We start from the raw sequence: 87,564 nt of genomic DNA on the forward strand, positions 1-87,564 counted from the left end.
TATGGAGCCTTTGGTCGTTTCCAAACTTGAAGCTGTAAGGCAGACTATCAGTTTTTCCGTTAGTGGCGATAATGTGCCTCTGGCCACCTTAAAACAAATTGGAAGGCAGATAGAGAACGATATCCGAACTATGGAGGGCATATCCCAGATCAATATTTCCGGATATCCACAAGAGGAGATTGAAATTGCGGTTAATGAGAACAGTCTTCTTGCCTACAACCTGTCGTTCAATGATGTTTCCCAGGCGGTTGCCAATGCCAATATTTTGGTAACAGGTGGTAATATAAAGACAGATGCAGAAGAGTATCTTATAAGGGCCAATAATAGATCTTATTATGGAGATGAACTCTCCAATCTCATAGTTCGGGCCGATGCATCGGGTCAGACCGTAAGGTTAAAGGATGTCGCTGTCATTAGGGACCGTTTCTCTGAAACACCTAATACGTCTTATTTCAATGGAAATCTGGCTGTAAATGTGAGTATTACCAGTACCAATACCGAAGATTTAATTTCTGCGGCCGAATTGGTGAAGGACTACGTAGAGGAATTTAACCATAAATACAATAACGTACAAGCCAATGTTGTCAGTGACCAATCGGTTACCCTGACACAAAGGACAGAACTATTGACCGAAAATGCCATTATGGGGATGATTTTGGTCCTCATTTTCCTTTCCTTATTCTTGAACACAAGACTCGCTTTTTGGGTGGCCTTTGGTCTTCCTATTTCCTTTTTGGGAATGTTCATTTTTGCGGGCTTCTTCGATGTAACCATAAACGTACTTTCGTTATTCGGAATGATTATCGTAATTGGTATCCTGGTGGATGATGGTATTGTGATTGCCGAAAACATCTACCAACACTACGAGAGGGGAAAAACTCCTATTCAAGCGGCCATAGATGGAACAATGGAGGTAATACCGCCCATAGTTTCTGCCATTATAACTACCATCCTTGCCTTTTCCATATTCTTGTTTTTAGATGGGCGTATTGGGGAGTTTTTTAGTGAGGTATCGGTAATTGTCATTCTTACCCTAGTGGTATCTTTGGTAGAGGCCTTGATTATTTTACCCGCGCATTTAGCTCATTCAAAAGCCTTACAACCTTTGGACAAGAAACCCAAAAAGGGCATTGCCAAAGTCTTTTCGAAGTTGCGGGTGATCAATGAATACGGAGATAAGATGATGGTCTGGATGCGTGACAATGTTTATGGGCCTTCACTGCGATTTACTCTAAAACATAAAATATTAACGTTTTCATTTTTTATAATGGCATTGGTGCTTACCCTAGGATCTGTGGGTGGTGGGATTATAAGGACCGCTTTTTTTCCCTCAATTGCCAGTGACAGGGTTCAGGTTTCCTTGTTAATGCCCAACGGTACCAATGAAAAGATCACGGATTCCATTATTAGCATGATCGAAGAAAAGGCTGAAATAGTGAACCAAGAGCTAACGGAAATCTATTTAAAAGGAACCGATAAAGTACTTTTTGAAAATATGATCAGGACCGTGGGACCAGGTTCTTCCGCCGCCTCCCTCGTCATCAATTTATTGCCGGGAGAGGAAAGACCGGATGAAATAGCTTCCAATCTCGTCACTAGTAGGTTGCAGGAACTAGTGGGACCTGTATTGGGTGTTGAAAGTTTGATTTATGGGTCTGGAGGAAATTTTGGTGGAGACCCCGTTTCGGTTTCCCTAATGGGAAATAATATTCAGGAACTAAAGGCCGCCAAGAAAGAATTGAAAGCAGCCTTGGAGAACAATGCGCTCCTAAAGGACGTTGCCGATAATGATCCTGCCGGGATTAAGGAGATACGATTGGAACTTAAGGAAAATGCCTATTTGTTGGGATTGGATTTAAGGACCATCATGAATCAGGTTAGGGCTGGATTTTTTGGCACACAAGCACAACGTTTCCAAAGAGGACAGGATGAGATCCGAGTATGGGTGCGTTATGACCGTCAGGATAGATCGTCCATTACGGACCTTGATGAAATGCGAATTACTACCCCTTCTGGCAATAAAGTCCCCTTGAAGGAAATAGCTACATACACCATAGAAAGAGGGGATGTGGCCATCAACCATTTGGATGGAAGAAGGGAAATTCAAATATCCGCCGATCTAAAGGATGATAAGGCTACCAGCGCCACCGATATTATGACGGATATCCGAACGCAGGTCATGCCAGAGATACAATCAAAATATCCAACCGTAACTGCCTCTTATGAGGGCCAGAATAGGGAGGCCGGGAAATTATTGGGTTCATTAAAATCCGTTGGGTTAACCGTGCTGTTGTTGATATACATAGTTATTGCTTTTACTTTTAGGAGCTTTAGCCAACCCCTGTTGCTCATCTTGTTGGTGCCCTTTAGTTTAACTGCAGTAGCGTGGGGACACTGGCTGCATGATTTTCCAATTAATATTCTATCTATGTTGGGTATTATTGCCTTGATAGGGATTATGGTGAATGATGGATTGGTGCTCATAGGCAAGTTCAATTCTAACCTAAGGGGTGGAATGAAATTCGATGATGCTATTTTTGAAGCAGGTAAATCTAGGTTTAGGGCCATCTTTTTAACATCTATTACTACCATTGCAGGATTGGCACCTTTGCTTTTGGAAAAGAGCAGGCAGGCACAGTTTTTAAAGCCTATGGCGATTTCAATTGCATACGGTATTGGTTTTGCCACGCTTCTCACCTTATTGATGCTGCCTCTTTTTCTAGCATTTAGCAATAGATTCAAGGTGGGCTCCAAATGGTTGGCCACTGGTGGACATGTGACCAAAGAGGAAGTGGAAAGAGCGATCAAGGAACAAGATCAGGAAAGACACATGCAAACAAATCATCACCAAATAGAAAACGAAATTCATTCCAACGGTAAGATCGAAGAAACTACCGAAAAGAGCATATAGGTCCATGAAGAAATTTTATCTACTGTTTATTTTATCAATTGTTTTCGGGCATGACATAGCCGCCCAAGAGAACTTATTATCCAAGGAAGAAGCTGTGGTAACCACACTCCAGAATAATTTCAACATAGTCGTGGCGAAGAACAATGTAGAAATTGCCGAAAACAATACGGGGATACTTAACTCTGGCTATTTGCCAACATTAACAGGAACTGCCGGGGCCAACTATAACAGGGACGATTCTACCATAGAATTTCCAGGTCGCTTAGATGATAATGGAAATCCCTTTCCTGATGTTGAATTAGAAAAGGCCGAAGCACAACGCTACAATACGGCTATCCGTGCCGATTATGTGTTATTTGATGGGCTGGGTCGCTTTTACAACTATAAAAGGTTAAAGGAACAGTATCAGTTAAGCGAGTTACAGGCTCGGGAAACCATAGAGAATACAATTCTACAATTGTTTAGTGTGTATTTTGAAATTGCCAGGTTAACAGAAAATCAAAAGGTATTGCTACAGGCCTTGGAGATATCCCAGGATAGAATAAAAAGAGCAGAATACTCCTTTGAATATGGGCAGAATACCCAACTGGATATATTAAACGCCCAAGTGGATGTCACCAATGATAGCATTAACCTATTGAATGCCAATCAGAATTTGGCCAACGCTAAGCGGGATTTGAATGTGATTTTGAACCAAGACCTTAATAATACATTCAAGGTTGATACGGTAGTACGTTTTATCCCCAGATTGCAATTGGACGAATTTGTAAAACTCACCAACAATAACAATGTTGCTGTATTACAATCGGAACGGAGTTTGGCGATAAACGATTATGATATTAAAGTGAGCAGATCGGGGTATTTGCCGACCATTGGATTGACCGGTGCATACGGATGGAACCTTAATCAGAGCGCTGCTTCTGCATTTTTCCCAGGAACAAATACGAACAACCTTAATTTTGCTGTTGGCGCCAATCTTACTTGGAACCTTTTTGATGGGGGAGGAACTACCGTAAGGGTCAAAAATGCCAAAATATCCTATGCCAATCAGGAATTGACAAGGAAGCAAATTGAGTTGGAAGTTAATAGGGATATTTTAAATGCCTTGGCCATCTATGAGAATAGGCTGAACATTTATCAGATACAGGAACAGAACGTCGTGACCAACCGAAATAATTTTGAACGTTCGGAAGAGCAATTTAAATTGGGGAGGATTACATCTATAGAATTCCGCCAGGCACAGATCAACCTATTAAATGCCCAGACCAATAAAAACCTTGCCAAATATGACGCTAAACTGGCTGAATTGCAATTGTTGCAGTTGACAGGTCAATTATTGAATATAGAATTATAGCGAGAGATTACAACTATGTTTGAACACTTTTTTCAATGCCCTTATTGTTGGGAAGAAATTAGCATGTTGTTGGATACTTCCATTTCCAAACAAACCTATGTGGAGGATTGTGAGGTCTGTTGCAACCCTATAGAAATTACGCCCATTTTCCAAGCACAAGAGCTAATTGGGTTTGAAGCCGACAGTTTGGAACAATAGAAACATCATAAAACAAAAAGCGCCTTGGTATCCAAGGCGCTTTTTGCTTTTAGTAGTCCATGTTACTGTATGGAATTTATATTTCCCCCTACAAATTTGGTTTCTTTAACCTCTTTCGGATTTCCATAAATATTGATGGTACCTCCGGCCCTTACCGTGGCGTCCACAATATCTGTTGCATTCACATTGGCCGTGCCTCCGGCGTTTACGGATACATTGGTCTGTTCAGTTTTTAAATTTTCGTTTTTGACGACGCCTCCCGTATTAACGGAAATATCTTGAACCTTTGAGACCCCTGATAAGGAAACGATTCCCCCGGTTGTGGCCTTTGCGTCCACCTTTCCGGATTCTATTTGAAGTTTCAGCTCGCCGCCCTCCTGTGCCCGCATTTCCAAACTGGTGGATCTTTGCACATCATCGGAAACTATCTTTGCCTTTTCGTTTACATCCAAAAGAACCAGTGTTTCTGTATGGTACAGCATAACTGTGGTATTATGGCCATCCAAAAAATTGTCCAGTTCCATTCGTATTTTTAAACGCCCTGATTTGTTGACAAAGGCGACATCACTTTTGTCATTTCCGGTAATTACGGCTTTGTTTACATCACTACGAATCAGCTTTACAGTGATCCCATCATAAGCCTTTACTTCAGAAAATTTATATAGTTCATGGGTAACCTCTTTTTGTGCAGAAGCAGTCCATGTTATTAAAGTGATCGCGATAAGCGCAATTATAGTTCTCATAGAATATTGTTTTAAGGATTAACTTGTAATATATACGTGCATAAGCTGCCCTTGGGCTTTCCCGAAAGGTCATTATTTAAAAGGTGATAATTGATCTCGAACGGATCTAAAATGTGCTTTTTCAAGGAGAAAAGTAACAGTCGTCCTTTAAGATTCAAAGCAAATAGAGTTATGTTATTTTTTCACGAAAACGATTCGATGTAAATGTTGATTGCTAGTAGTTAAATCTCTATTTTTAAAACGTCATATTTGAGGATTGTGCTGTATGGGTGTTAAAATCATAACGGAAAATCAATGCAAAAGTTGACAATGCCAATTTGTAAAATCGAGAATCCATGTCAGAAAAACAAGCCAAAGCAAAGGCGTATTGGAAGGAAAACCTAAGGTATTTATTGCTCTTATTGTCCATTTGGTTTTTAGTGTCCTATGGTGCAGGTATCCTGTTCAAGGATGCATTGGATGAAATAAAGCTCGGAGGTTTTAAACTCGGGTTTTGGTTTGCCCAGCAAGGATCTATTTATGTGTTCGTTATTCTCATCTTTATATATGTTAGGCTGATGAACAAACTGGATAAAAAATATGGATATAATGAGGAATAAACCTACCAAGAAAAACATAAACGGGATATGAGTGTACAACTATGGACCTACATCATTGTAGGGATAACCTTTGCACTCTATATTGGCATAGCCATATGGTCCAGGGCAGGTTCTACGAAAGAATTTTATGTGGCCGGTGGCAATGTTTCACCCTTGGCGAACGGAATGGCCACTGCGGCGGATTGGATGTCTGCAGCCTCATTTATCTCCATGGCGGGTATTATTGCTTTTGCCGGATATGACGGTTCTGTTTACCTCATGGGATGGACAGGAGGGTATGTGCTGTTGGCACTACTATTGGCGCCATATCTTAGAAAATTTGGAAAATTCACGGTGCCCGACTTTATTGGGGAGCGCTATTATTCCAAAACGGCCCGAATTGTGGCCGTTATCTGTGCCCTAATTGTTTCCTTTACCTATGTAGCGGGACAAATGAGGGGCGTTGGTGTGGTGTTTTCCAGATTTTTGCAAGTTGATATCACCACAGGGGTAATCATAGGGATGGTCATTGTTCTCTTTTACGCGGTATTGGGAGGAATGAAGGGGATTACCTATACCCAAGTGGCACAATATTGTGTTCTCATATTTGCCTTTATGGTTCCTGCCATCTTTATCTCCATTCAAATGACAGGAAATCCTATTCCCCAATTGGGCATGGGTGCTACGTTAAATGATGGCTCAGGAATGTTTTTGTTGGATAAATTAAACGGACTCTCCACGGAATTGGGCTTTGCCGAATATACAGATGGATCCAAGTCCGTCACCGATGTGTTCGCCATTACTTTGGCCTTAATGGTGGGGACTGCGGGATTACCACATGTCATTGTACGATTCTTTACGGTTAAAAGAGTTAGGGATGCCCGTAAATCAGCAGGGTGGGCCTTATTGCTTATCGCGATTTTGTATACCACCGCACCGGCTGTGGCCGTATTTGCCAAAACCAACCTTATCCATACTGTTAGTAATAAAGATTACTCCAGTATGCCCCTTTGGTTTAAAAACTGGGAAGATACCGGTCTATTAATTTTTGACGATAAAAACAAGGATGGGAAGATACAGTACGTAGCCAATAAAATGGATAACGAGCTTACCATTGACAATGATATTATGGTCTTGGCCAATCCCGAGATCGCCAATTTGCCTGCCTGGGTCATTGCCTTGGTAGCTGCCGGAGGCTTGGCTGCAGCATTATCTACAGCTGCGGGTTTGTTGTTGGTGATATCTTCTTCTGTGTCCCACGATCTTATTAAAAGTATTTTTAAACCTAATATTTCCGAAGCGGGCGAATTATGGGCAGCACGAATTTCCGCAACGGTAGCCGTGATTATTGCCGGGTATTTCGGAATCAATCCACCTGGGTTTGTGGCGGCAGTTGTCGCACTGGCATTTGGCCTTGCAGCCGCCTCCTTTTTTCCGGCCATTGTATTGGGGATTTTTTATAAAAAAATGAGTAAGGAAGGGGCCGTAGCAGGAATGATTGTGGGTATTACCCTAATGCTCTTTTACATGCTTAAATTCAAATTTGGTCTTTTTGATGGCGGTAAAGATGCAGTGGCTGGACTGTCTAAGGATTGGTGGTTTGGAATTTCACCGGAAGGCTTTGGTAGCATCGCTATGATCGTTAACTTTATAGTGGCCCTATTGGTCAATATGTTTGCCCCTGATCCCCCAGAACAAGTACAGGAAATTGTAGAGGACATTCGAATTCCCAGTGGAGCCGGGAAGGCTATAGTCCATTAATGTAAATCGATAGTAAAAATTTAGAATTCCATCATGAGTAATTACCATATCAAACATTTAGAAGAGTACTATCAGGTGTATCGCAAATCGGTGAGGGATCCAGAAAATTTTTGGGAAGAAGTAGCTGAAGAACATTTCCTGTGGAGAAAAAAATGGGATAAGGTACTGAGCTGGGATTTTACAAAACCGGAGGTAAAGTGGTATGAAGGGGCCCAACTCAATATTACCGAAAACTGTATCGATAGACATCTGACGACCAGGGGCGAAAAAACGGCCATTATTTTTGAACCGAATAATCCGGACGAGGAAGCTGAACATATTACCTATAGGCAACTACACGAACGTGTTTGCGAATTTGCCAATGTGCTCAAGGACCAAGGTGTTAAAAAGGGGGATAGGGTATGTATCTATTTGCCCATGATACCTGAACTGGCCATTTCCCTCTTGGCATGTGCCCGTATCGGAGCAATACATTCCGTGGTATTTGCTGGATTTTCATCTACGGCACTATCTACTAGGATCAATGACAGTGATTGTAAAATGGTAATCACATCCGATGGTTCCTACAGGGGAGGAAAAGAAATAGACCTCAAGGGAATTGTAGATGAGGCCCTTCACGATTGCCCAGGTGTAAAAACCGTATTGGTGGCAAAACGGATAAATTCCGATATAGCGATGAAGGAAGGTCGTGATAAATGGTTACAGCCTTTATTGGATGAGGCTTATCGCGATTGTGTGCCTGAGATCATGGATGCCGAAGACCCATTGTTTATTTTATACACTTCTGGATCTACAGGTAAGCCAAAGGGGATGTTGCATACCACAGCAGGCTACATGGTGTACACTGCCTATACTTTTAAGAATGTTTTTCAATATAGGGAAAAGGATGTGTATTGGTGCACCGCCGACATTGGTTGGATTACGGGTCACAGTTATATTGTATATGGTCCTTTGGCAAACGGGGCAACCACTGTCCTCTTTGAAGGGGTGCCAAGTTACCCCGATTTTGGACGTTTTTGGGAGATCATAGAAAAACATAAGGTCAATCAGTTTTATACTGCACCAACAGCGATCAGGGCCTTGGCCAAAGAAAGCTTGGATTTTGTAGAAAAGCACGATCTTTCTTCAATTAAGGTATTGGGGACCGTAGGAGAACCGATCAATGAAGAGGCCTGGCATTGGTATAATGTAAACGTGGGCAAAAAGAAGAGTCCAATAGTGGACACATGGTGGCAAACTGAAACAGGCGGCATCATGATTTCACCTATTCCTTATGCCACCCCGACCATACCAACTTATGCGACCTTACCATTGCCTGGGGTCCAACCAGCATTGATGGACGAAAATGGCAATGAAATTAAAGGAAATCAAGTGGACGGGAGGCTCTGTATCAAATTTCCGTGGCCTGCCATGGCCAGAACCATTTGGGGCAACCATCAACGGTATAAGGATACTTATTTCTCTGCCTATGAAAACAAATATTTTACTGGGGACGGGGCACTACGAGATGAGGTTGGCTATTACCGAATTACGGGTAGGGTAGATGATGTGATCATCGTATCTGGCCACAATCTTGGTACCGCACCCATAGAGGATGCCATTAATGAGCATCCTGCAGTGGCAGAATCAGCTATTGTTGGCTTTCCCCACGATATTAAGGGAAGTGCGCTTTATGGATATGTAATTCTTAAGGTTACAGGGGAGTCTAGGGACCAGAATAACCTGAGGAAGGAAATCAATCAGATCATTACAGAACAGATTGGTCCTATCGCCAAATTGGATAAGATCCAATTCACAAGTGGACTTCCAAAAACACGTTCAGGGAAGATCATGAGAAGGATCCTACGAAAAATTGCCTGTAATGAAATGGAAAACCTCGGGGATACTTCCACCTTATTGAACCCAGAAGTGGTCCAAGAAATTATAGAAAACAAATTGTAACAATGTTCTGCTTATATCAGATATAAAAAAAGCCTTCTTTTAAGAAGGCTTTTCTGTTACAAGGGAATATTTCCGTGTTTTCGGTTCGGTCGTACTTGCTCTTTGTGTTCCAGCATGCTGAAACCTTTGATCAGTTTTCTTCTTGTATCCTTAGGCAGGATCACTTCGTCTATAAAACCTCGTTGGGCCGCCCTGTATGGATTGGCAAACTTGTCCGCATATTCCGCTTCCTTTTCAGCCAATTTTTTTGAGGGGTCATCTGCTGCCGAAATCTCCTTTCTAAAGATGATTTCACTGGCGCCTTTAGCTCCCATGACCGCAATTTCTGCACTGGGCCATGCGTAGTTCAAATCGGCTCCAATATGTTTGGAGTTCATTACATCATAGGCGCCACCATAAGCTTTACGGGTAATGACTGTAATACGGGGAACAGTAGCCTCGCTCAAAGCGTAAAGTAGTTTGGCGCCATGTACGATAATCCCGTTCCACTCCTGATCCGTTCCGGGTAAAAACCCAGGGACATCTACCAATACCAAAAGGGGAATATTGAAACAATCGCAAAAACGCACAAACCTAGCGGCCTTCTTTGAACTGTTCACGTCCAAGACGCCTGCCAAGTACATAGGTTGGTTCGCAACGATACCAATGCTTCTACCACCGATTCTTGCAAACCCGACTAATATGTTTTCCGCATAGTCCTTATGTATTTCATAAAAGCTATCGTCATCTATTATGCCTTTGATTACCTCATGCATATCGTAAGGTTTATTGGCATTGTCGGGAATAATGTTCGATAGGGTATCCCTAACCTCGTCCCCAAGCTCAAAAGGAAGGGTTTTAGGGGCTTCTTTGTTGCTTTGAGGTAAATACCCCAACAATGTTTTTATATCCTCCAAGCACAGCACGTCATTGGCTGAGGTTATATGTGCCACCCCTGATTTGGTAGAGTGGGTACTTGCGCCGCCCAGCTCTTCTGAGGTAACCTCTTCATTGGTAACTGTTTTTACCACATTGGGACCAGTTACGAACATATAGCTGGTGTCTTCCACCATCATGGTAAAATCTGTCATGGCAGGGGAATAAACTGCCCCTCCTGCACACGGTCCCATAATGGCCGATATCTGGGGGATCACCCCAGAGGCCTGGACGTTTCTATAAAAAATATCCGCATAACCTCCCAAGGAACGAACCCCTTCTTGGATTCGCGCTCCTCCAGAATCATTCAGTCCTACTAGGGGAGCACCAACTTTAACCGCTAGATCCATGATTTTACAGATTTTTTCGGCATGGGTTTCTGAAAGTGCCCCGCCAAATACGGTAAAATCTTGGGCAAACACATATACCAATCTGCCATTTACAGTCCCGTATCCCGTAATTACACCATCACCATAATAGAGCTCCTTGTCCATTTCAAAATCGGTGGTCCTGTGGGTCACAAGGATACCAATTTCCTCAAAGGAACCATCATCCATAAGATAGTTGACCCGCTCTCTGGCGGTCAATTTTTTCTTTTGATGTTGTTTTTTTATTCGATTTTCCCCTCCACCCAAATGGGCTTTGGCGATTTTATCCTGTAGTTCTTTTATTTTAGAATCCATATATTACTGAATTGGCAATCTTAGAATTTTTTGATCTTCCATATATTGTTTTAAGGCAATCATGGCCGCAATTTTAGCCTCTTCTTCCTTGGCACTTTTTAGGGCTTCTGGAGAATAATAATTTTTTACAAAGTGGGTGTCAAAAGCACCAGAGCGGAAGGCTTCATGTTCAAAAACATATTTGCCAAAGGCCAAGGTGGTCTCCACGCCGGCCACCAAGTAACGGTCTATGGCCGAAATCATCAATTGTATGGCCTCTTCCCTTGTTTTTCCGTAGGTGATCAGTTTTGCCAACATAGGATCATAATAGATGGGAATATCCATGCCTTCCTCAAACCCATTATCCACACGTATGCCTTCACCTTCTGGTAGCACATAGGTGTCCAAATGGCCCACACTAGGTAAAAAGTCATTTAATGGATCCTCGGCATAAACCCGTAATTCCAAGGCATGTCCTTTTATTCCTAGATCTTTTTGAGCGATAGGGAGTTTTTCGCCCCTAGCCACTCTTATCTGCAGTTCCACCAAATCCATCCCAGTGATCAGTTCCGTCACCGGATGTTCCACCTGTAGCCTGGTATTCATCTCCAGAAAGTAAAAATTATGGTTTTCATCCAATAGAAATTCCACGGTTCCGGCACCTATATAATTACAGGCTTGTGCAACTTTTACCGCTGCTTCTCCCATTTCTGCCCTTAATTCTGGTGTGAGTACGGAGGACGGGGCTTCTTCCACTACCTTTTGGTGCCGTCGTTGGATACTGCACTCCCTTTCAAAAAGATGAATGATGTTCCCATGGGTATCTGCCATCACCTGAATTTCTATATGTCTTGGCGAGGCCACGTACTTTTCTATAAAAACGGAACCATCCCCAAAAGCAGAGGTTGCTTCACTAATGGCCCTTTTCATCTGGGATTCCAGGTCACTTTCTTTTTCAACGATCCGCATACCTTTTCCACCTCCACCTGCAGAGGCTTTGATCAGGATAGGGAACCCAATTTTCTTTCCAATTTCCTTGGCCTTGTCAATATCTGTAATGGCTTTGTCTATACCTGGAACCATGGGAATGCCATAGTCCTTAACGGCATCCTTGGCCGCTAGTTTGCTGCCCATTATTCTAATGGCATCTGAATTAGGGCCTATAAAAATGATATTGTTTTGTTCCACTTCTTCCGCAAAATCTGCGTTTTCGCTTAGAAACCCATATCCAGGGTGAATAGCGTCTACTTGAAGTTCCTTGGCCACCTTGATGATTTTGGAACCTAAGAGGTAGGATTCATTGGAGGGTGGCTCCCCTATACATACAGCCTCATCGGCAAATCTTACATGAGGGGCATTTCTGTCTATGGTAGAATAGATGGCCACCGTTTTGATGCCCATTTTTTGGGCAGTTTTCATTACCCTAATGGCAATTTCACCGCGGTTGGCAACCAGTATTTTTTTTATGTTCATTTTTTATTCGAATTCTATTAATAACTGTCCCTTGTCAATAGCCGTTCCCTTATTTATAGGGACCGCCTTAATAACTCCTTCTCGTGGCGAGGTGATGATATTTTCCATTTTCATGGCCTCCAATATTAGAAGGGGATCGCCCTCTTTTACCGATTGTCCAGGGGTCACATGGATATCTAAAATCAAACCTGGCATTGGAGCCTTGATGGAATCGATCTGTTTGGATGAACCAAGGGCGAATCCCATTTCCTTGATCAAAAGATCCAGGTCATCGGTAATTTTAATGTGATAGGGTTTATTATTGATCTTGACCGTATATGCCCTTTGGTTCATATCCGACTTTACCACTTCTGCCTTAAAAGGTTTGCTATTTTGTAGCACGTGGTATTTTAGGGGACCTGTAGGGGTCGTGTCCAGTTGTTCCAAATCTGCTAAAGGAATGGTAAAACTATAGGTTTCATCTACAGTTACTTCAAACTTTTTATTCATCAAACTATTGGTTTAGAAACATCTAGGCCTTAGGTTTTCCAAGTTGAAATTGGGATAAGAGGACATTCGGCATCTACTCTTACAAGGTCTAGACAGCTTTAATAGCTTAAAGATATATTTAATTTTTAAAGTGATGAAACATTACTGTTTTGTAATGGACAATAATGGGGGAAGAACAGGTTATTTATAATTGTCATTGGGAAGGTTGAGCATGGTATTATGGGTGGTCTTGATTTTTTCTGGCGTAAAGCCAGTTTTAAACATTAGAAAAAGGACTAGATTGGTGAAATTGACACGCAGGTAAGAATTGTAATCGTATTTTCTAGCGGACACCACCAGGTTGTTGTTCACAATTTTATAGGGAATTTTATTTTTCTTGATTTTACCCCAAAACTCAAAATCTTCCATGATAACTTGTTCCTCATTAAAGCCTTTTAAGCTTTCAAAATTACACTTTGTGATAAAGAGACATTGATCACCTGCTCCAGTGAAAAGTCCGTCTTTCGCGGTAAAAAATTCGTTTATTTTAAGAAGTAGGCCACTCTTGTCAAATTTGTATGAAAAAAGGCCTGCGCCATAGCCGTTACCGATAGTCTCAAAAATATTGCTCAAGAAGCCGTTTGGAGGAATACTATCGGCATGTAAAAATGCTAAGATATTTCCTTTTGCTATTTTGGCCCCCAAGTTCATTTGTATGGCCCTACCTTTTCCTTGGCATTGGATGATATGAAAGGGCCCCGTAGTTTTTAAATGTTCAGCACCGTCGGTATTACCACCAGAGAGGATTACCAAAACTTCGACTTGGAAAGTTGGGTTTTGCTTCAGCTGTGCTGAGAGTATGCTGATGAGACCTTCAATATTCTCTTTTTCGTTGTGTGCAGGGATTATTATGCTGAGCATAGGCTAAATTCAAGAGGGTTATTCCTTTAACTATTTACGAAAGTACATCGGTTAAAGTTCAATTTTAAACATTTCAATTCAAATAAGTATCTGTTTTTTGAAAGATAATTTAAGAAATACGGACTAAGAACCAAACCCATTGCCAATAATTAGCGTAATTATTCCACTAATCAGAAGTTCACTATTATGAAAGTACTCAGTATACTACTATTAATTTTCTTGCCTTTTTTACCTTTTGATTATGCTCTAGAAGGCGGTAATGCTCATCAAAAGGTAGACTTCAACGAACTATCCGAACAATTTTTAAAGAATATAAAACAGGGTAAAGACACCAAAGACCTACAGGACATCCTTGCAAAGACCAGTTTGGAAGAATTGGAGAATCAACTAAGGACCAACGATCAGAAAACTGCTTTTTGGCTGAATATTTACAATGCCTATATTCAGGTTATATTGGCCGAAAACCCCGAACTATACCAAGATAGGGGTAGTTTCTTCAAAATGGAACAGATCAATATCGCGGGCAATATGCTCTCTTTTGCAGATATAGAACACGGAATGGTCCGTAAATCACAATGGGAATACGGTTTGGGTTATATCCGAAAGTGGTTTCCCAGTAAATTTGAACGGAAACTGCGGGTAGAAGAAAGAGATTACCGCATACATTTTGCCCTTAATTGTGGTGCCAAAGATTGTCCGCCTGTAGCCATTTACGAAGCTGATAGATTGGACGAACAACTGACAAAGGGCACAAAGCGCTTCTTGACCAATACATCTGATTTTGATAAGACTAAAAGAGAAGCCGCCGTCACCTCCTTGTTCAGTTGGTTCAGGGGCGACTTCGGTGGAAAAGGAGGAACCAAGGATATCCTAAAGAAGAATGGCATCATAAATAGTACAAAAGGTGTGGATCTAGTCTATAAAAATTATGATTGGACACTTTATTTAGATAATTTTATTGAATTATAAGAGTAGTGCCACTTCATTTTAAAACGATTTTTTTTAGTATCGATGGAGAAGATTATTGGATATAAAAAAATTGTCGTTTTAAGTTTTGCTCTTTTGGCCCTAGCTGCATGTTTTTCTTTGACCGGACTCAAATTTTCTTTTGATCTACAGCCCTTTTTTCCTGAGGGAGACGAGGAACTGGTGTTTTATCAAGATTTTGTCTCGGAATTTGGTACGGATGATAGCTATCTTTTTATTGCAGTTGAAAATAAAAACACCGTTTTTGATAACGGTTTCTTAGAACGTTTTCATCAATTTTCATTAGATGCCAAAACCCTGCCTTTTGTAAATCGAAGTGAATCCCTTACCACCTTATCCTATCCACTAAAAACCTCTTTTGGGTATATGGGGCTTCCCATTATACATCGGGAGGATACCACAGCCTACAAAGAGGATTGGAGGCGCATCCAAGAGGAGAATATTTTTGTGAATTCCTTTATAGATGCCCAAGCAACCTCATTGGTAGTGGTTCTGGAAACGGATGAAAATCTGGATTATTCCCAATCCAAGGAACTGCTAGGTGGTATGGAAGTACTTTTGGCAAGCCATGATTTGGATACGTATCATGTTTTGGGAAGGGCGCCCTTTTATAAGGCAATTGTGGAACTTCAAAAGAGCGAGCTTATATACACCACCATTGCATCATCTGTGTTGATTATATTGATGCTGTTTTTGATTTATAGAAAGGCCGCCATTATTGGAATTGCCTTTACTTCCATTGGTATCTCATTACTGCTGTTTTTGGGTGTTGTAGTGCTTATGGGAAAGGAGCTTACTGCCCTTTCTGCCTTTTATCCCATTCTCATTTTGATTGTAGGTGTTTCCGATGTGATTCATCTGATGGACAAATACCTTAAGGAATTGGATTCCGGTAAAACCAACGCATCGGCCATGGTTGTTGCCTTAAAGGGTGTTGGCGTGCCGACTTTTCTGACCTCTATGACCACTGCATTCGGATTCCTATCGTTATTGACCTCCAAATTGGAGGGGATTCGCGATTTTGGTCTTATTTCCGCCATAGGGGTTATGGTCACTTTCGTCACTGTAATGATTTTAGGAAGTGCGTTATTGGTTATTGTAAACAAAAGGCACCTATTGCGGGAACATGTGGGCTTTTCTTGGAGCAGTGGGAAACTCACCCAAATACAGAAATTTACCTGGAACCATGGTAGGGCCATCATTGTGGGCAGTCTTATTTTTGGACTGGTATGTCTTGTTGGGGTCTTTAATATCAATACCAATTACAGGTTCTATAAAAGTCTTCCAAAGGACAGTAGAATAGCTTCCGATTTTCAGTATTTCCAAACCAATTATGCAGGCTCCAGACCTTTGGAAGTAGCCGTAATAGCAAAAAATAATCATATGGTATCTGATTATAGTGTATTGAAGGAAATGGACAAATTGGAAAAGCGCTTGCAAAAAGAACCGGCGATCAAGAGCATACAATCTGTGACCACTTTCTATAAATTTGCCAATAAGGCCAACCATTTGAACAAAAGTATCTATTACACCTTACCCGATACCAAGGAGGAATTTGAACTTCTGGCGATGGATGTACAGAAATTGAGCAGAAAGAGATATTCCAGGTTTGTGAATGAAGATGGTTCAAAAGCAAGGATAACAGCTCGTGTTTTAGACGTTGGCTCAGATAGTTTGGTACATATTTATAAGGGCATCAACCATTTTATAGACAATGAAATAGATACGACCAAAGTAGCATTTACCCTTACTGGCAAAGGCTATCTGTTGGACACCAATGCCAATGATGTGCGGAATAGTATTTTACAGGGCTTGTTGGCTGCTATTTTTTTGGTAGGGGTGTTAATGGCTTTTATTTTCAGAAACTTTAAAGTGCTCTTTATTTCCATTGCGGTCAATATCTTTCCCTTGTTGTTCTGCGGGGCTTTGTTGGGATTTTTAGAAATTCCCCTGGAGGCAACCACATCTATAGTGTTTGCCTTGGTTTTCGGAATATCAGTGGACGATACCATTCATTTTTTGAGCAAGTATAAAATTTGTTTGGCCGAGGGACTGCCCAAGGAAAGTGCATTGGGCAAGACTTTTTCAGAAACAGGTCGCGCCCTGGTGATTACCTCATTAATCTTATTCTTTGGATTTGCTGTGATGTTGTTTTCCAATAGTGAACCCAGTTTGATCATTGGCCTGTTGGCAGCTGTAACCTTATTGAGCGCTTTAGTATTTGATCTTCTTTTATTGCCGGTCCTGATCCGTAAATATTTGTAATTATTAGGTCTAGGTCAGACCAGTCCAAAAGTTTTACAAACCATTTAATAAATCCCACTGGCGAAAAATAGGGATGGGAAGTTTAGTAGTGCATTAACAAGCACCTAGGGCTGTGGTAATTTTAGGGCTTACTTTTTACTGAGGTAAAGCCATTCCATGGCAGGGGTAAATTGTCTGCGCCAAAAACGTTCGTTGTGTTCGCCTTCAGGGTCGGAGACCAATTTGAGGTTTTTCTTTTTCTGCCCCGTTTCCAAAATTAGGTGGTACATTTTTTTGGCAGGTTCTACCATGCCTTCCTCTTTTTCGCCTACCAACATAAAAATCTTGGTGTTCCTTGGGAGCGGATTGTTTTTGGTAAAACTATAGACCTCATCGGCATACCAGTAAGAAGGAGAAAAGATGGCAGCCTTGCCAAATACTTCGGGATATTGGAACATAGCATAATGGGTGATCAACCCCCCAAGGGAACTGCCCATCAAAGATGTGTTTTTTCGATTGGGAAGGGTACGGAAATTACTATCGATAAAAGGTTTTAACTGATGTACCATAAATTCCACGAATTCCTCTCCTTCGGCCTTACCGTATTTCTTATTTTCCCATGGACTCAACTCATTGATTCGTTTTTCCTGGCCGTTATCAATCCCAACAACAATCATTTTCAACCCGGAGTTTGTTGCCAAGGCGTTTAAACTTTCATCCACGCCCCATTCTCCTGCATAGGAAGTGGCATCATCAAATAAGTTCTGTCCGTCCTGCATATAGAGAACAGGGTAGGACTGGTCCGACTCATAATACCCTATGGGCAGGTAAATCCTGATCTGTCTGGAACGGTCTAATTTAGGAATGTCGAGGCTATGCTCCAAAACTATGGCGTTCGTTTTTTGAGGGCTTTGTTTTTGGCTTGCGTTGGATGATTTACACGAAAGGATCCCAAGGAAAATCCCTAGGCACATAATATATTTTAGCATAATACGATTCATGGTATTGTACCTTAGAATTTATAGAACTAAGGTTGATATTACAATTGCAGTATGGGTATTGATTATAGCTTGGTTACATCAATCTTAAACAGTTCGGCAGCGTTTTTCCACAGGATAAGTTCCTTTTTATCTTCTGGAAGATCTAGTTGTTTAATGAAATTTAGATAGGAAGACATATTGGAAATGGGCCAATCTGTGCCGTACAAAAGATATTTTGGGTCTCCGGCATAGGTGATCATTTCTTCCAATTCCTTCTTCATATATCTTTCAAACTTATCTGAAAAATTACCAAGCACCAATCCAGAAAAATCGGCATGTACATGTTTGTTCTTATAAACCACTTCCATACAGTCCTTGATCCAAGGATTTCCCACATGGCAGATAACTATTTTCATTTCCGGGTTATCCACTGCTACATCATCAATATGTAAGGGATGTGAATATTTTACCCTTCCCGTTGGGGAATATGTATCCCCAGAATGAAACATTACGGGCACATCGTACTCCACGGCCATATCATATACCACCTTTAGCCTATTGTCATTTGGATAGAAGGGTTCGTAACCGGGATACAATTTTAATCCCTTAATGAGACCCTGTTCAAGAAAATCACTTATTTCATATAGGTCCCTATGGTTGTAATTTAAATAGCTGATTCCAGCAACAACACCCAAGTTGTTCCTGCCGCTAATGGCTTCCACTACCTGTTTAGTGCTGGGCCTGTGCTCGTTTACCTTATAGGATGTAAGAACCAGAGAATAATCTACCTTGTTTTCGGCCATTGTGTCCGTAAGTTGGTTGAGGCATTCTTCCAGGGAAACTACGCGATCTTCATGATAGTTATTAATGTGGGTATGGACGTCGATAATCATAGCTAAGAAATTTGTTCACTTGTAAAAGTAAGGAAGCTTTTTTACAAATGGCACGGGTAAGTTAAGGATAAGAAAATTTAATTTAATCGATCTTCATGGTTTTTTCATACTCCAACCCTGGGCCGTCGCATTGGTTCCATGTGCTGGTCATAACAGTTGAGGATTGAAGGAGCAATACTTCTTTTTGGTCTCCAAGACAACTGCCAATGATATCGCTTGTAGAGGCAAAGGTGAGTTCCAATCTTTTCCCTTCTTCGGATTTCACCGCAGAATAGGTTCCAGCAGATTCGGTAACTGTGCCATTTTGTTCTCGTGATTTAGAGAAGGTGCCATCACTATTGAATTTATAGGATTCTTGCCACCCCATTTCTTGGCCAGTGGTTTCAGAATCGGGGGTGTTTCCCGACATTTTAACCAGAACCCATAGCCCTTGATAGTCTTGATAGATAGATTTATCAGAATCCTTGTTACAGGAGGATAGAAATAATAGAAGCCCAAAAAAGAAGGTGCTAACTTTCATATAAGTTGATTTTTATATAGGTACTCTAAGGCGCGAAAGGTTGCGTAATATTTCTATTTTTCGAAAATCAGTGTTTCTGCAGTAGCCCCTAGATCTAGTAAAAGATGGGTGATATTTTCAACAAAGTCCTTAGGCCCACATAGATAAAAGTTTTGTCCAAAGTCGGCGATATTTTTTACAAGGAAATTACGATCGATCCGAATGCCCCGAAACCCGACTATGTTCTCACGGGTAAATATATTGATAAAATCATTTTGGAGCATTGTACGTAGTTCCGCTTCCATAATGATATCTTCTGATGTTTTATTGGAATAGATCAGTTTATTGCCATGTATGTTCCTATGCTTGTAGAGTTCTCTAAAGATGGAGATAAAAGGCGTAATGCCCGATCCTCCTGCAATGAAAACGCCTGGACCTTTATATTGTATGGCACCGAAAACATCATGAATAAGCAATTCGGCACCTGCGTTGATGCTGCCCAATTTTTTGGTTACCCCATCATGATCATCGTAGATTTTTATCATAAATTCCAGATATCCCAATTCTCTAAGAGAGGTAAAGGTAAACGGTCTTAATTGGTCCTTCCATTCTGGGAGGTTAATGGACACATTGGTGGCCTGTCCAGGGATAAAATCATATCCTTTGGGCTTTTCCACAGCAAAACGTTTTACGTTATGTGTGATATAGTGTGCCTCTAGTATTTTTACGATATGCTGGCTCATGGTTCTTTAATGCTATAGGTTCAAAAATGACATTATTAAGATAATGAATAATTTTCTAGGGTTAAACTGCCGCCTGGGGGTAAAGACTCATGAATTATAAAGTAGAGTTATGAACGTACAGATCTGTAATTCATATTTTACTAAAATAAAAGTCAAATATTTTCACAAGATCATCGCCCTTATCGATTTTTAATTTGTTGTCCTTTATAAACGTTTTTATTGTTTTGGAATGGGCGGGGAATAATTTTAAGAAATTTTTTAATTTATGGGGTATTTTGAGGAGTTGATCCGATTGCCCTTTAAAATCTGTGATAAAATAGGATTCTTTCTGTTTTTTAAACATTGCAGGTTGACTATCCTGATATCCTTGAGCCTTAACTGCTTTTGTAAATTCAATTTTTTCTTTGAGGTATAATTTATAATTCCCTTGTTTGGCAAGTAGTTCAAAAAATGAGGCTTTTACATTGCCTTTTTCATCAAGGTAGGTTTTTGTCTCATATATTTTATCCGAACCATCCAACAGAGATATGGTATAGGGTTGAGTATCTGTTAAAATAACAAATTGGTTTTCATCAACCATAATTTCGACCCTATCTTCATAGGCGTCAAAACGAACCAGTTTGGTTTCATTGATAGCGTTAATTTTGGCCGGAGTAAACTTTTCAATTAGATAGGGACTCCCGGAGGGTGAATTGTATTTGGTTTTATACAAATCCTTAGAAAAGTAAACATCCCCAAGATCTCCACGAAGTTCAATTTGGGCATATGTAGTAAAGTTTAGGAACAAAAATCCTAATATAAAAAGCTGTTTCATAATGATATTCTAGTGGTTGAACTTTTATTAGTTTTGCGCTCGGAAAACTATTTATTTCCTGTCAGAGCTGGCCTTTAGGCCTTAACTTATAAAGTTACCACTTTTGCTTTTTAATACCTTTAATTTTATTCATTTATAGTATTTAAGTTATTCGGGCTTTAGTAAAAGTAAATGTGTTTGGTCCACAGTTTTTAGACTAATAAGGTAATAGCTCCTAGATCGTTAAAAGGATCAACCAACTATTAACCTTCTAATCCCAATTCATCTTCTGTAATCTAACAGCATTCAAAATTGCCAATAGTGCCACCCCAACATCAGCAAATACAGCTTCCCACATAGTAGCAATACCACCTGCTCCTAAAATTAACACGATCAGTTTAACACCAAATGCCAATATGATATTTTGCCAAACAATTTTTCTGGTGGAACGAGCAATTTTTATTGCTTTTACCACTTTTGAAGGTTGGTCCGTTTGAATAATTACATCGGCAGTTTCAATTGCCACATCACTTCCTAAACCTCCCATTGCAATTCCAATATTGCTTGCTGCCAAAACAGGAGCATCATTGATACCATCGCCAATAAAAGCAATTTTGTTTTCGGGATTCTGTTTTAAGATTTCTACTTCATTTAACTTATCTTCTGGAAATAGTCCACCTTTAGATTTTTCAATATTTAATTCTGAGGCCAATTTTTGCGTTATGGAATCCTTGTCTCCGGAGAGCATTATAATATTCGAAATACCAATCTTATGTAAGTTGGTAATGGTTTCTTTGGCATCTTCTTTTAGTTCATCTGCAATCACCACATAGCCCGCAAATACACCATCAATCCCAACAAAAACAACCGAATCTTCAATGGTTTCCGTTTCCCTATTGACTTCGATTTTATTAGCGGTCATCAAAGCTTTGTTACCAACCAAAACTGTTTTTTTATTTACGCTTCCTTTCAAGCCTTTTCCTCCTATTTCAGACACTTCCGAAGCTTCAAAACCTGGCCCTTCTGCTTTGTATTCCAAAATGGCCTTAGCAATGGGATGTGTGGATTGCTCTTCCATGGCCATTACGTATTTCATGAGCAATTTTTCATCCCAACCACTGGCTTTTACCTCTTTGATTTTGAAGACACCTTTGGTTAGGGTGCCTGTTTTATCCATTACCACAGTGTTTATTTTGGTCATGGCATCGAGAAAAGAAGCTCCTTTGAATAAAATTCCATTTTTTGAGGCTGCACCCAATCCGCCAAAATAACCCAGGGGAATGGAAATGACCAATGCACATGGACAAGAAATCACCAAGAAAATCAAAGCCCTATACAACCAAATCCTAAAGACATAATCCTCCACAAAAAAGTAGGGTAAGAACGTAACACCAATTGCCAAAAACACAACAATAGGTGTGTAAATACGTGCAAATTGTCTTATGAATAATTCTGTTTTTGACTTTCGAGCTGTGGCATTTTGAACCAAGTCCAATATTCTGGCAATAGAACTATCCTTAAATTCTTTGATGACCTCTACTTCAATAACACCTACTAAATTGATGCTACCCGCAAAAACCTTTGCCCCTTTTACAATAGTATCCGGTTTGCTTTCTCCTGTTAAAGCAGCGGTGTTTAAGGATGCTTTTTCAGAGGTTAAAATACCATCCAACGGTATTTTTTCGCCCACCCTAACTTGGATTTTCTCTCCTATGGTCACTGATTCGGGGGAAACACGTTCTATATCACCATTTCGAAATACGTTGGCTTCTTTTGGACGGACATCCAGCAAGGCCTTGATATTGGACTTTGCCCTTTTGACTGCTGCATTTTGAAATAATTCGCCAACAGCATAAAACAACATAACTGCGACACCTTCTGGGTATTCTCCTATTATAAAAGCACCGAGGGTGGCAAGGGACATTAAAAAAAACTCTGTGAAAACATCTCCTCTTTTAATGCTTTCCCAGCCTGCCTTTACTACCGGGAGCCCTACAGGTACATAGGCTATTCCGTACCAAACAATGCGCAGCCAATCTTTAAAAAATGCAACCTCATTATAATCTAAGGCAATGCCAATTAATAGCATTAAAAAACTAAGAATGGCAGGTAAATATGCTTTGAAATTATTGGATTGCCCACCATGATTATGACCATCATCGCGTCTGTGTTCCTTATCAGCGTTTGGTTTTAAATTTTTTAAATTGAGTTTCTTTTTTCTCATTTGGGGGTTGATTGATGCTTAATCCAAAGCACTGATTTCGAGATGTTCTAGGCTCGCTATGTACTTTTCTTAAATGGATTTAGACTAAGCCTTTCGTAGAATCTTTTCCATCTTACGTCCTTTAGCCAATTCGTCCACTATTTTATCCAGATATCGTACGTTGCGGGTTAATGGTGTTTCGATTTCTTCTATCCTATAACCACATATTACCCCTGTAATGAGATGGGCATTTGCATTTAGTTTTGCTTTTTGAAAGAAGGTTTCAAATGTTACTTTATCCTTTATGAGTTTTTGCAGTTTACGTTCATCAAATCCTGTCAGCCATTCAATTACTTGATGTAATTCCTCCTTTGTTCTATTCTTCTTTTCAATTTTTGTGACATAGTGTGGATATACCGAAGCGAAGGTCATTTTTGCTATCCGTGCATCGTGTTCGGGTGTTGTTTTCATAGCTTACCATTCTTTAAAGCCCACAGAAGGACAGTCGTTATCAAATTAAAAGATTTTAACGTAGTTGTAAATTAAAAAAAAATGGTGGGCTTCGCAAAAATCACAACCTTTCGGTTTGGCACTTAATGACTATGTTTTAAGGCAATTGACTTCGATGAATTTTCTCAGTTGTTGGTTGCCGGTGAATTAATTTAGTTTTAATTCAATGATATTTACTTTCAACGTAACCATCTTTCGAGCGTCATAAGTGCCATGCTCGACTTCAAACTCCCTTTCATATTCATTGATTTTTGACCATTGAATAAAATTTGGATTATATAAAGGTCCAAATTCGAATAGATTTTGGTTTAGATCTTCGTCAAATTCAGAAACAGCTACGAGCAAATTAGTAGATACTTCATGTCCTTCTTCAAATCCTGAGCTGCCACTGCCATTATCTATTATGTAAATTTTTACAGATAAATGACCCTCACTGTTTTCAGCAATTAGTTTTGAATTATTCAGCACTTCAATCAGCCTGGAATTTTCAGATTTTTCAATTTTTAGTTCATTCTGTCCGCTAGATATTTGAACTAAAAATATGGTAAAGAATAAGATTAAAGTTGTAGTTATTTTCATTTTGTAGCTAGCGCTCTGTATAAGTTTGCACTGTGACGACATCTGTGAATGCCTTGGGCGGTTCGGCCCCTGACATCATAGACTTTTACATATATACAATCCGTCAGTTTGATGGTTTCTATTTTTTGTGAATTTTGGTTGATTGAGTGTAGGACGCCCTAAACTCTAGAATGTTACAAAGAGAATATATTTTCAATCGGGGACATCGACTTGTTGAAGATTTTAAAGTGATATTCCCAAATGTTTTAAAGTATAAATAACAGCTATCTTCATGATAAAACACCTATAGCTCCTTGTGGATGTCCAATTTGGATTTTGTGGTTGTTAAACTTCTCCCAATTGCGTAAGTGTTGAACAATGTAAACGTCTAGTTAGATGTGTACATAAGGGTGCTTATTGCGTCCATCACAATTGAGGATTAAAGAAGTAAGTAATGAAAGATACAAAGCAAAAACAAAAGGAGAACAACATCAGTATTGATAGGCCATTAACCCGTCATGAGAGTTGGAGAAATCACCGAAGGCATAATGCTTTAAAGCTAATAAAGTTTTCGTAAGAACTACGGATTATTGTAATGTAAAAGGGGGCGAAAGCCCTCTTTTTTGTTTTTGCCTATTATCAATATGAACAATAGGTATTGCAATAACTAGTTTATTTCTGAATCTTTAAAATATTTATTGCCTTTGTTATCTACAAGTCGGCCATCGACAAGCTTGTATGTCAAAGTATCTTGCCCCATAGTAAAATGAAATCCACTCTCTATTGGCTTCGGATAGTACCTAATGGGTTTGTTGTCATTTGTATTAATGTCCCAATTCAAGTCACTATTTTCATCTATCTGCACTAGAAAACTGAGGTCTCCATTTTCGTTTTTCCATTTCCCTGTAAATTGACCTTTCAAGCTATTGGGCAAAAGAATATATTTCACCCCACGAATGGTAAGAATATCTTTTTGGTCATTTAATAGTAAAGGGACATTATAATGTGGATACTTAATATATGCTTTTGAACCTTCAATAACTATTTCATCTGAACGATCGTATTGGTTTAGCCACAGTTTTCCATTTTGCTCCTCGATATTGAGGATACTCTTTTCGGTTTCTTGGTCGATCCAGGTGCCCTTGTAGGATTGCGATTCTGCACATGAATATAGAAATAATGCTAATGTGAATAATATTGCAGTTTTTTTCATAATTGTATTTTTTTTACTCATGCCAACGCATGGACTATGATTCAATTCTGATCCCATCTTCGACAACAATAGGCGGTTTGATGGATGCTTTTTTTGTTATTTACAAAATGCTTTAAATAATGAAAACCTTTGTTTGGTTTTGGTTCTTATTTCTTGGTGAAATATTCAATAACTGTGAAATCTTCTCTCCCAGAATTATCCTTGTAACGTCTTTTATTTGTCAGTTTTAGTTTCCCTTCGATGATTTCATAGGTTATAGCGCTTTCAGCAAATTTGTGATCCCATATAAGTTCAAATTTATTGGATTCTTTTTTCACTTCATTTGATACTTTTTCGCCCCAATCGCAGTCTTGAGGGTGGCATGTGGCCCACATTTGGACAACTATACTGTTGTTTTTGAAAGATATTTGGCATTTGGAAATACCTCTTGTTTTGTCGTCCTCATTAATCCATACCCCCTTAAAATCATTATTCCCGTTCTTTTCCAAAACTGTATTTGTAGGTTGGTATACTCTGTCTTTTATATTATTTGGAGATGCTAGATTTATACTCCAAAATAGTATAATAACCGAAATGGAACTGATGATTAATTTCATGATTTTTGAATCTATGTTTTATAGAGTGAAATCTAACTTTTAGGCAATGAATCCGTTGTTTATATTTGATTTATATCAAAACAAGCTTGCTTCGAGCCGGATTAAATGTACGAAAACTTTTGAATTGTAGTAAATATACTAAACAATGATTTTAGAGCCAACAAGCAAATCAAACTAAAAAAGGAAAATACGTCAGGTAACCAGTGTTGGAATTATCGTTAAAAGCTCCGGGCATAGGAAAGGATAATATATTTGTGGGCCTGGGTTCTTTGTGATTCGGGAGAATTGATCCGGTAGCCGGCCCAATAATTATTTTTGCCAAAACGGTGCTTAAAATCAAAGCCAAAATACCAAACATTTCTATCTGCTTCCACTACTAAAACAGAATCATCTCCCCATATTTTACCTTCCAACAAAGCATTGTGGTGCACAAACCTGTGGCCTGCCATAAGGGAAAAAAATATTTCCCTGTCCATTGTTCCCAATCGGTTTTGTGTCATACTGGAGGATAAAGGATCCCTTCTTCCAAAAGTTGCCATAAATTCCGGATACACATAAATATCCCTTGTCCCAAAAGCAAATTGTGGTTTAATGGACATGTGTACGCTAAAGGGGTTGGGGGACAAGCGCCATTCTTTTAAATAGCTTACATAGATATTGGCATGTACACTATTCTCCATTTGATTTCCCCACACGGGGGGATCGGATACCACAAAAGTATGGTGGTACCATTTTTGAAATCCACTTGCTCCAGATGCAGGGCCGGCTACACCAAATAGCAGATCGGCCTCTAAAAGATTGGAATTTTTTATATGTGACCATCCTGCTTGGATGCCTAGAAAGCCCACATAGGGCCTGTCCAAATCCGCTATATCGCGTGATTTGATATCAGAAGGGGTATATATTTCTTGTCCAACAGAAAATTGGAGTTGTTCCTTACCTGAAGACAGAATACCTTTTTTTAAAAGTTGGCGGTACGTTAAAAATAGGCCAGAGGAATAGTAACGGTCCGTAAAAGTCAAAAAATCATTATCGTGCCTCAATTCCAATTGGTGCCGAACAATTTTCACGGAATCTTTGTCCACCGGAATTTGACCATTGGCAAAGAGGGTATTCAACAGTGTGAATACGAAGATGAGTCGGTGGGTATAGTGGGAATCCGTAGTGCTGATTATTTTAAAACGGTAGGAAGGTAATACTAATATTTAAATGTTGATTCTAGAACTCAAAAGAATGCCTAAAGTGAGTAGTATAATGCACTATCAAAGAAAAATGAATAAAACGGTACAACCTCGCCGGGAGGTTTAGGATGAAAACCCCGGGCCCCAACGGTAATATTGAAATCCCATTATTTAATCTATTGCATAATATTTTAAGTTAGTCTAAATATAAAATACTATAAACCAGTTATTTAAATTGTTTCTAAAGCTTTATGGTATTAACTTAAGGGTATGTAAAATTTTAAAATCTAGAAATCATGTCCATACGTTTAGGAAATAGCTGCAATAATTGTGAAAACCTTACAGACACTATGATGTGCAAGGTACATCTCGTAAAAGTAAATAACTCTTATACCTGCGATAGCTTTGAGATGAAGGCAGTCTTAAAGAATGATCCCAATTGCACCACTTGTGCCCGATACCAAGGCCCTACCTGTGCCAACCCACAAAAAGCTGCCCCTGATATGCTATGCTCACATTGGGCACCACAGAATGCAACGGCCTAATTGGCTATTTAAAACCGACCTAAAAAAACAGTTTTGTAAAAAGCTGTTTTTTTTATTCCCATGCTTCTTGAAATGACAAAATATCTGCGGCATAGGATTTAATATTCAAATCAGGCTTTTCCAAGAAAACCATGGTCGCTTTGCGCCCTGTTTTTGTTTGTCTCCAAAGCTGGGACAAAGTCCAATTTTAAAAGTTATATGAAAAACTGGATTCTTACCTCCGCTTCACTTCGGAATGGACCAAGGGGGTGGTTCTATATAATTTATATATTGTTTATTGAATTCTATTTAATATCTGAATTCTTTTTAAAGTACTTAAGTAGAGGATATCACATTAAATTGATACAGATGGGATTGATGTAATTACAACCTATTCGGGGCTAATCAGTAATAAAAGTTCTCATATTGGTCAATTCCCAACGTCCCAAGGATATAGGAATATTTCCAATGGAATTCAGTTGGTCGAAAAACTTCTTCATTTCAAAAGGTTCGTTATTTAATTCTTTCATCCTAGCGTATTCGGCCATCGTATTTTCAACTAGATATTTTCCTGTTATATAACTTGTTCCATAACCTGGTTGGCGTAGATAAAGATGCTGCTCAAAAAGTAATAGTTCTTTTTCTGTTTTCATCCAACCACGAGGGGTGTATTCTGAATGGATGCTTCCCGCTTCTTCCATGGTCATTTCATTGGCATGGGCATAAAGCGATCCCAAACCACGGGCAGCACGCTGGGCAATCATGATATAAACAATTTCTCTGGATCGCGGTTGATCATCATAGAGACCGGCATCCATAAACATTTCTTCAACGGCGGTGGCCATACCTTCATTTCTTGAATCAAAAATATTGTATAACAATGGGCCTTTTCTAATTTCACTTTTATGGGGTTCTGTGTCCATACGAGCCAATTCAAACCAATGGTAAAAATGGGAATACAATGGGCGTTGATCATAATGCGCTGTAATCCAAAAAAAGTTGCGTTTGTCCTTGGGGACAAATGCGCCAAGATGTTGATTTAAGGCAGGCTCAAAATAGTCCTTTACAGTTACCATTTCATTTTCATCTAAAAAATTGAGTAAACTCTTGGCTGAAGCTTTTGCACGATTATCGTACTCTTCAGGGGTATTGGCATCGGTAAGTTGGGGCAATTTTCTGTTTCGGTGTTCTTCTAATTTTAAAGCAGCCCAGGCTCGGGTAAGCTCTGTTTTTAAAAGCATTACCTCATCTTCCCAAGTCAAAGGCACCAAATGAACATTTTGTAGGTACCAGGTATACTCATCCTTACCTATACCGGATGGTCCTGTTTTAGTATTAGCTTCGGTCTGAAGCCAATCTACCAAAGCATTGGTAGATTGAATGGCATTGTCAATAGCCTTGAGTAAATTTTTATCCTTAGACACTCCGGGAAAATCCTTTATTGTGGTTAGGTTTTTGCTCTGATCTTTAATATCACGTATTCCTGCAATCCAAAGATCTTTGGCATTGCCTGTCAAATTTATTTTTGCCTGTTCATTTATTGCGGGAATAACTTTTAAATCGGTTATTAATTTTTTAGAACCTTCCTTATCCAAAGGAAATTTATAGGTCCAAAGCTCGGTTATACCGTGGTGGGTTGGTCCTTCATGTGCAGGGACATCACTTCTGTCTGTCCAGAGCGACTTGTAAAAGGCGGGATCCCTTTCCCATGGGCGCAGCACTCTTTGGTTAAATTCATACCCCTTCATTTCTGCATTTACAATATGCCAATCAACCTGATATGGAATAGGCCAGGAGATGGTGTCAATGTTGCGTAGTTTATCTCTTAAGATTTTAAATGCGGGTACTCTTTTCTCAAAGGTTTCTTTTGTATAATCGGGTGCTCCGTTGCGTAAAGGAGGATTTTCAAAAGTTCTCCATTCTTTGAATAAAGCCACTAAATTGGCGTAGTCTTGATTTTTAAGCTGTGCTAAACCTGAAGTGGTTATAAAACCTATGAGTAGGATACTCAAAAACAGAGATTTTTTGCGGAGAAGATTAATTTTCATAGAAATGCAAATTGATAAGTCTAAATATAGCATATCAGGTTAAAACAATAGGTCGAATAATTGTTTTTTGTTCTGTAGTTAGAATAGAATTAATGAATCTAAAGAAGCGGATCAAGGAAACCGATTCGTTGATTTTGGTGCTGTTAGTGTTTGTTATTGGAACTAACTTCTTTCCACCGCTCCTTATCTGAAGTGGTTTGGGCTTATTAGTTTGAAGAAACCTCAAATTTGGCGATATATAGCCAATATTTCTTATTGCCTGTATAGTGAATCTACCCCATCTGGCATTCTGATACTCTACATTAAATACAACTATGAATCGGAATAAAGCCAAATTTATCAACTATGCTCAAAAAAATAAATATCTTGCCTTTTATGGGACTATTTGACTTCAGAGACATAAACAAAAGAAAAAAAAGGGGAAACCCTATTGTCATACATTGTGATCATAATGAAATACGATTCAATCACACTACAGTAAGTTTTCCAACAAACTATTCAGTCCTGAAAAATATACTGGGTGAGGCTACACGTATAGAGCCAATGAAGCAATCTAAAAGTAAAGTGTACCTATGGGATGATCTTGGCATCTATTGCTCTACAAACGATCCAGAAAAAATGTTGATGCTATTGCTTGTAGAAGACAATAGATATGGTCTAGGCCATCAACCTAAAAAGAACTTTACAGGTTTGGTTTTGATAGACGGTGAATCTATTGAGAATACCTTACAAAATGTTGAGGCAGACAGACCCTATATGTTACGCTCAATAATCAAAGAGAACAAACAAGTAGCTATTGCTCTTGGCTGGAATCCGGGTATTTAAAAAATCCGACTATTTACGACCAAACTAAAATTATTCCTTTGTGCAGATGACAAAAGTCATCTTTGCTTACAATTGAATAGCTAATCTTTGGGGCTTTATATTTAATATTAGATCTAATGTCCTATTCTAAAATTTCAAGTGTACTCCTTTTTTTACTCGTATTAACGTCAATTAATAGTTCAGGCCAAACCCTAGAAGTAGATGCAGATTTAAGAGCTCGTTTTGAATATCGGCACGGTTTCAATAATTTGTTTCCAGATGACGCAGATCCTGCCGCTTTTGTCAACCAGCGCACACGGCTTAACATTGGTTATAAAGCAGAAAAACTTCAACTATTTATCGCTGTTCAAGACGTGAGCACCTGGGGAGACACAAGACAACTACTCGCTATAGACGGAAATGATTCTTTTTCGTTATTTCAAGCATGGGGACAATTATCCATTAATGAAAACTGGTCTGCCAAAGTGGGCAGACAGGTTATTTCGTATGATGATCAGCGTATTTTTGGAGGCCTCGATTGGGCTATGCAAGGCCGTTTTCATGATGCTGCAATCATAAAGTACAATAAAAATGATGTAATGCTCGATATAGCTGGTGCCTTCAGCCAAGAAGAACCTACAAATGAAGGAACAGCGTTTAATATTCAGGGGTTTTTTTCTTATAAATCAATGCAGTATGCCTATCTCAAGAAATCATGGGAAAACAGCTCTGCAAGCTTTCTGTTTTTGAATACGGGATTTCAAAATTTTACGGACAATACGAACAACATTCCAGATGGTGTTTCCTATAGACAGACAACCGGATCTTATTTTGAATTTCCCATTCAAAATGTAAAGTTTACAGGAAGTGCTTATTATCAATTTGGGGATGCAAATGCCACAACAGATTTAGCTGCTTATCAACTGTCACTTGAAGGGACGTATAAAACCGAGAAAGTACTTTATGGGGCAGGGATTGAAATTCTAAGCGGAACGAACCAAGATGGAGATTCTAAAAATAAATCTTTCTTTCCCCTATATGGCACCAATCACAAGTTTAATGGCTTTATGGATTATTTTTATGTGGGCAATCACGCTAATAATGTAGGGCTTAATGACTTTTATGCAAAAATGGTATTTACTACAGGAGAAAATTCCAATGTCCTGTTAAAAGGACATTATTTTGCAGCGAATGCAGACCTTACAGGCAATGCAGATACATATTTGGGAACAGAGATTGACCTGGTATATTCCCAAAAACTAATAAAAGACGTAAGTCTAAACGTTGGGTATTCCCATATGTTTGCTTCGGAGAGTATGAGCCTGATAAAGGGTGGAAGACCTAATGATAATACCAATAACTGGGGATGGGTTCAATTAATTATTAATCCTAATCTCTTTAAAACTGAACTTAACAAATCATAAAATAAATAATCAGTTCTTATTTATTATATGAAACGCAATCTTATCGATTGCACCTATTTTTCATTCTTCTAAGCCCATCTTACTGCTATTTCATTGGTGTTGTTCAATTTTTTTATGGTCACATACGATGGATTTAAAAATAAAACTGTTGACAAAATTCAAATACAACACATACTTTTTGAACCATTAATGACATTTGTCACATTTTTTAAAATTCCATTTTTACATTTTTGTTAAAATATCAGTAGTGATTTTTTTGCAACCGACCTTTTCTCATTTTAAAACCAATACTAATGCCAATAAAAAGCTACATAGCCCACGCTATCACGGGGAAAAAAGAAGAATTAATGAATGCATTGAGAAGTCTGGATCAATGTGAAGTTGTTCCTGCAGAGAATCAAGATGTTTTGGCTTTGGTTACAGATACACGTGACGAAAAGGAAGATGAAATGCTAAAAGAAAAAATAGAAGCCATAAGCAGTCTTAAATTATTGTCTTTAGTCTCTGGTTTCAACACACTTCAAAATTAATACGTTCATGTACAAATCAACCACCAATAGAAGGAGCTTTATTAAGAAAATGGCCATGTTATCAGCGATGACAGCTGCAGCGTCAATTTTTCCCGGAATTGTTTTCGCAAGCGATCAAGAAAAAGGAATTCCTAAAGGCGCAAATCTGGATTGGAAAAAAGGACCTTGTAGATTCTGTGGGGTAGGATGCGGGGTACTTATAGGTACTGAAAATGGTAAAGCGGTCGCTGTAAAAGGTGACCCCAACTCCTCTGTAAACAAGGGGCTATTGTGTGTAAAAGGATATCACCAGATCATGTGCATTCAATCCAAGGATAGGCTTACACATGCTTTGGTCAAGAAAAATGGCCGTTATGTTAAGACTCCTCTGAATGAAGCTTTAGATATTGTAGCAACAAAAATGAAGGAGACCATTGCATCGCATGGTAAAGATTCCGTTGCCATGTATACCTCTGGGCAGTCGACTATACCTGAAGGCTATGTTGCTTCCAAATTCATGAAAGGTGCTATTGGCACCAATAATCTGGATTGTAATGCGCGTCTATGTATGGCAAGTGCGGTAACAGGCTTCTTGACCACTTTTGGGGCAGATGAGCCCATGGGCTGTTATGAGGATATTGATCATGCGGATTACTTCATCACCTGGGGTAATAATATGGCAGAAATGCACCCAGTATTATTCTCAAGAATGTTAGAGCAAAAGACCAGACGTGGGGCAAAAATTATTGACTTCGCTACTAGGACTACGCGTTCCAGCACAGCTTCTGACAAATCCATCTTATTTGAACCTCAAACCGACTTAGCCGTGGCAAATGCAATTTGCTATGAGATAATAAAGAACGGATGGGTAAATAAATCCTTTGTTGAGAAGCATTGTACATTTAGTAAGGGCCTTACCAATATGGGATATGGGCTTGAGGATAATTACAAATTTACAGATAAGCCGGAGAAAATAGATTTTGGAGCTTATAAAGTGTTCCTGAAGGATTATAGTCCAGAAAAGGTTTCAAAATATTCTAAGGTATCGGTAAAAGACATAAAATATTTAGCATCAATTTATGGTGATCCCAATAAGAAAGTAGTTTCCTATTGGTGTATGGGGTTAAATCAGCATACACGAGGCACCTGGATGAATAATCTTGTTTATAACATTCATTTATTGACCGGGAAAATTTCGCAACCGGGAAATGGCCCCTTTTCATTAACAGGACAACCTTCTGCTTGTGGTACGGCTCGTGAGGTAGGTACATTTACCCATAAATTGCCACACGGCGTGGTAACCAATAAGAAGGACAGGGAAATGGCCGCTAAGATCTGGAAGGTTCCCGTTGAGCGAATTCCCGCTAAACCTACCTATCACGCTACGGAAATGTTCAGGGCAGTAGATCGTGGAGAAATAAATTTTATATGGATACAAGCTACAAACCCATTGGTATCATTGCCCAAGACAAGTAGATATCGCCCAGGTATGGAAAAGAAGTCGTGTTTCGTCGTCGTTTCAGATGTTTTTCCAACGCCTACTTCGGATGTGGCGGATGTTATTCTTCCAGCTTCATGGCATATTGAGAAAGGTGGTCTATATGGTAATTCTGAACGAAGAACCCAATATTGGGATAAAATGATAGAAGGGCCGGGAGAAACTACCCCAGATGCATGGATGTTTATTGAAGTGGCAAAAAGGATGGGCTATGGAGACCTGTTTCCCTATAGTAAGGAAAACCATGTTGAAGAAATATACAACGAGTACAGGCAATTCCATAAAGGAGCAAAGCATGGTATGGCGCCACTAGAAGTGCTTAAAAAAGAATCTGGCGCAATTTGGCCTTATGTAAACGGAAAATCAACGCAATGGCGTTTTAATGCCAAATATGATCCTGCTTGTTCCAATGGAGAGGAATTTCACTTTTATGGGAATGCAGATGGAAAGGCCATCATTTGGCAACGCCCATTTGAGGATGCTCCGGAAAAGCCAGATCAAGAATATCCGTTTTGGTTAAATACAGGGCGAGTTATAGAGCACTGGCATACAGGTTCTATGACACGCAGAATTCCGGTATTGCATCAGGCTATGCCCAATGCATACGTAGAGTTTCATCCTGACGATGCAAAAACACTAAGTATCAGAAATGGAGAAAATATAAAAGTTACTTCCCGAAGGGGTTCTTGTATTTTACCTGCTTCCATCAACGAAAGAGGCTTACCAACCAAAGGGCAAGTGTTTGTTCCTTTCTTTGATGAAAATATGCTTATTAATGATGTGACACTAGATGCTTTCTGTCCCATTTCTAAAGAACCCGATTATAAGAAGTGTGCTGTTAAAGTAGAAAAAGTATAAACAATGAGAAAGAGACTTGGAATCATATCATTTTTTGTAGTCTTCTTTATAGCATTCATAACTGTTTGGAGCTTTAGTTACCAGCAGGGATTGGAAGGAGCATATACGCCTATTATCGATACGCCCACGGGAAATTTCATTCCCTCGGAAAGTGGTGTTTTTAATGGTTTTAATATTGCCGGTCGGGATAATGCAAATATGCCCATAGACGAGAACCATCAGCGTTCGCTTAAGGACTATTATGACAATAGAGCCTTTCCAGGAGCTCCACCAAGTATTCCGCATCCAGTTGCCAAAGAGCGAAGTTTTGGCGGAAACACGTGTATACAGTGCCATCAAAATGGAGGCTTTGTAGAAAAGTTTAATGCGTACGCCCCTGTGACTCCACATCCAGAAATGGTTAATTGTCGCCAATGTCACGTAACAAAAAATACCAACTCTACTTTTAAGGAATTTGCCTTTTCAAAAGCACAACCGCCTCAGGTGGGTGAAGGCATGAACAATGCAATGCCTGGAAGTCCTCCTATGATCCCTCATCAATTACAGATGAGAGAAAGTTGTATCTCTTGTCACGCTGGGCCGAGTGCGCCAAAAGAAATTAGGGTGACACATCCAGAACGGGTAAACTGTAGACAATGCCATTTGCCACAAAACACCATACAGCCAAAACTAGATACTAGTACTTTTTTAAGACAATTCGATAAAATAGATGAGAAATAGAAAACTGATATATTACTTTCTAATACTTCTAGCAGTATCCTTTTTCTCTTGCAAAGAGGAAGTGGAATACCATTCGATAACTGATAAAATTGAAGCAGAACAGAAACCATATCACGGTACACTTACGTCTGAAGAGTTATTGGCTGATACAGAGCTAATCAAAATCACAGAAGGGGAGCATATATTTTTCATACCAGAAAGAAAGGGGCAAATTAAATCATTTGCCTGCATTGAATGTCATAGCAAACCTGTTGCAAAAATGAAGGGCCAAGAGGGACAAAAAGCTCATTGGAACATAAAACTTAATCACGCTACCACTGAAACTATAAATTGTGCAACCTGTCATAATGGAAATGACATGAACAATCTTAATACATTGACTGGTCAAAACGTAGATTTTAACCTTAGTTATAAGCTTTGTGCTCAATGCCATTTTAGTCAGTTTGAAGATTGGAAAGGAGGGGCCCATGGTAAAAAAGTGGCAGGATGGGCACCACCACGCGCCTCAATGACCTGTGTGAATTGCCATAATCCCCATAGTCCGGCCTATGAAAAAAGATGGCCGGTACAGTTTAATACACAAAAGGTTATAGATCGTGAAGAAGGTTTAGGTCATTAAAAATAAAGGTATGAGCGAAAATAAAAAATGGTACTCTCTGGACCTAGGTCTAAAAAATAAAAAAGAATCTTCAGGATCTTGTGGATGCGGTAACGCTCAAGGAAGTTGCAATAGCCAGAAAGAAGAAATTAATGCTGAAGAATTTTATGAGGCTGCCATAAATGCCTCAATTGGGGAAGAACGACACAGAGATGGTTTCGAACAGGTTTTTGATGTCAAAATGGATAGAAGATCAGCTTTTAGAAAACTAACGGCTAGTCTGCTCATTGGGGCGGGAGCCATTAGCACATCGTGCAGTGTAACAACTGGTGCAGACACTAAAGAAAAGGCCCAGATTGATTGGGAAGAACAGTTTAAGGGGAACTATAAATTGATGACGGATGAAGAGAAACAAGGTACTATAAATCGGCTGATGCGTTCGTATGAATTAAGTACAGGAAAAAATATTAGTATGACGGCAGAAAATGCAGAAGAGGACGTTCTCTTTGGCTATGCCTTTAATATTTCCAAATGTCAAGGTTATATGGACTGTGTGAGTGCTTGTGTAGAAGAGAATAATCAAGATAGAAATTCACAAATGCAGTATATCCGTATCCATGAAATGAAAGATGGGGAAGGGTTTAAGTTTGATAAGGCAGATGATAATTACTATCACGAAGTGCCTGCAGAAGGTCATTTTTATATGGGTACGCAGTGTTTTCATTGCGACAATCCGCCTTGTGTTGAGGTTTGTCCCGTACAGGCAACTTGGAAGGAAGAAGATGGTCTTGTGGTTATAGATTATGATTGGTGTGTGGGCTGTCGCTATTGTATGGCAGCATGTCCCTACGATGGAAGAAGATTTAACTGGAGTAAACCAGAAGTGCCGGAAAATGAAATAAACAAAAACCAGCACTACCTAGGAAATAGAATGCGTAAAAAAGGAGTGATGGAAAAGTGTACTTTTTGCGTTCAACGTTCAAGAAAAGGAAAAAACCCGGCCTGTGTTGAAGCTTGTCCTACTGGAGCCAGAATTTTTGGAAACCTTTTAGACCCCAATAGTACCATCAGATGGGTATTGGAAAACAAAAAGGTCTTTAGGCTCAAAGAAGACCTGGGAACAGAACCGAAGTTCTGGTACTTTATGGATTAACCATCAGAAAAGCATAGCAAGAGAAAGTATATAAATCAAAGTGTAGGGCATAATGACAGCACCTCACTAAGTTGATTTAAAACAATAGATAATGAGACGATTTAAAGTATTTAAAAGTTTGGTGATCGATAGTTTGGATACGACTACCAAAGGATCTAAAAAGTATCATATCTGGATGGGATTTTTGACCCTAGTGATGCTCATTGGGATGTATTGTTATTCCATTCAATTAGACAAAGGACTCAGTGTGACAGGAATGTCTGATGGTGTTAGTTGGGGACTTTATATTTCAAACTTTACGTTCTTGGTAGGAGTTGCTGCTGCTGCTGTTATGTTGGTAATGCCTACCTATATACTAAGAGATATAGATTTTAAACAAGCAGTACTTATAGGAGAAGGGTTGGCCGTAGCCGCCTTGATTATGTGTCTGGCCTTTGTTGTGGCTGATATGGGAGGTCCGTCCGTACTTTGGCATATGTTGCCCGGAATAGGAGTTTTTAATTTTCCAAATTCCATGCTAACATGGGATGTTATAGTATTAAATGGATATCTATTCATAAATATTAGTATTCCATTTTATATACTTTTTAGACATTATCAAGGAAAAGAAGCAATGAAAAAAGTGTATGTTCCAGGTGCTGTGCTCTCTGTGTTTTGGGCTGTGGGCATTCATTTGGTCACCGCTTTCTTGTATCAAGGATTACAGGCCCGTCCTTTTTGGAACAATGCCTTATTGGGCCCTCGATTCCTTGCCTCCGCCTTTGCTGCCGGACCCGCTCTCATTATTTTAGTCCTAGCAGTAATTAGATCATTTACAGAATTTAAAATAGAAGATAAAACAATCAAGAAAATAGCTCTGATTGTAACTGTAGCTGCCCAGATAAATTTAATAATGCTGGTATCTGAATTATTCAAAGAATTTTATGCTCCCACACATCATAGTGAGAGTGCTTACTATCTATTTTTTGGACTACATGGGAAAAGTGCATTGTTGCCTTGGATATGGACAGCTATTCCGCTTAATGTGATGGCAACAATTATGCTCACCTTTGGCAAACTAAGAAACAATCTCAAAGTATTATACTTCTGTTGTTTTGTCCTATTTGTCGCTATATGGATTGAAAAAGGGTTTGGCTTAATTGTTCCAGGTTTTATTCCAGGACCTTATGGAAAAATAGTTGAATATCTGCCTACAGGTATTGAAATAGGTGTTACACTAGGTATTTGGGCATTGGGAGCATTTGTCTTTACGATATTGGCCAAGACTGCAATTGGTATTGAAACAGGAGAGTTAAGGTATAGAAGTAAGGAAATTTCTGATTAGCGATTCTGCGTCAACTTAATTTTTACTCCAAAGCCAATGCAAGTATTGCTTTTTTAGTAGCGGGAACTAGATTGATTCCTCCGCTTCACTTCGGAAAGAGCCTAGGGGGTGGCTTTACCAAGAAAACCATGGTCGCCTTGAGCCCTGTTTTTTTGGTTTCCAAAGTTTCGAGGAGGACTGGATTCTTTCCTTCGTTTCACTACGGAAAGGGCCTTGGGGGTGGCTTTACCAAGAAAACCATGGTCGCTTTGCGCCCTGTTTTTGTTTATCTCTAAAGCTGATGCAAGCATCGCTTTTTCATAAAACAAAAAACCAGACACTTTCGTATCTGGTTTGCTTAGTAGCGGGAACTGGACTCGAACCAGTGACCTTCGGGTTATGAGCCCGACGAGCTACCTACTGCTCTATCCCGCGCTGTGGGTGCAAAGATACAAAGCTTTTTTGCTATTATCAAAACATAAATCAATAAATCTTTTTTAGTTACTTTCGGGCTTCATCTATTTAATTACATATCTTAGAAATTTTTCAAATTTTATGAACGTAATCAATGATTTCTTAGCCTCGGTCTTACCTTATACAGAGTGGGTTATGCTCTTTCTTATTATTGGGGGAGGCTTGTTCCTGGTTTTTTATTCCAAACTATTGCCCTATCGGTATTTCAGACATGCCATTGCAATTACATCTGGGAAATATGATAATCCCGATGATCCGGGAGAGGTAAGTCACCTTCAAGCACTCTCTTCTGCCGTTGCGGCAACCGTTGGCCTAGGGAATATTTCTGGGGTGGCCATTGCTATTTATTTAGGTGGTCCCGGAGTTGTTTTTTGGATCTGGGTGACTGCATTGGTGGGGATGTGCATAAAATTTTATTCGTGTAGCCTTGCCATAATGTTCCGTGGAAATGATAGTGACGGAAACCTTCAAGGTGGCCCAATGTATTACATTACTAAAGGAATGGGCATAAAGGCCAAACCCTTGGCGGTGTTCTTTTGTATAGCCGGACTCTTCGGGGTGCTCCCGGCCTTTACGGTGAACCAATTTACGCAAACCCTTATGGGAGTCATTCAGCCCAATGAAAATATTGCCCTCTTGGGCGATTTCAATTGGAAATTGGGGATAGGCATCGTCCTATCCATCATTACCTCCTTTGTTATTTTTGGGGGACTCAAAAAAATCGCTAAAGTGGCCACGGCAATAGTACCCTTTATGGTACTGGTCTATTTGATTGCCGTTATCTATATCATGATTATTAATGCGGGGCAAATTTTTCCGTCCCTTAAATTGATATTCGTAGAAGCCTTTAATTTTAAGACTGCTGTACAGGGTGGTTTATGGGGGCTTATCATCATAGGGATCCGTAGGGCAGTATTTTCGAATGAATCGGGAGTAGGGAACGCACCCATGTACCATGGGCAATCCAAGACCAATGAACCTATACAGGAAGGACTCGTGGCCATGTTAGGTCCGTTTATAGATACTATTGTGGTCTGTACCCTTACAGCAGTGGTGATCCTTTTAAGTGGCGCCCACTTGGAGGCGGAAAACAACGGCATAACCATGACCTTGATCGCCTTTGAAAAATCGCTCTATGGGGTTGGGGATATTCTGTTGATGGTGGTGGTAGCGGCCTTTGCCCTTTCCACTTTGTTTACCTATTCCTATTACGGGACCAAATGTCTTTCCTTTTTGACCAATGCCAAAATTGGCAAGTATTACAACCACATTTATATCTTAAGTATTACCTTTGCAGCAGTAGCTTCGGTAGACCTAGTGGTAAATCTGATCGATTTATCTTTTGCCCTTATGGTAATCCCCAATATGATTGCGGTTCTCTATTTGGCACCAAAGGTAAACCAAGCAATGAAAACGTATTTTTTAAAGGTAAAAGATGGCAGAGCATAAGGCAGGGTTTGTAAATATCATAGGAAATCCCAATGTGGGAAAATCCACTTTGATGAACGCATTTGTAGGAGAGAAATTATCTATCATCACCTCCAAGGCACAGACCACTAGACATAGGATACTGGGGATTGTGAACGGAGAGGATTTTCAAATGATCTTATCGGACACTCCGGGAATAATTAAACCCGCCTATGAGTTGCAATCCTCCATGATGGGCTTTGTGAAATCTGCATTTGAGGATGCAGATGTTCTTATCTATATGGTAGAAATAGGGGAGAAGGCCTTAAAAGATGAAGGTTTTTTTGAAAAGATAAAAAACAGTAAGATTCCTGTTCTATTGTTATTGAACAAGATCGATATATCCGAACAAGGTGTATTGGAAGAGCAGGTGCAGTATTGGCAGTCTCAATTGCCCGAAGCTGAGATACACCCCATCTCCGCCCTTCAGAATTTTAATGTCAAAGAAGTATTTCATAGGATTATGGAATTGTTGCCCGTGTCACCGCCTTATTATCCAAAGGATCAATTAACGGACAAGCCGGAACGCTTCTTTGTAAATGAGACCATCCGCGAGAAAATATTACAACATTATAAAAAAGAGATTCCCTATTCTGTGGAAATAGATACAGAGGAATTTTTTGAAGACGAAGAAATTATTAGAATGCGCTCGGTAATTATGGTTGAACGAGAATCCCAAAAGGGTATCATCATTGGCCATAAAGGATCTGCCTTAAAAAGGGTAGGGGTAGAGGCCCGAAAAGATCTTGAAAAATTCTTTGACAAACAGGTACACCTGGAACTGTATGTGAAAGTGAACAAAAACTGGCGCAGTAATCCCAACCAATTGAAACGGTTTGGATACAATCAATAATCAGAGGTTAATTACCTCCGACATAAAAGAATAGAGCTCCTTCATTTGGGGCTCTCCTTTTTTTCTGCCTTTTCTACCAAAGGCATACAGTAGACCCCAGACTACTACCAAAATCACCAACATCCCTGTCTGCAATCCAATAGGTTTGTCCAGAGTCCAATTGGAATAGGCCCAAATGCCAATGACAATAAATAGGGTGGCAACTCCAAAGTGTAGGAACATAAAGAACGTCCATAAAGTGGGACTAGGGCCAAAAAGACCATTTATTCTGCAAGAATTGTTATCCATATCATGGAGTTCCAAGTGAAGTTCCGGAGTCCAAAAAGTACGAAGATCTTGTTGGAACTTTATAAAAAGATGATCATCGATCCGTTTTACGAGAAAAGGAGGTTTTTTTATTTTCTCGAAGCTGGCGAGTACAACTTCTTTAGGGGTATTTAATTGATGTTGAAATCGTGGTCTTAAAACGACCTCATTCGATAGACTTTTCACTGGTACAATTGATTATGTAATAAAAGATAGCATTTTACTTCAGATATAAATAGTACTTTTGCAGCAAATTAAAGAAGTATGAGTGCAATTGTAGCCATTGTAGGGAGACCTAATGTAGGAAAATCGACGTTTTTTAATCGGTTGATACAGAGAAGAGAGGCGATCGTAGATGCGGTTAGCGGAGTTACGCGCGACCGACATTACGGAAAGAGTGATTGGAATGGACGTGAGTTTACGGTTATTGATACAGGGGGATATGTTTTAGGTAGTGACGATGTTTTTGAAGTGGAAATTGATAAGCAGGTAGAGCTAGCCATTGATGAGGCCGATGCCATTATTTTTATGGTGGATGTGGAAGCTGGTGTAACCGGTATGGATGAAGATGTGGCAAATCTGTTGAGACGCCACAACAAACCCGTGTTATTGGCCATTAACAAGGTAGACAATGGCAAGCGCGCCGAAGATGCCGTGGAATTTTATTCTTTAGGCTTGGGAGAGTACTATACCATTGCCAGTATTAGTGGGAGTGGAACTGGGGAACTATTGGATGCCTTGATAGAAGTATTACCTGAACAAGAGGTAGTTGAAGAAAGTGAATTGCCACGTTTTGCTGTGGTAGGAAGACCTAATGCAGGAAAATCTTCATTTATAAATGCCTTGATTGGGGAAGATAGATATATCGTTACCGATGTCGCTGGTACCACCAGGGACAGTATTGATACCAAATACAACCGTTTTGGATTTGAATTCAACCTTGTGGATACTGCGGGAATCCGTAGGAAGGCCAAAGTGAAAGAGGATCTGGAATTTTATTCTGTGATGCGTTCCGTTAGGGCCATAGAGCATTCTGATGTATGTATCTTAATATTGGATGCTACAAGGGGTTTTGATGGACAAGTAGAGAATATCTTTTGGTTGGCGCAGCGCAATAACAAAGGTATTGTCATCTTGGTGAACAAATGGGATTTGGTAGAAGATAAAGAAACCAATACCATAAAACGGTACACGGAGAAAATCAAACAGGCTATAGAGCCTTTTACAGATGTACCCATTTTGTTTATCTCAGTCTTGACAAAACAACGTATCTATAAGGCTATAGAAACTGCTGTTGAGGTATATCAGAACAGAAGCAAGAAAATACAGACGCGTAAATTCAATGATATCATGTTGCCTATTATTGAAAACAATCCGCCGCCGGCATACAAAGGGAAATATGTAAAGATTAAGTTCTGTACACAATTGCCAACGCCATATCCGCAGTTTGCATTCTTTTGCAATTTACCGCAATATGTGCGCGATCCTTATAAGCGCTTTCTGGAGAACAAACTAAGGGAGCATTTTGATTTTACTGGAGTGCCCATATCCGTGTTTATGAGAAAGAAATAAAAAAGTCATAAAAATCTGTTAAGAGGGGCAAAGGTCTTAAGGTGTTAGATTATTTTCGAAACGTGCTTTCGCACAACCAATCAAAAATAAATCTATGCTTAAGGTTCTTTGCCTCTTTTTTATTGCCCTTTTCTTATCGTTTCAAGTTCAGTCCCAAGAGTTCATTATAAAAGGAATTGTAATGGATGCCCCCTCCAATCTACCACTGGAGGCTTCTACGATTTATGCAGAATCCATTCAGGACAGCACCTTGATCACTTATACCATATCAGAAAAAAATGGATCTTTTGCCCTAGAGGGAAAAACAGCTTTAAAAGAGGTGCACCTATACTTTTCATATAATGGCTATAAGTCAATTGTAAGGAAGGTTGCCCTAAAGTCCTACCTTGATCTTGGGGTCATAGAAATGGAGGAACAGGCGCAAGAACTGAAAGGGGTGCAAGTGACTGGAGAAAGGGTGCCCATCACTATAAAAAAGGATACGTTGGAGTTTAATGCGGACTCTTTTAAGACTAGACCAGATGCTACTGTGGAAGATGTTCTAAAAAAGTTGCCCGGGGTAGAGGTAGACGGTGATGGAAAAATAACCGTAAACGGAAAAGAGGTGAGCCAAGTATTGGTAAACGGACAAGTGTTCTTTAGTAATGACCCCAAAGTGGTCACCAAAAGTTTGCCCAAGGAAATCATCAATAAAATTCAAATTACAGATACCAAAACAAAGACCCAAGAATTTACCGGCGAAGCTGGAGATGGCGAGACCAAGACCATCAACCTGACCATAAAGGAAGATAAGAACAATGGATATTTGGGCAGGTTGGCCGCAGGATATGGTACGGACGACAGGTATCAGTTGAATGGCCTTGTCAATTATTTCAACGGACAGGAACGTATGAGTGTCATTGCAGGAAGCAACAATATCAACAACAGTGGTTTTTCTTTTGACGAGATTTACGATATGGTGGGCAACTCAAGTGGAGGTGTTACCTTTAATAATTCGGGAGCCTTTAGAATTGGGGATATGTCCTTTGGTTTTGGTCAGGGTATTACAACTTCTTCCAATGTAGGGGCCAGTTATGCCAACCAACAAAAGGATAAATATGAGGTGAATGGGAATTACTTTTTTGCATATAGTGATTCTTTTAATGATGAGAAGACGTCTAGGGAGAATATCTTGCCAGATGGACGTTTCTTTACAGATTCAGAAACCAACTTCAACGGAAATACCAATTCCAACCAAGGGAGTGCCAATTTAGAGTTTGATATTGATAAGACCTTCCGGATATCATTGGAGCCCAGTATAAATATAAGTAGGACAAATTCCGTCAATGAAAGAACAACACTCTCTAGTGATGAGAATGGTAATGCCATCAACAGCAATAGTTCCCTCACCCGTGATGATGGATATCAAAGTAGGTTTTCCAACGAGCTGACTTTGTTTAAAAAATTGGATACCCTGGGCAGGTACGTTCGTCTTTCCATTACCAATGACAACAGATTAAATAGGAATGAAAGTAACTTTAACTCCATTCGGAACACTTTTGGGGATGATGCAAGTCAGGATATTTTGGACCAACAAACCAACAATAACACAAAGAATGATTCTTACAGCGCCGAACTTACCTATCGTCAGGTGCTGGTAAAAGATCTGTTTTTGGATTTCGGTTATGAATATGAAAACTTTCAGCAGAACAACACAAAGTTTGTGTTCGATTTTGATCCTGCCACACTGGGGTATGACAATTTTAACCAATTGCAGAGTTCAGATTTTAAGTTTAGCAATATACAACAGACACCTAGTTTAGGTCTTCAGAGAAATAATAAAAAATTTCGTTTTGGGGTAACGGCCTATTATAAAATTACCACCCTTGAAAATTTTGACGTGATTCAAAATTCCGCCTTTGAAAAAACATACGAAAACATCTTGTTCAGGGCCAACGCCAATTATGCGATTGGGGAGAACAAGAGTCTGAGCCTATGGTCCAATTCTAGATTGAACACGCCTACAGTAAATCAATTGCAGCCAATTCCAAATGTGAGTGATCCTTTGAATATTGTTGTTGGAAATCAAAATCTAGCACCTGCTGTATCCAATCAGACCTATATCAATTACAATAATTACAATTGGAAAGAACGTACTGGATTGTATGCCTATTTGGGCATTTTTACAGAGAAGGGCAGAGTGTCCCCAATTACCACAACCACGGAAGATCTATTACGTACAACCACCTATGATAATATCGATGGAAATTACAATCTAAATGGAGGGTTTAGCTTGTCCAAACAGATAAAAAAAGACAGTACATACACCTTAAAATATAGTATCAAACCATATTTTGGTTACAATAAAAACATTGGGTTTACCAATGGGAGCAGACTAGAGGCATATGCCTTATCCCTCAGCCCTAGAGTAAGTGCCACCTTTAATTTTAGAGAGCTGGTGGAGTTGGAGCCAGAATATGGCATTACCTTTAATGATACCCGATACAATTTGGACGGCGTGGAAGATGTGAATTTCATCTCCCACAATGTAGGCTTTAAAGCTACTACCTACTGGCCAGAAAATATTGTTTGGGGTAATGATATTAACTATAGTTACAATGGCAATGTAGGTCCGGGATTCGATAGGGATGCACTTTTTTGGAACATGAGTTTGGGAGTGCAAATGTTAAAGAATAATGTGACCTTGAAGGTGTCGGCTTACGATTTATTGAACCAAAATATCAATACCAGAAGGACCACGGGACAAGATTTTATCCAAGATTTTCAGGGTACGGTATTGCAACGTTATTTTATGTTCAGCGTTACCTTCAAATTTGATCAGTTTGGGGGTAAAAAGGCCAATAAAAACAGTATGTTTTGGGTTGATTAAAAAAAACAGGGAATGCTACTATAATGTATAGTATTGCGGGTGAGGGTGTTTCTAACTACCAACCTCCAGAGGAACCGCCGCCGCCAAAACCACCGCCGCCGAAGCCACCGCCAAAACCACCACCGCCTCCGAAGCCGCCCCCGCCTGAGGATGACCCTCCGCCGAAACCGCCACGTCCCATATTGCTGAGGATGATGGCATCCCAAATATCGAAACCTCCCCGTCTGCCACCATTTTTTCCGCCACCCCTTTTGTTGCGGTTGGATAGGATAATGATGATGATAAAAAAGATGATAAAGGGTAAAAGTGATCTTAAAGGGAAGCCACGGTTCTCCGTTTTTGTCCGGTCTTCCTTAAACTCTCCGGTTAGGACCTGGAACATGACATCTGCCCCTTTGTCCAAACCTGCATAATAATCGTTCTTTTTAAATTCGGGGATAATAACGGTCTCAATAATCCTACGTGTCATAGCATCGGTCAAGGATCCTTCCACCCCATAACCCGTATTAATGGCCACCCTGCGATCCCCTTTTGCCAACAGGACTAAAACACCATTGTCTTTGTTCTCCTGTCCTATGCCCCAGGCCTGTCCCCATTGGGCACCCAAAAAATTGATATTTTCCCCGTCGGTAGAATTGATGATGGCCACCACGATCTGGGTTGATGTGCTATCGGAATATTTGATCAGTTTCTGTTCCAAGGATGTTTTTTCCGTATTGGACAGTAAATTGATGTAATCGTAGACGCTGGTCTCTAGTTTTGGTTTTTCAGGAATGGTATACTGCCCAAAAGCTACAGAAAATACCAGTAAAAATAAAAGTAGAATACTAACTTTTAGATACCTCATTGCTCAGTTCGTTAGTATTGTTATGATCCCAAGGAAAATGTTTTGACAATGCCTCACCTGCTCTTAAAACTCCGTCTATGAGGCCTTGTTTAAAGTTCCGTTGCTTAAATTGAAGTTCAATGGCCTCTTTGGTGGTGTCCCAGAAATCCGTGGGCACCACTTTGTTGATGCCTTTATCCCCTAAAACGACAAACTTTTTATCGGCAACGGCCACATAGATGAGTACCCCATTCTCCTCTTTGGTATTATCCATTTTTAAATAATGGAATACTGCTTTGGCCCGCTCGAAATGGTCATTGTTGGTATGGGCCTCAATATGTACCCTAATCTCCCCAGAAGTATTTTTTTCGGCCTCCACAATAGCCTGCACTATTGCGGCCTCCTCTTCAGCGGTCAAAAAATCTTCTACTTTGGACATATAGGTGTTTTTAATTAAAGTCGAAATTCACATCAGGGGCATTCTCTGCTCCCGGATCAGATTGGTATCTGGTCATAGGATCAAAATTGAACATGCCTGCAAGCATGGAGTTCGGAAATTTTTTGATGTGGATGTTGTAGATATTGACTTCTTCGTTAAATCTGTTCCTTTCTACATTAATGCGGTTTTCCGTGCCTTCCAACTGAGCTTGTAGTTCCAGAAAGTTTTGGTTGGCTTTTAGTTCGGGATATCTTTCCACGGTTACCAGTAATCTTGACAACGCAGAGGAAAGACCGGACTGTGCTTCCTGGAATGCCGCTAATTTCTCCGGAGTAAGATTATTGGCGTCAATTGTGGTAGAAGTAGCTTTCGCCCTCGCTTCAATTACATCTGTTAACGTACCTCGTTCAAAGTCGGCAGCACCTTGTACTGTCTTGACAAGGTTCCCAATCAGGTCATTCCTACGTTGGTATGCACTTTCTACATTGGACCATTTGGTCTTGGCATTCTCTTCGTATTGTACGGCAGTGTTGTTAAAGCCTACAGCCCATCGGTAAACTCCGAAGATGACAACAACAATAATGATTACTGGAATAAGCCACTTTTTCATGGATACGTATTTTTTATGGTTAGAATTATAATTGGTTTTTAATTTTTATTAGCTCGGCCTTGATCCCCTCTAATTTGGAAATAATATCAAAAGTAGAAAGGGTCTTCTGCTTTTCTTCCTTCAAATGGGTTTTTGCGCCCTCTAGGGTAAAGCCGCGTTCTTTTACCAAATGAAAGATCAATTGCAAATTTTTTATGTCCTGTGGGGTGAATTTTCTATTGCCCTTGGCATTTTTTTTAGGCTGGAGCACATCAAATTCCTTCTCCCAGAAACGGATGAGTGAAGTGTTCACGCCAAAGGCTTTGGCGACTTCCCCAATACCATAATACCTTTTTTCAGGAAGTTCTATATGCATGTTAATCCAGAGATTGGTTTTCTTGTGTGGCGTATTTCAGCATGTTCTCAAACTCTTCCGCCGTTAAACTTCCATAATAGAAATTTATAGGGTTGATACGATCTCCATCTTTCCATACTTCATAATGTAAATGGGGAGCTTCAGAACGACCTGTGCTTCCTACAAAACCGATGAGGTCGCCTCTTTTAACCCGTTGACCGGACTTCACATTGTAATTGCTCAAATGTCCGTAAAGGCTTACATATCCATACCCATGATCTATGCGAATGTGCTTTCCATATCCCGAAGAATTATTATCGGCCCTGGTAACCTTCCCATCGCCGGAGGCATAGATGGGTGTGCCTTTTGGGGAGGTGAAATCCATGCCCCAATGCATTTTTCGTGCTTTGGTAAAAGGATCCGAACGCCAGCCGTAACCGGAGGCCATGCGGGTAAGCTTATCATTGGAAATTGGCTGTATCGCAGGGATGGCTGCCAATAGTTTTTCTTTTTCTGCTGCTAATTTTGTAATCTCGTCCAAAGATTTCGACTGTATCACCATCTGTTTTTGGATGATGTCCATTCGTTTGGTAGCCCCAATAATCATTTCGGAGTTATTGAAGCCTTCTAAAGATTTGTATCTATTGACTCCACCAAATCCTGCTCTTCGCTGCTCTTCAGGAATGGGATTGGCTTCGAAATATAAACGGTAGATATTATTGTCCCTGTCCTCTATATTGGCAAGGACCTGTTCCATTTGTTCCATTTTTTTTCCCAACAGCTCAAATTGAAGCTCGTAATTTTTTACTTCGCGCTGTAAGGAAAGTTCCCTTGGAGTATTTAAAATATTGGTGTTTAGAATAACGATAAGTCCCAGTAAACCAAAGATGGCCGAACCCAATAGAAAAAACGTTAAGTTCCTATATTTTCTAGATTTCTTGGGCTCTATCTTTCGATACGAAAGAGTGTCCGGGTCGTAAAAATATTTTACTTTCGACATAAATGGAAATTATCCTATTTTTGTGCTCGCAATTATCGCAACAAACAAATATAAAAATTGTTTGGCACAAACAGCTAATTTTATAAAAAGCTTACCATTTTACATGAAATCCCAAGAAGCAAGAAATACGTTTTTAGAATTTTTTAAAGAAAAATCACACAAGATCGTGCCCTCGGCCCCTATGGTCATTAAGGATGATCCAACCCTGATGTTCACCAATGCGGGAATGAACCAGTTTAAGGAATTCTTCTTAGGGAACAGTGTGCCCAAATCCAAAAGGGCAACGGATACCCAAAAATGCCTTAGGGTGAGTGGAAAGCATAATGATCTGGAAGAAGTAGGGAAGGATACCTACCACCATACCATGTTTGAGATGCTGGGGAATTGGAGTTTTGGAGACTACTTTAAAAAAGAGGCGATCTCCTGGGCTTGGGAGTTACTAACAGAGGTCTATAAAATTGATAAGGAGAGCTTGTACGTTTCTGTTTTTGAAGGAAGCAAAGATGCGGATAACTTGGGGATGGATACAGAAGCTTTGGAGCTATGGAAGGCCATAGTCCCTGAGGACCGTATTATTTATGGCAATAAAAAGGATAACTTTTGGGAAATGGGAGATCAGGGGCCTTGCGGACCCTGCTCCGAAATACACGTTGATATCCGTTCCAAAGAAGAAAAGGCCAAAGTTTCTGGTGCATCTTTGGTAAATCAGGACCATCCTCAAGTTGTGGAAATCTGGAACCTTGTATTTATGCAATACAACAGAAAGGCCGATGGCAGTCTGGAGTCCCTTCCAGCAAAACATGTAGATACCGGCATGGGCTTTGAGCGACTTTGTATGGTGTTGCAAGGGGTGAAATCTAACTACGATACGGATGTATTTACTCCAATAATTAGGGAGATAGAGACCATTACAAATTCCGAATACGGTAAAGATGAAGAGACAGATATAGCTATTAGAGTGATTGCCGATCATATCCGTGCCGTATCTTTTTCCATTGCCGATGGACAATTGCCAAGTAATACCGGTGCTGGTTATGTGATCCGTAGGATACTTAGAAGGGCAATTAGATATGGATTTACATTTTTAGATACCAAAGAACCATTTATGTACAGGTTGGTACAGGTTCTTAGTCGCACTATGGGGCAAGCGTTTCCAGAGTTGAAGGAACAGCACCAGTTGATTGAGAACGTGGTCAAAGAAGAGGAGCATTCGTTTTTAAAGACATTGGATCAGGGCTTGGTGCTTTTGGATAGTGTTTTGGCAAATGCAAAAGGAAAACTGATTGATGGGAGAAAGGCATTTGAGCTTTATGATACATATGGCTTCCCAATAGACCTTACTTCTCTTATCCTTGGGGAAAGAGGATTTCAATTGGATGAAAAAGGATTTGAGGTCGCTATGCAGGAACAAAAATCCCGTTCCCGTTCCGCATCCGAAGTATCCAAAGAGGATTGGACCATTTTAATGAATGATCCGGAACAGGAATTTGTGGGGTATGATAGGTTAGAGGCTAATGTGAAGTTGGTGAAGTATAGAAAGGTAACTTCCAAAAAGGAAGGGGAACAATATCAATTGGTATTTAATATGACCCCGTTCTATCCAGAAGGTGGAGGACAAGTGGGCGACAAGGGTTATTTGGAGACTTCCAATGGAAATGTGATCTACATTCTGGATACAAAGAAAGAGAACAATGAAATATTGCATTTCAGCAAGAACCTCCCCGATGATGTTACAGAGATATTCAAGGCAGTCGTAGACCAAAACCAAAGACAGCGCACTGCTGCCAACCATACCGCAACACACCTGTTGCACCAAGCTCTTAGAGAGGTTTTGGGCTCCCATGTTGAACAAAAAGGCTCTGCCGTACATTCAAAATATTTACGTTTCGATTTCTCTCATTTCGCAAAGGTTACGAGTGATGAGTTAAGGGATGTTGAGGATTTTGTAAATGCTAGGATCGATGGACGTATTCCTCTGGAAGAACACAGAAGTGTGCCTATGGAAGAGGCCTTGAAACAAGGAGCTATGGCCCTTTTTGGTGAGAAATACGGTGATGCCGTGCGTACCGTACGCTTCGGGAAATCTATAGAACTTTGCGGGGGAACCCACGTAAAGAATACCGCGGATATATGGCATTTTAAAATAAGATCAGAAGGAGCAGTGGCATCTGGGATCAGAAGGATAGAAGCCATAACGTCCGATGCGGTCAAGGATTTTTATTTTGAAAACAACAGGACCTTGCATGAAATCAAGGATTTGTTGAACAATGCCCCGGATCCAAAAAAGGCAGTAGAAACCTTACAGGAGGAAAACAACGCCCTTAAGAAGCAGGTGGAAGCTTTATTGAAAGACAAAGCGAAAAATGTAAAAGGGGATTTGTTGAACGAATTATCCGAAGTTAATGGGATTCAATTTTTGACCAAGAAGGTAGATTTGGACGCAGCGAGTATCAAGGACCTTTCCTTTGAAATGGGAGCCAATAAAACAAATCTGTTTTTATTGTTCGCTACGGAGCAGGATGGGAAAGCATTGTTGTCTTGTTATATCTCCAAAGAGTTGGTTGCCTCAAAGAAATTGAATGCAGGAACCATTGTTCGAGAATTGGGTAAATTTATCCAAGGTGGAGGAGGGGGACAACCTTTCTTTGCAACGGCGGGAGGTAAAAGCCCGGCTGGGATTCCCGAGGCATTGGAAAAGGCAAAAGAATATTTGCAATAGGAAATTGTCGGTTCGAGCAGAATCGAGAACGAAAACAAGTCTAAGGAAGCACCCAATTGATTTTTAATATCTCTTGGGTGTTTTGCTAAATAATAGATACCATGAAACTTCAAACACAAGTGCCCCTTGATGCAGCGAAAAAGCCACTTGGCTATGATAGTACAATATTGACTCTGGGATCTTGCTTCGCTGAGCACATAGGAAAGAAGTTGCAGTACTACAAGTATCGTTCTGTGCTCAACCCTTTTGGGATATTGTTCCATCCATTGGCCATTGAAAATTTGATTTCTAGGGCGATGGCAGAAAAGGAATATACCAAAGCCGACATCTTCTTTCTGAATGAACAATGGCACTGTTTTGATGGACATTCTGGATTGAGTAGCTCCTCAGAAGCAACGTTATTAGATAAATTGAACAATGGGTTGCAACAGACCCGTGAACAAATTAAAGGGGCATCCCATATTTTGATTACCCTCGGGACAGCCTGGGTATACCGGAACAATACATCTGGTGCAGTCGTGGCCAATTGTCATAAAGTCCCCCAAAAACAATTTACCAAAGAGCTACTTTCATTGGATGAGGTTGCCTCAAGTCTTGAACGAATCATCAAATTGGTACGGTCTAGTAATCCAGAGGTACAACTTGTGTTTACGGTCTCCCCGGTACGACATTTGAAAGATGGTTTTGTGGAGAACCAACAAAGTAAGGCACACCTCATTGCGGCTATTCACAAGGTGCTAAAGAAAGGGTCTATATCTTATTTTCCATCTTACGAGATAATGATGGACGAGCTGCGCGATTATCGTTTTTATGCGGAGGATATGGTACACCCCAATGAGCTGGCCATAGCTTATATTTGGGAGCGGTTTTCATTGGTTTGGATTGCAGAAGAGGCTAGGCCGACTATGGAGAAGGTGGCTGTAATTCAAAGAGGATTGCAACATAGACCTTTTAATTTTGAATCTGATAGCCATCAGAAATTTGTAAAGGCATTAGAAGTAAAAATTGTGTATCTTCAAAATGAATATCCATTTATGAGCTTTTAATTATGAAGAGAATCCTTGTCGGTATTATAATTTCATTGGTGGTATTATTGGTCTATAAATCCTGTTCAGATAGCAAAGAACAAAATAGTATACTACAGGAAAATTCCATGCTTATTCAGCAACAAATACAGAATGTATCCAAGCTAATTGTTACCGAAGGTCATTTTGCTCAAGTATATAATTACCGCGATTCTAAGTTGGTGTTTGGGAGTCTGTTTACCGCTTCTAAAAAAGCCTTGGTGGTAGTAAATGCCGATGTAAGTGTGGTCTATGATCTGGAAAAGATTGTCTTTAAGCTTGATGAAGAACACAAAATTTTACACATACTTAACATTCCAGAACCGGAAATTAAAATAAATCCAGATTTTGAATATTACGACGTTTCGGCGGATTATTTTTCTCAATTTGGGGCAGATGATTACAATAAGATCAAGAAGAATGTTGCAGCATCGCTACAAAAAAAGATTGCAGCCTCCTCCTTACGTAAAAATGCCCAAAACCGATTGATGAGTGAGCTTTCCAAGTTCTATATTTTAACCAATTCCCTGGGATGGACGTTGCAGTATCAGGAAACACCAATTGAGAGTTTAGAAGCCTTGGAGTTGCAATAATATAGGTGAGTATATTTTCTTTAAATTCTATTAAATAACGCCCCTGTGCATTTTTAAAATGGTATAATACAATTCTCTAGGCACTGTTTTTTTATTTATCCCTCTATCATGTAACTAACGCCCTTTTAAACCATCAAATGCTTTGCAACCAATTCTAGGCCATCATCGATTAAGTGACCCAGTTTTGGATTTTCTTGCTTGACCTTTTCAAGATGTTTTACAATTTCGGCAGCAAATTCTTCATCCCCATTGCTGACAGCCAATTCATAGAGTTCTACGGATAGTAACCAGTCTTGTGGATAGTTGACCTTGACTTCTTGAAAAACCTTGTTTCTGGAGATTGTTGTATTTGTTCCTTCCCTAAAATCCCTGATTTGTTGGTAAAGCAATTCCAGCTGGGTGGTCTCTTTGGTCTTTTTGGCCTTTATGGTAGTTTCCGTAAGCTTATGGGATACCAAATCAAAACTGTTGAGATCCGCTGGCCCGTTAAAGGCAGAGATTACTTTTTCTCCTACCGCCATATGGTACAAGCCCCAATCTGGTTGGTACAAGGTCTCATCCTCGTAGGTTACCGTACAGTTTTCAAAGGTTATAAGGATGATTTCCCCTCTAAGGTTCCTTGTGCCCGTTACAATGTCGCCTGTAACTTTAACACCACTTTCAAACTCTAAGGAAACAGTTTCCCCTTCATAGATATGGTAGGCCTTTAAATCCCGAGGGCTCATATCCTCAATAGCCAGATTAATGCCTTTTAGCATGCCAATGGGAGAACCAAATCCTTCTGCATGATGTTTGGTGCTGTGTCCTACCAATTCCCTTTCTCGATAAGAAAGGGCGGTCTTGCCTTTAGTTGTTATATAGGCAGGCTTATTGTCAAATTGGATCACACGATCAAAGACACCGGATATTTGAAGTCCTGTACTTAGTTCTGCTGTGCCCAATGCGTTGGAGTGGATGAGTTTTGTAATTCCCTTCAAACCTCCCGTGCGCAAGGCCATTGTATTTGCAAATTCTTCCAAAACCTGACTTAAAAATGCAAAATCTGGAGTCACAAATAGTTGTGGCTGGGGTTTGGTAATATCAAAAGAGGTGTGTGCGGCCTCAGAGGAATATGGGATCTTTTTCACTTCATCCGTCATGCACCATGCACTTTCACCAATGGAAGATAGGAGTCCAGCTCCATATATTTTAGGTTGCTCGACGGTCCCTATCAGGCCGTATTCTACGGTCCACCAATGTAGGTTCCTGATCAGGGCCATCTCACTGGGTTCTCCCATGTTTTGCTGCAGGTCCTCTATCAATTTTTCTGCTTTGTCCACTTCCTCCTGTGGCGTGTCCGAAGCTTCTTTGATGATAGATAAATGTCGCACCGCCTCATAGAGTTCATAATCCTTGGCGCTGGAAAGTGCCTTGCATCCGATTTCCCCGAAACGCCTTAGGTATTCTGCATACTCAGGATTGGCAATGATAGGTGCGTGCCCTGCGCCTTCGTGGATAATGTCCGGTGCCGGGGTGTATTCTATATGGTTCAATTGTCGGATATCCGATGCAATTACCAAGACATTATAAGCTTGAAATTCCATAAATGCCGAGGGTGGGATAAAACCGTCAACGGCAACTGCCGCCCATCCTATTTCCTTTAGAATACGGTTCATGCCGTACATATTGGGAATGTGATCTATGGAAATACCTGTTTTTTTAAGTCCGTCCATATAACTTTTGTGGGCAACCCTACTTAGGTAGTCCACGTTCTTTCGCATAACATAGCGCCATACAGCCTGATTGATCGAGGTATAGTCGTCATAGTTCTGAGGTTTTATGTACTGCTTAAGGTGCTTCGGCAGCTTTTCTAATATATGATTGCTCTTATAGGACATCGGTCTATTTTTAATGGTATAAAGATACGAAAAATGATGCGATTGATTGCTTTGAAAATACCCCTGGAAAATAAAAAACCGCCCTCTTGGGACGGTTTCTAAATATTGGATTTTGTTTATTTGGAGGCCATCATCGGGGGATAGGCCTTTAGGATTTCTGAAACAAATTCTCTGATTCGTTCCTCCTTCTTTTCTATGTTTCTGGTATTGTTTAAAGTACCAACTCCTCTGCCCTGCCATACCAGTTCCTTGTTCCTGGCATCTATCATATCAATATAGAGGGAACCTTCTGTCCGGGTGCTTACATTATTGCCGCCTCCCCAGCCAAATCCTGGGCCCCAGCCAAATCCTGGGCCCCATCCCCAGTAGTAGGGACTCCATCCCCATCCAAATCCGCCTCCCCAGTAGTTGTTATAAACATCTACCTGTTCGCGCTCTTTGGTGAAAATGCTGATCAATATATCAGGGTCGTTGGATTTCACAAAACCTTTGTTAGCCATTTCGACTTCAATGGCCTTCAAAATTCGTTTCTTATCTAAATCTGAAATTTGTGCCTTGTCAATGCCGGTTTTATAGAAGGCATATGATTTAAAGGTATTGAAATTTGCCTCTTTATCGTAATCCGATAGTACCCTTACCGATGTACAAGAGCCCATAAAAAGGAGTATTAGTAACGGTGCAATTAAATATGCGAGTTTTTTCATAGCGTTTTTTTTAGTTAACATAGCTTGTTTTCTGATTAAATTGCCTCAAAAATCATGCCGAATATATACTGTACCTATCTGCTATTTGTCTTCTTGTCATATCCATAGGGGCAATGTCTACAGCCGCTTTCACAGCAATATCCCCTTTTTAAATGGTATTTTTCGGTAAATACCTTATACCCTTCAGGGGAAAGATAAAAGTCGCCCTCTTCCAAAGGAATAATTTTCTTCATCCCTGTAAAATTACTTCATTTCCTATGAACAGGGAAGCATTTAAGAATTTTTAACCATGTGGAGATGACCCTTTGGTATACTAAGGTTGTTTATTCTTCTGTTGTTAATAAAACCGATATTTAGTATATTTCTATTAACGCATTAATGTAATCCAAGGTAATGGTCATTGTATTTAAATATATTTTTCACAAGAATTATGTAGGTCTATGTGTCTGGCCCTTCATCATCTTGAAAAATTCGGCTTTGAGACAAGATGCGGTTTTGATGAGCCATGAAAGGATACACCTAAAGCAGCAACAAGAACTTTTAGTGGTCCCATTTTATGTATTATACACATTGGAATGGGTAATTAGGTCCATGATCTATTTAGATACCTATAAGGCCTATAAAAATATTAGTTTTGAAAGGGAGGCTTATGAAAACGAAAAAAATCTAGATTACTACAAGAACAGAAGACCGTTTCGCTTTATTAAATATCTTTGGCGGTAGAAAAGCATAAGTGTGAAGGTTTATAATCAACGGATTGAATTGCCCATTTTAAATGAGAAAAAGGTCACCCTATCTGTTAAGCGGGAAGACCTGATCCACCCCTTTATTTCTGGTAATAAATTCAGGAAACTTACATATAATCTATCAGAGACCAAGCGTTTTGGGTATGATGCCCTTTTGACCTTTGGTGGCGCCTTTTCCAACCATATTGCTGCAACCGCCTATGCCGGGAAAGAGCATGGACTAAAAACCATCGGCATCATACGAGGGGAGGAACTTGTGGACCATTGGCAAGATAATCCTACCCTGGCTTGGGCCAAAGAGCAGGGGATGCAATTTAAATTCGTTTCCCGAGAGGCCTACCGTTCCAAAGAAAGCCCAGAATTTTTGGAGCAGTTAAGGCAGGAATTCGAGTCATTTTATATCATTCCCGAGGGTGGGGCAAATGCCTTGGCGGTGAAGGGCTGTGAGGAAATATTGACCGAAGAGGATTCAGTATTTGATGTCATGTGCGTATGTGTGGGTACCGGGGGTACCATTGCAGGTTTGATCAATTCATCAAGGATACATCAAAAAGTATTAGGTTTCCCCGCATTAAAAGGTGATTTTTTGCAAAAAGATATTTGTAAATTTGCCCAAAGGGAAAACTGGGACCTGAATACCCAGTATCACTTTGGTGGATACGGGAAGGTGACCAAAGAGTTGATAGATTTTATAAACGACTTTAAATCGAAAACCACCATCCCTTTGGATCCGGTATATACAGGAAAAATGCTATTTGGAATTTTGGATCTGGTCCGCAAGGATTATTTTGAGCCCAATACCAAAATTTTGGCGATCCATTCAGGAGGGTTGCAAGGAATAGCAGGCATGAACATTGTTTTGAAAAAGAAAAATTTACCATTGATTGAACTATGATACAACGATTAGGGTTATTAATAATGCTAGCCATTTTTTTAACGAGCTGTGGTGCCAAAAAGAGGGCGTCCAAATCCAACAGGGATAGAAGGGTCCATCAGACTACAGTAAACAGAACAGACTCCAACACCCAAAACAAGGTGGATTCTGATGGGTATCCTTTACCAGAGGATGAAGGAAAATTTGTGAAGTTTCCAATTGCCTCCACACAAGAATATATTCAAACTTTTGCCGAGATAGCAAAATTTGAAATGAAAGCCTATGGCATTCCAGCAAGTATTACCCTGGCCCAGGGAATTTTGGAAAGCGGTGGCGGAAGAGGTGCCCTTACCATGAGGACCAATAATCATTTTGGGATAAAATGTCATACCAATTGGAGTGGCGATTATGATTACCATGACGATGATGAAAAGGGAGAGTGTTTCAGGAAATACAACCACCCCATGTATTCCTTTAGGGACCATAGTGAATTCTTGTCTTCTAGGGCCAGATATGCCTCCTTGTTCGAATTGGATTCTGACGATTACAAGGGATGGGCCCAGGGCCTTAGCGATGCAGGTTATGCAACGGATAAGCGGTACCCCCAAAAATTGATTTCCTTCATTGAGCAATACGAACTTTACAAATATGACAAGGATGTGGCCAATGAAGGCTATGTGGTCAAAAAAGAATCTAAAGACTACGACTATAAAGTGCATGTGGTGACCAAAGGGGATACCTTGTACTCCATTTCGCGCAAGTATTTTGTTTCTGTGAACGACTTAATGAAATTGAATAAAATGAACAACAGCAATCTGGCCATCGGTCAGGAAGTGATTGTTAAATCCGAAAAAATTAAAAAATAAGCATGTTGTACAAAAGAAGTAGTGCCTTGTTCGATGAGGCCCAAAAATATATTCCAGGTGGCGTAAATTCTCCGGTAAGGGCTTTTAAGGCAGTAGGAGGTGACCCTATCTTCGTAAAGGAGGCAAAAGGTGCCTATCTCTACGACGAGGACGGAAATAAATTGATAGATTTTATTGCCTCATGGGGCCCTATGATCCTAGGTCATGCCCATGAACCTGTTGTAAATGCAGTCATAGAAAAGGCCAAGAAAGGTACTTCCTTTGGCATGCCTACGGAGATTGAAACGGACTTGGCGAAATTAGCAGTGTCCATGGTTCCAAATATCGATAAGATAAGATTTGTGAACAGTGGTACCGAAGCCTGTATGAGTGCCGTACGTTTGGCAAGGGGCTATACGGGAAAAGATAAGATCATAAAATTTGCTGGATGCTATCATGGACATTCCGATTCATTTCTTATTCAGGCAGGAAGTGGCGCGGTTACCTTTGGAAGCCCAAATAGTCCAGGTGTAACCCAAGGAACAGCTAAGGATACCCTCTTGGCAACCTACAATGATCTTTCCAGTGTGAAGGCACTGACGGATGCCAATAGAAGAGAGATTGCAGCTGTAATCATTGAACCTGTTGCAGGAAATATGGGTTGCATCATCCCTGATGAAGATTTTATGAAAGGCCTTAGGGAACTTTGTACCAAAGAAGGGATCCTTTTGATTTTTGATGAAGTGATGACCGGATTCCGTTTGGGAAGAGGTGGTGCCCAGCAGGTATTGGGTATCGATGCCGATATTGTAACCTTTGGAAAAGTGATTGGAGGAGGATTACCGGTAGGTGCTTTTGCCTCTCGAAACGAAATAATGGATTATTTGGCTCCAGTCGGACCCGTATACCAAGCAGGTACCCTAAGTGGAAATCCTTTGGCGATGAGTGCAGGGCTGGCCATGTTGACCGAATTGAACAATAATCCGGAAATATTCCGCAGCCTAGCAGATAAGACCGCATACCTACACAAAGGTTTTGAAAGGGTTCTGAAAGGGAAGGGAATACCTTATCAGATCAACAGGTTTGGATCTATGATTTCATTACATTTTACGGATAAGCCCGTGGTTGATTTTGCTTCCTCGGCCAAAGGGGATAATGAAACATTTAAGAAGTATTTTCATGGAATGCTTTCCCAAGGAATCTACTTGCCGCCAAGCGCGTTTGAAAGTTATTTCCTGAATGATGCCTTGACTTACGAAGATTTGGATGCCACCATTACAGCGTTGGAAACAATCATTCCCCAATTGCAGTAAAAGGTATATACAAAATAAAAAGCCCCATCCTTTATTTGAGGATGGGGCTTTTTTGTAGTCAACACATTAGCTGCCCTTAAAATTGGATGCAGATCAATTTTTTGTTCTATGGTGTTCTTTGGAGCGATGTTCCCTTTGGCTTTTATGATGCCCTTTTCTTCGGTCCATTTTCTCCCATTTTTCATACTGCTCTTTGGACAATAGCTGTTTCATTTGTGCCTTATGCGCTATTTGCTTGTCCATTTTTGAGGTTTGCATGGCATAACGCTCTTCGGAAGAAGGTTTGGTCATTTCCCCACTCTCTCTTTTTTCTTTCATCTCGTCCATTTTTTCCTTGCGACTTGTCGCTTGGTCCAAATTGATTTTCTGAAGCTGTTTTTGTTGGGCCTCGTTTAGATCCAAGGCCAAGGTCATGCGCTTGGTCTGTAAAGTGGCCATTTGTTCTGGGGACAGATCTTCTAAATTTCCTCGATTTCTGTTTTCTCCCCTATCATTTTGGGCTAGGCCGATAAAGCCAATCATTAAAAGCCCTAATAGAATTACCTTTTTCATCTGTAGTAGTATTTTATAGGTTACCACTATAGGATAGCTGAAGGTGCAATTGGTTTAAAAGGAGATCGGAATTTGGGAATCATTTAACTCATTCTAAAACGAAGTGAGGATGTGTTAGTTGGGTATTTGATAAAAATCTAGGACAAAAAAAATCAGGTATATGTAGGGATATACCTGATTTAAACTTATAAGTAGGATTCGTAGTTTCTATTGATAATTATTCCATAATATCCAAGCTGGCAACTTTATCGGAATCCAATCCATTGTTGTCAACCTTATTAATTTTTACCGATTCAACGGCAGTAGAATTCTGTTCCAATTGTGGTTCTAAACCATGATACATAGCAACCGATGCCATGAAACAAACAAAATACAGTAGGCTTTTTATTTTCTGAGACATAAACTTGGGATTTTAATCTGGTATAAACTTAATGCAATTTAGGATGCAACAATAAATATTGTTGTGAAAGTGTGTTTTTTTGTGGTGTATCGTATATGTTCAATAATGGGGGCTTTTAAGAGGATACAAATAAAAAAGGTGCGGCTTTAACACCACACCTTTTTTATATAATTTAGATAGTTATCCCTTATTTAGGGTCCAATATCATATCTATTCTCACAAGGGCATCCTGTAAGTGGTATTTGCTCATACTGTCTGAAGTCCTGGAAATGGCATTTCTAATATCCCTTTTCAAGATGTTCATTTCTGCACGGGCTATAGAACGAATATCGGATTGACTCGTATTCAGGACCGTATACTGACGGCTTCCCCATCTTCCCTTGGGTGGGGTCAGGTTTTCCGCGGTCATCAAATACGCCAACCGGTCTATATGTGCCTTTTGTAAGTTTCTTCTATAGGTGTCTATTTTCTGACCACTTTTTAATTCGGACCAAATTCCTTTTCTTAAATCTTCGGTCACGTTCAATAAGCGGTAGGCATCATTGCCATTGGCAGTTTCATTTTCTATGATTCTAGCCATAGTACCCAAGCTTAATATATTGTCCAAGGTTCTTACCTGAAGCGCTCTTACCCTTTCTACAGAACCTGAGTTCTCTATTTTATTGAATATATTCTGATCCAATAACCATTCTGGTGTCTTAAAGAGTTGTCTCTGGATAAAATCCATTGCCTTTTTTTGGTGGTCTTTGGCAACGTGTGTATAAACAGCCCCTTCTTGATCGTAGGTTTTATAGTACTCGTAAACCCCTCCAATATTATTGCCTACGTGTCCCATATACCTATTGTACTGGCTTAAAACCTGATTGTATAGATCTCCAAGGTCTTCATAGTCTTTCCCGTCTTCTGCGGTCCAGGTGATAAGGTTGGGAACAATTCTCTTTAAATTTTCAATCCCATAATCACTGGCTTTTATGGCGTCATCGCCCAGATCTTCGGTCTGGGAACTTGGGTCGACCACGTCTCGTTGTTGGCTTCCAAATCTGTACATAGGATCTCCAGCATGTTCCAATATCCAACTGTCCAAGGTAGCTTTCTCTTCTACCGCATTTTTGTCCAAAATAGGTCTGTATCCCCAATTAATGGAGTATTTGTCATAGATACCGATATTCGGCATTAAGGCAACACCTTCATCTCCTGGTTGAGCCACATAATTAAAACGGGCATAATCCATAATGGAAGGTGCCGTTCCATATTTTTGAGTAAATTCTGCCGATCGCAGGGAATCAACTGGGTAGGCAACACTACTTCCCATGTTATGGGGAAGGCCTAAGGTGTGTCCCACTTCATGGGAGGACACAAAACGTATTAAACGTCCCATTACTTCATCCTTAAATTGTACGCCCCTTGCATCTGGGTTGATCGCTGCAGTTTGTACAAAAAACCAATTGCGCAAAAGGGTCATTACATTGTGGTACCAATTAATGTCCGATTCTAAAATTTCACCACTTCTGGGATCACTAACATGGGGTCCGTTGGCATTGGGTATTGGAGATGCCAAATAACGTACTACAGAATAACGCACGTCTTCTGGTGACCACTCTGGATCTTCTTCTTTCGTTGGTGGGTCTTTAGCGATAATGGCATTTTTAAAGCCAGCAGCTTCAAAAGCTACCTGCCAATCTTCGATCCCTTGTTTGATAAAAGGAACCCATTGTTTAGGAGTAGCCCTGTCCACATAATACACGATCTGTTTTTTAGGTTCTACGAGTTCCCCGTTGGCAAACTTTTCTTTGTCCTCATCCTTTACTTCCAATCTCCAACGATCCAAGTAACGGATGGTCTTGCTCTTTTGTGCGTCCAGGCCATAATCTACCTGTCCTCTGGCAAACCAACCAACACGCTCATCAAAGTAACGGCGCTTCATAGGTTCTTTGGGTAACAAAATCATGGAATTGTTTATTTCTATGGAAATGGAACCAAGGCTCTCATTGGAAGGGGCTTCTCCGGCAGCATACGTTTTTACGTGTCTGGCTTCAATGTTTAACGGGTAACTTTTTAAAGTTTCAATATAACTTCTACTGTCATCCAAACGGGAAACCTTGTATTGTTTCCTGTAATATTCAGGCATTCCCAAAGCATTCACATCTTTTTCGAAGAAATCGTTTACTTCAATTACCGTGGAGGTGTTGGTTGAATCCTTGTGAAAAGCCTTGATAGGGAAGGTGTATAATACCGGTTCAAAATTTGAATTTGATACCGCTTCATGTACCGGAAGGGAGTCTGCCGCAACAACGTCATAAGAAACGACTCTTAAAAGCACCTTTTTCGGTGTTTTTTCCCAACGAAGTACCTGGGTATTAATTTTTCCTCCTCCAAAACCTATGCCGTTGGCAGTTTTTGAAATCCGACTTACCATCAGCATTTCCTTATTGAAAAGCGAATCAGGGATTTCATAATAGAATTTGTCCTCTACCTCATGTACGGCAAAAAGACCTTGATCTGTTTTGGCATCCTTGGTAATAACCTTGTCATAAGGTTGAATGCCGTCTTTTTTTGGTTTGGAGCTGTCCTCTGTTTTTTCTTTTTTCTTTTTCTTGAAAAGTTGGGCCTCAGTAGGGGTACAATAGCCCATAACCAATAGCAGCAAAAGCAACTTTGGGAGTAATTTTTTAGTCATTTTCAGTCAATTTTTTTTTGATTTCTTCAAATAACCGAAAAATAAACCCATTTTTTTGTTAACGAAATCATAACCAATCGGTCCTTATGCCCCTTTTGAACCACCGTTTGGAACAAGATTTGAAAGATTGATTGATAGACAATTTGTAACGTGAGAATGCATATGTGTTATAATTTTGGATATAAGATGTTGAATTACAGTTAATAAGGTATTATTGTCTAAGTGTCGCCACTTTGGTTGTCATTATTAAATTTAGCTATTAAAAAGCCCTTTTATGAAAGGGCTTTTTTATGCAGTTTTGTAAACTCTTGGAAGGCCCCAACCTAGGGGAATGGTTTGGGGAACATGATTATAGCAATTCGCACTTAGATCGACATCCTAAAACCTTAATAGCTACGTATATATAAATATAAAACATTGGTTTCAAGAAACTTGTTTTTAGATTAGTCAGATAAAACCCCTGTATATATAGGGGTTTTGTTTTTTCTTAAAATACCAAGGGCAATATCCATTGGAACATAAATATAAGGATCACTACGGAAATTAAATTAAGTATAAGTCCCACTTTTGCCATTTGTGAAACCTTGATGTATCCACTTGCGAAAACTATAGCATTTGGCGGAGTGGCCATGGGGAGCATAAAGGCACAGCTGCTGGCCATGGTCACTGGTATAAGTAGATAAACTATAGGAACATTTAACCCGATGGCTATCCCCGCCACAACCGGTGCCAAGACAGCAATCAAGGCAACGTTGCTCATCAGTTCCGTCATAAACAAGATCAAGACGATTAGTAGGGAAGCGGTAAGCAATATGCTAATATCACTATTGGCAATTGCAGTAGTGACCATATCAACAATACCACTTGCCGACATTCCATTGGCCAATGCCAAGCCCCCTCCAAAAAGCACCAAAATTCCCCAGGCCAATTTTTCCGTATCATTCCAATGAAGGATAAAATCGCCCTTTCTTATATTATGGGGTACCGCAAATAGGGCTACGGCGGCAATCATACTTATGATGGTGTCCGATAATCCCAAGGCAGGGAATATCCCATTGATCATGGTTCTGAAGATCCATAGAAATACTGTAATGCCAAAAATAACAAGTACCATTTTTTCCTTGGAAGAGGTAGGTCCCAATTTTTCCAATTCAGATTGAATGACCTGCTTGGAGGCCGTGAATTTTAGTTGTTTGTTCGGAAACATCCACTTAACGAGGACCAAATAACTAATAGTGACCATAACCAAAGAAAACGGCACTCCAATTACCATCCATTTTAAAAAGGAGATTTCTATGTTGTATTCATTTTCCAATAGACCGATCAAAACCGAATTGGGAGGGGTTCCAATAACGGTAGCGATACCTCCGGCATTAGCAGAAAATGCGATACCCAGCATAACACTCAAAGCAAAATTTTTGTCATCCTTCGTGAATCCGTCCTCATCATGAATTAACAAACGGATCACTGATATGGCGATAGGGAGCATTACAACGGTACTGGCCGTGTTGCTGATCCACATACTCATTGATGCCGTGGCTATCATAAACCCAAGCACGACCTTGTTAGGGGTTGTTCCTGTGATCTTAATGATATTTAGGGCGATCCGTTTGTGCAGATTTACTTTTTCAAGGGCCAAGGCCAAAACAAAACCTCCAAAGAATAAAAATATGATGGGACTGCCATAATTGGCCCCAACATCATCAATGGACATCACATTGAGCAAGGGGAATAATATAAGTGGCAATAATGCGGTCACGGAAATGGAAACCGCTTCTGTTATCCACCAGAGGATCATCCAAACCGCAACAGCCACTACGGGGTCTCCAGTTTCTGAAATAAGATGAAAGGGCAGATTAATGATGATCAAAAATGCGATAGGCCCTAATAAAAGGCCCATTTTTTTACTTAGGTCCATGGTTGGTTTTTAAAATCCCTAAGCTATACTTTTTACGGTAGTTTTAAAAATAAAAAAGAGGGGCAAAATACCCCTCCTCTTTATAATGATTGCTTTTATAAGCGATTAATTCTATTCTTGTAATTCCACCATTAAGGAGTCATCTACCTTGGAAACTTTGGCCAAGCCGTGTTTGCCCAAAGATTTTATCCCTTTGTCCCAAGCTTTATTGCTTAATCCAGAAGCTTCTTTTAAGGTTTCCAAAGACATGTTTTTTTCCTTTTTAAGGACATCATAAATGATTTTCTCATTTTCAGATAGTTCTATTGGCTTTTTCTCCGGACGCATTTGTGGGAAGAACAATACTTCCTGTATGGATGCATTGTTGGTCATCAACATCACCAAACGATCTATCCCAATGCCTATACCACTGGTAGGCGGCATTCCGTATTCTAATGCCCTTAGGAAATCTTGGTCAATGAACATGGCCTCATCATCCCCTTTGGCTGAAAGTTGTAATTGCTCTTCAAAGCGTTCCCGTTGATCAATAGGGTCATTGAGCTCTGAATAGGCATTTGCCAATTCTTTCCCATTTACCATCAATTCAAAACGCTCCGTAAGTGCCGGATTATCCCTGTGCGCTTTACAAAGTGGACTCATTTCCTTAGGGTAATCTGTAATGAAGGTAGGTTGGATATAGAAATGCTCACATTTCTCGCCAAATATTTCATCGATCAGTTTGCCTACGCCCATGGTTTCATCCACATCTAGGCCCAATTTTTTTGCAACAGCCCTCAATTCCACTTCATCCATACCTGCAACATCGTGCCCTGTATGAATTTTTATGGCTTCTAAAATAGGAACCCTAGGATAAGGGGCTTTAAATTCTATTTCGTTTTTGCCAACCGTTATTTTGGAAGTTCCATTGGCATCCAAGGCTACTTTTTCCAACAATTGCTCCGTGGTATCCATCATCCAATTGTAATCCTTGTAGGCTACATAGAGTTCCATTACTGTAAATTCAGGATTATGGGTACGGTCCATCCCCTCGTTCCTAAAATCTTTTGCAAATTCATATACACCATCAAAGCCACCGACGATTAGTCTTTTTAAATACAACTCATTTGCAATCCTCAAATAAAGGGGCATGTTCAGTGCATTGTGGTGGGTAATGAAGGGCCTTGCAGCCGCTCCTCCTGGAATAGGCTGAAGAATTGGTGTTTCAACCTCTAAATATTCCCTATCGTTAAAGAATTGACGGATGCTATTTGTTATTTTGGTTCGCTTGATAAATGTTTCTTTTACTGCGGGATTAACCACAAGATCCACATAACGCTGGCGGTACCTTAATTCAGGATCATTGAATTCATCATAGACCTTTCCTTCGGCATTTACTTTGGGTAGTGGCAAGGGCCTTAACGCCTTGCTCAAGATGGTGAAATCTTTAACCATGACAGTTTTTTCACCTACCTGTGTTGTGAACAGCTCGCCTTCTACGCCAACAAAGTCGCCGATATCCAACAGCTTTTTATAAACGTCGTTATATTTTATTTTGTCTTCGCCTGGGCAGATTTCATCCCTGTTGAAATAGACCTGGATCCTACCTTTGCTGTCCTGTAATTCTGCAAAAGAGGCCTTTCCCTGTATCCTTCTGGACATGAGTCGGCCTGCGATAACAACTTTTTTACCTTCCTTATAGTCCTTTTTAATGCTGTTTGATGTAGCATCCACTGGATATAATGCCGCTGGGTATGGATCGATGCCCATAGCCCTTAATTTGGCCAATTTTTCCCTTCTGATTACTTCTTGCTCCGAAAGTTGCATAAAATCTTGATTAAGGCTGCAAATATAGGTACTCTAGGCAAATCTATCAATTGATTAAATAGGTATTGTTCGGGGGAGATTATGTTTTCTATGGGAATGTAACAAATTATAGAATTTATCGTCTTATAGGTACATCAATCAAAACAATCAAAAAATGAGTTTTTGGAGAGTGCTTTTGGCCATCCTTTTTCCGCCATTATCCGTTATCGGGAAAGGCTGTGGATCCTTAATTATTGTATTTCTTTTGACCCTTTGCGGATGGGTCCCGGGAGTTATTGCGGCTCTTGTCATCCTAAATAACCCAAATAATTAGTTACTTTGCATACATAGACTGAAAAATTCCAAATTTGGTTTTTTTTGTGTACGATGAAGTATGAATAAAACAGTAAAGCTACAGGATTTAGGGCTTAAGGATTATAAGGAGACTTGGGATTACCAAGAGGAATTGTTTAAGACTACGTTGGATATTAAAATTAAAAACAGGAGGGAAGGTGCTTCATTGGATACCCCTAACCATTTTTTAATGGTAGAGCATCCCCATGTTTTTACGCTGGGTAAAAGTGGGGATATGGAAAACCTTTTGGTAGACCAAAAACAATTGGACAAGAAAGGCGCTAGTTTTTATAAGATTAATAGAGGAGGGGATATTACCTATCATGGTCCGGGGCAAATTGTAGGGTATCCTATTTTGGATTTGGATAATTTCTTTACTGATATACACAAATACCTGAGGCTGTTGGAGGAAATGGTGATCCTGACCATGGCAGAATACGGATTGAAGGGAGAGAGATCAAAAGGAGAAACTGGTGTTTGGTTGGATGTAGGTACCCCTTTTGCCCGTAAGATCTGCGCTATGGGTGTCCGTGCCAGTCGCTGGGTAACCATGCATGGTTTTGCACTGAACGTCAACGCCGATTTGGGTTATTTTGATCTGATGATCCCATGTGGGATCAAAGGTAAGGCTGTAACTTCCTTGAATGTGGAATTGGGCAGGAGAGAAGTGCCCATGGAAGAGGTGAGGAAAAAATTGATCGCCCATTTTGAGGCCTTGTTCGAAGCAGAATGCATTAGAGTTAGGCCTGACTATAAGTAATATGATTAGGCCATTAATTTGAATAGTCGGTAAGGACCATTCTATTCATTAGATTCCCGCCTTTATCATAGGTTTCCTGTTTGATCATCCCTATACCTTCGGCCAGCCATAATCTAGATGGAAAGGTTTGTTGCATCATTTTTTTGGTCACCCGTTCACCATAAATAACATAACAGTCAAAACTGCCTGCAGGAGTAGTAGTAGCATCTTTTTTTTCTACACTTCTATTGATCAAATCTATCTGAAAGTTCATTTTTGTGCCACCCACATCCATAGTCATGGTAACACTTGCATCCTCTAGTTTTTGCCCAATACTCAGATCATTGGGAAGTACTATATCGCTTCCCGAGATATCCATTTTCTTGCCTTTATACTGTTTCAGAGTTTCGCTTGAAATCATGGATTCGTAGTCTATTTCAACTACATTGTCAATGCAGTTGATATTATAGTCTGAAGAAAGGTATTCCTTGCCTTTAGTATCCTTATAGGTAATTTTCATCCATGCTTCTGTATCCTTATCCCTGTGGGATACATTATGGACCTTATAATGAATAGAGCCTTCTTTGTTGCCGTTCTTGCCGTAATTGTCATATTGAAAATCAGCTCCTTCCTGCAAGTTATAATATTTGCTACAACCTTCTTGAGCAGTTGTTGGTATGGATATAATAATGAGACAAAATAGTAATGCGATTTTTAAATTCATAATTTCCATTTTTAGGGCAGATAGAACAAGGGTAATCAGAATGACCAAATTTTACTGATTAAATGCGGTCAAAATACTGCCTCCGATCATCTTTCCTTTTTTATTGTAATTTTCTTGCTTTACCATGCCAACATTTTCGGCCAACCACTGTTTTGCGCTACCGCTTATCTTGACTCCCATTTTTGACTCATGATCCCAAGAGACTACAATACAATCATAGGTGCCAGCAGGGGTGGTGACGCTTTCTATTCCGTCTACCTTGCGGTTGAAAACATCTACGGTCATTTTCATAGTTATAGGTTTCATTTTTATGGTCATCAACATATTGGCATCCGGGAGGGAGGTTCCTGGTTTCAGGTTATTTGGTAACATAAGGTCCGTTCCTGTAATGTCTACTTCCATATCCTGATACTGTTCCATAGTGCCCGGGGCGGCAAGGGAACTAAAATCAATGGAGACCCCATCATCAGTGCAGCGCACCTTATATTCGGACTCAGCTATCAGTTTATCCTTATCTGAATGCATTGTATAGGACATGGTAGCTGAATTTTCGGTGGCCTCCTTAACCACATAATCTATAGTCCCTGTGTTTTTGTCCTTATCATCATACATTGTCAATTGAAAAGTGGTTCCTTTCTTTAAAGGATAATAGGTGCTACAATCTGTTTGGGCCTGAGATCCCCATACATAGGAGAGGACCAATAATAAGGTGGTGAAATACGTTTTCATAGTTTTATATTTTTATAAATTCAACCCTTCTATTTTGGGCCTTGCCTTCTGTAGTTGAATTATCCCCAACTGGTTCGGCCTCACCCTTCCCTTCGGTGGTCAACCTTGATCCTTCAATTCCATAAACTTCTACCAGGGCATTCTTGACTGCTTGCGCCCGGTCTTTTGACAATTGTAGGTTTGCCCCTGCATCCCCATCAGCATCGGTATGCCCTATAATATTTAACTTCATAGCGCCCTCTTGTATTAAAACCTGTGAAATTTGACGTATGATGCCCAAGGATTGCGGTTTGATTAAGTCAGAACCAGTGTCAAAAAGAATTCCGGTCGTCGATACTTTTCCATCGGAAATAAGTTGTCTTCTTAGATCCAACCCTCCTTCTGCCACTTTTAAATTGGTAATGAACAGGCGCTCTTCCCCATCTTTGAAGTTGTTCATGTGAAATTTTAAGGTAGTAAGAACAGCACCTTCTGGAACAATTCTTGGAATATCAATGTGTTTTTCTTCATTGACCCACAGTCTAAAACGTTTTTTGTTTACTGCAATGGAAACATGTGGACGCTGTAATACTTCCTCCCTAAGGTCGGCTCTTACCACGCTATATATTTCTCGTTTGTTGTTGATGTGGTTAGACATCGTTATTCCTACAGCCGCATATTGACAAAATGGCAATTGGGCATGCACAAAATTGGCCCCATCCTTAAATTTATCGTCATCGCTTAGAGCTATACGCATGGTAGCCGTTGAAGACGTTTTATTGCTTAATCCCACGGCCATCACATCAAATTCTATAGTATATTCTTCCGGTAACTTTGGTACATCAGGTATGTAGTATATGTTATAACCGGGAAGCAATTCCATCCATTTTTCAGGAGAATCATTCATGGTTACTACTTCACCGCCCCCATTAGTATTCCACTTAGAGGGAAAATCGCCAACAAAATCCTTTGTGAAATCATCGTAAAATATGATTTGATCACCAGGCACATAATCAAATTTGCTGTAAACAGCAATGCCACCCGAACCGCTAATACCGGCTTCTCCTGTTTGACCATTGTTATTGGGGTTACTGCCTCCATTTCTCGTTTCTTGCCCTCCAACAATTGTAGGTAAAGGTTCTTGTGGTGATGGCTTCTCACCCTTTTTGCCGGGTTCTAAAATACTGTCCAACACTTCATCTGTCTTCTCTTGTGTTTCCCTATCTACACGTCTTTCAACAGTACGCTCCGCGGCTTTTTCAGCTCTTTTTTTTAGTTTCTTAAGAATCTGGGAATGGGCATCGGTAGAAAATGCCAACATCAATAATAGGGTCATAAGGACCTTTGCTATGTAGCTGTTTGTTTTCATTATTCCTCAATCTTTATGGTCTGGACAATCTTTAAAATGGTCGTTTACAGGAATCTCTTGGTTTTATATAAGTAGAGACCTGAAAGGGGAGACTTTGGAAAATAGATCATTTTTTGCCTTTGGGAGAAGAAATAAGGCACTTAACAAATGTGATATATTCACTTACCTTAAGATACAAAAAAATCCCCATAGTTTGGGGATTCTTGTATTATTGGGAATGTAAATTGTAAAGTTGGTAGCCTGATCAATATCAATATATCTTATACACAATCAATGAGTTATCCATGTCTTTGGCCACCACTTCTATTTTTTTGTCACTGTCCATATCACTTAGATCAATAACAGAGGTTCCAAATACCGGGAAGTTGGAGATGGTCTGTCCTTGGCTATCAAAAAGATATATTTTCTGATTTTGGATATCGGAGACACTTACATACATTTTATCATTGATAAAAAATATTTTAGGTCTGGAATATACACTGAGGTCCAATTCTATTTCCTTGTCGTTAATCTTTAGGACATTGTCGTTCATTAAGGCCAAGTGCCTGCTACTGGCATCCATACCGTGCTCCTTGGCAAGGTTTAAATTAGTCTTTCCTATATTGCCCTTATCGTCAATTTGAAAAAGGATTCCCTTTTTATCGGTGACGGAAAATTTATCATTGTATAGATGTACCCCATTGGCGGAAAAATCAATTTTTTCTGAAACCTTAATGCGTTCATCGCCAACTCGGTTTAGTATTTTCAATGTACCATCAGCCAATTGAAATACGAGATAGTCTTTATTTCCTATACGAAAATGTTGGGGTACGTCTATAATAGACTGTCCGGCATTATTGTATTTAAAGCCTTTTACATCCTTCATTTTATTATCGTACATAAAAACTTTCTCTCCTTGGGTGATTACAAACCGATAATCTTTTCTGCCATCATAGTCAAAAATGGCCAAGGGATTTAGGTTGCCATCTTGGTAGGTTTTATTGAAAGGGGGAACCTCATTGCCATTTCTATCCAAGATCAAGAACTGATTGTTGGTGGTAAAGGCCAATTGTAATCTTCCATTTTTATAGATGTCTACCTGTTGGATTTTCCCTTGAACCTTGCCATTAAGTGCTTTTTTCCATAGCACCTTTCCTTCGTTGGAGATAAGGTAAAGATTGTTTTCACTGTCCTGTACAACAATCTCCTTCTTTTTGGTCCTATAGTCGGTTACAAACTGTGGGGTAGTGGCTATAGGTTGATCTAATTGAATGGTAAATAAGGGTGAAGTGCTGTTTGATCTATCCTCCTTTTCAATTTTCTGAATTACGGTATTGATATGATAAAATTCCTCATCGGCAACCAATTGGGCGGCAAATAAGTACTTTGAGAGTGTATTGGGCTTAAAATCGTTAAAAAGGCTACTGGAAAACTCTTCCTTTAATATATTGGAGATACCATCAGCATTGGATATGAACAAAATATTTGATTCGTCCGCCAAGACATCATTCGCGGTGGCATATAAGTTGGTGTTGTTGAAAGTAGTGCCGTTTTTATAATTACTTATAATGGTTTGCAACGTTTCAATTTCAGAAGAAAAAACAAAGGCATTATCCAAAATAGTGCAATAATTTGCTTTGAATTTTTTTACCAGAGGATTGAAAAATTCATTTAAGAAATTAGTTTCATTCAGTTCCAAGATCTCGGTACCCTGATATTCGCTATTGCCCTTTTTTCGCTCCTCTAAAAATTTTATGATTTTTTCGGCTCCAAAAGTGTTTAGAATAACGGCTTTTTTTCCATTTAAATAGATGTTGCCCACCTCCTCAACTGTATTAAATAAAGTGTCCATTGGGATTGACTTGTCTAGATACCGTTGTTGGTTTTTTGCAAAAGTTCCATAATCATCAAATGTGTAGGAGATTATTGCTTCTGATGTAAGAGGTGCAAAAGATGGGATGGCATTGGTGCGAGCTCCCGTATTTTTAAATAAGTTGGTAAAGTGCTTTAAGGAGTCAGTGGCCATACTGATTCCTGTAAAGTTAAGATGATCCTGGGCAAAATCGAAATCTAGGTTGATCCAATCAGAAAAGCTGGAAATCTTATAGCTGGAATTTTCTTTGAGTATAGCGCTGGAAAGGGAATTGCCATTTCTGGTGTTCAGAAAAAGAGTGGCCGACTTCTTGGAATTGGATATTTTATATAGCTCCTTTAAACGCAAATTTGTTGTTGGTTCCATGGTATTACGGATGCTATTTTCCAATAATACCTGTGATGAACTGATGATGGCTGTTTGGTCAATAATGGTGCTAAAAAAAGAAGACCCCTCAACGTTATATTTTTTGATGCTGTTATTTTCGTAGGTAAACGTTTCTTCAGAAATATTTTTAGTGCCCTCTAAATTATAGAGTCCTTCTGCTGTAGTAACTATAAAAAGGTATTCAAAGTTTTCTTTTCCCAATTCGGTGAATACCAAAAGACTTTCCGATTTGGGATCCAGGTATTGAATATTTTTTATGGATTCATAAACTTTGGTGTAAATGGTGTTGGACTTTATAAGGGATAAAAATTCATTGTTTTTCAATTCACTTTTCAGCCCGGACAGATTATTGATCTTAATAACCAAGGATGCGTCTTTGGGCACAAAATCAAGTAAGGTGGTTGAGGTGTTTTTCTTTTCGGTACAATTAAAAAAGAGTAGTGCTATGATCAATAATATCCTATAGTTCATATGGATGCTTTTCAGCAAATTTATAATTTTAAACTTCAAGTTTCAGTTGTTCTGGCAATTGTCTGAAACTTTTCCTGTGGTATTTTGTGATCCCATATTTTCTAATGGCTTCTCGATGTTCTTTTGTGGGGTACCCTTTGTTTTTGATCCAATTGTACATAGGGAATTCTTCGTGTAGCTGTTCCATATAAGCATCCCTATGTGTTTTGGCAAGCACGGATGCTGCGGCTATACTGGCATATTTACTGTCACCTTTTACAATACATTCATAAGGCACCTTATTGAATGGTTTAAATCTGTTCCCATCTACCATAATGCAAGTTGGTAGTTTTGTCAATTGTAAAATGGACTTGTGCATGGCCAAAATAGCTGCGTTCAGGATGTTTATTTTATCAATTTCCCGAGGGGATATATGAAAAACCCCAAAAGTGATGGATTCCTGCTCTAAAATAGGCCGTAATATGTCCCGTCTTTTTTCGGTGACCATTTTGGAATCATTGAGGTCTTTGTGATAAAAATCTTCCGGCAAGATGATGGCTGCGGCTGTCACTGGTCCCGCAAGGCATCCTCGACCTGCTTCATCCGTTCCTGCCTCATGATATAAGCTCCTAATTAACATTGATTTTTCTAAAGATTTACTGTATTAGCATTAATGTTTATTTAAAATAAAGAATAACTAAACAAAGCTTGTTAAAATTATAGATAATTGACAAAAAACGTCTTTTTGTATTATATAATTTACAAATATTCTATTTTTTTTAACATATCCTCTATTGTGGGAGTACATTATTTTGGATTATTAGTATTTAATTGGGATTTTTACCGCTGACTAATTCAAAAATACAATTAAATGAAATCAAAGTTAACTTGGATTTTAACATCTTTCATGGTGTTATGCGTAAGTTTTTCCTTTGCACAAGGAAAAACTGTTTCAGGTAATGTGACGGACCAAGAAGGTTTGCCATTACCTGGAGTGTCTGTTGTTGTGGTTGGAACCACCTCAGGTACACAAACAGATTTTGATGGTAACTACGCCATCAGTGCCAATGCTGGACAAGTATTAAAGTTCAGCTATATCGGCCAAAAAACAGCAGAAAGAACCGTTGGTTCTGATAATGTTATCAATCTTCAAATGCAAGAGGATGCTCAGGCCTTGGAGGAAGTAATCGTTTTGGGTTACTCTACAAGAGGAAAAAATGAGATTACTGGTAGTACAGTGCAGTTGAAGTCTTCTGAAATCAATGACGTGCCTTTGGTAACTGTTGATCAGGCTTTGCAAGGTAAGGTTGCAGGTTTAACCATTGCATCTTCATCTGGTACACCGGGTTCTACCCAGGATATCAGAATTAGGGGTGTTGGTTCTATTTCTGCATCCAACGATCCTTTGTTCGTTATTGACGGAGTGCCGGTAATTAGTGGTAACTTTTCTGGTTCTACTTCTTTTAGTTCATTAAGTGCGTTATCTGCTATCAATAATCAAGATGTTGAGAGTATCACCGTTCTTAAGGATGCTTCTGCTACCTCTGCATACGGTGCAAGGGGATCAAACGGGGTTATCGTAATTACTACCAAAAAAGGGAAACAAGGAAAAACATCCTTTAATTACACTTCTTCTTATGGGGTACAGGATTTTGCTGTAGATCAGCCAACTCCTTTAACTGCCTCTCAAAGAGAACAATTGTACTATGATGCCCTTTACAATACATTCGGTGATGGTGGAAACAATTTCACGAGAGCCCAAGCTCCTGCTGAGGCACCAACAAGAGGTGGATGGGGTGCTTATGCTGCTTGGATTGATGCTGGTCGTCCAGAAGGTAATTGGGGTGAAGAAGTAAAAAGAAACAACCCAACTATCGTTAATCATAATATTTCCGCTTCTGGTGGTGATGAAAAAGGTTCTTTCTACGCCTCTTTGGGATATAGCAAGACAGAGGCTTTAGTGGTTGGTAGTGACTTTGAAAGAATCAATGGAGTGTTTAACTTCACAAGAAACTTTTCTGAAAAATTGAAGTTCACTACGAATATGAACGTTTCCAATACAAGACAGAACGCCTTTTTGGAGCAGAGTGCCTTTTTTGCAAATCCATTCCTATCAAGGTACTTCATGCCTCCAACGGAGCAGCCTTATAATACAGATGGAACTTTGAATACCAATATGAACACTTCTCTGTTCAACACATTGTACTTAGCTGAAAATGATATTGCTGAGAATGATTTGACAAGAGCAATCATCAACTCATCTTTAGAGTATGAAATCATAGACCGTTTGAAGTTTAAGACTAGATTCTCAATTGATTACAATCTATCTGCTTACAGACGTTATGAGAACAGAATTCACGGTGGTGGTTTAGCTGATGGTGGAACTGCTGAAAGTTCTATCAACAGAAACTTCAACTGGGTTACACAAAACTCATTGAACTATACCTTTTCTTTGGGTCAGCATAACTTTGACTTGACTGCCTTACAGGAATATCAAAAAAATAAGACCAATTATCTTTACGGTGCAGGTGAGAATTTTCCAGTTGATGGACTTACATATTTAGATAATACAAGTGCTAATTTTGCTGTTTCAAGTAATTTTACTGATTGGGCAAATGCTTCATACCTTGGGTTGTTGAACTACAACTTCGCTGGTAAATATATATTTGATGCTACTTATAGAAACGAAGGTTCATCACGTTTTGCCCCAGGATTGCGTTTTGGTGATTTCTGGTCAGTTGGTGCAGCATGGAATGTTTCTTCGGAAGAATTTATGTCATCTGTTGACTTTGTAAGTCAGTTGAGACTTAGAGGATCTTATGGTGTAAGTGGTAACTCTGGAATTGATATCAATTCTTACCAGGCTTTGCTTGGGTTCAGTGCTGATTATGATAACCAAGGTGCCATATTCCCAACAGGTTTTGGAAATAGCCTATTAACATGGGAGAAAAATGCCAACTATGATGTTGGTGTGGATTTTGGATTCTTTGATGATGTGGTATCAGGTTCTGTTGCTTACTTCAACAAAAGAACTTATGATTTATTGCAAAATGTACCATTATCAAGAACTACAGGTTTCTCTGAGGTGGCAACCAATATTGGAGAGATTGTCAACAAAGGGGTTGAACTTGATTTAACTTTCAATATCATCCGTAGCAATGATTTAAACTGGAGCCTTTCAGGAAACTATGCAACTTTGGATAACGAAGTTACCAAATTGGCTCTGGATGCTAATGGTGAGGAAATAACCATTACAACAGGTACAAGAAGAATCGAAGTTGGTCAGCCAATCAACGCATGGTACATGAGAGGATGGGCTGGTGTAGATCCTGCAAATGGAGATCCATTATGGTATGTTAATGGTACTGATGGTGCTACAACCAATGATTACAATGCTGCTGAGGTAGCTTACCAAGGTGAAAATGCAACTCCACAGTACAGTGCTGGTTTTGGTACACATTTTGACTTTAAAGGTTTCTCTTTGGATGCAGATTTTTACACTGCAGGCGGACATAAGGTATACGAGGATTGGTCTAGATATACCAAGAGTAACGGTACTTTCTCTACAAGAACCTTTAACGGTACTTCAGAATTGTTGAACAGCTGGACAACTCCAGGCCAGATTACTGATTATCCTGCATTACAAGCTAATGCTGGTGACGGTAACAGAGCTTCTTTTACTTCATCTAGATTTTTATATGAAGGAGATTATGTAAGGTTAAGAAATCTATCAATTGGGTATTCATTGCCTTCTTCAGCTACAAAGGTATTGGGGATGGACGCCATTAACTTTAGCGTTAGAGGAACTAACCTAATTACTTGGGTGAAGGATGATAGATTGAAGTACGATCCAGAGGTTAGAGCTGATGGTTTTACAAGATTGACTACTCCTCCTGTAAAATCTTTCGTTTTTGGTGTTAATTTAAAATTTTAAGAAACCATGAGAAAAATAAATAAATTATTTATAATGTCTGTCTTAGCTGCTGCCACAATGGTGTCATGTAGTGAGGATAGTCTGGATCCAACTCTTGCCGTTAATAAATCGGTAGAGACCAGTATAAACACTGAGGAAGATCTACAAGGAATTTTGTTGGGCATGTACAATAGGTTGACGTCCACACAGTATTATGGTAGGGATATCATCATTTATGGTGATGCCAGATCTGACAATGCATTTTCAAATGGTAACTCAGGACGTTTTGTTACTGTAAGTACCATGGCCATGACGGAAACAGATGGTCAGGCCACAGGAACTTGGACGCAAATCTATGAGGTAATCGCCTCAGCAAATATTGTAATAGGTGCTGAAGTTACTGGAGATGAGACTACGATCAACCATATTAAAGCACAAGCCTATGCGGTAAGAGCCTTAGCTCATTTTGACGCTTTAAGGTTGTATGGTCAACAACACGTACAAAGCGGAGGTTTAAGTGCATTGGGAGTTCCTTATGTTACTGAATTTAAAGGAGAAAACCTTTTACCAACAAGAAATACAGTTGGTGAGGTAAAGGCATTGATAGAAGAGGATTTCGCTACGGCTTTATCCCTAATGTCCCAGTCTTTGAATGATCCTAGTAAGCAGTACATTACAACGCATGCCGTGAATGGACTTTGGTCTAGAGTAGAGATTTATTTTGGTGACTACCAAAAAGCTTTGACTGCTGCAGCTGCAGTGGTAAACTCTAACGAGTTCAGTATCGTGCCTGCAGGGGATTTTGTAGCAAGTTGGTCTATAGACGGAGCTGTGAATTCCATTTTTGAGTTGGCGGTAAACAACAATGATAATAACGGAATAAACGGTTTGGCAAACATTTACAGAGGTAATACCTATGGGGATATCCAAGCCTATGACGCTTTTGCCAATATCTTTGATGCAGGAGACATACGTGGTTCTGCAGAAATGATAGATGTTGATGGTGCAGGTAACTTGAGAAATATCGGTAAATATCCATCTGCTACCTTCGATGACAACATTAGTATCATCAGATATGAGGAGGTTGTTTTGAATTATGCTGAAGCTTTGCAGAATACAGGTGGTAATGGATTGGTTTTCTTGAATTCTATAGCTACCAACAGAAACGCTTTGCCTTATGCTACTGCTTCCCAAGCCAATATTTTATTGGAAAGAAGAAAAGAGCTTAGCTTTGAAGGCTTTAGGTTCGATGATTTGGCAAGATCTAATATGGATATTCCAAACTTGGATCCTAACCAAGCTGGACCAGCATACGGAAGTTTTAACTACGCATTTCCAATTCCAGCAGTTGAGACCAACGCAAACTCTAATATGGTTCAGAATTTCGGTTATTCCAACTAAAGATTCTTAATTACATACAACTTAAAACCCTCGCATTTGCGGGGGTTTTTCTTTTTAAATAGGTTAGTTGCCTCCACCAAGATTAATACTGGCAGAAGCAATGTTAAATGGTCGGTATACAGATCTAACATCCATAAGCAATTGTCTTTTTGGATTATAAAAACCAATTCTATTGGTCAAAAAAAAGCCATGTATTGGAGGGTTCCAATAACATGGCTTTCTTAATTATAAACTTCAGTTTTAATGAGTTTTAAACCTCATTAAGACTGCTTACGAATTGATCCTAAATGAAAATATCTCTGAGTTGGATGAATTGCCCTGTGAATCAAAAGTAATGACCTGCCAATAATAGGTTTGCCCTGGACTTACAGTGACATCCATAAAATTATCTGGACCTGTTCCCAATTCTATGACCGGGGTTTCAACAGTATCGAATAATAGGGTATAGGATACAATATCTTCATCTATATCGCCGCCATTCCATTGAAGCTTTACCGTATTGGTGCTCGTTAAATTGGCTCCCCTTTTCGGGAATACTGCTTCGGCAGGAAAAGGTGCATAATTTTCAATTCCAGGCCCTTGGTTGTAAAATTTCCAAACTTCGCTCTGAGCCGTTTGGTTGGTGCCATTAGCTTTTGAAATTACGAACCATTCATAGGGCACACCACGACTGAGCGTAATTTGTGCAGCATTGGAATTGGAAGTTATTCTTATGGAATTATTGGTGTTCAAATTTTTTAAATTGACTTCATAAGTATCTGTGTTCTCTGAATTGTTCCATTGAAAGTTTACAGTACTCTGGGTGTCGTTTTCAACTATTCCCTCAGTACATTCCTTGTTGTTCTCGGGGAATACCAGGGTTGCTTGTAATGGTGATGGCACGGGAGGCGGTGGCGGGATAATAGGCGTTTCATTTCCAGAGTCGCCTCCTCCACAGCTCATAAGAATAACGCATGGGATGATATATAATAAATTTAATTTTCTCATTTTCTTATGATCTTATAACTGGTTAATTTGTTGTTCATGGTAATATTAAGCAAGTAGACACCCTTGGCAAGGCCATCTACATTAATCTGAATGGAGCCTGTGGTGGACTTGAAATTTTTGCTGAATACGCTGTTCCCTGTCATAGTGTATAAACTAACATCTGCGCCTTCTAATAACTCACGTCCCAATTGTATGGTTAAATTTCCATTTGCTATAGGGTTAGGGTAAATTAAGACTTCATTGGATAAAATGATCTGTTGATCAAAACTCCCCTGACATTCCAAATCGGTTTTAACCACTATGTTATTTTCTACTTCTGTTAGCGGCAAGGTAATCTCACTTTTCGAAGTGGTATATGTCTTACCATTCACTAAAATGGTATAGGTATTTCCTCCCTTCAGTTGTAAACTGACCTCTTTCCCCAAGGTATTTACTTTCGAGGAAACCGAGAGAGCCTCTGGTTCGGATATGGTTACTCCAAAACAGTTTTGATATTCCGGTTGCCCTGCTACAGTGATGCAGATTGTATAATTCCCTGCTGGAAGATTATTGAATACCGTTTCCGCTGTAAAATCCTCTGTCAGTGAAATGGAACCGCCAGAAAGGTTGGCTGTATAATCATTGGAGGCTACTGACTCTATGGTGATTGTTCCATTATTATTGGAGATACAAGATTCTGCTGTAGTCAATACTTTAAAATTATTGCTCGGCAAAGAAAATATTTCGCAGCCATCCACATTCACTACTGCATCTTTTGGGGTGTTGTCACACAGGTCAACATCGTTGGGGACACCATCATTGTCCAAATCCGAGTCACATACATCGCCTATCCCATCATTATCACCGTCCAATTGATCAGCATTGGCAATTAATGGGCAATTGTCGTCCTTATCAAGAATGCCATCTCCATCATCATCCAAATCGCACACATCTCCCTTGCCGTCATTATCGGTATCCAACTGATTGGCATTACCTGTTAAGGGACAATTGTCTACATCATCATTGATGCCATCGTTATCGTCATCGTCGTCATCTTGAAACCCTTCTATTACAAAATCGTCTATGACCACTCCTTCTTTATTAACTGCTGGATCTGATTGGAATACAATCCTGAAAATAACATTCGGCTCATTGGTTAAATCGGTTTCTCCATTAAGGGCATTGGCCGTAAAATCATAGGAATACTCTGTTAAATCGGTATTAGTGCCTGTCCATTGCGCTCCGGGACAGTTTTGACAATCGTCATCTTCGCCGGAGTTTGCGTTGGTCCTGTCACTATTGTACCAGTTGGGAGTGCTATTGATGTTACCAAGCACTTCCCAGCTTAATCCACTATCCAAGGAATATTGCACATAGACTAAATCAAAATTAATTTCAAGGTCATAGGCCATTTTAAATTTAAGTACCGGTGCCAAGATTGATGAAAGCTCATAGCAATTACTCAGGATGATACCCTTTACATTGTCCGGATGGTTGCCATCTAAATTTGTGGCGTAAACTTGTTGGCCAGATGCTGCTAGATTAAGGACGCTTCCTGTTGGAACGCCTTTTTCCCAAACGCTGCCATCACTACCTTCATTATATGTGATCAGGGTTTCTTCTTCTGTTTCAAAAGTATTTATGGTTCCGCCATTCCCAAAATCGTTGGCAAAAAACCGATGTTCCAACGTATTGTTATCGGAAAAGGCATCATTGGCAATGGTTGTAGTGATCTTCAGTGCATTGCGACCAAATAAATCCGGGCTTAGCGGTGGTAAAGGAATAGTGCCTGTTTCCCCAAAGTTTAGGGCTATGGCATAATTGAAACTCGGTGCAGGCGCTTCATTTATGGTATAGTTGACTGTGACTTCGGTAATAGGGCTGGATCCTTTATTTTCAACTGTTAATTCAGGTATTATTTCACCACAGAGTACTGTATTTTCCTTAGGACTCAATGCAATTAATCGAATGTCAGAATCGGGTATTTTAATGGGGATGGGAGACTGCCAAACGCCCCGCCCATAGGTAGAGGCGGTTATGAGTTCATCATCCAAGCTAATTTCCAGATCCCCAACTGCCGTACTCGGAAGGCCGGTAAAATAATCCTCCCATTCTGTTAAGGTGTCATCCAATCTGTAGACCCCAAGACTTGTCCCCAAATAAATAGGATTATCGGTATTTCTGCCTTGATGTGCAATTGAGAAAAATGCCTGATCTGTAGATAAGTTATAAGTAATATTGGTTTCTGTTACGGTGGTACCGTCAATCTCTATTTTGTAGACCCCAATATCCTCTGGCTGCTGATTTTGACTAATTCCTACCCTTCTGGAGGTGACCACATACACGATATTCTCATCGGAACTATTTAAGGCCATATCGGAAATCTCTCTATCGAAACTTTGAATAAGGGTAAAGTTCAATCCGCCATCTGTACTTCGGTGAAGTTGATTGTCCTGACCCACTACAATTATATTAGGATTGGTGGGGTGGATTTCTACATCCTCAATATTGCCCTTACCTTCTCCTATATTTCTCGAAATTTTTTCCCAAGTTGTGCCGTTTAGCTTATAAAGGGCATTATAGCCTGCATAAACAGCTCCGTTGGCATCTATCGCTAAAGGTGTGATCCAATTTCCTTGAAGATTACTGCCATTTACTTCAGGCGCCCTTATGGTAGTTATGGCTTGTCCCGCATCTGTAGAGATGCTTAGGAATCCGCCGTATTGGGTAAAGCCATAAACCAGATTGTCGTTTAGTGGACTAATGGCATTGTCCATGCCATCTCCCCCGTGGTAATTGTTCCATTTTCCATCGCTTAGTACCTGACCTCCATTGTCCTGTAGTCCACCGATTAACTGTGAAGCGTTATTTTTGGAAACGGAAATTCTATAAAATTGTCCTATGGCAATGCCGGCTGTATAATCTGTAAAGGTGTTGCCCTTGTCCTGGGACATATAAATCCCCCCATCGGAACCACAAAAAAGATTCCCGTTAAATATTTTTAAAGTGTGAATATCTGCATGTGTATAAGCAGGATTATCTAAATACCATTGGTTTAGTGGAATAAATGTCGTACCCCCATCGGTAGTTTTCCAAACGTTTAAGCATCCAATATAAACTTCATTCTCATCAGAAGGAGATACTTCCATAGCCAAATCGAACCATGCTTGGTTAGATTCTAAAATATTGTTGGCATTGGGTGTTTTTGTAAAGGTGGTTCCGGAATCATTGGATTTATAAAGACCTTGGAACGCATAGTCGTTAGCCCCGGTATCTGCGCTTAAAACATAAACAACGGCCGCATTGATTGGTGTAACCCCCAAAACCAGCCTCCCGGAATTGGTTGGAAGTTCACTTGTAATTTTCGTAAATACTTCCCCTCCATCAGTGGATTTGAAGAACTCATTGGTGGTAACCGCATAGATGGTATTACTGTTATTGGGTTTTAGTTTGAAGTCCTTAATATTCCCTATTTTTTTTCTGGTCCATAACACCCCGCCATTAATGGACTTATAAAGACCTTGATTGGTTCCAACCCATATGGTTTGGGAATTGGTGGGATCTATGGTAATTTCATTCATCAACCAATTTTCCGATGTATTGCTGGGATTAAGGCCTGTCTCGTTCCAGTTTACCCCGCCGTCGATGGACTTAAAAACCCCTACGCTGTAAGAGTCAGCAGCATCGTCATCTCCTGTTGCAATATAAATGATATTGGAATCGGTTGGGTCTATCGCAATTCCCGACACCCCTATTTGAAGAAAATCATCAAAGAGACTTGACCATGATGCACCTGCATCAGTAGATTTCCATAAACCGCCCGCAGGGGCACCTACGTACCAAATATTGGGGTTATTAGGGTCCACTGCGATGGCGTTCACCCTGCCCTGTCCAGGCAATCTTCCAGCATAAGCGTCCACGTTGATAGGGCCAAGGGAGCTCCAATCACTAATCGGGTTGACAATTGCTGTGCTGTTGCGTTTGTTTTCCCAGGCATCCCAAATCTGTTTTGAGGAGGGCAGGTACCCGTTTTCATCCACGAATTGTTTCCAATAATTTTCCCATCTCATAAAAGGCTTGTAGCCTGAACCTTTTATATTAGGGTCCTTATCTTCCCAATACTTATGAAAGGCTTCCGATATCTCGTAAATGGAATATGATGTTGAACCGCTTTTGGAGGTATTGGTAGTTTCCTTTTTGATGTTTTGCATCCAAGGAGCACTCTCGTTGAATTGTCCATAGGAAAATGCACCACTAAACAGCAGTAACAGGAATAATTTTCTTAACATTTTAACTTTTTTGCAAAAATGGATAAAAAATATAATAATTTCAATTTTAATTGTTGTAAAATTAGCAATAACGGATAAGGGGTCGTGAAATTCGATCTTGTGATTACCGGATTTTTCACATTTCTTTAGAAACAAAAAAATTACCTTTGCCCAACTAATTTTTTGGAATGAGATATTTAGTAGTACTTCTATTTATATGTAATTCAGCTTTTTTTTACGGTCAAGATCTGCCTGCCTTAAGGGTGAGTGAAAAGGATACAGCCTCCTTTTCGCCCATTCAGAAACCAAAACCATTCTCAAAAGGCAAGGTTGAACCGGAATTTACGATAAAGGACTACAAGATTATATCCTATGCCAGGGACACCACCTTCTTGGATACTACAATTTCTATTCAAAAGGAATACAAATACAATTTTCTGCGAAAGGACAACTTTGAACTTATGCCTTTTTCCAATATTGGGCAACCTTATAATAGTCTGGGCGTAACAGTTAAGCAAAACACATTGTATCCTTCCCTAGGAGCAGAGGCCAAACATTTCAATTATATGGAAGTGGAAGACATTAAGTATTATAGGGTGCCTACTCCTATGACCGAATTGATGTTTAAGACTACGTTGGAACAAGGGCAGTTATTGGATGCATTGCTAACTTTTAATATGACTCCCCGCTTAAATATTTCTTTGGCATACAAGGGATTTAGGTCCCTAGGGAAATATCAGTTCAATGAGGCCGAATCGGGTAACTTTAGAACTTCTGCCACCTATGAAACCAAAAGTGGAAGGTATAGGCTACGTACCCATATAGCGGCACAGGATCTTTTATCAGAGGAAAATGGTGGGCTATCCAATAAGGAACTTCAATTTGAATCAGGCAATACAAGCTTTACGGATCGATCTAGGATAGATGTTAATTTTACAAATGCCAACAATAAGGTGTTGGGCAAAAGGTACTTTTTTGAACAGGAATATGATCTCTTTAAAAAGAGCAAGGATACTACCAGGTCCAGGGAGAATTATCTCACCCTTGGACACCAATTCAATTATGAGACCAAATATTATCAATTTAGTCAAACGGTCCAGGACGATTATTTTGGCGATGCGTTTGTTAGTGCAATAACAGATAAGGCAAATTTGAAGACTATGTATAACCAAGGTTATGTGGAGTTGGGCAATAAGACGTTAGGGATATTAAAGGGAAATATAGCCTTGTACAATTACAACTACTTTTTTGACAGTAAGTTGATCAACGCCTCGGGGGAGGAGATATCCAACCAATTAAAGGGCGAAGAGATTACCGTTGGCGCACAATATGGGAAAACAATAGGTGGATTCAAATTGAATGGTGGAATAGATTATGGAGTGTCGGGTGAGTTAACGGGTAGTGTTATAAATGCCGCCGCTAGCTACCAACTTAAATCTGGGGCAAAAGCGACGTTTGGTATAAATTCATCCAGTAAAATGCCAAATTTCAATTACCTGTTATATCAAAGTGACTATGTCAACTACAATTGGCAGAACAATGAGGTTTTTGAAAAGGAACGTGTCAACGGTTTACTATTGGGGTTGGACTCCAAATTATTGGGAAGCCTTTCTGCTGAATACAATATCATTGATAACTATACCTATTTCACATCAACTGCCTCCCAGGAGCAGATAGATGCCGGAGAGGAAAATGCCGCTGTAAGTCCCTTTCAAGAGGGCAACAGTGTTACGTATCTCAAGATTAAGTATAATAAGGAGTTTAAGGTGGGGAATTTTGCCCTGAACAATACGGTAATGTACCAACAGGTAGATCAAACGAATAATGTCCTAAATGTGCCCCAGCTGGTGACCAGGAATACCTTATACTTTTCCAAGGATGTATTCGATAGGGCCATGCACCTACAGACAGGCGTCACCTTTAAGTATTTCACCTCCTATAATATGGATGCCTATAATCCCTTACTTGGGGAATTCTATATTCAGAATCGTGAAGAACTTGGGGGTTATCCTTTGTTGGATTTCTTTATTAATGCAAAGGTGAAACAGACCAGGCTCTTCCTAAAAGCAGAGCATTTCAATTCTTCCTTCTCAGGATTTAACTTTTATTCGGCCCCAAACTACCCATACAGGGATTTTGTGATCCGTTTTGGTCTTGTTTGGAATTTCTTCTCCTAATTATATGGGGGCTTCTGCCGGAATAGGGCAGAACCAGGCTTTCGCTACTCGCTTTTGCCTTTTTTTTTTTGATCAGTTTTGAGAGAAGGAACTCTCCAATCTGCCGATTTTAATCATAAGGCCTAAATAGTAGTGGTCTGGGCAAAGAGCTCAGACAAGGAGCTCAATCCTTGCCCCAAGATAAACGTCCATTTTTTTCCGCTCGTAAATCCTTGTATTATAAGGTGTTCTGATGGGCTCAAAAAAAAGTTGAAAAAAAGGCAAAAAAAAGTGTTGTGGTATTGTGGAAAGGTTGTAGGTTTGCAGCCCGAAACAACGCAGGTTGTGCAGGGAAAAGCGGTCGAGAGGCCATGTTCATTGAAGGTTCTGTAGCAGCGAAAAAGAAAAGGAAAAAGTTTTTCATTTTTTATTTGCGGGGAACAAAAAGGGTTGTATATTTGCACCCGCTTTGGGAGACAGAGCGACAGAATAAAAACAAGAATAGACAAGTTCATTGACATATTGTAAGACAGCGTTCAATTACCGGAAACGGTAGTTGGATAAAAAATTGAATAAAATTAGCTTATAGAATACTAAGGGCTGGGTTCGGACAATTTAAAGTTTGCAGATGTAATAATATTTACAAAACAACGATGAAGAGTTTGATCCTGGCTCAGGATGAACGCTAGCGGCAGGCCT

Annotated in this window: 71 protein-coding genes and 1 tRNA gene (1 of these 72 cut by a window edge); 33 read left to right on the forward strand and 39 right to left on the reverse strand. The window is 39.8% G+C overall.

Annotation, left to right across the window (positions count from 1 at the left end; all coding sequences use genetic code 11):
• The 3 genes in view from ABXZ32_RS13930 to ABXZ32_RS13940 are tightly spaced (at most 15 nt apart) and all read left to right on the forward strand, a layout consistent with a single transcriptional unit that may run on beyond the window.
• Nucleotides 1-2,911 carry the 3' portion of an efflux RND transporter permease subunit gene (locus ABXZ32_RS13930; protein ID WP_354619301.1) on the forward strand. 365 nt of this gene lie to the left of the window's left edge, so the window shows 2,911 of its 3,276 coding nt (coding positions 366-3,276); its start codon lies off the left edge, out of view; its stop codon occupies nt 2,909-2,911.
• Nucleotides 2,912-2,915: 4 nt separating this feature from the next.
• Nucleotides 2,916-4,265 (forward strand): TolC family protein, encoded by a 1,350-nt coding sequence (locus ABXZ32_RS13935; protein ID WP_354619302.1) that lies wholly within the window; start codon nt 2,916-2,918, stop codon nt 4,263-4,265.
• 15 nt (nt 4,266-4,280) lie between these two features.
• Nucleotides 4,281-4,463 carry a CPXCG motif-containing cysteine-rich protein gene (locus ABXZ32_RS13940; RefSeq protein WP_354619303.1) on the forward strand — a complete coding sequence of 61 codons (183 nt, stop codon included), beginning with the start codon at nt 4,281-4,283 and terminating at the stop codon, nt 4,461-4,463.
• Nucleotides 4,464-4,525: 62 nt separating this feature from the next.
• Here the strand turns inward: ABXZ32_RS13940 and ABXZ32_RS13945 are convergent, their stop codons facing one another.
• Complete coding sequence (locus ABXZ32_RS13945) at nt 4,526-5,206, reverse strand: head GIN domain-containing protein (protein ID WP_354619304.1); 681 nt, start codon at nt 5,204-5,206, stop codon at nt 4,526-4,528.
• 335 nt (nt 5,207-5,541) lie between these two features.
• Between ABXZ32_RS13945 and ABXZ32_RS13950 the strand changes: the two genes are divergently transcribed.
• From ABXZ32_RS13950 to acs, 3 genes are read left to right on the forward strand one after another with little or no spacing between them, the layout of a single operon-like run.
• On the forward strand, nt 5,542-5,805 hold the full coding sequence (locus ABXZ32_RS13950; protein WP_354619305.1) for a DUF4212 domain-containing protein: 264 nt from the start codon (nt 5,542-5,544) through the stop codon (nt 5,803-5,805).
• A gap of 27 nt (nt 5,806-5,832) precedes the next feature.
• A complete protein-coding gene (locus tag ABXZ32_RS13955; RefSeq protein ID WP_354619306.1) occupies nt 5,833-7,545 on the forward strand; it encodes a sodium:solute symporter family protein in 1,713 nt (570 codons plus the stop codon).
• Nucleotides 7,546-7,578: 33 nt separating this feature from the next.
• A complete protein-coding gene (gene acs, locus ABXZ32_RS13960) occupies nt 7,579-9,486 on the forward strand; it encodes an acetate--CoA ligase (RefSeq protein ID WP_354619307.1) in 1,908 nt (635 codons plus the stop codon).
• Nucleotides 9,487-9,542: 56 nt separating this feature from the next.
• On the opposite strand, the gene ABXZ32_RS13965 is transcribed toward acs, so the two are convergent.
• From ABXZ32_RS13965 to ABXZ32_RS13980, 4 genes are all read right to left on the reverse strand, one after another.
• Entirely contained in the window at nt 9,543-11,084 is a 1,542-nt protein-coding gene (locus ABXZ32_RS13965; RefSeq protein WP_354619308.1) for an acyl-CoA carboxylase subunit beta, read from the reverse strand.
• A gap of 3 nt (nt 11,085-11,087) precedes the next feature.
• Nucleotides 11,088-12,530, reverse strand: a complete 1,443-nt coding sequence (accC, locus tag ABXZ32_RS13970) for an acetyl-CoA carboxylase biotin carboxylase subunit (protein WP_354619370.1) — start codon at nt 12,528-12,530, stop codon at nt 11,088-11,090.
• Between the two features lie 9 nt (nt 12,531-12,539).
• Complete coding sequence (locus tag ABXZ32_RS13975; RefSeq protein ID WP_354619309.1) at nt 12,540-13,025, reverse strand: acetyl-CoA carboxylase biotin carboxyl carrier protein subunit; 486 nt, start codon at nt 13,023-13,025, stop codon at nt 12,540-12,542.
• 180 nt (nt 13,026-13,205) lie between these two features.
• Nucleotides 13,206-13,925: a glycosyltransferase gene (locus ABXZ32_RS13980; protein WP_354619310.1), complete on the reverse strand. Its 720-nt coding sequence runs from the start codon at nt 13,923-13,925 to the stop codon at nt 13,206-13,208.
• A gap of 186 nt (nt 13,926-14,111) precedes the next feature.
• Between ABXZ32_RS13980 and ABXZ32_RS13985 the strand changes: the two genes are divergently transcribed.
• Nucleotides 14,112-14,894: a DUF547 domain-containing protein gene (locus ABXZ32_RS13985; protein WP_354619311.1), complete on the forward strand. Its 783-nt coding sequence runs from the start codon at nt 14,112-14,114 to the stop codon at nt 14,892-14,894.
• A 42-nt stretch (nt 14,895-14,936) separates the two neighbouring features.
• A complete protein-coding gene (locus ABXZ32_RS13990) occupies nt 14,937-17,177 on the forward strand; it encodes an efflux RND transporter permease subunit (protein WP_354619312.1) in 2,241 nt (746 codons plus the stop codon).
• 128 nt (nt 17,178-17,305) lie between these two features.
• Here the strand turns inward: ABXZ32_RS13990 and ABXZ32_RS13995 are convergent, their stop codons facing one another.
• The 11 genes from ABXZ32_RS13995 to ABXZ32_RS14045 all read right to left on the reverse strand — a co-directional run bounded on the left by ABXZ32_RS13995 (nt 17,306) and on the right by ABXZ32_RS14045 (nt 27,262).
• The gene (locus tag ABXZ32_RS13995; RefSeq protein WP_354619313.1) at nt 17,306-18,157 is read right to left on the reverse strand and encodes an alpha/beta hydrolase; all 852 of its coding nucleotides are present in this window, start codon (nt 18,155-18,157) and stop codon (nt 17,306-17,308) included.
• 62 nt (nt 18,158-18,219) lie between these two features.
• Nucleotides 18,220-19,029 carry an amidohydrolase family protein gene (locus tag ABXZ32_RS14000; protein WP_354619314.1) on the reverse strand — a complete coding sequence of 270 codons (810 nt, stop codon included), beginning with the start codon at nt 19,027-19,029 and terminating at the stop codon, nt 18,220-18,222.
• Nucleotides 19,030-19,111: 82 nt separating this feature from the next.
• Entirely contained in the window at nt 19,112-19,549 is a 438-nt protein-coding gene (locus ABXZ32_RS14005) for a hypothetical protein (protein WP_354619315.1), read from the reverse strand.
• 53 nt (nt 19,550-19,602) lie between these two features.
• Nucleotides 19,603-20,271, reverse strand: a complete 669-nt coding sequence (locus ABXZ32_RS14010; protein WP_354619316.1) for an FAD-binding oxidoreductase — start codon at nt 20,269-20,271, stop codon at nt 19,603-19,605.
• Nucleotides 20,272-20,401: 130 nt separating this feature from the next.
• Nucleotides 20,402-21,085, reverse strand: coding sequence for a hypothetical protein (locus tag ABXZ32_RS14015; RefSeq protein WP_354619317.1), 684 nt, complete (start codon nt 21,083-21,085; stop codon nt 20,402-20,404).
• Between the two features lie 250 nt (nt 21,086-21,335).
• Nucleotides 21,336-23,288, reverse strand: a complete 1,953-nt coding sequence (locus ABXZ32_RS14020; RefSeq protein WP_354619318.1) for a heavy metal translocating P-type ATPase — start codon at nt 23,286-23,288, stop codon at nt 21,336-21,338.
• An 84-nt stretch (nt 23,289-23,372) separates the two neighbouring features.
• Complete coding sequence (locus tag ABXZ32_RS14025) at nt 23,373-23,738, reverse strand: DUF2200 domain-containing protein (protein ID WP_354619319.1); 366 nt, start codon at nt 23,736-23,738, stop codon at nt 23,373-23,375.
• Nucleotides 23,739-23,924: 186 nt separating this feature from the next.
• Complete coding sequence (locus ABXZ32_RS14030; protein ID WP_354619320.1) at nt 23,925-24,356, reverse strand: hypothetical protein; 432 nt, start codon at nt 24,354-24,356, stop codon at nt 23,925-23,927.
• A 646-nt stretch (nt 24,357-25,002) separates the two neighbouring features.
• Nucleotides 25,003-25,548, reverse strand: a complete 546-nt coding sequence (locus tag ABXZ32_RS14035) for a hypothetical protein (RefSeq protein WP_354619321.1) — start codon at nt 25,546-25,548, stop codon at nt 25,003-25,005.
• A 146-nt stretch (nt 25,549-25,694) separates the two neighbouring features.
• Complete coding sequence (locus ABXZ32_RS14040; RefSeq protein WP_354619322.1) at nt 25,695-26,144, reverse strand: hypothetical protein; 450 nt, start codon at nt 26,142-26,144, stop codon at nt 25,695-25,697.
• 218 nt (nt 26,145-26,362) lie between these two features.
• Nucleotides 26,363-27,262 (reverse strand): lipid A deacylase LpxR family protein, encoded by a 900-nt coding sequence (locus ABXZ32_RS14045; protein WP_354619323.1) that lies wholly within the window; start codon nt 27,260-27,262, stop codon nt 26,363-26,365.
• Between the two features lie 359 nt (nt 27,263-27,621).
• Between ABXZ32_RS14045 and ABXZ32_RS14050 the strand changes: the two genes are divergently transcribed.
• On the forward strand, nt 27,622-27,870 hold the full coding sequence (locus ABXZ32_RS14050) for a hypothetical protein (protein WP_354619324.1): 249 nt from the start codon (nt 27,622-27,624) through the stop codon (nt 27,868-27,870).
• Between the two features lie 380 nt (nt 27,871-28,250).
• Here ABXZ32_RS14050 and ABXZ32_RS14055 read toward each other — a convergent pair whose 3' ends face one another.
• Nucleotides 28,251-29,897, reverse strand: coding sequence for a hypothetical protein (locus ABXZ32_RS14055; RefSeq protein WP_354619325.1), 1,647 nt, complete (start codon nt 29,895-29,897; stop codon nt 28,251-28,253).
• A gap of 375 nt (nt 29,898-30,272) precedes the next feature.
• Here ABXZ32_RS14055 and ABXZ32_RS15790 point away from each other — a divergent pair, with 375 nt between their 5' ends.
• The 8 genes from ABXZ32_RS15790 (at nt 30,273) to dsrP (ending at nt 38,785) form a co-directional block, all read left to right on the forward strand.
• Nucleotides 30,273-30,722 (forward strand): DUF7738 domain-containing protein, encoded by a 450-nt coding sequence (locus ABXZ32_RS15790; RefSeq protein ID WP_456291328.1) that lies wholly within the window; start codon nt 30,273-30,275, stop codon nt 30,720-30,722.
• Between the two features lie 116 nt (nt 30,723-30,838).
• Nucleotides 30,839-32,125, forward strand: a complete 1,287-nt coding sequence (locus tag ABXZ32_RS14065) for an alginate export family protein (RefSeq protein ID WP_354619327.1) — start codon at nt 30,839-30,841, stop codon at nt 32,123-32,125.
• A 293-nt stretch (nt 32,126-32,418) separates the two neighbouring features.
• Nucleotides 32,419-32,655 (forward strand): hypothetical protein, encoded by a 237-nt coding sequence (locus ABXZ32_RS14070; RefSeq protein WP_354619328.1) that lies wholly within the window; start codon nt 32,419-32,421, stop codon nt 32,653-32,655.
• A gap of 7 nt (nt 32,656-32,662) precedes the next feature.
• Nucleotides 32,663-34,990 carry a molybdopterin-dependent oxidoreductase gene (locus ABXZ32_RS14075; RefSeq protein ID WP_354619329.1) on the forward strand — a complete coding sequence of 776 codons (2,328 nt, stop codon included), beginning with the start codon at nt 32,663-32,665 and terminating at the stop codon, nt 34,988-34,990.
• Nucleotides 34,991-34,993: 3 nt separating this feature from the next.
• Complete coding sequence (locus ABXZ32_RS14080; RefSeq protein ID WP_354619330.1) at nt 34,994-35,710, forward strand: cytochrome c3 family protein; 717 nt, start codon at nt 34,994-34,996, stop codon at nt 35,708-35,710.
• Nucleotides 35,700-36,329 (forward strand): cytochrome c3 family protein, encoded by a 630-nt coding sequence (locus ABXZ32_RS14085; RefSeq protein ID WP_354619331.1) that lies wholly within the window; start codon nt 35,700-35,702, stop codon nt 36,327-36,329. Before ABXZ32_RS14080 ends, ABXZ32_RS14085 begins: the two co-directional genes overlap by 11 nt.
• 10 nt (nt 36,330-36,339) lie before the next feature.
• Nucleotides 36,340-37,461: a 4Fe-4S dicluster domain-containing protein gene (locus ABXZ32_RS14090; protein ID WP_354619332.1), complete on the forward strand. Its 1,122-nt coding sequence runs from the start codon at nt 36,340-36,342 to the stop codon at nt 37,459-37,461.
• Nucleotides 37,462-37,552: 91 nt separating this feature from the next.
• Nucleotides 37,553-38,785 carry a sulfate reduction electron transfer complex DsrMKJOP subunit DsrP gene (gene dsrP, locus ABXZ32_RS14095; protein ID WP_354619333.1) on the forward strand — a complete coding sequence of 411 codons (1,233 nt, stop codon included), beginning with the start codon at nt 37,553-37,555 and terminating at the stop codon, nt 38,783-38,785.
• A gap of 341 nt (nt 38,786-39,126) precedes the next feature.
• Here dsrP and ABXZ32_RS14100 read toward each other — a convergent pair.
• Nucleotides 39,127-39,199, reverse strand: a tRNA-Met gene (locus ABXZ32_RS14100).
• A gap of 120 nt (nt 39,200-39,319) precedes the next feature.
• On the opposite strand from ABXZ32_RS14100, the gene ABXZ32_RS14105 reads away from it, so the two are divergent.
• A complete protein-coding gene (locus ABXZ32_RS14105; protein WP_354619334.1) occupies nt 39,320-40,687 on the forward strand; it encodes an alanine/glycine:cation symporter family protein in 1,368 nt (455 codons plus the stop codon).
• Complete coding sequence (gene era, locus ABXZ32_RS14110) at nt 40,674-41,558, forward strand: GTPase Era (RefSeq protein WP_354619335.1); 885 nt, start codon at nt 40,674-40,676, stop codon at nt 41,556-41,558. Before ABXZ32_RS14105 ends, era begins: the two co-directional genes overlap by 14 nt.
• Here the strand turns inward: era and ABXZ32_RS14115 are convergent, their stop codons facing one another.
• On the reverse strand, nt 41,559-42,050 hold the full coding sequence (locus ABXZ32_RS14115) for a GTP-binding protein (RefSeq protein ID WP_354619336.1): 492 nt from the start codon (nt 42,048-42,050) through the stop codon (nt 41,559-41,561).
• A gap of 78 nt (nt 42,051-42,128) precedes the next feature.
• On the opposite strand from ABXZ32_RS14115, the gene der reads away from it, so the two are divergent.
• Together der and ABXZ32_RS14125 are read left to right on the forward strand one after the other, a co-directional pair.
• A complete protein-coding gene (der, locus tag ABXZ32_RS14120) occupies nt 42,129-43,436 on the forward strand; it encodes a ribosome biogenesis GTPase Der (protein WP_354619337.1) in 1,308 nt (435 codons plus the stop codon).
• A 94-nt stretch (nt 43,437-43,530) separates the two neighbouring features.
• A complete protein-coding gene (locus tag ABXZ32_RS14125; protein WP_354619338.1) occupies nt 43,531-46,305 on the forward strand; it encodes an outer membrane beta-barrel protein in 2,775 nt (924 codons plus the stop codon).
• Between the two features lie 55 nt (nt 46,306-46,360).
• On the opposite strand, the gene ABXZ32_RS14130 is transcribed toward ABXZ32_RS14125, so the two are convergent.
• The 5 genes from ABXZ32_RS14130 to ABXZ32_RS14150 are packed head-to-tail and all read right to left on the reverse strand — an operon-like array spanning nt 46,361 to nt 49,514.
• On the reverse strand, nt 46,361-47,152 hold the full coding sequence (locus ABXZ32_RS14130; RefSeq protein WP_354619339.1) for a TPM domain-containing protein: 792 nt from the start codon (nt 47,150-47,152) through the stop codon (nt 46,361-46,363).
• On the reverse strand, nt 47,133-47,570 hold the full coding sequence (locus ABXZ32_RS14135; RefSeq protein WP_354619340.1) for a TPM domain-containing protein: 438 nt from the start codon (nt 47,568-47,570) through the stop codon (nt 47,133-47,135). The genes ABXZ32_RS14130 and ABXZ32_RS14135 overlap by 20 nt, the downstream gene beginning before the upstream one ends.
• A gap of 10 nt (nt 47,571-47,580) precedes the next feature.
• On the reverse strand, nt 47,581-48,180 hold the full coding sequence (locus ABXZ32_RS14140; RefSeq protein WP_354619341.1) for a LemA family protein: 600 nt from the start codon (nt 48,178-48,180) through the stop codon (nt 47,581-47,583).
• Nucleotides 48,181-48,205: 25 nt separating this feature from the next.
• The gene (locus ABXZ32_RS14145; protein ID WP_062055927.1) at nt 48,206-48,535 is read right to left on the reverse strand and encodes a MerR family transcriptional regulator; all 330 of its coding nucleotides are present in this window, start codon (nt 48,533-48,535) and stop codon (nt 48,206-48,208) included.
• A gap of 1 nt (nt 48,536) precedes the next feature.
• On the reverse strand, nt 48,537-49,514 hold the full coding sequence (locus tag ABXZ32_RS14150) for a M23 family metallopeptidase (protein WP_354619342.1): 978 nt from the start codon (nt 49,512-49,514) through the stop codon (nt 48,537-48,539).
• 103 nt (nt 49,515-49,617) lie between these two features.
• On the opposite strand from ABXZ32_RS14150, the gene alaS reads away from it, so the two are divergent.
• From alaS to ABXZ32_RS14165, 3 genes are all read left to right on the forward strand, one after another.
• The gene (gene alaS, locus ABXZ32_RS14155) at nt 49,618-52,233 is read left to right on the forward strand and encodes an alanine--tRNA ligase (RefSeq protein ID WP_354619343.1); all 2,616 of its coding nucleotides are present in this window, start codon (nt 49,618-49,620) and stop codon (nt 52,231-52,233) included.
• A gap of 101 nt (nt 52,234-52,334) precedes the next feature.
• A complete protein-coding gene (locus ABXZ32_RS14160) occupies nt 52,335-53,279 on the forward strand; it encodes a GSCFA domain-containing protein (RefSeq protein ID WP_354619344.1) in 945 nt (314 codons plus the stop codon).
• 2 nt (nt 53,280-53,281) lie between these two features.
• Nucleotides 53,282-53,890 (forward strand): DUF4230 domain-containing protein, encoded by a 609-nt coding sequence (locus tag ABXZ32_RS14165; protein WP_354619345.1) that lies wholly within the window; start codon nt 53,282-53,284, stop codon nt 53,888-53,890.
• Between the two features lie 125 nt (nt 53,891-54,015).
• Here ABXZ32_RS14165 and ABXZ32_RS14170 read toward each other — a convergent pair whose 3' ends face one another.
• From ABXZ32_RS14170 to ABXZ32_RS14180, 3 genes are all read right to left on the reverse strand, one after another.
• Complete coding sequence (locus ABXZ32_RS14170; protein ID WP_354619346.1) at nt 54,016-55,767, reverse strand: aromatic amino acid hydroxylase; 1,752 nt, start codon at nt 55,765-55,767, stop codon at nt 54,016-54,018.
• A gap of 116 nt (nt 55,768-55,883) precedes the next feature.
• On the reverse strand, nt 55,884-56,471 hold the full coding sequence (locus ABXZ32_RS14175; RefSeq protein ID WP_354619347.1) for a DUF4136 domain-containing protein: 588 nt from the start codon (nt 56,469-56,471) through the stop codon (nt 55,884-55,886).
• 74 nt (nt 56,472-56,545) lie between these two features.
• A complete protein-coding gene (locus ABXZ32_RS14180) occupies nt 56,546-56,704 on the reverse strand; it encodes a DUF5522 domain-containing protein (protein WP_354619348.1) in 159 nt (52 codons plus the stop codon).
• Between the two features lie 160 nt (nt 56,705-56,864).
• Here ABXZ32_RS14180 and ABXZ32_RS14185 point away from each other — a divergent pair, with 160 nt between their 5' ends.
• The 4 genes from ABXZ32_RS14185 to hemL are packed head-to-tail and all read left to right on the forward strand — an operon-like array spanning nt 56,865 to nt 60,249.
• Entirely contained in the window at nt 56,865-57,194 is a 330-nt protein-coding gene (locus ABXZ32_RS14185) for a hypothetical protein (RefSeq protein ID WP_354619349.1), read from the forward strand.
• Between the two features lie 12 nt (nt 57,195-57,206).
• The gene (locus ABXZ32_RS14190) at nt 57,207-58,112 is read left to right on the forward strand and encodes a 1-aminocyclopropane-1-carboxylate deaminase/D-cysteine desulfhydrase (protein WP_354619350.1); all 906 of its coding nucleotides are present in this window, start codon (nt 57,207-57,209) and stop codon (nt 58,110-58,112) included.
• A 23-nt stretch (nt 58,113-58,135) separates the two neighbouring features.
• The gene (locus ABXZ32_RS14195; protein ID WP_354619351.1) at nt 58,136-58,957 is read left to right on the forward strand and encodes a glucosaminidase domain-containing protein; all 822 of its coding nucleotides are present in this window, start codon (nt 58,136-58,138) and stop codon (nt 58,955-58,957) included.
• Between the two features lie 2 nt (nt 58,958-58,959).
• On the forward strand, nt 58,960-60,249 hold the full coding sequence (hemL, locus tag ABXZ32_RS14200; protein ID WP_354619352.1) for a glutamate-1-semialdehyde 2,1-aminomutase: 1,290 nt from the start codon (nt 58,960-58,962) through the stop codon (nt 60,247-60,249).
• A 93-nt stretch (nt 60,250-60,342) separates the two neighbouring features.
• On the opposite strand, the gene ABXZ32_RS14205 is transcribed toward hemL, so the two are convergent.
• The 5 genes from ABXZ32_RS14205 to lysS form a co-directional block, all read right to left on the reverse strand.
• A complete protein-coding gene (locus tag ABXZ32_RS14205; protein WP_354619353.1) occupies nt 60,343-60,801 on the reverse strand; it encodes a DUF4890 domain-containing protein in 459 nt (152 codons plus the stop codon).
• Nucleotides 60,802-61,018: 217 nt separating this feature from the next.
• A complete protein-coding gene (locus tag ABXZ32_RS14210; protein WP_354619354.1) occupies nt 61,019-61,201 on the reverse strand; it encodes a hypothetical protein in 183 nt (60 codons plus the stop codon).
• Nucleotides 61,202-61,388: 187 nt separating this feature from the next.
• Entirely contained in the window at nt 61,389-63,878 is a 2,490-nt protein-coding gene (locus tag ABXZ32_RS14215) for a zinc-dependent metalloprotease (protein WP_354619355.1), read from the reverse strand.
• Between the two features lie 487 nt (nt 63,879-64,365).
• Entirely contained in the window at nt 64,366-65,796 is a 1,431-nt protein-coding gene (locus ABXZ32_RS14220; protein ID WP_354619356.1) for an SLC13 family permease, read from the reverse strand.
• A gap of 111 nt (nt 65,797-65,907) precedes the next feature.
• On the reverse strand, nt 65,908-67,599 hold the full coding sequence (lysS, locus tag ABXZ32_RS14225; protein ID WP_354619357.1) for a lysine--tRNA ligase: 1,692 nt from the start codon (nt 67,597-67,599) through the stop codon (nt 65,908-65,910).
• A gap of 154 nt (nt 67,600-67,753) precedes the next feature.
• Here lysS and ABXZ32_RS14230 point away from each other — a divergent pair, with 154 nt between their 5' ends.
• Both ABXZ32_RS14230 and lipB read left to right on the forward strand, forming a co-directional pair.
• Nucleotides 67,754-67,912: a YqaE/Pmp3 family membrane protein gene (locus tag ABXZ32_RS14230; RefSeq protein WP_354615986.1), complete on the forward strand. Its 159-nt coding sequence runs from the start codon at nt 67,754-67,756 to the stop codon at nt 67,910-67,912.
• 60 nt (nt 67,913-67,972) lie between these two features.
• On the forward strand, nt 67,973-68,692 hold the full coding sequence (gene lipB, locus ABXZ32_RS14235; protein WP_354619358.1) for a lipoyl(octanoyl) transferase LipB: 720 nt from the start codon (nt 67,973-67,975) through the stop codon (nt 68,690-68,692).
• A gap of 13 nt (nt 68,693-68,705) precedes the next feature.
• Here the strand turns inward: lipB and ABXZ32_RS14240 are convergent, their stop codons facing one another.
• From ABXZ32_RS14240 to ABXZ32_RS14260, 5 genes are all read right to left on the reverse strand, one after another.
• On the reverse strand, nt 68,706-69,395 hold the full coding sequence (locus tag ABXZ32_RS14240) for a TapB family protein (RefSeq protein ID WP_354619359.1): 690 nt from the start codon (nt 69,393-69,395) through the stop codon (nt 68,706-68,708).
• A 51-nt stretch (nt 69,396-69,446) separates the two neighbouring features.
• Nucleotides 69,447-70,124, reverse strand: coding sequence for a TapB family protein (locus ABXZ32_RS14245; protein WP_354619360.1), 678 nt, complete (start codon nt 70,122-70,124; stop codon nt 69,447-69,449).
• Between the two features lie 4 nt (nt 70,125-70,128).
• Nucleotides 70,129-71,472, reverse strand: coding sequence for an OmpA family protein (locus tag ABXZ32_RS14250; protein ID WP_354619361.1), 1,344 nt, complete (start codon nt 71,470-71,472; stop codon nt 70,129-70,131).
• A gap of 250 nt (nt 71,473-71,722) precedes the next feature.
• Complete coding sequence (locus ABXZ32_RS14255) at nt 71,723-74,182, reverse strand: ribonuclease HII (protein ID WP_354619363.1); 2,460 nt, start codon at nt 74,180-74,182, stop codon at nt 71,723-71,725.
• Between the two features lie 28 nt (nt 74,183-74,210).
• On the reverse strand, nt 74,211-74,801 hold the full coding sequence (locus ABXZ32_RS14260; RefSeq protein ID WP_354619364.1) for a ribonuclease HII: 591 nt from the start codon (nt 74,799-74,801) through the stop codon (nt 74,211-74,213).
• A 231-nt stretch (nt 74,802-75,032) separates the two neighbouring features.
• Here ABXZ32_RS14260 and ABXZ32_RS14265 point away from each other — a divergent pair, with 231 nt between their 5' ends.
• Nucleotides 75,033-78,095: a SusC/RagA family TonB-linked outer membrane protein gene (locus ABXZ32_RS14265; RefSeq protein ID WP_354619365.1), complete on the forward strand. Its 3,063-nt coding sequence runs from the start codon at nt 75,033-75,035 to the stop codon at nt 78,093-78,095.
• Nucleotides 78,096-78,101: 6 nt separating this feature from the next.
• A complete protein-coding gene (locus ABXZ32_RS14270) occupies nt 78,102-79,475 on the forward strand; it encodes a RagB/SusD family nutrient uptake outer membrane protein (RefSeq protein ID WP_354619366.1) in 1,374 nt (457 codons plus the stop codon).
• A 270-nt stretch (nt 79,476-79,745) separates the two neighbouring features.
• Here the strand turns inward: ABXZ32_RS14270 and ABXZ32_RS14275 are convergent, their stop codons facing one another.
• Entirely contained in the window at nt 79,746-80,462 is a 717-nt protein-coding gene (locus ABXZ32_RS14275) for a fibronectin type III domain-containing protein (protein WP_354619367.1), read from the reverse strand.
• Complete coding sequence (locus ABXZ32_RS14280) at nt 80,459-84,730, reverse strand: thrombospondin type 3 repeat-containing protein (RefSeq protein WP_354619368.1); 4,272 nt, start codon at nt 84,728-84,730, stop codon at nt 80,459-80,461. Before ABXZ32_RS14280 ends, ABXZ32_RS14275 begins: the two co-directional genes overlap by 4 nt.
• 167 nt (nt 84,731-84,897) lie before the next feature.
• On the opposite strand from ABXZ32_RS14280, the gene ABXZ32_RS14285 reads away from it, so the two are divergent.
• Nucleotides 84,898-86,886 carry a putative porin gene (locus ABXZ32_RS14285; RefSeq protein ID WP_354619369.1) on the forward strand — a complete coding sequence of 663 codons (1,989 nt, stop codon included), beginning with the start codon at nt 84,898-84,900 and terminating at the stop codon, nt 86,884-86,886.
• Nucleotides 86,887-87,564 lie beyond the last annotated feature (678 nt).

The sequence above is a fragment of the Sediminicola luteus genome, assembly GCF_040566555.1.
In the GTDB taxonomy this organism is placed as follows: Bacteria; Bacteroidota; Bacteroidia; order Flavobacteriales; family Flavobacteriaceae; genus Sediminicola.

Excerpts from the sequence above, each read along its gene's own strand:
- ABXZ32_RS13935 (WP_354619302.1), top strand. The coding sequence starts at position 2,916 with ATGAAGAAATTTTATCTACTGTTTATTTTATCAATTGTTTTCGGGCAT.
- ABXZ32_RS13940 (WP_354619303.1), top strand. The coding sequence starts at position 4,281 with ATGTTTGAACACTTTTTTCAATGCCCTTATTGTTGGGAAGAAATTAGC.
- ABXZ32_RS13945 (WP_354619304.1), bottom strand. The coding sequence starts at position 5,206 with ATGAGAACTATAATTGCGCTTATCGCGATCACTTTAATAACATGGACT.
- ABXZ32_RS13950 (WP_354619305.1), top strand. The coding sequence starts at position 5,542 with ATGTCAGAAAAACAAGCCAAAGCAAAGGCGTATTGGAAGGAAAACCTA.
- ABXZ32_RS13955 (WP_354619306.1), top strand. The coding sequence starts at position 5,833 with ATGAGTGTACAACTATGGACCTACATCATTGTAGGGATAACCTTTGCA.
- acs (WP_354619307.1), top strand. The coding sequence starts at position 7,579 with ATGAGTAATTACCATATCAAACATTTAGAAGAGTACTATCAGGTGTAT.
- ABXZ32_RS13965 (WP_354619308.1), bottom strand. The coding sequence starts at position 11,084 with ATGGATTCTAAAATAAAAGAACTACAGGATAAAATCGCCAAAGCCCAT.
- ABXZ32_RS13975 (WP_354619309.1), bottom strand. The coding sequence starts at position 13,025 with ATGAATAAAAAGTTTGAAGTAACTGTAGATGAAACCTATAGTTTTACC.
- ABXZ32_RS13980 (WP_354619310.1), bottom strand. The coding sequence starts at position 13,925 with ATGCTCAGCATAATAATCCCTGCACACAACGAAAAAGAGAATATTGAA.
- ABXZ32_RS13985 (WP_354619311.1), top strand. The coding sequence starts at position 14,112 with ATGAAAGTACTCAGTATACTACTATTAATTTTCTTGCCTTTTTTACCT.
- ABXZ32_RS13990 (WP_354619312.1), top strand. The coding sequence starts at position 14,937 with ATGGAGAAGATTATTGGATATAAAAAAATTGTCGTTTTAAGTTTTGCT.
- ABXZ32_RS13995 (WP_354619313.1), bottom strand. The coding sequence starts at position 18,157 with ATGAATCGTATTATGCTAAAATATATTATGTGCCTAGGGATTTTCCTT.
- ABXZ32_RS14000 (WP_354619314.1), bottom strand. The coding sequence starts at position 19,029 with ATGATTATCGACGTCCATACCCACATTAATAACTATCATGAAGATCGC.
- ABXZ32_RS14005 (WP_354619315.1), bottom strand. The coding sequence starts at position 19,549 with ATGAAAGTTAGCACCTTCTTTTTTGGGCTTCTATTATTTCTATCCTCC.
- ABXZ32_RS14010 (WP_354619316.1), bottom strand. The coding sequence starts at position 20,271 with ATGAGCCAGCATATCGTAAAAATACTAGAGGCACACTATATCACACAT.
- ABXZ32_RS14015 (WP_354619317.1), bottom strand. The coding sequence starts at position 21,085 with ATGAAACAGCTTTTTATATTAGGATTTTTGTTCCTAAACTTTACTACA.
- ABXZ32_RS14020 (WP_354619318.1), bottom strand. The coding sequence starts at position 23,288 with ATGAGAAAAAAGAAACTCAATTTAAAAAATTTAAAACCAAACGCTGAT.
- ABXZ32_RS14025 (WP_354619319.1), bottom strand. The coding sequence starts at position 23,738 with ATGAAAACAACACCCGAACACGATGCACGGATAGCAAAAATGACCTTC.
- ABXZ32_RS14030 (WP_354619320.1), bottom strand. The coding sequence starts at position 24,356 with ATGAAAATAACTACAACTTTAATCTTATTCTTTACCATATTTTTAGTT.
- ABXZ32_RS14035 (WP_354619321.1), bottom strand. The coding sequence starts at position 25,548 with ATGAAAAAAACTGCAATATTATTCACATTAGCATTATTTCTATATTCA.
- ABXZ32_RS14040 (WP_354619322.1), bottom strand. The coding sequence starts at position 26,144 with ATGAAATTAATCATCAGTTCCATTTCGGTTATTATACTATTTTGGAGT.
- ABXZ32_RS14050 (WP_354619324.1), top strand. The coding sequence starts at position 27,622 with ATGTCCATACGTTTAGGAAATAGCTGCAATAATTGTGAAAACCTTACA.
- ABXZ32_RS14055 (WP_354619325.1), bottom strand. The coding sequence starts at position 29,897 with ATGAAAATTAATCTTCTCCGCAAAAAATCTCTGTTTTTGAGTATCCTA.
- ABXZ32_RS15790 (WP_456291328.1), top strand. The coding sequence starts at position 30,273 with ATGGGACTATTTGACTTCAGAGACATAAACAAAAGAAAAAAAAGGGGA.
- ABXZ32_RS14065 (WP_354619327.1), top strand. The coding sequence starts at position 30,839 with ATGTCCTATTCTAAAATTTCAAGTGTACTCCTTTTTTTACTCGTATTA.
- ABXZ32_RS14070 (WP_354619328.1), top strand. The coding sequence starts at position 32,419 with ATGCCAATAAAAAGCTACATAGCCCACGCTATCACGGGGAAAAAAGAA.
- ABXZ32_RS14075 (WP_354619329.1), top strand. The coding sequence starts at position 32,663 with ATGTACAAATCAACCACCAATAGAAGGAGCTTTATTAAGAAAATGGCC.
- ABXZ32_RS14080 (WP_354619330.1), top strand. The coding sequence starts at position 34,994 with ATGAGAAAGAGACTTGGAATCATATCATTTTTTGTAGTCTTCTTTATA.
- ABXZ32_RS14085 (WP_354619331.1), top strand. The coding sequence starts at position 35,700 with ATGAGAAATAGAAAACTGATATATTACTTTCTAATACTTCTAGCAGTA.
- ABXZ32_RS14090 (WP_354619332.1), top strand. The coding sequence starts at position 36,340 with ATGAGCGAAAATAAAAAATGGTACTCTCTGGACCTAGGTCTAAAAAAT.
- dsrP (WP_354619333.1), top strand. The coding sequence starts at position 37,553 with ATGAGACGATTTAAAGTATTTAAAAGTTTGGTGATCGATAGTTTGGAT.
- ABXZ32_RS14105 (WP_354619334.1), top strand. The coding sequence starts at position 39,320 with ATGAACGTAATCAATGATTTCTTAGCCTCGGTCTTACCTTATACAGAG.
- era (WP_354619335.1), top strand. The coding sequence starts at position 40,674 with ATGGCAGAGCATAAGGCAGGGTTTGTAAATATCATAGGAAATCCCAAT.
- der (WP_354619337.1), top strand. The coding sequence starts at position 42,129 with ATGAGTGCAATTGTAGCCATTGTAGGGAGACCTAATGTAGGAAAATCG.
- ABXZ32_RS14125 (WP_354619338.1), top strand. The coding sequence starts at position 43,531 with ATGCTTAAGGTTCTTTGCCTCTTTTTTATTGCCCTTTTCTTATCGTTT.
- ABXZ32_RS14130 (WP_354619339.1), bottom strand. The coding sequence starts at position 47,152 with ATGAGGTATCTAAAAGTTAGTATTCTACTTTTATTTTTACTGGTATTT.
- ABXZ32_RS14135 (WP_354619340.1), bottom strand. The coding sequence starts at position 47,570 with ATGTCCAAAGTAGAAGATTTTTTGACCGCTGAAGAGGAGGCCGCAATA.
- ABXZ32_RS14140 (WP_354619341.1), bottom strand. The coding sequence starts at position 48,180 with ATGAAAAAGTGGCTTATTCCAGTAATCATTATTGTTGTTGTCATCTTC.
- ABXZ32_RS14145 (WP_062055927.1), bottom strand. The coding sequence starts at position 48,535 with ATGCATATAGAACTTCCTGAAAAAAGGTATTATGGTATTGGGGAAGTC.
- ABXZ32_RS14150 (WP_354619342.1), bottom strand. The coding sequence starts at position 49,514 with ATGTCGAAAGTAAAATATTTTTACGACCCGGACACTCTTTCGTATCGA.
- alaS (WP_354619343.1), top strand. The coding sequence starts at position 49,618 with ATGAAATCCCAAGAAGCAAGAAATACGTTTTTAGAATTTTTTAAAGAA.
- ABXZ32_RS14160 (WP_354619344.1), top strand. The coding sequence starts at position 52,335 with ATGAAACTTCAAACACAAGTGCCCCTTGATGCAGCGAAAAAGCCACTT.
- ABXZ32_RS14165 (WP_354619345.1), top strand. The coding sequence starts at position 53,282 with ATGAAGAGAATCCTTGTCGGTATTATAATTTCATTGGTGGTATTATTG.
- ABXZ32_RS14170 (WP_354619346.1), bottom strand. The coding sequence starts at position 55,767 with ATGTCCTATAAGAGCAATCATATATTAGAAAAGCTGCCGAAGCACCTT.
- ABXZ32_RS14175 (WP_354619347.1), bottom strand. The coding sequence starts at position 56,471 with ATGAAAAAACTCGCATATTTAATTGCACCGTTACTAATACTCCTTTTT.
- ABXZ32_RS14180 (WP_354619348.1), bottom strand. The coding sequence starts at position 56,704 with ATGAAGAAAATTATTCCTTTGGAAGAGGGCGACTTTTATCTTTCCCCT.
- ABXZ32_RS14185 (WP_354619349.1), top strand. The coding sequence starts at position 56,865 with ATGGTCATTGTATTTAAATATATTTTTCACAAGAATTATGTAGGTCTA.
- ABXZ32_RS14195 (WP_354619351.1), top strand. The coding sequence starts at position 58,136 with ATGCTAGCCATTTTTTTAACGAGCTGTGGTGCCAAAAAGAGGGCGTCC.
- hemL (WP_354619352.1), top strand. The coding sequence starts at position 58,960 with ATGTTGTACAAAAGAAGTAGTGCCTTGTTCGATGAGGCCCAAAAATAT.
- ABXZ32_RS14205 (WP_354619353.1), bottom strand. The coding sequence starts at position 60,801 with ATGAAAAAGGTAATTCTATTAGGGCTTTTAATGATTGGCTTTATCGGC.
- ABXZ32_RS14210 (WP_354619354.1), bottom strand. The coding sequence starts at position 61,201 with ATGTCTCAGAAAATAAAAAGCCTACTGTATTTTGTTTGTTTCATGGCA.
- ABXZ32_RS14215 (WP_354619355.1), bottom strand. The coding sequence starts at position 63,878 with ATGACTAAAAAATTACTCCCAAAGTTGCTTTTGCTGCTATTGGTTATG.
- ABXZ32_RS14220 (WP_354619356.1), bottom strand. The coding sequence starts at position 65,796 with ATGGACCTAAGTAAAAAAATGGGCCTTTTATTAGGGCCTATCGCATTT.
- lysS (WP_354619357.1), bottom strand. The coding sequence starts at position 67,599 with ATGCAACTTTCGGAGCAAGAAGTAATCAGAAGGGAAAAATTGGCCAAA.
- ABXZ32_RS14230 (WP_354615986.1), top strand. The coding sequence starts at position 67,754 with ATGAGTTTTTGGAGAGTGCTTTTGGCCATCCTTTTTCCGCCATTATCC.
- lipB (WP_354619358.1), top strand. The coding sequence starts at position 67,973 with ATGAATAAAACAGTAAAGCTACAGGATTTAGGGCTTAAGGATTATAAG.
- ABXZ32_RS14240 (WP_354619359.1), bottom strand. The coding sequence starts at position 69,395 with ATGAATTTAAAAATCGCATTACTATTTTGTCTCATTATTATATCCATA.
- ABXZ32_RS14245 (WP_354619360.1), bottom strand. The coding sequence starts at position 70,124 with ATGAAAACGTATTTCACCACCTTATTATTGGTCCTCTCCTATGTATGG.
- ABXZ32_RS14250 (WP_354619361.1), bottom strand. The coding sequence starts at position 71,472 with ATGAAAACAAACAGCTACATAGCAAAGGTCCTTATGACCCTATTATTG.
- ABXZ32_RS14255 (WP_354619363.1), bottom strand. The coding sequence starts at position 74,182 with ATGAACTATAGGATATTATTGATCATAGCACTACTCTTTTTTAATTGT.
- ABXZ32_RS14260 (WP_354619364.1), bottom strand. The coding sequence starts at position 74,801 with ATGTTAATTAGGAGCTTATATCATGAGGCAGGAACGGATGAAGCAGGT.
- ABXZ32_RS14265 (WP_354619365.1), top strand. The coding sequence starts at position 75,033 with ATGAAATCAAAGTTAACTTGGATTTTAACATCTTTCATGGTGTTATGC.
- ABXZ32_RS14270 (WP_354619366.1), top strand. The coding sequence starts at position 78,102 with ATGAGAAAAATAAATAAATTATTTATAATGTCTGTCTTAGCTGCTGCC.
- ABXZ32_RS14275 (WP_354619367.1), bottom strand. The coding sequence starts at position 80,462 with ATGAGAAAATTAAATTTATTATATATCATCCCATGCGTTATTCTTATG.
- ABXZ32_RS14280 (WP_354619368.1), bottom strand. The coding sequence starts at position 84,730 with ATGTTAAGAAAATTATTCCTGTTACTGCTGTTTAGTGGTGCATTTTCC.
- ABXZ32_RS14285 (WP_354619369.1), top strand. The coding sequence starts at position 84,898 with ATGAGATATTTAGTAGTACTTCTATTTATATGTAATTCAGCTTTTTTT.